The organism is Nonomuraea terrae, from assembly GCF_044465245.1.
In the GTDB taxonomy this organism is placed as follows: domain Bacteria; phylum Actinomycetota; class Actinomycetes; order Streptosporangiales; family Streptosporangiaceae; genus Nonomuraea; species Nonomuraea terrae.
Window position 1 is genome coordinate 824130 of record NZ_JBITLL010000004.1, and the last position, 112877, is coordinate 937006.

Sequence of the window (112877 nt, forward strand, 5' to 3'; positions counted from 1 at the left end):
GGGCGTGGTGGAGGTGCGCGGGCGCGGGCTGTGGGCCGGCGTCGACATCGACCCGGAGATCGCGACCGGGCGTGAGGTGTCGAAGGCGCTGCTCAAGCGCGGCGTGCTGGCCAAGGACACCCACGGCTCCACGATCCGCCTGGCTCCGCCCATCGTCGTCTCCGAGGACGACCTCCACTGGGCGATCGACCAGCTCGCCGACGCCGTTTACGAGCTCAAGAACCCTTAACTCTCTTACGGCTCCGCCGGGCGGGCCCCATCCGCCGTCCATGGCCGGGCCCCGTCCAGGGAGACGCTCCTCGGGCGCACCGACCGGGCGCCGTCACGGCGCCCGGTCACCGTCCGGGTGGTCATCCCGGCGCCCGGTCTTCGGAGCTGCGGGCGCCTCGCCCGGTCGCGTCAACCGGGCAGGTGCCACACCTGCATCCCCTCGGGCGCCGGTGACCAGCTGAACCCGCTCTCTTTGAGCTCCGACGCCAGCACCCCGGTCGACGGCCAGTGGTTCGTGCTGACCACCTCGTCCTCGCTGATCACCACCCCGCGCTGCCTGACCCGGTAGACGAACCGCGACGTGACGCTCTCCCCCGCGACGCCCAGCACCTGCGCCGCGATCTCGTACGTGTGCCGCCCGACGTCGTACGAGCCCACCGGCTCCAGTGTTCCTGGCACGGGCGTGGGACGGTCGCGCCAGTTGAACACCAGCCGCCCGCCCGGCCGCAGCTGCCGGGCCAGCACCCGCCACAGCTCGGCCCGTTCGGCGGCGGGAAAGCTCTGCAGCACCGAGATCATCACGGCGGCCTCGACCGGCCCGTCCACCTCCGCGTCGAGAGCGCCGCACGGCAGCACGGTCACGCGGCGGCGCGTCCCCGGATCCGCCGCCAGCCGCGAGAGCAGCACGGAGCGCATGCCGAGCGACGGCTCCAGCGCGTAGATCTCGCCGGGGGTCGAGCGGGCGATGACCTCGGTGATCAGGCCGGTGCCCGCCCCGATCTCGATGACGCCGTGCCGCACGCCGGCCAGCAGCGGCGGCAGCAGTTCGCGGAGGACGAGCACGTGCCCGTCCTCGTGCAGGAGGTCGTAGAACGGGACGGCGGCGGAGAGCGGATCAGCGTTCACGAAGGTTCAGCGTAGATCGGCGGAGTCGATCCGTTCGACGGTTTTCCCGTTGGCGGCGTACCAGGTGACGTGGCCCGGCAGGGTCAGCGTGCCGACGGCGTTCTGGAACCAGGGGCCCTTGGTGATCCGCCACCGGAACGGCGGCCGCGGGACGCCCGCCAGGCGCGCGAGCAGGCCGCCCACCAGCGTGGCGATCCCGAACTGGGTGACCACGTTGGCCCAGCGCAGCAGCGGGCCGAGCGGGTTGCGGATCGGCGAGCAGACGATCTGGTGGATGCGGCCGGCGCCGGCCTCGGCCAGGTAGGAGAAGTGCACGTCGCCCGAGAGGATCAGCACCGGCCGCCCCACCTCGACCAGCAGCCGGGAAAGGTCGTCGAACGACCTGCGGAAGGCCGCCCAGTGCTCCAGGTCGACGGCCTGCCGGAACGTCTCCGACCACCGCCGCACGACCGGCCCCCACCTGCCGTCGCACAGCGCCTCGTTCCAGCTCTGCACGCCGTGCACGCCCTCGGGCAGCAGGAAGGGGATCGACGAGCCGATGATGAGCCGTTCGGCCGGCCGCCTGACCTGCTCCTCCAGCCAGGCCCACTCCACCGGGTCGAGCATGCGGCGGTCGCCGGGGGTGAGCTGTCTGGCGCAGCGGGTGTCCACCATGATCAGGCGGTCCGGCCCGAGGTCGCGGGCGTAGCTCCAGCGGTTGCTGCTCGGCTCGGCGTCGGCCTTCTCGGCGAACGCGTCGAGCGCCGCGTCGGCGTCGCCCTCGCCGGACATGAGCATGCGCAGCAGCGGTTCCTCGGCCCGCTCGGCCGGCGAGAGGTTGCCGAGGTGCTGGTAGATCCAGTACGCCCCGAGCCCGGCCACCACCCGGCGCCGCCACCACGGCGTCGCGGCCATCTGCTCGCGCCAGGTCTGCGAGGTGTTCCAGTCGTCGCGCACGTCGTGGTCGTCGAAGATCATCGCGGTCGGCACGGTGGACAGCAGCCAGCGGATCTCGGGCTCGGTCCACGCCCGGCGGTAGAGCTCGGCGTACTCCTCGAAGTCGGCGATCTCGCCCTGCGGCTCGGTGTCCCGGCGGGAGCGGATGAAGTCCAGCATCTCGGGCGAGGGGCTGTCGGCGTAGACCTGGTCGCCGAGGAGCAGCAGCAGGTCGGGCCATTCCTCGTCGCCCGACTCGGCGAGGTGCAGGCCGTAGGCGCGCAGCGCGTCGTGGCCGTGCGTGCGTACGTGTGCGGCGTCGTGCGGGACGCTGGTGCGGCACGAGCCGAACGCCAGCCGGCGCCCCCCTTCCTGGCGCGGCAGCCTGATCCGGCTCGGCGGCCGACCCGCCTGCGGCCATACGCGCTCCCCGTCGAGCGTGACGGAATACGACGCGATATCCTGGGACAACTCAACGAGATCCACGATCGCGTAGTGGTGACCGTGCACGGTGAAGGTAGGCGACCGGTAAGTCCTGCCGTCCGCCTCGACGGCGACCGTGCAGGGATCGGCGGTTTCCACCCAGATCGAGGCGCTGGCCGAATCGACGTGACGCAGCAGCGGCCCCACCACGAGTGCGGGCATTCGACCCCCCGATTCGACGATCCGGCACACTCTCGCCTGCGACACTGCCAGAGTGGCACGGTCGGCGGCGCCTGATCACCGGCTTGGATTTTCCGGCAACAACTAGCAAGGTCAAACGCCCCGCTCTAGGATGATCGTAACAAGTGCGCCCAAATGGGAAAGGCAATGGCGCTTTTCCCGCCAAACGGGCGCAAATAACAGGAGGATTCTCTTCCATGAGCATCATGGTGCCGTCAACGACGCCGGCCCTGATCACTCCAGGTCGCCAAGCGCTCGATTCCGCTCTTCACCAGTTCGACCAGGCCGCCGGGCATCTCGGGCTCGACGACGGGCTCCGCACGATGCTGGCCACGCCCCGCCGCTCCCTGACCGTCTCGGTCCCGGTGCGCCGTGAGGACGGCCGGCTCGACGTCGTCCAGGGTTTCCGGGTTCAGCACAACGTCTCACGCGGCCCCGCCAAGGGCGGCCTGCGTTTCCATCCCACGACCGACCTCGACGAGGTCACCGCGCTCGCCATGTGGATGACGTGGAAGTGCGCCCTGGTCGGCATCCCGTACGGCGGTGCCAAGGGCGGCGTGGCCGTGGACCCGGCCGGGCTCACCACCCGCGAGCTGGAACGGCTCACCCGGCGCTACGTCAGCGAGATCATGCCGCTGATCGGCCCGGAGAAGGACATCCCCGCGCCCGACGTCGGCACCGACGAGCAGACGATGGCGTGGATCATGGACACCTACAGCGTGAGCGCGGGCTACTCGGTGCCCGGCGTCGTCACCGGCAAGCCGACCACGCTCGGCGGCTCGCTCGGCCGTACGGGCGCCACCTCGCGCGGCGTGCAGATCGCGGCGCTGGCCGCGCTCGGCCGCTCGCCCGAGGGCGTCACCGTGGCCGTGCAGGGCTTCGGCAAGGTGGGCGCGCTCGCCGCGCAGTACCTGTCCGACGCCGGCTGCAAGATCGTCGCGGTCTCCGACGTCACCGGCGCGGTCCACGCCCGCGGCGGCCTCGACGTGGCCCGGCTGCGCGCGTACGCCACCGAGACAGGGGGTGTGCGCGGCTTCCACCACGCCGACGCGCTCGACCGCGACGACCTGCTGGAACTGGACGTCGACGTGCTCGTCCCGGCCGCGATGGAGAGCGCGATCACCGAGGTCAACGCGCCCCGGGTCCGCGCCCGGCTGATCGTCGAAGGCGCCAACGGGCCCACCACGCCCGAGGCCGACGAGATCCTCGCCGCGGCCGGCACCACGGTCGTGCCCGACATCCTGGCCAACGCGGGCGGGGTGATCGTGTCGTACCTGGAGTGGGTGCAGAACATGCAGGCCTACTCGTGGGGCTCCGGCGAGGTCGAGGTCAAGCTGCGCGACCTCATGCTGGGCGCGTTCTCCGACGTGCGGTCGCTGGCCGCCGAGCGCGGCCTGACGCTGCGGCAGGCGGCCCACGTCATCGGCGTGGGCCGGGTGGCCGAGGCGCACCAGATGCGCGGCCTCTACCCGTGAACACGGGTTGAGCGACTTTAGTAGCACGGGGCTCGCCCAAGGTTCGACGCCGGGGCGGGCCCCGTGGTGCGAGGGTGGTCGCCATGAGAGGGATTCTCGGCGTCATCGCCTTCATCGCCATCGTCCAGGGGCTGGGCGGGTTCATCGGCCGCATGTGGTTCGACCGCGAGTGGGGGTTCCTGCACCGGGTGGTGGGAGAGCTGCCCCTGTGGGGCTATCTGGGGGTGGCGGTGGCCGGCGTCGCGGTGGCGGTCGCCGCCGACAGGGCCAAGAAGAGCGAGCACGGGTGAGCGCTCGGCTCGTCCGCCCGCCGGCCGCGGGAGTCAGACCTTGAGGTCGGTCTCGTCGAGCGCCCGCACGAGGCTCTCCAGATCCCGCATGAGCTGAGCGGTGCGCTCGCGCCCCAAGACGCCGGCGATCACCGCCTGCTGCTCGGCCACCGCGCCGTCGACCCGGGCGAGCAGCTCGGCCCCCCGCTCGGAGACGAACACCGCCACCCGTCGCCGGTCGCCCTTGGCCGGCCCCCGGTAGACCAGCGCCCGGTCGATGAGCCGGTCGACGGCCTTGGTCAGCGTCGGGTGCGGCATCAGCACCGCCTCGGCCAGCTCCCCCATCGACTCGCCCCGGCCGTCGGCCAAGGCCCTCATGATGCGCCACTGCTCCACGGTGAGGTCTTCGCCGGCCAGCGCCGCGGCCAGCCCCCGGTTGACGCTGCGCTCCGCACGACTGAGCTGGTAGGCGAGTGAGGACCCGAGGCCGGAGACGGTCATGAGGGGGGTCCTTTCGTCGGGGGGCTACCAAGGAGGATACTCGTCAGGTGGCGGCGACCGTCGATCCGCTCGAAGCGCGGCTCCTTCCTTCCGACTCGGTGAGAATCGCCCTGGTCGTTCCCGTCTCGGGCGTGCTCGGCCTGATGGGCCCGTGCGCGATCAACTGCGCCCTGCTGGCCGCCGAGGAGGTCAACGCCCGCGGCGGCGTCCTCGGCCGGCCCGTGGAGCTGGTGCTCATCGACGGCGGCCGGCCCGCTCCCGAGGTGGCGGCCGAGATCGATGCGCTGGTCCGCACCGGGACCGTCGCGGCGGTGGCGGGCGCCCACGCCAGCGACGTGCGCCTGGCGGTGGTGGCCGCGATCGCCGGGCGAGTGCCGTTCGTCTACGCGCCGCCGTACGAGGGCGGGGGGCACGCGCCGGGCGTCTACTTCCTCGGCGAGACCCCCGGGCGGCAGCTCGCGCCCGGCATCGAGTGGCTGGCCGGCGCGCGGCGGGCGCGCCGCTGGTATCTGCTGGGCAACGACTACATCTGGCCGCGCCTGGTGCACGCCAGCGCCCGCCGGCGGCTGCACGCGGCAGGCGCGGGCGTGGTGGGCGAGAGCTTCGTCCGGTACGGCGAGGCCGTGCGGTGGCTGGAGCGGGTGGCCGACGCCCGTCCCGACGCGATCCTGCTCACGCTGATCGGCAGCGACCTGGTGGCGTTCAACCGGGCGTACGCGGCGGCCGGGCTGCGGGCTGCGCGGCTGTGCGGGGCGCTGGAGGAGCACGGCCTGCTGGCCATCGGCGGCGACGCCACCGGTGAGCTGTACGCGTCGATGGGCTACTTCCACGCCCTGCCGACCGAGGCGGGGATCGGCTTCGCGCAGCGGTACGCCGCCCGGTTCGGCCCTGACGCCCCCATGCTCAACGCCCACGGCCACGGCTGCTACGAGGCCGTCGCCGTGCTCGCCGCCCTGTCCGCCCGAGCCGGTTCCCTGGCCGTTCCGGAGCTCGACGCGGTCGCCGACGGCACCGCGATCACCAGCGCCCGGGGCACGCTCACGCTGGCGAACCGCCAGGTGCGCCACCCGGTCCACCTCGGCAGGGCGGACGGATTGCAATTCTTTCTACAGAAAACTTTTCGATAGAAAAATTTTCCTCTAAGGTGCGTATCGCCCCACACGCACCCGAGGAGCCGCTCGATGAGCTCAATCGAAGAGTTCGGCTACCGCCAGGAACTCCAGCGGAGCCTGAGCTTCGCCGACCTGATGATCTACGGCCTGATCTTCATGGTGCCGATCGCCCCCTTCGGCATCTTCGGCAACGTCTTCGCCACCTCCCACGGCATGGTCGCCCTGGCCTACGTGGTCGGCCTGGTCGCGATGGCGTTCACCGCGCTGTCGTACGCCCAGATGGCGCGGGCCTTCCCGATGGCGGGCTCGGTCTACACCTACGCGGGCCGCGGGATCGCCGCGCCCGTCGGGTTCATGGCGGGGTGGTCGATCCTGCTCGACTACCTGCTCGTGCCGTCACTGCTGTATTTGATCGCCAGCGTGGCCATGAACACCTTCATCCCGGTGATCCCGGTCTGGGGGTGGGTGGTGGCGTTCGTGGTGCTCAATACCGTGGTCAACTACCTGGGCATCCAGATGACGGTCAAGATCACCCGCGTCATGCTGGTCGCCGAGCTGGTCGTGCTGGCGATCTTCCTGGTCGTCGGCGGCGTCGCGCTGGCCCACGGCAAGGCGCAGACGGGCGCGTTCACGCCGTTCTTCGACTCATCGTCGTTCACCTGGAGCGTGGTGTTCGCGGCGGCGTCGGTGGCCGTGCTGTCGTTCCTGGGGTTCGACGGCATCTCCACGCTCGCGGAGGAGAGCCGCGAGGACGCCCGCCGGCTCGGCCGCTCCATGGTCGCCGCGCTGGCCCTGGCCGCCGTGCTGTTCGTGGTGCAGACGTGGGTGGCGGCGCTGCTCACCCCGGACCGGGCGCGGCTGATCGCCCAGGGCGACGCCGACGGCCAGGCGTTCTACAACACCGCCGCGTACGCCGGAGGCGCGTGGTTGTCGGTGCTCACCGCCGTGGCCACCGCCATCGCCTGGGGCTTCGCCAACTCCCTGGTCGCCCAGGCGGCCACCTCGCGCCTGCTGTACGCCATGGCCCGCGACCGCCAGCTGCCCGCGTTCCTCGCCAAGGTGCACCCCAAGCACCGGGTGCCGGTCAACGCGACCTTCCTCGTGGCCGGGATCTCCCTGGTCATCGGCATCTTCATGAGCACCCGGGCGCAGGGCATCGGCGAGCTGAGCTCGCTGGTCAACTTCGGCGCCCTGACCGCCTTCCTGCTGCTGCACATCGCCGTGGTGGTCCACTACGTGGTGCGGCGGCGCAGCACGAACTACTGGGCGCACCTGGTCGCGCCCGCGATCGGCTTCGCCGTCCTGGTCGCCGTCGTGATCAACCAGAACGTCGCGGCCCACTGGGTCGGCGGCCTCTGGCTGGTCGTCGGCCTGATCGTCCTCGCGGCCTCGTACGCGTCCGGCCGCCGTCCCGTCCTACCGTCGGAGGTTCAGTGAGCGTCTTGTCGTACCGCCCCTCTCCCGAAGAGCTGAGCTACACCTTCGGTGGCCGCCAGGCGGTCGCCGAGGTACGGCCTGGCACGATCATGGAGCTGTACACCGAAGACTGCTTCGGCGGACGGGTCCGGACGGTGGACGACCTGCCGTCGCGGGTGTGCGAGTTCCCGTTCCTCAACCCGGTGACCGGGCCGTTCCACATGACGGGCGCCGAGCCGGGCGACACGCTGGCCCTGCACTTCGTCAAGATCACCCCGGCCCGTGACTGGGCGGTGTCGACCACGTTCCCGCACTTCGGCGCGCTGACCACCACCCACACCACCGCCATGCTGCACCCGCCGCTGGAGGAGCGGGTGTGGCGCTACGACATCGACCTCGACAGGAACGTGGCCGTCTACCACGCCCGCAAGAGCGACTTCAGCGTGGAGCTGCCGCTCGACCCGATGCACGGCACGGTCGGCGTGGCCCCCGCCGCGAACGAGGCCCGCATGACGATCACGCCCGACGCGCACGGCGGCAACATGGACACCCCGGAACTGCGCGCCGGTGTCACCGTCTACCTGGGCGTCAACGTCGAGGGCGCGATGTTCTCGATCGGCGACGGCCACGGCCTGCAGGGGCACGGCGAGGTCTGCGGCACCGCCGTGGAGTCGGCCATGAACACCGTGGTCGCGGTCGAGCTGATCAAGGGCGTGGCCACGCCGTGGCCGCGGATGGAGGACGACCTGCACGTGATGTCCACCGGCTCGGCCCGGCCGCTGGAGGACGCGTACCGGATCAGCCAGCACGACCTGGTCACCTGGACCTCGGAGCTGACCGGGCTGGACACCCTCGACGCCTACCAGCTCGTCAGCCAGGCCGGGCAGGCGCCGGTGGGCAACGTGTGCGACACCAACTACACGATGGTCGCGAAACTGCCCAAGGCATACCTGGGTGCCACGACCGTGTACGAGTCGGTGCACGCCCGGTTGCGTGCGGCGGGTTCGGCGTACACAAGTTGAGGTAAACATTGGACCGCGCAGGTCAGAGCACTGATCATGGTCGCCGTAGAGTGTGATCGTGCTCAGGTTGGTGCTGTCTTTGGTCCTGCTCGATCCAGCCGCCGTCGCCGAGGTGTCCCAGGGCAACGTCCCCGTCCCCCGCGTCATCACCCCCGACGGCGACCGCCTGGGCTACGCGCCGGTCCCGCGCCCCTACACGGGGGCGCGGCGGCTGACGGGGGTGCTGCTCGGCAGCGACCCGGCGACCCGCACCGACGTGCTCTGCGGGGGCACGGTGATCAACTCACGCAGCCGGAGCCTGGTGCTGACCGCGGCCCACTGTCTCTACCACAACGGCCGGATGCTGAAGCGGCTGGCGTTCCTGCCGGCCTACGACCGGGGAAGGCCGCCGCTCGGCGTCTGGCCGGTCGTGCGCGCGTGGGTGCCGGCCCGCTGGCGCAGCCGGCCGTACTCCGCCGACCTGCTGCCGTACGACGTCGGCCTGGTCGGCGTCGAACGCGGCAAGCGGCCGCTGGAGGCGGTCACCGGGCGGGGCCTGGAGGCCATGCGCACCACCAGGGGCACCAACCTGCGCGGCCTGGAGCTGCTGGGCTACCCGATGGGCCGCGGCTACCCGGGCACCGCGCTCTACCGGTGCCTGGGCGACACCGTCGAGGCCGTCTCCAAGGGCCCGGGGCTGATGGTCACCCGCAACTGCCACGCCGCCGCCGGCGGCAGCGGCGGCCCCGCGCTGTACGGCGGCGCGGTGGCGGGCATCGTGTCGTCCTCCAGCCCCATGAAGGACGACAAGGGCTACACCGTGCTGACCAGGCTGGGGGGCAGGCCGTTCGAGCGGATGTTCGCCAGGGCCGACCGGGAGATGCGGCTCAGGCGGCCTGGCTGACGATCTCCTCGCAGAGCGCGTGGCTGGCCAGCGCGTCGCCGGCGTCGACGCGGCGGCCGTCACGCACGGCGGTGAGGAACTCCAGGCAGACCTGCTCGATGCCGCGCTGCCGGGCGACCGGCACCCAGTCGGGCCGCCGGGCGAGCGTCTCGCCGCCCCGGTAGTCGACGACGTCGCCGAGGTTGACCACGCGCCGCTTGACGCCGTCGCCCATGACCTCGCAGCTCTCCTCGGAGGCGCCGCTCACCCGGTTCATCACGCCGAGCGCGGTGAAGCCGTCGCCCGACAGCTCCAGGACGATGTGCTCGATCAGGCCGTCCTTGACGCGGGTCCTGATCGTGGTGCCGGTGACCTCGCCGGGGACGAGGAACCTCAGGGTGTCGGCCACGTGGATGAAGTCGTCGAAGACCGCCCGGCGCGGCCGGTCGGGCAGGTTGTCGCGGTTCTTCTCCATGACCACGAGGTGGCGGGGCAGGGCCGCGAGGGCGGCGTAGCCGGGGGCGCGACGGCGGTTGAAGCCGACCATCAGCGACCGGCCCTCGGCCCGCGCGAGGCTGACGAGGTGCTCCGACTCGGCCAGGGTGTAGGCGATGGGCTTGTCGACGTACACGTGGACGCCCGCGGCCAGCAGCGGCTCGACGATCTCGGGGTGGGCCTCGGTGGCGGCGTGCACGAACGCCGCGTCGACCCCGGCCTTGAGCACGTCGTCCACGCTGGTGGACCGGGCGGCGATCCGGTGCGCGTCGCCCAGCCGCGCCAGGCGCTCGGTGTTACGGGTGCACAGGTGGAGGTCGAGGCCGGGCTGGGCCGCCAGCACCGGCAGGTAGGCCTTCTCCGCGATGTCGCCGAGGCCGATCATGGCTATCTTCACACGTCGAGCGTAGCTTTCAGCGCCTCGCCGACCGGGGTGGGCGCCATGCCGAACGTGCGCTGGAAGGCAGAGGAGTCCAGCACGTACGGCGCGGTGAACTGGTACCGGATGTGTCGCATCTCCCCCAGCATGGGCGAGAACAGCCCGGCCGCCCTGAGCGCCGGCCACGGGATCCGCATGTACCGGGGCGCGGACCGGCCCAGCAGGCCGGCCATCCGGTCCCCCATCTCGCGGAAGGTCAGCGGCTCGGCGGTCGGCACGTGCCACGCACGGCCCCAGGCCCGTTCGTCGGTGCCGGCGATGATCAGCGCGTCGGCCACGTCGGGCAGGTACGTCCAGCTGTGCGGGATGTCGCCCGGCCAGATGAGCGGGATGGTCTTGCCCGCCCTGAGCGGCACCTGGAAGCGGTCACCCAGATAGGACTGGTCGGTCGCGCCGGGGCCGTAGTAGTCGGAGCCGCGCACCTCCGTCGCCCTGATCCGGCCGGCCTCGTGCGCGGCCAGTGCCTCCTGCCAGATCCGGGCCCGCACCTGGGCCTTGGGGCTGGTCGAGGCGAGCGGCAGGTCCTCGGTCATGGGCACCGGGACGGGCCCGTACGGGTAGAGGTTGCCGAGGATCACCAGGGCGGCGCCGCTCGCCTCGGCGGCGGCCAGGAACGACGCCGCCATCGGCGGCCAGTCGGTGAGCCAGCGGTGATATCGCGGGTTGACGCAGTTGTACAGGGCGTCGGCCCCGCGCGCGATCTCGATCATCCGGGCCTGGTCGGCGACGTCGGCGGCCACCTTGACCGCCCCGTCGGGGCCGCTGCCGGAGCGGGTCACGACGGTGACCTCGTGTCCGCGGGCGAGGAGTTTGCGGGCCAGGTGGGTGCCGACCTGACCGGATCCGACGACGACGTGCTTGCCCATGTTCAGACCTCGTTCCAGAAGATGCGGAGGACCGCGTTGACGACGAAGAGCGCCGCGAAGACGGCGGCGGAGGTGACCAGGCCGGAGGCGTAGAGCGCGAGGGCGCCGCCGCCGAACCAGACGATCTCCAGTGCGGCGCGGGCCAGACCGGTGAGGGGGAAGGTGGCGTTCGCGCCGCCGCCGGCCCCGAACAGCGCCCAGGCGGCCACGAACAGCGCCGGGCCGCCGAGGCCGGCCAGCAGTTTGACCCCCCAATGGGGGCTCACGGTGAAGCCCCAGTAGGCCACGGAGGCCAGCACGCCCAGTTCCAGCAGGAACATCAGCAGGGCGTTGGCGTTCTTGGCGAGGGTGATCATGTGAGCACTCCATGGTGGTGACTGCCGTTCGCTTACGAGAGCAATGCTCTCTCATGAGAGCGGCATTCGTCAAGAGCGGTGCTCTCGTTTCTTTGCACCGCTCTGGTAGCCTGCTGAGCATGACAGCCAGCCGTACCGCCAGAGAACGCGTCAGGGCGGAGCTCATCAGGGAGATCACCGACATCGCACGCCGTCAGCTCGCCACGGACGGCGCCGGCGGCCTGTCGCTGCGGGCCGTCGCCAGGGAGATGGGCATGGTCTCCTCGGCCATCTACCGCTATTTCCCGAGCCGCGACGACCTGCTCACCACACTGATCATCGACGGCTACAACGCCATCGGCGAGGCCGTCGAGCGGGCCGAGGCCGCCTGCCCGCGCGACGACTTCGCGGGGCGGTGGCTGGCGGCCTGCCACGCGCTGCGCGACTGGGCCGTGGCGCACCCGCACGAGTACGCCCTGCTCTACGGCTCCCCCGTGCCCGGCTACCACGCGCCGCAGGACACGATCGCCGCCCGCGTCCGGGACGTGACCGTGCTGGGCGGGATCGTCTCGGACGCCTGGCGCGCGGGCGCGATGCGGGCTCCGGCGATCGAGCCGCCGGCCGAGCTCGAAGGGGAGGCAGCCGGCGTGCGCGAGCACATGCCCGGAGTCCCCGACGGCGTGGTCTGGCAGACCGTCGCGGCCTGGACGGCGTTGTACGGCTGGCTCAGCTTCGAGGTGTTCGGCCAGTTCAACGGCACGATCGAGGATCGCCGGGCGGCGTTCGACCACTCGATGCGGCTGACGGCCGCGACCATGGGACTTGCTCAGTAGGACTTACTAAGTTTTACTGAATACATGGCACGGAGAACCCCCGAGCTCGGGCGCTTCACGGACGTGGCGTTGCTCGTGCTCATCAGCCTCGCCGAGGGGCAGAAACACGGTTACCGGATGATCAGCGACATCGAGCAGTTCTCGGGCACGTCGCTTGAGCCCGGCACGCTCTACGGGGCGCTGATGCGGCTGGAGGAGCGCGGCTGGATCGAGCGCGTCGAGACGACCGAGCGGCGCAAGCCGTACCGGATCACCGACGCGGGGCGGGAGTCGCTGGGCGAGCAGCTCGCCACACTGCGCCGCGTCGAGCAGGCCGGCGCGCGGCGCGCGGGGCTCGCCTGGGGGGTGGCGTGATGCGCCTGCTCGCCGCCCTGCTGCTCCACCTCTATCCGCAGCCGTGGCGGCGCCGCTACGGTGACGAGGTCGCCGACCTGGTCGCCGCGCGGCCGGTCCGCCCGCGCACACTCTTCGACCTGGCCGGGGGCGCCGCCGACGCGTGGCTGCATCGCCGGCGCATCCCCGGGGCCACGCCTTTCCGGGTCCCGCCGGGGCTGGCGCTGCCCTTCGCCGCGTACACCCTGGTCCTGCTGTGGACCCCTGGCGTGAGTGACGCGACGAACCTGCGCGGCGTCTGGGCCCTGGCGGCCGACCACGGCTCGATCGCGCAGCGGCTCGCCGAGACCGCGACGTCGTTGTTCGTCGTGGCGGGCGTGCTCGGCCTGTTGTCCCTGGCGCCCCTGGCGACCACCGCGTTCCCGGCGCTGCTCGGCTCCGGCACGGTCACGCGCGAGGCGGCGCGCCGGGTTCTGCTGTCCGTCCTGGTCGCGACCGCTCTGGCGGGGGTGTTCTTCATCGTCTTCCACCGGCTTGCCCGATCCCCCGCCGGGCCGCTGGGCGATGCGATGGCCGGTGGTTTCGTCGTCCCGATCATGCTGGCGCTGGTGCTGCTCGCGCCCACGATCGCGGCCCGGGCTCCCGGGTTCGCGCCCGACGTACGAGCGTGCGGCATCCAGCTCGCCCTAGCGGCCATCTGCACCACCCTCGCCTGGCTCGCCGCGGGCGCATTGCTGGCGCTCGGCCTCGCCGAGGCGTCACAGGGGTTCCTCACGGCGGTGGCGGCCGGCGCAGTGATCAGCATCGGCATGGCGACGCTGACCGCGAGAAACGTGATGCGTAATTCGGGAAAATCCGCCGAGCTCGCTTTTGTCAGATAATTCGTCGAGCGAAATTCGCATGGCCCGATAACTTTCACGTCCATGGACCTTGGTCTTTTGATGTGGGGTTGATTAGCGTGTGAATCCGTGGGAGGGCGCCGTTCTCCCGCTCACACGCACAAGGGGATCACCGTGACGCGGGCCGTGGTGGAGCGGATCCGGCGGCTGTCGGAAGAGCACTGGTGGGCGCTGCACAGCTCGTGCCGCCTGATGGCGAACGGCGCCTGGGTGGGGCCGGCGGGCGCCCGGTTCGCCGCCCAGGTCCACGCCGACCAGCGGGAGCTGCGGGAGCTGCTCGAAGAGGCCGTGCACAGCGCGAACGCCGCGCTCCAGGACCCGGCATGACGGAGTTCTCCGGGGTCAGGCTGCCCGACTTCGACACGATGGCGAGCAGGCACACCGAGGCGGCGGCGCGGCTGGAGGCGCTGGCGCAGGCCCTGCACCACGAACTGCGCGGCGCCGGGCTGGACCCGTCTCCGGCGGTGCGACTGCGGCAGCTGGCCGGGCGGGCCACCGCGCAGGCCGAGGACCTGCGGCGGCGGCAGAGGCTGGTCCACGAGTTGCAGCGCCGGCAGGTCACGTTCGGCAGGAGCACCCCGGCCGGGAGCTACCTGGAGCTGCCCGACGGCCTGGAGGCGACCCAGGGGCTGCTGGACGGGACGCTGGCGGGGCGTGCCGCGCTGAAGGCCGCCGACGGGGACACCGCGGCGCTGGCCGAGCTCTTGAGCTACGCGTCGCGAACCGGCGATGCGGCGTTCGCCACGACGTTCCTGGGTGTGCTGGGCGCAGCCGGGGTGACCCGGCTGCCCGGCGCGCTCGCCGTGCGGCTGCGCGACGCCAAGGCCCGTGGAGACGCGGCCCTCCTGGGCCGGCTCTCCGGCCAGGGCAAGAAGGCTCTGCTCCTGCTGAGCACGGCTCTGGCCACGGCCACCGACCCCGGTTTCCTCGCGGACCTGGTGAAACACGGCCGGGCTCAGCACAGGGTGGGCGGCACGACGTACTCGGGGTATCAGGCGCAGGCGCTCATCTGGCGCGCCCACGACGGGAGGCCGCCGTACTCGAAGGAGTTCATGGAGGTCGTCGGGCGGGACGTGATCGTCCACGAGTACGAGCAGCGCCAGGACGCCTGGGCGGCGAGCGACGACGCGCTCGGGCACCTCTTCGGCGGCAGGCGACTGCCCGTCGCGGATCTGGCCGGCGCGCTCGGCCTCGGCACCCTGCTTCGACCCGGTACGCACCTGGGCGCCATGACCTCATCGGTGGTCGACGACCTGTTCCACGCGGCGAAGTACAGCCGCGAGACCTCCCAGGCGCTGCTCGCCCACACCCCTGCCGGGTGGCAGGAGTCCGTGCTCGACCACCTGCTGACCACCCGGTGGGACGCCGCCCGCCACTGGGGCGACCACACGCCGTTCAACGAGCTGCTGGTGACCGCGACGACCGGTCAGGACGCGACCTCCAGGAAGCTGGCCGCCGAGCTGGCCAAGCTCCTCGCCGACGAGGTCCGCGGCGCCTTCGCCACGTCCGGAACCGGCAACCTGGAGATCAGAGACCGCGACTCGTTCGACCGCTACACGCCGTTGAGCCTCCCTCTGGCCCGTGCGCTCGCCGCCAACATCGACCAGCTTTCCCGGCTCTACCTGAACCGCGCGACCTTCGAAAAGGTCACCCCCGAGGACATGTCCTACGCCCTGGCCCTGGCCACCTCGAACGACGCCGGATTCGAAGCCCTGATCAGAGCCCAGACCGAACACATGCGCGCCGCCCTCGACACCGTCCCCCCGGTCGGCCTCACCACTGCCAACGCCGAACACCTCGGTTTCACGCAGGCCGACGTCGAACGCTTCGACCTCGACGGGGATGGCCGGATCACCAAGGACGACGTCAAGGAGTTCCTGACAGACCGGATCGTGGAAGAGGCACGCCCCTTCAACCACATCGTGGAGACCCGCCGCCAGGTACTGATCGCCCAAGGGATGGACGACAAAGAGGCGGACAAGGAACTCACGACCATGGTGAGCGACGCGATCGGGCTGCTGCCGGTGCCGGGAGCCACGTGGGCGAGCCGACTCGCCACCGGCGCCTTCGGTGAACTGCTCGGCAACGGGTACGAGAAGCTCGCCGGGGCCGCGCACGACGATCTCGCCGACCATGTCGCCCGGAGAATGTCCGCGCGGGCCTTGGACGAGACGCATCAAACGGTGCGGGACAACCGGCAAGCGGTGGAGAGACTCGCAGAACAGATGCTCGCCACGGCCATGCTGAACAAGGGCCTGCTCGACAATATCGATCTGGAGCAGAAGTCATTTGCGACCGGAAATCCGCCTTCGATCAAGTCTTTTGCCGAGATGAGTCCGCAGGATTACAGCCGATTCCTTACGTGGGCTCGGGAATCAGGAGGAAGCAGCGATTTGCTCGATCGTTTCGGCAGCAGCTTCCGCACGACGAGTCAGGTAGACGACTATCTCGGGCTTCAGATTCCCTCGTCTGGAGGCAACAGATGAGGCGCGCCCATCCAGCCACGCTGGCTGCCCTGGTTTGGCTCGCCGCAGCATGCACCCCGAAGACCGACATCGCCTCCACGCCCGCCCCAGCCCAAGAGCCGATCACCGATTCTGCGCCCTACGTCTGCGGACTCATCCCTGAACAAGCATTTCGCCTGGTCAGCGGAGTGACCGAGCCTCTCACAGAGAAGACAGACGGCAGCCGAAGGGATGGCGACTGCTGGGCACCGGACACAACCCCGCGCCCGCTGGAAGTGCGGTGGATGCAGGAAGGCGAGGGGATGCCGCGCGAGCAGCTGGACTTTGTCCTCGATGACAGGCGACAGGTCTACAGAAGACATGGCGGCGTCACGCTTCCGGCCGACCTCGGGGACGGCCTGGCCGCATATCTGACGTCCTCGCCCTTTGCCGACCAGCCCTATCGAGTAGTCGCGAAGTTCCAGTGCGACGACAAAGAGCAACTGATCACCATTTATCTCGCCCGGGTCGCCGAAGGGCGGGATGGGATCAAGGATCTGGTGGAGCTTATGCGGGTTGCGCAGAAGCGCTACGGCGAGGTCTACCGGTGCGCCCCCGGCTCCTAGTGCTCCAGCCGTCCGCAGCGATCTTCAGTCCGGCCGGGGATGACGCTGCGGCGCCCGGAAGAACTCAACGCCGACAAAGTGCCCATCGGTGAAGCCGAGGCGAACGCCATCGCAGTGTGCGAACGGCGTTCCCCACGTGTCGTGCGGAGCGTCCGGCAAACACGCTACCAACGCCAGCTCGATCGCCCCTCCGTGCCCGATCAACAGCGCGGACCCGCCCTCCGCGACACCAGCCACCGTCTCCGCCCAGATCGTACGGTGGGTCTCGGCCACGGCCGCCGCGGCACGGCCCTTCCGGATGATGTCCGCGATCTGCCGGTACGGCTCGGTCCATTCCCACTGAGCATGCCGGGGGATCTCTCCGGAGACGTAGCCTGACGGCATCTCCATGGTGTCGTCGACGGCGAACCCCATCGCGACGGCGGTCTCGACCGCTCGTGGGGACGAACTGGTGACGACGCGCTCGTAGGGGCCGATTCCAGAACCGATGAAACGGGCCAGGGCGATGCCGTCAGCCGACAGATGGGATCCCCGGCCGCGTATCGCACCTTTCTTGGTCAAGCTGTGTCGGCGCACGTCCAGCCAACGCATGAAACGTCCTCCTTGACAAGGCGGTGTGGTGGGCGAGTACAACGAACACCTGCGGCCACCCCGATCACGACTGTTGTGCCGGCAAACGAAGATCATGAGGTGGTGGCAGGCGATAGCGTACGGCCGCACCAGCGAAGATCGCCGTCTGGAGCCGGATCACTAGTACTCCAGGCGTGAATCGTGGTGCGACGGCCGTGGCTGCGTGGTTGGCCAGTGGGTGGCGGCGATGACGTCGCGGGCGATGTCGGTTACGGAGCGGCCGTCGGTGGGGATGCGCACTGCCGATGAGGGCGCGTTGGCGTCCAGGTGGCGGGCCATGGCGGCGCTGCGGGTCAGGTGCGGGTCCAGTTGGCTGCCGATCTCGCGGGCGCCGAGGCGTTGCCGGGCGGTCGTGTCATCAGCGGTCAGGAGTACGGAGGTGATGCGGGGTGTGCCGCCCATGGCGCGGGCGATGAGGTCGGGCTCCAGGATGGAGACGGTGTTGGTGTAGATGAGCCTGCGGTATCCCAGCGCGGCGTAGTTGCGCCAGATGGCGGCGAGGTTGGCCTCGGTCAGCTTGGCTCGGTGCGGATCGCCGGGCGGGGCGGGGAACGCCTGGTCCAGGTTGTCGCCCTCGATGAGGCAGTGCGCGACGCGAGCAGCCTGTAGTTGCGCGGAGACCTCCCATCCGACGGTGGTCTTGCCGACTCCGGCACGTCCGCCGATCAGTAACGCTTCGAACAGGGCGACGTCGTGCACAGGCGGTCTCCACGTGATCAGAGGGCCGAAGGCGTCTCCGGCGGTGACCACGGGATCATAACTACGTCGCGGGCCGGCTCGGCAAGGGCGATGGTCTGCCGGGAAATCCCGTCGACAAAGCTGTTGGTGGCCGCCTAGGTTGCAGGCCATGGCTGATGGTGCTGGCGTGAGCCGGTGCGAGTGCGGTGCGGCGGCCGGGCCGCTGGGCGTGTGCGTGGACTATTTCCACGCGATCCTGGCGGAAGAGCAGAGCGATCCTCAGATGTACAGGTGGCATGCGCCTGTGGTCTGCGTTCATCTCCTGCAGCATCCTTCACAAGCGCATGAGAGCTATCGCGACGGTCAGTTCCGGCTCCTGCAGTTCTACCTGGACAAGGGCCTTGACGCGCTGCTGCGTCTGACGGCGCGTCAGGTGGCGCGGAACAATCACCGGGCACGATCGGGCTACGACATGGCGTCGTTGGAGGCCTACGCGCCGCTCCCTCAGGGCGAATCCCCCAGGAGCTTCCGCGCCACGTTGTGCGGGTTGCCGTTCAGGGACGGGAGCTTCACGGCGGATGGGCACCCGGCCTATGGACGCCGCATCCAGGCCATCGCCGAAGCGACCGTGGAGTCCTGGAGATCCATCGAGGGCTGATACGACTCGGCCGCGACACCCCTGGGTCGGGGGACGCGGTCGAGTGAGTGGTGTGCTGCCTTGTGGGCGCCTACCAAGGGGGCCGGGACCCGGCAGGTCGTGCCGGGGCCGGCCGGAAGAGCCGTGGGTCAGCGGGTGGCGCGGTTGACGGCGGAGATGACGGCCTTGAGGGCGGCGGTGGTGGCGTTGGCGTCGATGCCGACGCCCCACAGCACCTGCCCGGCGACGTCGCACTCCAGGTAGGAGGCGGCCTTGGCGTCGCTGCCTGCGCTCATCGCGTGCTCCACGTAGTCGAGCACGCGGACGTGGACGCCGATGGACGCGAGCGCGTCGGTGAACGCCGAGATCGGGCCGTTTCCGGCGCCCGAGATCTCGCGGATCTCCCCGTCGAAGCGGACGTCGGCGCTGATGCGGTCGTCCTCACCCGTGGACTCCGACCGGTGGGCCATGAGGCTGAGCCGGCCCCAGCGGTGGGCCGGGTTGGGCAGGTATTCGTCGCGGAAGATCTCGTACATCGCGGCGGGCGTGACCTCGCCGCCCTCGGTGTCGGTGCGGGCCTGCACGACCTTGGAGAACTCGATCTGCAGCTTGCGCGGCAGGTCGAGCTGGTGGTCGGACTTCATGATGTAGGCGACGCCGCCCTTGCCCGACTGGCTGTTGACCCGGATGACGGCCTCGTAGCTACGGCCGATGTCCTTCGGGTCGATCGGCAGGTAGGGCACCGCCCAGGTGAAGTCGTCGACCGGCACGCCGGCCCCGGCGGCGTCGTGTTCGAGGTGCTCGAAGCCCTTCTTGATGGCGTCCTGGTGGGAGCCGGAGAAGGCGGTGTAGACCAGCTCGCCGCCCCAGGGGTGGCGCGGGTGGACGGGCAGCTGGTTGCAGTATTCGGTGACGCGGCGGATCTCGTCGATGTCGCTGAAGTCGATCTCGGGGTCGACGCCCTGGGAGAACAGGTTCATCCCGAGGGTGACCAGGCAGACGTTGCCGGTGCGCTCGCCGTTGCCGAACAGGCAGCCCTCGATGCGGTCGGCGCCCGCCATGTAGCCCAGCTCGGCGGCGGCCACGGCGGTGCCGCGGTCGTTGTGCGGGTGGAGCGACAGGATGATCGAGTCGCGGTGCTTGAGGTGGCGGTGCATCCACTCGATCTGGTCGGCGTACACGTTGGGCGTGGCCATCTCGACCGTGGCCGGCAGGTTGACGATGACCTTGCGCTCGGGCGTGGGCTGCCACACCTCGTTGACGGCGTCGCACACCTCGACCGCGTATTCCAGCTCGGTGCCGGTGAACGACTCGGGAGAGTACTGGAAGTGCACGTCGACGTCGGTGGCGTCGGCGAGCTTCTTGACCAGCTTGGCGCCCTCCACCGCGATGGCGGTGATGCCGTCCTTGTCCTGGCCGAAGACGACGCGGCGCTGGAGGGTGGAGGTCGAGTTGTACAGGTGGACGATGGCCTGCCCGGCGCCCTCGATGGCCTCGAAGGTGCGCTCGATCAGCTCGGGCCTGGCCTGCGTCAGCACCTGGATGACCACGTCGCCGGGGATGCGGTCTTCCTCGATGATCTGGCGGACGAAGTCGAAGTCGGTCTGCGAGGCGGCCGGGAAGCCGACCTCGATCTCCTTGTAGCCCATGCGTACCAGCAGCTCGAACATCTTGAGCTTGCGGTGCGGATCCATCGGGTCGATCAGTGCCTGGTTGCCGTCGCGCAGGTCTACCGCGCACCAGCGGGGCGCCTTGGTGATGACCTTGTCGGGCCAGGTGCGGTCGGTCAGCCGGATCGGCTCGAAGGGCTGATAACGGTGGATCGGCATACGGCTCGGCTGCTGAGCGGTCATTGCGGATGCTCCTCGTCGGACTGCTGTGGAAGGCGGCCGACGCGCACGACTCGCTCCGCGGCGAGGGAGCCGGCCTTAAAGGCCCCCGCCGCGGCAGCTAAGAAGAAGACCGCGCAGCATGTCATGCACGTTACCAGACGTCTCGCGATGCGCTGCGCGTGATCTCAGATGGTGAGAAGCTCAGTCCGTGACCAGCACGCTCAGGCAGGTCACGCACCCTTCGAGCTTCTCGTACTCGGAGATGTCGACCGTGGTCACGGTCAGTCCGCGCTTCTCCAGCATGGCCGCCGTCCGGGGGGCCGAGGCGGCCAGCAGGACGCGGTCGCCGCCCAGCGGCACGACGTGGGCGCCGGCCTCCTCCTCCGGCACGAGCAGGCCGGGCAGGTCCACGTGGCGCGGGTCGCCGATGAGGGTGCCGTCGGGCAGCGCGGTGACGGCCGACTTCAGGTGCAGCACGCCGTTCAGGTCCACGGGCACGACCGTGCGCTCGGGCAGGAGGGCGGCGAGTTGGGTGATGCCCTGGGCGTTGGTGCGGGCGGACCTGCCGACGTACACGGTGGGGCCGCTCTGCAGCACGTCGCCGCCGTCGAGAGTGCCGGGCCGCGCGATCCTGACCGCCTTCATGCCGAGGTCCCGCACGACCTGGGCCACGGAGTCGACCTCGGGCCGCCGTTCCACCGCCCCCGGCCTGGTCAGTACGGCGAGCCGCCCCGACACCACGAGCGTGTCCTCCACGAACGGCGCGTCGGGCAGGTCGTCGGCGGGTGGCACGTGCACGGTCCGCCAGCCGGCCGCGGCGAGGGCGGCGACGTAAGCGTCGTGCTGGGCGGCGGCGCGTACGGGATCCACCGGTTCGCGCTGGATGTGGGTGACGATGCCCTCGGCGATACGGGGGCCAGGTTTCCTTACCAGCGCAATACCAGACATAGGGCGTGTTCTATCACGCCATAGGTAGAGTCTCGGACATGCGGGACGACGAGATACTCACGAGGATCAGCTCCCTGGTCAGCGAGGAGCACGAGCTGCGCACCAGGCTGTCGGCGGGAGAGGTGACCTCGGACGAGGAACGCGCGCGCATCAACCAGCTGGAGAACGCCCTCGACCAGTGCTGGGACCTGCTGCGGCAGCGGCGGGCCCGGCGCAGGGCGGGCGAGGACCCGGACAACGCCGCTCCCCGCCCCGCCGACGAGGTGGAGAACTACCGCCAGTAGAAAACCGTTCGCGCCGGCCGGACCGAGTGCGCTTGGCTTGGCGGCATGAGGATCGAGCGGATCGAGGCCGACGGCTCGGACGAGCTCGCCGCGGGGTTGCACGCGGCCTACAGCGAAGGCTCCGGCGACCCCGGCCCGCCGATCCCGCGGGCCCGTTTCGTGCTCGATGTCTGCGCGGACCGCCCCGCCCACCGGGTGGAGGCGTGGGCCGCGGTCGAGGACGGCGAGGTCGCCGGCGGTTACGGCCTGTCGTTCCCCATCCTCGACAACCGTCACATGGCCTGGCTCTTCCCGCTCGTCGTGCGCCCCGCCCGGCGCGGGCGCGGGCTCGGCACGGCGCTCTTCGAGCACGCCCTCGGCCGCATGCGGGCCGACGACAGGCGGCTGCTGCTGGCCGAGACGCCCGTCGTGGGGGCCGGTGCCGCCTTCGCCCGCGCCCGAGGCATGACGGTCGCCCTCGTCGAAGCACGCCGCACGCTCGACCTGCGCCGCTGCGACTGGGCGAAACTGGAGCGGATGGTCCCGCAGGCGCCCGGCTACAGCGTCGAACACTGGACCGGTCCGGCGGCCCCCGAGCTCCTGCCCGACGTGGCCACGCTCATGAACGGCATGAACGACGCCCCGCGCGACAGCGGCGTCGACGACTTCCACTTCACCGCCGACCAGATCCGCGCCCGCGAGGAGCGCATGGTCGCGGCCGACCAGACCGCCTACAACGTGATCGCCCGCCGCGACTCCGACGGCGCCCCGGCCGGCTACACCGGCATCCTGCTCGACGCCGACCACTCCCACGGCTGGGCCGTCCAGACCGACACGACGGTGCTGGCCGGGCACCGCGGCCACCGCCTGGGGCTGCTGCTCAAGCTCACCAACCTGTTCCGGCTGCGCGAGCGCGAGCCGCGCGTCGAGCGCATCATCACCTGGAACGCCACCTCCAACGCCCACATGCTCGCCATCAACGAGGCCATGGGCTTCGAGCTCTTCGACGAGTGGTACGAGTGGCGGCTGACGCTGTAGGGCCATGGAGGTCCACGCGACGGCACGTTAGCCTGACGATCCATGTCCATGGAGGCGCTGAGAGACGGGGATCCCCGGCGGGTGGGGCCGTACACGCTGCTCGGCCGGCTGGGCGAGGGCGGCATGGGCGTCGTCTACCTGGGGCAGGGCGCCGACGGGGCGCGGGTGGCCGTCAAGCTGCTGCACGCCCGGATGGACGCCGACCCGGACTTCCGGCGCCGCTTCGCCCGTGAGGTGGCCGCCGCGCGGCGGGTGGCCCGCTTCTGCACCGCTCCGGTGCTCGACGCCGACGTGCACGGCGAGGTGGTGTACCTGGTCACCGAGTACGTCGAGGGGCCCAGTCTCGGGCAGGCGGTGCGCGCGTCCGGGCCGCTGAGGGGCTCGGCACTCGACGGTCTGGCCGCCGCGACGGCCATGGCGTTGCGGGCGATCCACGGGACCGGGGTGGTGCACCGCGATCTCAAGCCGTCCAACGTGCTGCTGTCCCAGGTGGGGCCCAAGGTCATCGACTTCGGGATCGCGCAGCTCACGGACGCGGAGATGAGCAGCACGATCGTGGGGACGCCGGCGTACATGTCGCCCGAGCAGGCGCAGGGGGGCGAGGTCGGGCCCGCCTCGGACATCTTCTCGTGGGGGTGCACGGTGGCGTTCGCCGCCGGCGGGGCGCCGCCGTTCGGCACGGGGCCGGTGCCGGCGGTGCTGGCGCGCATCGTGAACGCTCCGCCGGAGCTGAGCGGGCTCTCCGGGCCGCTGCTTGAGCTGGTGGTGGCGGCCCTGGCCAAGAATCCGGCCGAACGGCCGACGGCCCAGCAGCTGATGGACCGGCTGAGCTTCGCGGACCCGTCCGTTCTCACGTCCGCCACGCCAGGCACGCCCGGCACCTCCGGCACCTCCGGCACCTCCGGCACCTCCGGCACGACCGGCACGACCGGCACGACCGGCAAGCCGTCAGGTGCATCAGGCACGCCTGGCACGCCCGGCATCGGGCTCGCCGCCTGCGTGGAAGCCGGAATGCCGCCCGCTGCCACGGCCGGGGCAGGCGGAAAGTTACCCGGCGCTGACACCGCGGAAGGCTCGCACGGCCTCGCGGGGCTGCTGAGGGGCCCGCGGCGCAAGGTGCTGGCCGGGGCCGTCGCCGTCCTCGTCGCAGCCGCGGGTGTGTCGGCCGCCCTGGCGTGGCGCGACGAGAGCGCCCCGACCAGTGCCGCGACCAGTGCCGCGACCAGTGCGCCGACCGATACCCCAGCCGATGCCCCGGCCGATGCGGCCAGTCCAACGGCGCCGGACGACGGCGAGGCGCCGCAGCGAGCCGTCGCCGGGCGCAACCCGCTGAGAGCCGAGGAGCCGGTCACGTTCTACGCCCCACCGGAGCCGGGCGCGAGCCGCCAGGCGGAGCTGTGGAACGACGAGCGCCCGGACGACGCCGAGCTGATGCGCCGGCTGGCCGCCGTCCCCCACGCGATCCGCCTCGACCAGACGGACGCCAGGCCGGAGGTGGCGCAGCGGCTCACGGAGGCCCGGCAGGCGGGCGGCGTCCCGGTGTTCCTGGTCAACCACCTGCCGGGCGGCGACTGCCGGCCGGCCACGCCCGCCGGCAGGGAGGCTTACCAGGAGTGGATCACGGGTGTGGCCCGCCAGATCGGCCAGGCCGGGGCCGTGGTCATCCTGGAGCCGTCCAGCCTGGTCAACCTGCCCGGCACGGAGAACTGCGACCCCGGCGGCTCGGCCCAGCACCGCTACGACGACCTGCGCCGGGCCGTGCGCACGCTCAAGTCCAACCCCGCCACGGCCGTCTACCTCGACGGCAGCCAGGCCGACTGGCCGGGCACCGAGATCATGGCCGAGCGGCTGATCGGCGCGGGGATCGAGGCGGCCGACGGGTTCTTCCTCAACACCGCCGCCTTCCAGACCACGGAGAAGAGCGTCGGGTACGGCAAGGAACTGGCGGCCTGCGTCGCCGTGCGGCGGGCGACCGGCCGGGCGGGCTGCCCGGCGGATGTCCCGGTGGACACGGCGGCCATGCCGCACTTCGTGGTCGACACCGCCAGGAACGGCCGCGGCTCCTGGGCGCCGGGCAAGCGGTACAAGGACCCGCAGGTGTGGTGCAACCCGCCCGGGCGGGGCGTGGGCCAGCGGCCCACGACGGAGACGGGTGAGGAGTTGGTGGACGCGTACCTGTGGATCGCGCGGCCGGGCACGTCCGGCGGCCGGTGCAGGCGGGGCACGGACGGCGAGCTCGACCCCGAACGCGGCGTGGTGTCGCCGCCGGCCGGCGAGTGGTGGCCGGAGCTGGCGCTGGAGCGGGCGGAGAACGCCGAGCCGCCGCTGCGCTGACGGCCGGGTCAAGCACCGAGCCGCCGCGCTGAGGCGGCAAGGTTAAGCGAACGTTAGATCTCCGGCGACCTCCCTTGCCCGAACAACCTTCTGGGGTAAGGCTCTGACCTGCATCTTCACTCCGTCGGGAGGTTCTTCGTGAGCAAAGCACGCGTGCCCTGGAAGGCCGTGGTCGGTGGTTCCGTCGGCAACCTGGTCGAGTGGTACGACTGGTTCGTCTACAGCAGTTTCGCCGTCTACTTCGCCGCGTCGTTCTTCCCTGAGGGCGACGACACGGCGAAGCTGCTCAACACGGCCGCCATCTTCGCCGTGGGCTTCTTCATGCGCCCGCTCGGCGGCTGGCTGCTCGGCCGTTACGCCGACAGGAAGGGCCGCAAGGCGGCGCTCACCCTCACCGTCACGCTGATGTCGGCCAGCGCCCTGCTGATCGCGATCGCCCCGACGTACGACGCGGTCGGCTACTTCGGCGCGCTCGTGCTCGTGGTGGCGCGCCTGCTGCAGGGCCTGTCGGTCGGCGGCGAGTACGCGGCCAGCGCGACGTACCTCACCGAGGCCACCCCGCGCGGCCGGCGCGGCTTCGCCTCCAGCTTCCAGTACGTCTCCATGACCGCCGGCCAGCTCGTCGGCCTCGGCCTGCAGATCGTGCTGCAGAACACGATGTCGGCCGAGGCGCTGAACTCCTACGGCTGGCGCATCCCGTTCGTGGTGGGCGCGGTGGCCGCCGCGGTCGTGTTCTACCTGCGCCGCAGTCTCCTGGAGACGGAGGCGTACGACGAGGAGGAGCGCGCGACCAGGGACGCCAAGCGCGGCACGATCAGGGAGCTGCTCACCCACAAGAAGGAAGCGCTGCTGGTCATCGCGCTGACGATGGGCGGCACGGTCGCGTACTACACATACACGACGTACCTCACCAAATACCTGTCGAACACCGCCGGGCTGGCCAAGGAGACGGCGACGCTGGTGAGCTTCTGCGCACTGTTCATCTTCATGTGCCTGCAGCCGGCGGCGGGGGCGCTGTCGGACCGGATCGGGCGGCGGCCGCTGCTGATCACGTTCGGAATCGGGTCGATGGTGGCCACGGTGCCGCTCATGACGGCACTCGGCGGGGTGAGCGGGTTCGCCGGCGGGCTGGTGCTGTCGCTGGCCGGGCTGGTCATCATCACCGGCTACACCTCGATCAACGCGGTGGTGAAGGCCGAGCTGTTCCCGACGAACGTGCGCGCGCTCGGCGTGGCGCTGCCGTACGCGATCGCGAACGCGCTCTTCGGCGGCACCGCCGAGTACGTCGCCCTGTGGTTCAAGGACGCCGGCATCGAGTCGGGCTTCTTCTGGTACGTCTCCGGCTGCGCCGCCGTCTCGCTCGTGGTGTACCTCACCATGCGCGAGACCAGGGACGCCGCCCTCTCCCGGGCCGAGCAGGCGTCGGGCGATGCCGTGGCGGCCCGCGTCTAACCTGGCGGCATGCGGGTTCTTCTGGTCGAGGACGACGATCGGCTCGCGTCCGCGCTCGTCACCGCCCTCGCCCGCCACGGCCACACGGTCACCCGGGCCGGGCAGGCGGTCGACGCACTCCGGCTGGCGGGGGGCGCCGACTTCGTCCTGCTCGACCTGGGGCTGCCCGACATGGACGGGCTCGACCTGCTGCGCCGCCTGCGCCGGGTCTCGGCGGTGCCGGTGATCGTCGTGACCGCGCGGACGGAGGAGCGCGATGTGCTGCGCGGCCTGCGCTCCGGGGCCGACGACTACCTGGTCAAGCCGTTCCGGACGGCCGAGTTGATGGCCCGCATGGAGGCGGTGGTGCGGCGCGGCACCCGTCCGCGGCCGACGCGCGACGACGTGGTGTGCGTCGGCGACGTCCGCATCGACCTGGGGGCGCGCCGCGTCACCGTGGCCGGGGAGCCGGTGACGCTGACCAGGCGCGAGTTCGACCTGTTGGCGATGCTGGCGCGCGAGCCCGGCGTGGTGCGCGGCCGGGAGGAGATCCTCGACGAGGTCTGGGGCGACCCGCTGCTGTCCGCCTCGCGCTCGCTGGACGTGCACGTGGCCAACCTGCGGGCCAAGACCGGCCGTCCGGGGCTGGTGGAGACGTTGCGCGGCACCGGCTACCGGCTGGGCTCGACGGCGTGAACACGCGGCTGGTGGTCACGTTCACCACGCTGATCGCGGTCCTGGTGGTGGCGCTGGCGGTGCCGCTGGGGCTGGCGTACGCCTCCCATCGCACCAACCGGCTGCTGCTCGACCGCCGCGCCGACGCCACCCGCTTCGCGGAGCTGGCCGACCAGGCGGCCCGCGACGACGACCACACCGGCCTGGTCGCCGAGCTGAACCGCTACGCCGAGCTGTACGTCGCCGCCGTGCGGGTCCGCGACCGCGACGGCGCGGTGCTGCTCACGGCGGGCCGTTTCCAGGCCGACGACCGTGCGGCGGTGCGGCTGGCGCTGTCCGGACGCACGACCGAGGAGCTGCCGCTGATCACGCCGTTCGGGCCGGACACGGTGCTGCTGGCCGAGCCGTCGGGACGGGACGCGCAGCTGTCGGGCGTGGTGCTGCTCCAGGCCCCGGCCGAGCGGGCTCGGATGGACGTGACGCTGGTGTGGGCCGCGCTGGCGGCGGGGTCGCTGACCGTTCTGGCGTACGCGGTGCTGGCGGCGCGCGGGCTGGCCCGCTGGATCCTGCGGCCGGTCACCGAGCTCGACCGCACCACCCAGGCCATCGCGGGGGGGCGGCTGGACGCGCGGGCGCATCACGGCGTCGGACCGTCCGAGCTGCGGCGGCTGGAGGAGCGCTTCAACGCGATGGCCGACGCGGTCTCGGGGGCGATGGAGCGGCAGCGGGCGTTCGTCGCCGACGCCTCCCACGAGCTGCGCACCCCGCTCACCGTGCTCGGGCTGCGGCTGGAGAACCTGGAGCCGCACCTGCGCGCCGAGGGGCGGGCCGAGTTCGAGGAGGCGCTGGCCGAGCTGGACCGGCTGACGCTGCTGGTGGCCGACCTGCTGGCACTCGCCCAGGTGGAGGCGGGCGCGGGCGTCGAGGTCAAGGAGAGCGAGCTCGCGCCGCGGCTGGCGGCCTGGCGGGAGGTGTACGCGGCCAAGGGCGTCCGCCTGGTGACCCACGTCCCCGAGGGGGCGACGGTGCCGGAGGCGGCGGCCAGGATCGCCGACATCGCGCTCGACAACGCCCAGAAGTTCGTGCCCGCGGGCGGCACGGTGACCGTCGGCCTGGAGGGCGGCGTGCTGCGCGTGGCCGACGACGGGCCGGGGCTGAGCGAGGAGGCTCGGGCGGAGGCGACGGGCCGGTTCTGGCGTTCAGGCGCCCACGCGAACGTGCCGGGCAGCGGCCTGGGCCTGGCCATCGCCTCCGAGCTGGCCCGGGCGTGCGGGGCCACGCTGCGGCTGCTGCCCGCGACGCCGCACGGCCTCGTCGTGGAGCTGCGGCTGCCTCAGCCGTAGACCGACCGGTAGTAGCGGGCCGCTCCCGCGTGGAGGGGCACGGCGCCGGTGCCGATGGCGTAGCGCGGGTCGAGCCGACCGCCGGGGGCCGAGGGGGCCCGCAGGCGGTCGCGGGCGCGGAAGAGCGTCTCGGTGACGGTGTAGGCGGCCTCCGCCGGCAGCGAGGTCCGGCACATCAGGTAGCTGGGGGTGCCGACGGTCGGCACGGCCCGGGTGGCGGCGTACGCGCCGGCCGGGACGGTGGCGTGCTCGTACACGAGGCCGTACTGGCGGCGCAGCACCAGCACCAGCTCCTCCAGCGGCAGCAGCCGGACGCCGCGGGCCGCCGCCAGGGCGGGCGTGGGCACGCCGCCCGACCAGAAGAACGCCTCGATCCGGCCGTCGCGCAGGGCCTCGATCGAGTCGTCCAGCTCCAGTCGGACGGTACGGGGCGCGCGGCCGAGCGCGGCGGCGGCCAGCACGCGGGCCGCGGTCACGGAGGTGCCCGACCCCTCCACCCCGACGGACACCACCCGCCCGGCCAGGTCGCCGATCCCGGAGATCGGCGCACCGGAGGCGACGACGAGGTGCACGTAGTTCATGTACATCCGGGCCAGCGCGGAGACCGGCCGGCGGCGCACGCGTACGGCGTCGTCGGCGCTGTCGGCCAGCGCGAACCCCACGTCGGCGCGCCCGTCGGCCATCATCGCGAGGTTCTGCACGCTGGCGGCGGTGGGCAGCACCCGCACGCGCAGCCCGTCGCGGCGCAGCTCCCCGGCGAGCCGGTCGCCGAGCTCGCCGTACGGCCCGCCGCTCAGCCCGGTCGCGAGGCGCAGCTCCGGCAGGTCACCCCCGGTCGAGCAGCCGCCCGCCGCCGCGGCCGCGAAGCCGAAGAGGGCGCGGCGGGATATCGGCATGAAGTCACGGTAGCGGGTGCCACAGAATGGACACGTGACCGCACGTCTGCGCATCGACCCCGAACTGAGGATGTTCCTGCCCGTGAGCCGCCGCCAGGAATGGCAGGAGGTGACCCCCGACGGCACCTCGACGCTGGGCCACCACGTCGAGTCGCTCGGCGTCCCGCTGACCGAGGTGGGGCCGCTCGTGGTCAACGGACGCGGGGTGCCGCCGTCCTGCCAGCTGGCCGACGGCGACGTGGCGGAGGTCCATCCCGTGCCACGTCCGCAGCAGCTGCCGGAGGAGCCGCGGTTCCTGCTCGACGTGCATCTCGGCACGCTGGCGCGGCGGCTGCGGCTGCTGGGCATCGACGCCGCCTACCACAACGACATGGACGACCCGTCGCTGGTGGTGCAGGCCAACGAGGAGCGGCGGGTGCTGCTGACGCAGGACCGCGGCCTGCTGCGCCGCCGCGCGCTGTGGCTGGGCGCGTACGTACACGGCTCCGACCCCGCCGACCAGCTGCGCGACCTGCTGGAGCGCTTCGCTCCGCCGCTGCGGCCGTGGACGCGCTGCACGGCCTGCAACGGCGAGCTGGAGCCGGTGCCGAAGGACGAGGTCGAGTCCCTGCTGGAGGCGGGCACGAGCCGCACCTACGACGCCTACGGCCGCTGCCGCGAGTGCGGGCAGGTCTACTGGCACGGCGCGCACAGCGGCCACCTGGAGGAGATCATCCGCACGGCCCGCGCCTGGAGCACCGCCTAGACGGCATGTCGTTCAACCTGTGGCGGTCTTCGGGAGCGCGAGCATCACGAGTGCCGCCACGACGTAGAGCACCGCGGAGACGACGAGGACGATGCCGAGCGCGTGACCGTAGTCGGCCGGTCCCGGTGTGCCGCTCGTCGATCCGGAGACGGCGGTGAAGAACACCGTGCCGAGAACGGCGATGCCGATGGCGCCGCCGATCTGGTTGACGGTGGAGAGCACGCCGCCCGCGGCGCCCGCATCGCGTCCGGGAATGCCGGCGAGGACGACGTTGACCAGGATGGGGGCGGCAAGACCGAGCCCGAGGCCGCCCAGGAGAAGAGCGAGGGCAAGGTGCCAGTATCCGGGATCATCGCCGTCTCCGATGATCGCCCACAGGACGAGCTGGGATGCCGCGATGGTGAGCGAGCCGGTGATCAGCAGCGCTCTCCCGGCCTTGGCGGCGAGGGCGACCCCGAGTCCTGAGGTGATGATCGAGCCGAGCGCGTAAGGAAGGATCACCAGGCCGGTCTCCCACGCGGTGCGGCCGGTGCCGTGGTGGAGGTAGATCGACAGGGTGAGGAAGAACGACCCGATGCCGCCGAAGAAGAGCGCGGACGCGCTCAGGCCGATCGCGAAGGCGCGGATTCGGAGCAGAGCCGGATCGAAGACGGGTTCCTTCCCGCGTCCGGTGAGGCGGCGCTCGTAGGCGAGGAAGACCGCCAGCACGATGGTTCCGGCGGCGAGGAAGGCGTAACTGGCCCAGGTCCATCCCCAGGTCTCGCTCTGGATGATCGGCAGGAGCAGGAGCAGGATGCCCGAGGCCGCGAGCAGCGCACCGAGGAGGTCCAGCCGTGCGGTGGAGGTGGAGCGGGACTCCGGCAGCACCTTCGCGCCGATGATGAGCGCCAGGATCGAGACAGGCACGTTGATCCAGAAGATGGTGCGCCATCCCAGATCGAACAGGTCGCCGTCGACGAGCAGCCCGCCCAGCAGCGGGCCGGCGACCGACGCGAGACCCTGGACCGCCCCGTAGACGCCGAACGCCTTGGCACGCTCGCCCGGGGCGAACGATGCCCGGATGATCCCGAACACCTGCGGGACCATGATCCCTGCGGTCAGTCCCTGCGCGGCGCGCATGCCGATGAGCATTGCCGGATCGGCGGCCAGCGCGCAGAGTGCGGAGGTGAGCATGAACCCGGCCAGCCCGATCATGAACAGGCGCTTGCGGCCGTACTGGTCGCCGAGCCGTCCGCCGGTGATCAGGCCCGCACCCAAGGCGAGGACGTAGGCGGCGATCGTCCACTGGATCTGAGCGTCACCGGCCCCGAGGTCTTGGGCTATCGCCGGCGCCGCGACGGTGACGATCGTCGCGTCGAGAAGATCCATGAAGGAGCCGAACAGCACCACCAGGAGCGCCGAGCTCGCGCCCGCGCCGGAGATGAGTGCCGAGGAAGCGGCGGGTGCCTGCGTGCCGGCGCGATGGCTCTGTGAAGCGGTCATGCCGGCCACGGTGACAGCTATAGTTGCCATCGAGTGACCGCTTTATGCGAAGGGAGGAGCGATGGCTGCCACCTCCGCGCGGATGCTCAAGCTGCTGTCGATCTTCGGGATCGGCGCGACCCTGACCGCCGAGGAGCTCGCCACCAGGCTCGGGGCATCGGTGCGCACCGTGCGACGCGACATCGACACGCTCAGAGAGCTCGGGTACGAGATCGAGGCCGTGCGCGGGGCGGGCGGAGGTTACCGGCTCGGCCGCGCCACCCGGTTGGCGCCGGTCGTCTTCGACGAGGACCAGGCTGTCGCGGCGGCTGTCGCGCTCCAGACCGTCCCCATGATCCTGTCCGGCATCCGCGAGAACGCAGCCCGCGCCCTCGCCACGCTGCAGCAGGCGATGCCCGCCCGCAGCCGGATCCACGCCGAAGCGTTCACCGTCTCCGCGGCGCGCAACTACTGGGAGTTCCCCGCGGCGCCCATCGACGCCGAGATCATCCGCGTCATCGGTGGCGCGATCAACCGACAGCACATCGTTCGCGCGGACTACACCGGCGAAGACGCACCGACCACGCTCACGCTGGAACCGCACGACCTCGTCGTGTGGGCGGCACGGTGGTACCTCGTCGCGTTCGAACCGGACGCCGACCGATGGCGCGCGATGCGAATCGACCGCCTCGAACCACGCATGCCCACGGGGAGAAGCTTCGAGCGCCGCGACGTCCCGCACAGCGATCCGGTCGAGTTCGTCATGAGCACGCACGACCGCGGCGACACCCCGGCGAAATGGCCATGCCGCGGGTCGGCGCTCGTCGCACTGCCTGCGCCCGTCGTCGCCCGGTTCGCCCCCGGCGGATCGACGGTCGAGCACGACACCGACTCCAGCTGCCGGCTCATGCTCGGTGCGTGGTCATGGGCAGGGCTGGCAGGATTGCTCCTGACCTTCGACGCTGACGTCACGGACATCGAACCACCGGAGCTCAGGCAGGCGCTGCGCTCCTTGCGCACCCGCATCGACGAAGGACTCGGGCACGCCACGGATTGAACGACAAGCTCAGACGGCGAGGAGTTTTCTCACGTCCTCCTGGTGCAGGTCCTCGGCCGCCCCGGTGCGCACGACGTGGCCGCCGTCGAGGATGACGAACGTGTCGGCCAGCCGCAGCGCGATGTCCAGGTACTGCTCCACGAGCAGCACGGGCAGCCCGGCGGCGTGCAGGCGCTCGATGGCGGCCTCGATCTCCAGGATGATCGACGGCTGGATGCCCTCGGTGGGCTCGTCGAGGATGAGCATCCTGGGCCGGGTCACCAGGGCGCGGGCCATCGCGAGCTGCTGCTGCTGGCCTCCCGACAGGTGCCCGGCGCTCCGCTTGAGCAGCGGCCCGAGCGCCGGGAAGAGGTCGAGGGCCTCGTCGATGGCCTCCCTGGGCTGCCTGGCGGCCTCCACGGTCACCAGCAGGTTGCCCAGCACCGACAGCTGCGGGAAGCACTGGTGGCCCTGGGGGACGTAGCCCATGCCGAGGCGTACGCGCTCGTGCGGCTTGAGCCGGGTGATGTCGGCGCCGTCGAACGTCACCGTGCCCGCGGTCGCGGGCAGCACCCCCATGACGGTGTTGAGCAGCGTGGTCTTGCCGACGCCGTTGCGCCCCATGACGCACACGAGCTGCCCGGGGCCCACCTCCAGCGACACCCCGAACAGGACGCGGGCTCGCCCGTACCCCGACTCGAGTCCTTTCACCGACAGCATCGTCCGGCCTCCTCTCCCGATGCGGCAGCATGCCGGTCGCGGGTCACCGGCGCCGCCCCTGGGAGCGAACGCCCACTGAACGTCTGATGGCGGTCACGACGGGGGTGGACAGGTTCAGGGCGGGAGATGCGCACAGGCGGTTCCTTCCTGGCTGACCGGTTCTGCCAGAAAGGTGACTCGGCGAGATTGCGGGGGAACCGCCGGGACGTTAATTGGCCATTGCGAAACGTTCACGGGCGGCTGGATGGCGTCGGGGGCCACTCCCCGGCCCAGCCGGTCGTCCAGGTCTCCGCGAGCCACTGCGGCGGGGGGCTGGACGCACCCGGACACCGGCGACCAGACGCGGTGGCCGGCTCGCTGGGCGGGCGCGGTCGGCGCGAGGATCACCACGTGGGCCGTCACCGCTGAACACCCGGACCGGATCCGGATCTCCGGCCAGGGTGGCGGCATGCCGCCCCGGCCGTCGCCGTTCACCGGGCCTCAGGCCCGCTCGCCGACCGCGTCGTCCGCCCTCCTGCCGAGGTACACCTCCTGCACCCTGGGGTCGGCGCTGACCTCGTCCACCGACCCCTCGACGAGGACGCGGCCCTCGTGCAGCACGGTCACCGTGGAGGCGTGCCGCCGCAGGAAGTCCATGTCGTGCTCGACCACGACCACCGTGTGGTCCGTGGCGATGGCCGTGAGCAGCTCGCCGGTCCGCTCCCGCTCGTCCTTGGACATGCCCGCCACCGGCTCGTCCAGGAGCAGCAGCCTGGGCCGCTGCGCCAGCAGCATCCCGATCTCCAGCCACTGGCGCTGGCCGTGGGAGAGCACGCCGGCCGGCCGCTCGGCGAGCGCTTCGAGCCCCGTCCTGGCCAGGGACTCCGCGACGGCCTCGGAGACGCCCTCGCGCCGCCGGGTCAGCGCCCACAGCGGTTCGCGGAAGCTGGCGGCCAGGTCGAGGTTCTCGACGACGGTGAGCTCCTCGAACACCACCGAGGTCTGGAACGTCCGCCCGACGCCGAGCCGGACGATCTGGTGCTCCTTCCTGCCCACCAGGTCCTGGCCGGCGAACCGGACGCTGCCCGCCGCCGGCCGGGTCAGCCCGGTGACCACGTCGATCAGCGTGGTCTTGCCCGCGCCGTTCGGCCCGATGAGGAAGCGCAGCTCCCCCTCGGGCACGGTCAGGTTCACGCCGTCGAGCGCGCGGAACCCGTCGAACACCACCTGCACGTCACGTAGCTCGAGCACTGCGCAGCCTCCCCGCCACGGTTTGCGCGACCCCGGCGATGCCCTTGGAGGCCAGGGTCATGACCAGGATGAACAGGGCGCCCTGCAGGTAGAGCCAGCCGTCGGCGAACTGCTCGCTGAACGCGGTCTTGGCGTACCCCAATGACGACGGCGCCGAGCACGGCACCGGCCAGCACGTGCCGCCCGCCCACGGCCACGGCGACGACCAGCTCCAGCGAGGGCACGACGCCGAGCAGCGCCGGCGAGATGATCCCGACGACCGGCACGAACAGCGCCCCGGCCAGGCCCGCCATGCCCGCCGAGGCGGCGAACGTGACGGTCTTGACCAGGGCGGGGTCGTAGCCGAGGAACCGCACCCGGTCCTCGCCGTCGCGCACGGCCACGAGCAGGCGGCCGTAGCGGCTGTTCACCAGCTGGCGGGTGGCGAGGTAGAGCACGCCGAGCACGCCCGCCACCACCAGGTAGAGGCCGCGCTGCGTGGAGTCCTCGGCGAGGTCCTGGCCGAACAGCTCGAAGAAGTTCGTCATGCCGTTGGTGCCGCCGGTCAGCCCCTGCTGGCCGACGAGCAGGATCACCATGGCGGCGGCCAGCGCCTGGGTGAGGATCGCGAAGTACGCCCCCCGTACGCGCTGGCGGAAGACCAGCGTGCCGAGCACCACCGCCAGGATGACGGGGCCGAGCACCGCCATGGACAGGGCGAAGACCGGGTTGGCGAACGGCACCCACAGGGCGGGCAGCTCCTCCACCCCGCTCCACACCATGAAGTCGGGCAGCCCGCCCTCGGCCTCGGTGAGCTTGAGGTACATCGCCATGGAGTAGCCGCCGAGCCCGAAGAAGACGCCCTGGCCGAGGGTGAGCATGCCGCCCTTGCCCCAGGCCAGCCCGATGCCGAGCGCGACGATCGCGTAGCACAGGTACTTGGCCAGCAGCCCCAGCCGGAACGGCTCCAGCAGCAGCGGCGCGGCGACCAGCGCGATCACCGCCACGGTCGCGAAGGGCAGGTGTCGTTTGATCATGTGAGCACCCTCGACCTGAGCACGAACAGCCCCTGCGGCCGTACCTGCAGGAACGCGATGACGGCGGCCAGCACGATCACCTTGGCCAGCGAGGCGTCCGACCAGAACTCGGCATAGGAGTTGAGCAGCCCGAGCCCGAGCGCGGCGAGCACCGCCCCGCGCAGCTGCCCCAGCCCGCCGGCCACGACGACGAGGAAGGCGTCCACGATGTAGTACGTGCCGAGCGCGGGCCCGACCGGCCCGATGAGGGTGAGCGCCACCCCGGCCACGCCGGCCAGGCCGGAGCCGATGAAGAACGTCAGCATGTCCACCCGGCCGGTGTCGATCCCGCTGGTGGCGGCGAGCTGCCGGTTCTGCACCACGGCCTGCGTCCTGCGGCCGAGCCCCGTACGCGTCAGGTAGAGCCAGACGGCCACCACGCCGGCCACCGCCAGGCCCATGATGAACAGCCGGTTGTAGGGCAGGATGCCCACCCCGCCCGACAGCCAGGCGGGGGCGGGCACCTGCACGTTCGGTGCGCCGAACAGGTCGCGGGCCAGCTGCTGCAGCACCAGGCTGACGCCCCAGGTGAGCAGCAGCGTGTCGAGCGGCCGGCCGTAGAAGTGCCGGATCGCCGAGCGTTCCAGGATCAGCCCCATGACCCCGGCGACCAGGAACGCCGCCGGCAGCGCCAGCACCATGTCCTGCAGCAGGAACGCGGTGTAGGCCCCGGCCATGATGAACTCGCCGTGCGCCATGTTGATCACGCCCATCTGCCCGAACGTGAACGTCAGCCCGAGCGCGATCAGCATCAGCACCGCACCGATCGACAGCCCGATGGGCAGCTGGTTGAGGAAGGCCGTCATCACTGGCCCGCCAGCCCGGCCGCCCACGGGTAGCCCTCGAGGTACGGGTCCGGCTTGATCGGCTCGCCGGAGTCCCACACCTGCTTGATGAGGCCGTCCGACTGGACGATGCCGATACGGGCGGTCTTGTGCATGTGCTGGTTGTCGCCGTCGATGGTGACCTTGCCCTCGGGGCGGTCGAGCGAGATGCCGGGCGCGGCCTTCTTGACCGCCTCGACCTCGGTGCTGCCGGCCTTCTTGACCGCCTCGGCCCACAGGTGGACGGCGTTGTAGCCGGCCTGCATGGGGTCGGAGGTGACCTTGTTCTGCCCGTACTTGGCCTTGAACGCCTTGACGAACGCCTCGTTGGCCGGGGTCTCGGTGGTCTGGTAGTAGTTCCAGGCGACGGGGTGGCCGGCGATGTTCTCCACGCCGATGCCGGTGACCTCCTCCTCGGCGATGCTCACCGACAGCACCGGCATGCTCTCCGCCGTGACGCCGGAGCTCTTGAGACTCTTGAAGAACGCGACGTTGCTGTCGCCGTTGAGCGTGTTGAAGACGGCGTCCGGCTTGGCCTGCATGACCTTGTTGACCACCGTCGAGTATTCGGTATGGCCGAGCGGGGTGTACTCCTCGCCGAGGATCTCCATCCCGTTCGCCGCCGCGTACGCCTTGATGATCTTGTTGGCGGTACGCGGGAAGACGTAGTCGCTGCCGACCAGGAAGATCCGCTTCTTGCCCTGCTCCTTCAGGTAGTCGAGGCCCGGGATGATCTGCTGGTTGGTGGTGGCCCCGGTGTAGAAGATGTACGGCGAGCTCTCCAGGCCCTCGTACTGCACCGGGTACCACAGCAGCGCCTTGTAGCGCTCGAAGACCGGCAGCATCGCCTTGCGGCTGGCCGAGGTCCAGCCGCCGAAGACGGCGGCGACCTTGTCCTGCCTGACGAGCTTGGTGGCCTTCTCGGCGAACGTGGGCCAGTCGGAGGCGCCGTCCTCGACGACGGGGACGATCTTCTTGCCCAGCACGCCGCCGGCGTTGTTGATCTCTTCGATCGCCAGCAGCTCGGCGTCGCGTACGGTGACCTCGCTGATCGCCATCGTGCCGCTGAGCGAATGGAGCAGACCGACCTTGATCTCGTTGGACGAGGCGGCGGTTTCTGCGTCGGATCCGCAGGCCGCCAAGGCCATGACGAGCAGTGCGGACAGAATCGGACGGGAGATGCGCACAGCCGGTTCCTTCCTGGCTGAGGAGTTCTGCCAGAAAGGTGACGCCGCGACATTACCCCGGAAGATCCCGAACGTTAATTGGCCATTGCCGAACTTTCACAAGGGCACTTATTCCGTCATGTCGGGATTCTTCGCCGTGTGAAACCGACACGACATCACCCGGCAACAGCGAGGAAACGGCCGGTTCCTATGGTCCGGCCATGCGGCTTACCTCACACGAGCAGGAGCGGCTGCTCATCCACGTCGCCGCCGGGGTGGCGCGCGAGCGCCGGGCCAGGGGCCTGCGCCTCAACCACCCCGAGGCTACCGCCATCATCGCGTCGTTCCTCATGGAGGGCGCCAGAGACGGACGCAGCGTCGCCGACCTGATGGAGGCGGGACGGTCGGTGCTCGACCGGGCCGACGTCATGGAGGGCGTCCCGGAGATGCTGGAGAGCGTGCAGATCGAGGCGACGTTCCCCGACGGCACGAAGCTCGTCACCGTCCACAGGCCCATCCCGTGATCCCGGGCGAGTACGCGCACCCCGAGGGGGCGATCGAGCTCAACCCGGGGCGGGAACGGGTGACCGTACGCGTGGTCAACACGGCCGACCGGCCGGTGCAGGTCGGCTCCCACTACCACTTCGCCGCCGCCAACCCCGGCCTGGAGTTCGACCGGGAGGACGCCTGGGGCATGCGGCTCGACGTGCCCGCCGGCACCGCGATCCGGTTCGAGCCGGGCGTCGAGCGCGACGTGTCCCTGGTGCCGATCGCGGGCAAGCGGGTCGTCCCCGGCCTGCGGCCGGAGTGGGCGGGGCCGCTCGATGACTGACATCTCCCGCGCCCGTTACGCGGCGCTCTACGGTCCCACCACCGGTGACCGCGTCCGCCTGGCCGACACCGACCTGTGGATCGAGGTCACCGACGACCTGTCGATGGGCCCGGCCGGGGCCGGCGACGAGGCCGTGTTCGGCGGCGGCAAGGTCATCCGCGAGTCCATGGGCCAGGCCCGCGCCACCCGCGGGGAGGGCGCGGCCGACCTGGTCATCACCGGCGCGGTGATCCTCGACCACTGGGGAGTGGTCAAGGCCGACGTCGGCATCCGCGACGGCCGCATCCACGCCATCGGCAAGGCCGGCAACCCCGACACGATGGACGGCGTCGACCTCGTCATCGGCCCGTCCACCGAGGTGCTCGCGGGCAACGGCAAGATCCTCACCGCCGGGGCCGTCGACTCCCATGTCCACCTGATCTGCCCGCAGCTCCTCGACGAGGCCATCGGGTCGGGCGTCACCACGATCGTCGGCGGCGGCACCGGCCCCGTCGAGGGCACCAAGGCCACGACCGTCACCGGCACCTGGTATCTCGGCCGCATGCTGGAGGCGCTCGACGCCTACCCGCTCAACTTCGCGCTGCTCGGCAAGGGCAACACCGTCAGCTCCGAGGGCCTGCTCGAACAGCTGCGCGCCGGCGCCTCCGGCTTCAAACTCCACGAGGACTGGGGCTCGACGCCGGCCGCCATCGACGCCTGCCTCACCGTGGCCGACGCCTCGGGCGTGCAGGTCACCCTGCACACCGACACCCTGAACGAAGCCGGCTTCGTCGAGTCGACGCTCAAGGCCATCGGCGACCGGACGATCCACGCGTACCACACCGAAGGGGCGGGCGGCGGGCACGCGCCCGACATCATCCGCGTGGCGGCGTACCCGAACGTGCTGCCGTCCTCCACCAACCCGACCAGGCCGCACACCGTCAACACGCTCGACGAGCACCTCGACATGCTCATGGTCTGCCACCACCTCAACCCCTCGATCCCCGAGGACCTCGCCTTCGCCGAGTCGCGCATCCGGCCGACCACGATGGCCGCCGAAGACGTGCTGCACGACCTGGGGGCGATCTCCATGATCGGCTCCGACTCGCAGGCCATGGGCCGCATCGGCGAGACCATCATCCGCACGTGGCAGACCGCGCACGTCATGAAGGCGCGGCGCGGCTCGCTGGGCGGGCCGGCCGACAACCTGCGCGCCCGGCGCTACATCGCGAAATACACGATCTGTCCGGCCATCGCACACGGCCTGGACGCCGAGGTCGGCTCCGTCGAACGCGGCAAGCTCGCCGACCTCGTCCTGTGGGACCCGGCGTTCTTCGGGGTCAAGCCCGATCTCGTGCTCAAAGGCGGCATGGTGGCCTGGGCGCAGATGGGCGACGCCAACGCCTCCATCCCGACGCCGCAGCCGGTGCTGCCCCGTCCCATGTTCGGCGCCTCGCCGGTGACGGCCGCGGCCACCTCGCTGCACTTCGTCGCGCCCCTCGGCCTGGAGTCGGGCCTGGCCGACCGGTTGGCCGTCCGCCGCCGGCTCGTCCCGGTGGCCGACGTACGGCGGCGCGGCAAGTCGTCCATGCCGCTCAACGACGCGCTGCCGCGGATCGAGGTGGCGCCCGACACGTTCGAGGTGCGCATCGACGGCGACCTCATCGAGCCCTCCCCCGCCGTCACGTTGCCCATGACCCAGCGCTACTTCCTGTTCTGAGGAGCTTCATGCACGGACTCCCTTCGGCGGGCTCGCCCGGATGAACCCGGCGCTGCTCCTGCTCACCGACTCCCGCCTGCCGGCCGGCGGCCACGCCCACTCGGGCGGCGCCGAACGCGCCATCGCCTCGGGGGCGGTCCGCGACGTGCCGTCGCTGGAGGCGTTCCTGCGCGGACGCCTGCACACCACCGGCACGGCCACCGCCGCCCTGAGCGCCGCCGCCTGCGCCGAGGCCGCCTCCGCCGAGCCACGGTGGCCGACGCTGGACGCCGAGGTGGACGCCAGGACCGCGTCGCCCGCGCAGCGCGAGGCCTCGACGACGCAGGGGCGGCTGCTGCTCCGGGTCGCCCGCCGCGTTTGGCCGTCGCCGATGCTGGACGGGCTGGCGCGCGCCGTACCGAGCCCCCATCATCCGCTCGCGCTCGGGGTCGCGGCGCACGCGGCCGGGGCCACGCCCGGGGAGGCCGCGCTGGCGGCGGCGTACCACGCCGTCAGCGGCGCCGCCACGGCGGCGGTCCGGCTCCTCGGCCTGGACCCCGTGGCCGTGCACGGACTGCTGGCGGACCTGGCCCCCGACCTCGCCGCCGTCGCCGCGCGGGCGGGCCTCGCCGCCGGGGCCGCCGGCTGGGAGGCGCTGCCCGCGGGCTCGGCACCCGCCCTCGACCTGATCGCCGAACAGCACGCGCAGGCGGCGGTCCGGCTCTTCGTCTCCTGAACGCTCCGCAAGGAAGGACCTTCACCATGGGCGCCAATCACGACGACCACCACCACGCCCCCGACGGACGCGGCCGGGCGCTGCGGCTCGGGGTGGGCGGGCCGGTCGGCAGCGGCAAGACGGCCCTGGTCGCCGCCCTGTGCCGGGCCCTCGGCCGCACGCTGTCCCTCGGCGTGGTGACGAACGACATCTACACCACCGAGGACGCCGACTTCCTGCGCCGGGCGGGCGTCCTGGACGAGGAGCGCATCCTCGCCGTCGAGACCGGCTGCTGCCCGCACACCGCCATCCGCGACGACATCGCCGCGAACCTGGACGCCGTGGAGACCCTGGAACACCGCTTCGGCCCCTTGGACCTGGTGATCGTGGAGAGCGGCGGCGACAACCTGACGGCCACGTTCAGCCGGGGCCTGGCCGACCGGCAGATCTTCGTGCTGGACGTCTCGGGCGGCGACAAGGTGCCCCGCAAGGGCGGCCCCGGCGTCACCACGTCGGACCTGCTGGTGGTCAACAAGACCGACCTGGCGCCGCTGGTGGGCGCCGACCTCGACGTGATGGCCCGCGACGCGAGGACCGTGCGCGGGGAGCGCCCGGTCCTGTTCACCTCCATCAGGCAGGAACCCACGGCCGCCGCCGTCGCCACCTGGGTCTCCGACCAGGTCCACGCCTGGTCCCACGACCACGCGGTCCCCGTCTCTTGACAGCCCCCACCGCGCCCGCCGGCACGCGGGCCCCCGAGCCCGCCCGCACGGCCGTCACCGGGCCCGCCGGGGAAAGGCGTCCGTCCCATCGGGGGATGCGGGCGAGCGCGGCCGTGGCGACCGCCCTGACCGGCGACGGACGTACGATCATCCGCCGTCTGGCCTCGGCGCCGCCGCTGACGCTGCGCCAGACCGGCCCCCGCACCGTCCACCTGATCTCCACCGCGGCGGGCCCGCTCGGCGGCGACCGGCTCGCCCTCGACGTGGACGTCGCCCCCCACACGACCCTGGAGCTGGGCTCGGTCGCCGGCACGCTCGTGCTGCCCGGCGACGGCGCGTCCGAGATGCTGGTCACCGCACGGGTGGGCGCGGGCGCCACCCTCCGGTTCGCGCCGGAGCCCACGGTGCTCGCCGCCGGCTGCGACCACCGCCTCCTGGTCCGCCTCACCCTGGAAGCGGACGCGGACGTGTTCTGGCGCGAGGAGATCGTCTTCGGCCGGCACGGCGAGTCCCCGGGCCGCTGTCACGCCCGTCTCGACGCCACCTGCGACGGCCTGCCGCTGCTCCGCCAGGAGTTCACGGTCGGCGACCCGGCCCTCGACGCCTCCCCCGCCGTCTACGGCACGGCACGCTGCGTCGGCACCACGTTCCTGACAGCCCGCACCGGCAAGCCGACCGTGTCCGACGGCGTAGCGGTCCTCCCCCTGGCCGGCCCCGGCACGTTGGTCTCCGCCCTGGCCGCCGACGCCGTCGAACTCCGCTCCCGCCTGGAGTGGGGCGAGCGGACGGCCCTGACACCCGTTCCGACCTCACCCAGCTGAGCATCACCCCCACCCTGTGCCGGCCCGCACGACCCCGGCCTCGTCCCAGAGACACCGAGTCCGCACGACCCCCACCGGACCTTCGCGCGGCCCCGGTCCAGGGGCACCCATCCCACGCGGACCTGCACCTTCTTGGTGACGACTCCGTCGCGTACGGTGGCCGGCCGGACGCGCCCGGCTTACAGTGAGCCTGTGGATGACCTCATGCCCACGTCCGCCTCACCGCGCGGCGGCCGCGGCTATCCGCTGGCCGTGGCGGTGGCGGGAGCGCTCCTGATGTGCTGCGCGGTCCTGCCGTGGGCCGGGTTGCAGGCGACCAGCAGCCTCATCGGCGGCAGCGTGACCGGCGACGTCCGCGGCGTCGACGACGTGTACGGCGTCTACACGCTGGTCGCCGGCCTGGCGGCGCTGGCCTGCGGCGTGGCCGGTCTGCGCGGTCACCCGCGACTGGCCGCCTTGGCCGCGGTGCCCGGCGGCGTGGCGGTGCTGCTGCTGGTGCTGTTCATGAACGAGGGCAGCGGCCTGCACGACCGCGTCTCGATCCACCTCGGCGACCTGCTGTCGATCGAGCCGGTGATCAGGTTCGGCTGGTTCGCCGCGCTGGCGAGCGCGGCGGCGGTCGTCGTCCTCGCGCTCCTGGCCCTCCTCCACCGCCGGCACCGATGAGGCAGCCGTCTGCGACACCGCCAGGAGGCCGTGGCGCCACGCGCGGGGCTCAGTCGTAGAAGCCGAGGCGGCGCAGCTGCTTGGGGTCGCGCTGCCAGTCCTTCGCCACGCTGATCCGCAGGTCGAGGTAGACGCGGGTGCCGAGCAGCGCCTCGATCTGCTTGCGGGCCCTGGTGCCGACGTCGCGCAGCCGCTCGCCCTTGTGCCCGATGACGATCGCCTTCTGCGAGGGCCGTTCGACGAACATGTGGGCGTAGATGTCGAGCAGGTCGTCACGCCCCTCGCGGGGCAGCATCTCGTCGACGACCACGGCGATCGAGTGGGGCAGCTCGTCGCGTACGCCCTCCAGCGCCGCCTCCCGGATCAGCTCTCCGACCAGCACCTGCTCCGGCTCGTCGGTCAGCTGGCCGCCCTCGTAGAGCGGCGGCGACTCCGGCATGTGCTCGATCAGCACGTCGGCCAGCACGTCGAGCTGCTCGCCCGACTGCGCCGAGACCGGCACGATCGCCGCGAACTCCGCCACCTGCGACACCGCGAGCAACTGCTCGGCGATCTGCTCCCTGCTCGCCAGGTCGCACTTGGTCACCACCGCGATGACCGGCGTCTTCTTCACGGCCGACAGCTTGTCGGCGATGAACCGGTCGCCCTTGCCGATCGGCTCGTTGGCCGGCACGCAGAAGCCGATCGCGTCGACCTCCGTGAGCGTGGACAGCACCAGGCTGTCGAGCCGCTCCCCGAGCAGCGTGCGCGGGCGGTGCAGGCCGGGGGTGTCGACGATGATGAGCTGGGCGTCAGGGCGGTGCACGATGCCCCTGATGACGCGCCTGGTCGTCTGCGGCTTGGACGACGTGATCGCCACTTTCGTACCGACCAGGGCGTTCATCAGCGTCGACTTGCCGACGTTCGGCCTCCCCACGAAGCAGGCGAATCCGGCGCGATGGCTGTCTGGCGAAGTCACATGTGCATTGTGTCCCATCAGCGGGCGTGTTCACGCCACCAGGCGAACGCCTGGGGGACCACCACCGGCATCCAGGCGGTCGTGTCGAGCTCGGCCACCTCGGGCTCCGCCGCCCACCGGAAATCGTTGATCTCCACGCCGTCGGGCTCGGGGTCGCCCGAGACCATCGCGCAGCCGTACGCGGCGATGACGTAGCCGACCTCGTGGCCGTTGGGGTAGACCGTGTGGAACTCGGGGCCGCCGTACACGCCGATCAGGCCGCGCACCTCGACGGCGATGCCGAGCTCCTCCTTCAGCTCCCGGACCACGGCCTCCTCCGGCCGCTCGCCGGGGTCGACGCCGCCGCCTGGCGCCGCCCAGAGCCCCACGTCGCCGTGCCGGGCAAGGAGCAGCCGGCCCGCGTCGTCGAACACGAAGCCGGACACCGACGGCAGCATGATCAGGTCGGTGCCGACCTTCTCGCGCAACCGCGCGAGGAACGGGGACATCGGCATGTCAGCCCCGCAGGGTCCCGTCGGGGCCGGCCACGAGCAGTGACTTGACGCCCAGCTCGGCGGCCACGGCCTCGTCGGCCGGGCTCGGCGCGCCCTCGCTCACCAGCGCGACGGCCTCCAGCGACCGCGCCCCGCTGGAGATCGCCATGGCCACCGCCACCTGCACCGCCGACAGGGTCAGCGCGTCCAGCGCCACGTTCGTGGCGGCGTACGTGCGGCCGGTCTCGTCGCGGACGGCGGCCCCCTCGGCGGAGCCGTTGCGCGCCCTGGCCGACCGGGCCAGCGTAATGATCTTGCTGTCTTCAGGATCGAGAGTCACGGGGAACAGGTTAGGCGCTCGCCATGGAGATGGCCGCATCCACCACCTGCCGGGTACGCGCGGCGTCCACGTCCTCCAGGCCCGTGTGCACCACGGACACCAGCGTGTCCCCCACCCGCGTCAGCACGACGTCCAGTGCGTACGGGTAGCCGTTGAGGCGTCCGCGCAGCCGCGCGCCCACGGCCTCGTCGCCGACGTTCCCGATCGGCAGCTCCAGCAGCCGCAGGTGCGTCCCCGTGGCGGTCCGTACGGTCCGGCACTCCCGCATCGCCCCGGCCAGCTCGTCGAGATGCCCCCCGGCCTGCGCGTCGGCGTACCGGGCCAGGCCCACCCCGGCCTGCTCGCCCAGGTCGTAGCCCCGGTAACTGACCGCGACCTGCGCGGTCAGCGCCTCGCCCGGCGCCCTGCCGCCGGCGGGCTCCAGCAGCGCCCGGCAGTCCTTGTCGCCTTTCGCGAACGGCAGCCGCCACGCCGGCTCCGGCCTGACCGTGAAGCCGTCGGGCAGTTGCGGCCCCTTGCTGACCAGCTCGTGCAGCTGCGCCATGGCGTGCGGGTCGTGGACTCTCTCGGCTCCCCCGCATCCCGCCAGAACGCCCGTCAGCAGCACTCCGGCGAAGATCCCCCGTTTTCGTCTCATGATCCCCCCTTTTGCCCGGCAACCTCCCCAACCGACGAATGCGACAACCCACCGAATATGCAAAAAGGGCGCCCCCGTCCGAATATTTCGGACGGGAGCACCCTTTACGCCGATCAGCGCCACAGCCGGCTGACCAGCCGGGACGCTGTCGTCCCCCCAGGGGCGTCCTCGGGCCGCGAACCCCACCCGGCCCTCGGACGCTTCCCCTCGGGCACCCACCGCACTGGATGCCGTGAGTTCAGAGTGCCGGACCCGGCTTGCAGAAGACTTGTAGAACGCTTGCGGCATCTGCCCCGATTTGCCGCTCGTCACTCGCGTTCGGCCGCGGCCGGGACGACGTCACCCGCCGGCGCCTCGGCACGGCGGACCACCACCGTGCTGATGCGGTTACGGCGCCCCGCCAGGCTCTCGGCGGTCAGCGACAACCCGGCCACCCGCGCGTGCGAGCCCGCGATCGGAACCCGCCCCAGCGCGTGCGCCAGCAGTCCGCCCACCGTCTCGACGTCGTCGACCTCGATCTCGGTGTCGAACAGCTCGCCCAGCTCGTCGACCGGCATCCGGGCGGTCACCCGCATGCCGCCGTCGGGCATGGGCTCCACGCGAGGCGCCTCCTGGTCGTACTCGTCGGTGATCTCCCCGACGATCTCCTCCAGGACGTCCTCGATCGTCACGAGACCCGCGGTGCCGCCGTACTCGTCGATGACGACGGCGATGTGGATCTGCCGGGCCTGCATCTCCCGCATCAGCTGGTCGATCGGCTTGCTCTCCGGCACGTACGCGGCAGGTCGCATGACGGACTCGACGGTGTCCTTGGCCCCGTCCTCGCCCGACTCGTGGATCTTGCGGGCGATGTCCTTCAGGTACGCCATGCCGACGACGTCGTCCTCGTTCTCCCCCACCACCGGGATGCGGGAGAAACCGCTGCGCAACGCCAGCGAGAGCGCCTGGTTGAGTGACTTGCCACGCTCGATGTAGACCATGTCGGTGCGCGGCACCATCACCTCGCGCACGAGCGTGTCACCCAGCTCGAACACCGAGTGGATCATCTCGCGCTCGTCCGGCTCGATCACCCGGCGTTCCTCGGCCAGGTCGACCAGGTCGCGCAGCTCCGCCTCCGAGGTGAACGGCCCGTCGCGGAACCCCTTGCCCGGCGTCAGCGCGTTGCCGAGCAGGATGAGCAGCTTGGGCAGGGGGCCGAAGATGCGGGTCAGGCCGTACACGACGGGGGCGCTCGCCAGCGCGACCGGCTCGGCGTGCTGACGGCCCAGCGTACGCGGCATCACTCCGACCACCACATAGCTGATGACGATCATCACGGCCGCGGCGCACACGTACGCCCAGCCCTGGTCGTGCATCAGGTCGATGAACAGCAGCGTCGCGATGACCGTCGCGACCAGCTCACAGCTCAGCCGCAACAGCAGGAGCAGGTTGAGGTAGCGCGGCGGGTCGGTCACGATGGCCCGCAGCCTCGCGGCCCCCCGCCTGGCCTCACGCGCGAACTCGTCGGCGCGCACCCGGGAGATGCGCGTCAGCGCCGTCTCCGCACTGGCGATCAGGCCACCGACGATCACCAGCGCGATGGCCGACAACAACCAGACGTTCACCGCGAGTTGCGCACCTCCTGCCACGACTCGAGGAGCCGGGCCTGCAGTCCGAACATCTCCTTGTGCTCCTCCGGCTCAGCGTGGTCGTAACCGAGCAGGTGGAGGATGCCATGGGTGCACAGCAGTTCGAGCTCTTCGGCGGCGCTGTGGCCGGCCTCCTCGGCCTGCCGGGCGGCCACCTGCGGGCAGAGCACCACGTCACCGAGCAGCGCGGGATCGGCCGGGGCGTCGGACTCACCACGCGCGCCGCCCCCGGGACGCAACTCGTCCATCGGGAACGCCAGCACGTCGGTCGGCCCCGGCTCGCCCATCCACTTCTCGTGCAGCTCGGCCATGGCCTCCTCGTCGACCACCACGATCGACAGCTCGGCCAGCGGGTTGATGCCCATCTCGGCCAGGACGTGGGCGGCCAGGGCGGTCAGGCTCTCCTCGTCGACCCCGACGCCCGACTCGTTGTTGATCTCAGTGCTCACGGTCGCTCACCCGTCGCCTTCCCCGTTGCTGCTGCAGGCGCTTGGGCTCCTGCATGGCGTCGTAACGCCCGTACGCGTCCACGATGTCGCTGACCAGCTTGTGGCGGACCACGTCGGCGCTGGACAGGTGGGCGAAGTGGATGTCGGGGATGCCCTCGAGGATCTCCTGGACGACCCGCAGACCGCTGACCGTGCCCGAGGGCAGGTCGACCTGCGTGACGTCACCCGTCACCACGATCTTCGAGTTGAACCCGAGCCGGGTGAGGAACATCTTCATCTGCTCGGCCGAGGAGTTCTGGGCCTCGTCGAGGATGATGAACGCGTCATTGAGGGTGCGACCCCGCATATACGCGAGGGGTGCGACCTCGATCGTGCCGGCGGCCATGAGTTTCGGGATCGAGTCGGGGTCGACCATGTCGTGCAGCGCGTCGTAGAGCGGCCGCAGGTAGGGGTCGATCTTCTCGTAGAGCGTGCCGGGCAGGAAGCCGAGCCGCTCGCCCGCCTCCACCGCGGGACGGGTCAGGATGATGCGGTTGACCCGCTTCTCCTGCAGCGCCCGCACGGCCTTGGCCATCGCGAGGTAGGTCTTGCCGGTGCCGGCCGGGCCGATGCCGAACACGACCGTGTGCTGGTCGATCGCGTCGACGTAGCGCTTCTGGTTGACCGTCTTGGGGCGGATGGTGCGGCCGCGCGAGGAGAGGATGTCGAGCGAGAGCACCTCGGCGGGCCGGTCGGAGGTCATGCGCAGCATCGCGATGCTCCGCTCGACCGCGTCGGGCGTGAGCTCTCCGCCGCTGCGCAGCACCTCGACCAGCTCTTCGAAGAGCCGCACCACGGTGCCGCTCTCGTCGGGGCTGCCGGTGACGGTGATCTCGTTGCCGCGTACGTGGATGTCGGCCCTGAAGGCGCCCTCGATCACGCGTAGCAACTCGTCTCGGGAGCCGAGGAGGCTGACCATCGGGTATTCGTCCGGAATCAGCACCTTGGCTTGGGTGCGCGAGGGAGGTGCCGTGCGTCGGGATTCGTGTAGTTCGGACATGGGCAGGCCAGCGGCCTGATGCCTCCCGGTCTCTTGCAGTGTGCTTCTCCGCCCATCGTATCCGGGACCAGGACGATTGCTCTCGTCAATATCGCCCGGCCCGGCAGCCGGCGGGTGGTTCAGCCGGGCGGCCAGGTCAGCGGGCGGCCTCCGAGCACGTGGGCGTGGACGTGGAAGACGGTCTGGCCCGCGCCGGGGCCGGTGTTGAAGACCACGCGGTAGCCGCCCTCGGCCACGCCCTCCTGGACGGCGACCGCGTGGGCGGTCTTGAGCACGTCGTCGGCCAGGCCGTCGTCGGCCCTGGCCAGCGCGGCGGCGTCGGGGTGGTGCTGCTTGGGAACGACCAGCACGTGGGTCGGGGCCTGCGGGTTGATGTCACGGAACGCCAGCGTCCTGCCGGTTTCATGAACGATCTCGGCGGGAATCTCCTTGGCGACAATTTTGCAGAAGAGGCAATCAGTCACCTGATCACCCTATCGAGACCGTGTCCGCGGGCCGGTTCCGTTGCGAATCGGTAATCGGCTGTGTCGTGCACGGGAAGATCCGCGCGGTTAGGGTGAGTGTGCGACACTTCAGCAAAAAATAGGACGATTCAGGGTCGGGCGAGCGCCACCTGGCGAGGACACGACTGGGTAATGCACCCTAACGAACCGGGGAAACCTCCAGAACCGGAAGAGCGTAAACCCTCTGGGAAGGCCGCGCGTCCCACTGATGTGACCACCGAAACCCTTCTGGCCGACAGGTCGATGGGGGCGGTGCCGGTCGGGTGGGATGCCGACATGGCCGTGACGGCGCTCTACAGTGCGCATTTCCGGTCGTTGGTGCGTCTCGCTGTGTTGCTGGTGCGCGATATAGCAACCGCCGAGGAAGTCGTGCAGGATGCGTTCGTCGCCATCCATGGTGCCTGGCGTAGGCTGCGTGACCCCGACAAGGCACTCGCCTACCTGCGTCAGTCCGTCGTCAACCGATCCAGGTCCGTGCTGCGTCACCGCGCGGTCGTCGAGAAGTACGCTCCGAAGGGCCTGCCCGACGCGCCGAGCGCCGAGAACGGCGCCATCGGTGAGTTGGAACGCTCCGCTGTAATCGAGGCGTTACGAGCCTTGCCGACCCGGCAGCGAGAAGCACTGGTTCTACGCTACTACGGTGATCTGTCCGAAGCTGAGATCGCCCATGCCATGGGCATCAGCAAGGGGGCGGTCAAGAGCCACACCGCGCGTGGCATGGCCGCCTTGAGATCGGTCCTGGAGAAAATGTCATGACCCAGCCCCCCGACGAGTACGGCGACCTGTTGCGCCGTGCGCTCCGAGCGGAGGCGGACGCGGTCGTGCCCTCGCCGGACGGACTGGACATCATCCGTGCCCGCATCCAGCGGCGCAGCGCGCGCAGCCTGTTCTGGTGGCGGGCCGGCGCGGCCGCAGGCAGTGCCGTCCTGGTGGCGGGGACGATCGTGATGGCCGTGCCGCAGCTGCGCTCGCAGATCGTCGACCAGCAGTTCGTGCAGCCGGCGCGCCAGGAGACGACCGACGAGGTGCCGTCCAACTCCTCCACCACAAGGTCGCAGCCACCACCTCCGGAGCAGACCGCCCCGTCGTTTCCGGCCGTGGTGCCCGAGACGTCCCGGTCGCCGGCGCCGAAGCCGACCAGGAGGGCGGAGTCCACCAGCAGGCCGTCGCCCTCGCCGACCCCGACGACTTCCGAGTGTCCGTCTCCGCAGGCCGCCGAGCAGACCGACTGTCCCACGATCTCACCCACGCCGACGCCCACCGCGCTCGACGCGAGCGTGCCGCCCTCGGAGTGTCCCGCCGAGCAGTGCCCTCCGGACGATGCTCTGACCGAAACCCCCACCGAAGCCGCGAGCCCTCTCGTGGACGAGCCCCAGACCACGCCCTGACGCCCTACGGGCTCGGTTCGCTCACCAGCGCCCCGTACGGCTGAGCAGCACCGCCGCCGCGGCCACGCCCGCCGTGGACGTCCGCAGAATCGTCGGCCCCAGCAGCACCGTAACGGCCTTCGCCGCCCGGAACGCGGCCAGCTCCTGCTCCGACACGCCGCCCTCGGGCCCCACGACCACGACGATGTCGCCGCCGGCGGGCAACGCCACCCCTGACAGCGGCTCGGCCGCCTCCTCGTGCAGCACCAACCCCAGCGCGGCCTCCGACAGCAGGCGTTCGACCTGCGCGGTCGAGTGGAGATCGGCGACCTGCGGCAGGTGGAACCTGCGGGCCTGCTTGCCCGCCTCGCGCGCCGTGGAACGCCAGCGGCCGAGCGCCTTGGCGATCTTGTCGCCCTTCCACTGGGTGATGCTCCGCGAGGCGGCCCAGGGCACGATCACGTCGACGCCGGCCTCGGTCATCATCTCGACGGCCAGCTCGCCCCGGTCGCCCTTGGGCAGGCCCTGGACGACGACCAGCCGGGGCCGGGGCGGCTCGACGGCGTAGCGGTGGAGCACCTCCAGGCGGAGGGCGTCCTTCAGCGTCTCAAGCACGACGCATTCGGCCACCGCTCCGGCGCCGTCGGTCAGGTCGACCCGCTCGCCGGGACGCAGACGGCGTACGGAGGCCGCGTGGCGGCCTTCCGGGCCGGCGAGCGTCAGCTCCGGCCCGTCGAGCTCCTGGGCCTCCTCCGCCAGGAAGACCGGGACGGTCACGTCACCTGCCGTTGAAGGCGTCGCGCAGCCGGGAGAAGAAGCCCTGCTGCCCCGGCGCGAACTTGCCCGGCGGCCGCTCCTCGCCGCGCAGCTTGGCCAGCTCGCGCAGGAGCTCCTCCTGGGCGGCGTCGAGACGGCTCGGAGTCTCGACGTTGACGTGGATGAGCAGGTCGCCGCGGCCGGACTCGTTGAGCCGCTGCACCCCGCGCCCGAACATGGTGATGACCTGGCCGGACTGCGTGCCGGGCCGGACGTCGATCTCCTCGGGGCCGTCGAGGGTCTCGACGGTGAGCACGGTGCCGAGCGCGGCGGCCGACATCGGGATCTGGACGGTGCAGTGGAGGTCGTCACCGCGCCGTTCGAAGATCTCGTGCGGTCGCTCCACGATCTCGAGGAAGAGGTCTCCGGGCGGGCCGCCGCCGGGGCCGATCTCGCCCTCCCCGGCGAGCTGGATGTGGGTGCCGTCCTCGACGCCCGCGGGGATGCGGACCTTGATCGTACGGCGGGTGCGGACGCGGCCGTCGCCGGAGCACTCCTGGCAGGGGTGGCGGATGATCGTGCCGAAGCCGCCGCACTGCGGGCACGGGCGCGAGGTCATGACCTGGCCCAGGAACGACCGGGTGACCTGGGAGATCTCGCCCCGCCCGCTGCACATGTCGCAGGTGTCGGGGTGGGTGCCGGGCGCGGCGCCGGCCCCATGACACACCTCGCAGAGCACGGCAGTGTCGACGACCAGCTCGCGGGTGGTGCCGAACGCCGTCTCGCGCAGGTCGAGCTCGACCCGGATGGTGGCGTTGCGGCCCCGCCGGGCGCGCGAGCGCGGGCCCCGGGCGCCCGCGGCCGTGCCGAAGAAGGCGTCCATGATGTCGCTGAACGGGAAGCCCGCGCCGAAGCCGCCGGCTCCGGCGCCCGCTCCCGCGCCGCCGAACGGGTCGCCACCCAGGTCGTACATCTGGCGCTTGTTCGGGTCGGACAGCACCTCGTAGGCCTGCGTGATCTCCTTGAACCGCTCCTGTGTCTGCGGATCCGGGTTCACGTCAGGGTGCAGCTCGCGGGCGAGACGGCGATACGCCTTCTTGATCTCGTCCTGACTTGCGTCACGGCGCACCCCGAGGGTGGCGTAGTAGTCGCTGTTTGCCACTTATCGACCTCTTATGATGCAGCCAGGATCTGGCTGACGTAGCGTGCCACCGCGCGTACGGCGCCCATTGTCACGGGATAGTCCATCCTGGTCGGTCCCAGCACGCCGAGCCGGGCCAGTTGGTTGTCGCCAGAACCGTATCCCGTCGCGACGACGGACGTGCCCCGCAGGTAGGGGTTTTCCGAGCCGATGCGGACGGTGAGTGCGGACGGGATGTCTGAGGTGGTCTCGCCGAGCAGCCGCATCAGCACCACCTGCTCCTCCAGGGCCTCCAGCACGTCGCGCAGGCCGATGGAGAAGTCGGCGCCGGCGAGGTTGGCCGCGCCGGCGAACACGATCTTCTCGTCGTGCCGCTCGACGAGCGTCTCGAGGAGCACCGACAGAATCGTGGCCGCGGCGGGGCGGTCTTCGACGGGGAGGCGTTCGGGCAGGTCGGAGACCAGCTCCGGAACGCTGCTCAGGCCGCAGCCGTCGAGGCAGGAGTTGAGCACGGCACGCAGGTGCGCGATGCGGGTGTCCTCCACCTCTTCGGGCAGCTCGATGACGCGTTGCTCGACTCGGCCGGTGTTGGTGATCAGCACGAGCATGACCCGGCGCTCGTTGAGGGGGACGAGCTCGACGTGCCGGACGGTCGAGCGGGTCAGCGTCGGGTACTGCACGACCGCCACCTGCCGGGTCAGCTGGGCGAGCAGCCGGACCGTGCGGGTGACCACGTCGTCGAGGTCGACCGCGCCGGCGAGGAACGTCTCGATGGCCCTGCGCTCGGCCGCCGACAGCGGCTTGATCTGCGAGAGCCGGTCGACGAAGAGCCGATAGCCCTTGTCGGTCGGCACGCGCCCGGCGCTGGTGTGCGGCTGGGTGATGTAGCCTTCCTCCTCCAGCGCGGCCATGTCGTTCCTGACCGTCGCCGGGGAGACCTTCAGGTTGTGACGCTCGGCGAGCGCCTTGGAGCCCACCGGTTCGTTGGTGGACACGTAGTCTTCGACAATGGCGCGGAGCACCGCCAGTTTCCGATCGTCGAGCACGTGCTCACCTCCTGCCTCTGTCTCTTTCGGGAAAACGCGGCGTCTAGCACTCTGTGTTCCCGAGTGCCAAGTGTACGGCTCCGGCCCACAAGGTGCGATAACACCGCGTCCCTAACTGCTGCTGGCTTCCATGACGCGACAGGCCTCACACTTGCGCACATGACCGACGAATCCCGGCCTCCGTCGTACGGCCGCCCGCCAGGGCACCACGGTCAGTTGCCTCCTCAGTACGGCGTACAGCCCGGCCAGGGGCAGCCGGGGACGTGGCCGCCGCCGTACGAGCAGCCCACGCCGTTCGGCCCGTCATCTCAGTACGGACAATACGGCCAACAACCCCAATTTCCGCCACGAATCAACTCCAAAGCGATAAAGCCTGGGCTGTGGTGGCTTGCGGTCGTCTGGGGCGTGTTCGTGGCGTGCGCGGCGGCCGGGGTGTTCGTCCTGCCGGGCGGCGGCGTGGCGGGCGCGGCGCCGACGCGGACGTTCGCCTCCGGGGAGAGCGTCACGGTGCCGGTCGACCCGGCCGACAAGCCCGCCGTGTACATCGCCAGCGACACGCCGATCACCTACGAATGCTCCATCACCGGCCAGGCCAGGCTCGCCAAGACCACCGGCACCGAGGCGGTCACCTCGGACGGCGTCGTGTGGCGGCAGTTCCTGGTGATCAACGCGCCGGCCAGGGGCGAGTACCGGCTCACCTGCGTCGACGACGAGCAGGCCGCCGTACGGTACGGCGTCGGCCGCGACCTGCTCTCCACCCCCGGCGGCGTCTCCGGCCTGCTGCCGCTGCTCGTACCCGCCGCCGGCCTGCTCGTCGCCGTCGCCGGCACCGTCTTCGTCCTGATACGCCGGAACATCACCCGTAAGCACCTTGCGGTGACGGGGTGATTTGCTACGGTCCCCCGTGTGTACGACGGCGATGTGCTGGCAGGAAATTGGCGGCGGCCGGGCAAGGGCAAGATCCCGAAGGTGCCCGCCGAGCGTGACCTCGTCGTGGAGGACGCCGACAGCGGCTTCTGCGGCGCGGTGGTGGCCTGCGACAAGGAGGCCGTCACGCTCGAAGACCGCTTCGGCCGGCGCCGGCTGTTCCCGCTCGCTCCCGCCGCCTTCCTGCTGGAGGGCAAACCCGTGACCCTGGTACGCCCCACGACGGCGACCCCCGCGGGCCCCCGGCGCAGCGCGTCCGGCTCGATCGCCGTGCAGGGGCTGCGGGCGAGGGTGGCCAGGGAGAGCCGGATCTACGTGGAGGGCGTGCACGACGCCGCCCTCGTGGAGAAGATCTGGGGTCACGACCTGCGGGTCGAGGGGGTGGTCGTCGAATACCTGGAAGGCGTGGACGACCTGCCGGCCATCGTGGCGGAGTTCGGCCCCGAACCGGGGCGGCGGCTCGGCGTGCTGGTCGACCACCTGGTGCCCGGCTCCAAGGAGAGCAGGATCGCCGCCGAGATCACCTCGCCGGACGTGCTGGTGGTGGGCCACCCCTACATCGACATCTGGCAGGCCGTCAAACCGTCCGTGCTGCGGATCCCCGCCTGGCCGGACGTGCCGCGCGGGGTGCCCTGGAAGGAGGGCGTGATCGCCGCCCTGGGCTGGCGGATGGAGCCCGCCGAGGCGTGGCGACGGATCCTCGGGGCGGTCTCGACGTACACGGACCTGGAGCCGGAGTTGCTCGGCCGGGTGGAAGAACTGATCGACTTCGTAACGGAGACCCCATGAGCCAGGACCCGCCGCAGCCGCCCGACGACGACGCCACGCGCCGCGTCACCCCCGCCGACCTTCCCCCCGGATACGGCCCACAGCCGGGCTCCCAGCCCCCGTACGGGCAACAACCGGGCTCCCAACCCGCATACGGACAACAGCCGGGTTCTCAGCCCCCGTACGGACAACAACCGGGCTCCCAACCCGCATACGGACAACAGCCGGGTTCTCAGCCCATGTACGGGCAACAGTCGGGTTCTCAGCCTGAATACGGGCAGCCGCCCGGCTACGGGCAGTCCGGCGGATACGGTCAGTCCTCCGGCTACGGCGCGGCCGGCGGTTACGGGCAACCCGGGGGATACGGGCAGGCCAATGGTTACGGGCAGGCCTCTGACTACGGCCAGGGCCACGGGCAGCAGGGGTACGGGCAGCCCGCGGGCTACGACGGTTACGGCCAGCAGGGTTACGGGCAGCAGGGGTACGGCGGGCCTCCGCCTGGATACGGTCCTCCGCCGGGTTACGGCCCCGGCTACGGCGCGCCTGGCGAGCCGTACATCCCGGGACGGTTCGGCCCCCGCCCCGGCACCGACGACACGAACATGGCGATGCTCTCCCACCTGCTGGGCCTGCTGGTGTCGTGGCTCGGCCCGCTGATCATCTACTTGATGAAGAAGGACGAGTCCCCCTACGTGAGGGACCAGGCCGCCGAGGCGCTCAACTTCCAGATCACGATGTTCATCGGATACATGGTGGCCGGTGCCCTGATGCTCGTCTTCATCGGGTTCCTGGTGCTGCCGGTCGTCTGGATCCTGTCGTTGATCTTCCAGATCCAGGCTGCCATCGCGGCCAACAGGGGCGAGAAGTACCGCTATCCGATCGCCCTGCGCATGATCACCTAGACCAGCAGGTCCCTGACGAGGGCGTCGGCCAGCAACCGCCCTCGCAGCGTGAGCACCATCAGGCCCGCCCTGAACGGCTCCGGCTCCAGCAGACCGCGCGCCAGGGCGCTCGCCACGACCGTGCGCGCCCCGGGCGCCACGTCGGCCAGCGGGTAGCCGGACGACAGCCGCAGCTCCAGCATGAGACGCTCGGCCGCGCGGTCGTCGGCTTCGAGCACCTCGCGGGCGTGGGCGGGCGAGTCACCGGCGGCCAGGCGTCGTGCGTAGGCGGCCGGGTGTTTGACGTTCCACCAGCGGGTGCCGCCGACGTGGCTGTGGGCGCCCGGGCCGGCGGCCCACCAGTCACCACCGGTCCAGTAGAGCAGGTTGTGCCGGCAGCGGGCGGCGTCGGACACGGCCCAGTTGGACACCTCGTACCAGCCGAATCCGGCCTCGGCGAGCAGCTCGTCGGCGAGGAGGTAGCGGTCGGCGGCCACGTCGTCGTCGGGCATCGGCAGCTCGCCGCGCTTGATCCTGACCGCCAGCCGCGTGCCCTCCTCGACGATCAGCGAGTACGCCGACACGTGGTCGGGCCCGGCCTCGATCGCCGCGGTCAGCGAGGCCCGCCAGTCGTCGTCGGACTCGCCGGGCGTGCCGTAGATCAGGTCGAGGTTGACGTGGTCGAACCCGGCCTGCCTGGCCTCGCGTACGGCCGCCGCGGGCCTGCCGGGCGTGTGGCGGCGGTCGAGGACCTCCAGGACGTGCTCGCGGGCGCTCTGCATGCCGAAGCTGATGCGGTTGAACCCGCCGTGGCGCAGCTTCTCCAGGTACGACGGATCCACCGACTCGGGGTTGGCCTCCGTGGTGACCTCGGCGCCCGGCTTGAGCCCGAACTCGGAGTCGATCGCGGCGAGGATGCCGGCGAGGTCTTCGGGGGGCAGCAGGGTAGGCGTGCCGCCACCGAAGAACACCGTCTCCACCGGCACGTCGGCCGTGCCGAGGACGCGGCGGGCCAGGCGGATCTCCTCGACGACCGTGTCGGCGTAGTCGCGCTGCGAGGCGCCGGGGCCGAGCTCGGCCGCGGTGTAGGTGTTGAAGTCGCAGTAGCCGCATCGCGTCACGCAGAACGGCACGTGCACGTAGAAGCCGAACGGACGCTCGCCGAGGCCGCTCAGGGCGCTGTCGGGCAGCTCGCCCGAGGCGGGCGCGGGATCGCCGTCAGGCAGGGTCGAAGGCACGCTTCCAGTGTGCCCGTCCCCGGAGGGTGCCCGGGTCGTTGACGGTGGCAGGCCGGGGATCTACGATCCGTCTGACTTATAGGAAAGTTTCCTATAAGTACGCCGTCCCATGGAGCCCCGCGTGCACAAGAAGATCCTGTTAGCCCTGTCCCTCTTACTCGGCCTCACGGCGTTCTCCGTGCCCGCCGAGGCCCGGACCGACTTCCAACGGGTCGCGTACTTCATCCAATGGGGCGTCTACGGCCGCGACTACCACGTCAGGGACGTCGACGTCACCGGCGCCGCGGCCAAGCTCACCCACCTCAACTACGCGTTCGGCTTCGTCAGCGCCGACGCCACGTGCTACTCCTCCGACCCGTGGGCCGACTGGCAGCGCCCGGTCCCGGCCGAACAGAGCGTGGACGGCGTCGCGGACGCGCCCGGCCAGGCGCTCAACGGCAACCTCAACCAGCTCCGCAAGCTCAAGGCCAAGCATCCCGGGCTCAAGACGATGATCTCGCTGGGCGGCTGGACCGGCTCGGCGCACTTCTCCGACGCGGTGCTCACCCCGGAGTCCCGGACGAAGCTGGCCGCTTCGTGCATCGACCTGTGGCTGCGCGGCAACCTGCCGGGTCTGGAGCCGGGGGCGGGCGCCGGCGTGTTCGACGGGATCGACCTGGACTGGGAGTGGCCGGGCTCCTCCGGAGCCGAGGGCAACGTCATCAGGCCCGAGGACAAGCGGAACTTCACCCTGTTCGTGGAGGAACTGCGTGACCAGCTTCGCCAGTTCTCCCAGAAGGCGGAGCTCACGGCCTTCCTCCCGGCCGCGGCGGCGAAGATCGACGCCGGCTACGAGGTGCGCCGGGTGTTCAAGCAACTCGACTTCGCCACCATCCAGGGGTACGACCTGCACGGCACCTGGGAGCCGCAGACCGGGCACCAGAGCAACCTGCTGACCGACCGGCGCGACCCGAACCCGGTGAAGTACAGCGTCGACCAGACCGTACGCGACTACCTGGCCCGTGGGGCGCCCGCGCGCAAGATCGTCGTCGGCGTGCCCGCGTACGGCCAGGGCTGGACCGGCGTCACCGGCTCCCGCGACGGCCTCTACCAGCCCGCCACCGGCCCCGCTCCGGGCAAGTGGGCCCCGGGCACCGAGGACTACAAGGACCTCGTCGCCAAACCCGGCAAGCGCCACCGCGACCTGCGCACGGGCGCCATGTGGCTCTACGACGGCAACGAGTTCTGGTCGTACGACGACCCGGCGATCATGCTGCAGAAGGCCGCGTACATCCGCCTGAAGGGCCTCGGCGGCTCGATGCTCTGGTCCATCGACCAAGACGACGCGAAAGCCTCCCTCACCTCAGCCCTCTACACGATCCTCCGCTGACGCCGCCGCCCACTCCCCCTCCCGCCCTGCACGCCGGGTCCGGCGCCGACCCCTCCACTCCGGGCCGCGAACGCCCGGTCCGGCGCCGACCCCTACCATTCCCCCCTGTACGCCTCGGCTCCCCGGCGCCGACCCCTCCCATTCCCACCCTGTACGCCCCGGCTCCCCCCAACACCGCCCCATGCCGGGACATCGACATCCACCCCCACCACACCCCGCCGGCGCCCCACCCATCCGGCGCTGACTCCCTCCTCATCGGCGCTGTACACAGTCCGGCGCCGACCCCTCCATTCCGGGCCCCGAACGTCCGGCCCCTCCCTTTCCCGCCCTGTACGCCCCGGCTCCCCGCCAACACCGCCCCGTGCCGGGACATCGACATCCACCCCCACCACACCTCGCCGGCGCCCTACCCATCCGGCGTTGGCGCCCGCGAGGCCGGCGTCTCGTCCCACTTCTGCCGGGGGCAGCGTCGGCCACGCGGCTTGGGGGGCGGTACGTGCCATCGCGCAACCCCGCCCGCACAGGCAGCGCACGCCTTACCTCCACTCACCCATCGCGGTGCCCTCCGTGCGCCGTCGCCGTTGGCCGACGCGTGGCGGCCAGGTTTCACCGTGCCTGGTCAGCTGTTCGGCTACCTCGGGCGGGCGCGTTCGGCAGGCTCATCCCGCCTGTCGGCGTGGACAGGGTGGTGAGGGCACCGCTGTTCGGTGTCCGATCGGGGCTTGGGCCGTTCAGGTGAGGGTGCGGGCGGCGAGGGCGTCCCACTTGGGGTCGTGGTCCGGGATGGTGAGGATGCGCTGCATGGCGTTCTTGTCGCCGTGGCGGGCTCGGAACGCGTCCGTCACGGTCGCGCCGAGCTCCGGGCGGAAGACGATTTCCACCTCGTCCCCCTGGCCGAGAAGTCCGGGCTCGACCACGCGTAGGTAGGCGCCCGTGCGGCCCGCCGCCGTGAAGCGTTTGAGCCAGCCGGGCTCGTCCATCCAGTTGCGGAACACCACGCATGGGATCCGGGGGCCGGTCACCTCCAGCAGGGCCGTGCCCACCCGCCAGCGTTCGCCGAGCAGGGCGCCGTTGAGGTCGACGCCGGACGTGGTGAGGTTCTCGCCGAACTGGCCCGCGCGCAACGGCCTGCCCAGCTCGGACGCCCACCAGTCGTAGTCCTCCCTGGCGTAGGAGTAGACGGCATGGTCAGGTGAGCCGTGGTGCTTCTTGTCGGCGCGCTCGTCCCCCGCCAGCCCGTGGCCCGTCACCTCGACCCGATGCGTGACCGGCCGCTTGTCGATCGCCGTACGCCCGAGCTTTCCCGCCCAATCAGCCTCGAACGATTGTCCGACGTTCACCGACAAAATGCGCATGCCTGGACGCTAACCGATGGCCGTCTCCCCGGGCGACCCGTTTCCGGCCTCCACCCCAGGGTGGAGATTCGTGCTCTCAACCCGCGGGCCGATCCGGTGCGGCCCTCGCGTCTCTAGCGTCGTTGCCGTGCAAACGACAGAGATCTCCCTCCTTGTCCTCCTCGCCGTCGCGTTCGTCATCTACCGCCAGTTCAGGACCCGCCGCGCGGGCAGGCTCGGCGTGCTCTACACCGCCGGTGCCATGATCGTCGCCGGCGTCGTCATGGGCGGGCTCCTCGACCCGGTGCACCCCGCGCTGAGCCTCGCCCTGTTCGCCGTCGAAGCCCTCGGCGCCGTGGCGCTCGGTGTGTGGCGCGCGGCAACCACACGCGTGTGGCTGGACGACTCGGGCGTCGCCTGGGCGAAGGGCACGGGCTGGACCCTGGTGGCGTGGGTGACCTCGATCGCGGTCCGCCTCGGCCTGTACGCCGCCGGGCAGTGGCTCGGCCTGGCCCCGTCCGCGGGCGGCATCCTGTTGTTCGTCGGCCTCACCATCGGCGTCCAGGCGTACCTCGTCGCCCGTCGCGGACGGGCTCTCATCTCCATGGACGGGCGACCGGATACCGTCGAGAGGTGATTCGCGCGCTTGCCAGGATCGTCCCGTTCGTGCTGCGGGGCGGGGCGGTCGCACTGCTGATCATCGCCCAGGTGCGGTCCGCCCCCGCACCTGGCCCGACCGGCCCGGGCCTGGCCGTCGCGGTCGTCACCGGAGCGCTCGCCGTCACTCTCCTCGCCATCGCGTTCCGGCTGCCGCTGCGCGGCGTCCGCAGACCATCCCAGGGCACCGCGAACCCCGCGCCCGACCTCGCGCCAGAGCCCCTCGAAGGCTCGCATCCGACCGAGCCCCCGCAGCCAACGGACGGCACGTCGCTCCTCACGCCAGGGCACGCGCCGGAGCGCTCGACAGAGCCCCTCAGGGGCTCGCGTCGCGAGCCCTCGCAGGACACGAAGGACCCGTCGCGGGCCGCGGCAGAGGTCTGGCGAGGCGCGGAGACGTCTCACCCCGCACCGGAGCTCTCTCGGGGTGGGGCGGACACGTCGCAGGCTGCGCCTGAGCCCTCGCCACGTACGGCGCGGGCGTCGCGTCTCGCGGCAGGGCTCTCGAAGAGCGCGGCCAAGGCGTCGGTGTTCGGTGTGCCGCTCACGCTGGTGGCGCTTGGGCTGGCGGTGATTCTCTCCGACATCCTCTTCGCCATCAGCCGGGACGGTGCGGCGGTCGGGGCCCTGCTGTTCTGCGTCACCCTCGTGGCGACCCGTTTCCCCCTGCGCCAGTCGATGCCGGTCGGGATCCTGGCCGTCGGGGGACTGCTCGTGGTCGGCGTCCTCGACGGCTTCCCCGCCCAGGACCTCACCGCCATGCTCAGCGTCTGCATGATCTTCCTGATCGCGTACGCGGCCAGGCAGCGCAAGGCCGCCAGGGCGGCCGAGGCACGTGAGGCGGTGCTCGCCGAGCGGGCCAGGATCGCCAGGGAGCTCCACGACATCCTCGCCCACTCCCTCTCGGCCCAGCTCGTCCACCTGGAGGGCGCCAAGCTGCTGCTCCGCGCGGAGCGTACGGCCGAGGCCCTCGACCGGGTGACCCGCGCCCGCGATCTGGCCAAGTCGGGGCTCGACGAGGCCAGGCGGGCGGTGTCGGCGCTGCGCGAGAGCCCTCCCCCGCTGCCAGAGGCGTTGCGCGCGCTGACCGGTGAGTTCGAGAGCGCCACGCAGCAGGAGTGTGCGCTGCGCGTCCGCGGGCTGGAGCGAAGGCTCGCGCCGGAGACCGAGCTCACCCTCATCCGCACCGCCCAGGAAGCGCTCACGAACGTACGCCGCCATGCCCCCGGCAGCCCGGCCACGGTCGAGCTGTCGTGCGATCGGTCGTGGTGCGATCTGCGCGTCACGAACCCGTTCTCGGACGGCGAGGGCTCCCCCGGCGGCGGCCACGGCCTGATGGGCATGCGCGAACGCGCCGAACTGCTCGGCGGCACCCTGATGGCCGGCGAACGGGACGGCTCCTTCCTCGTACACCTGCGAGTCCCGGCATGACGCGGGCGCCGCGCCCCCACGGGCGCAGGCTGGGGACGGCCGACGCAGGAGCGCGACGCGCGGCGGATGCTGCGCCGTCCGGCGCGGCCGATGGAGCGGCCCCCACGGGGCGGGGCGGATGGCGGAGGTCCGGCAGGTGCATGGCCTGGCCCGACACCAGCGGGCCGAACACCAGCATCGGCTGCCCGGACCCCAGGAGGTGACGCCGTGACCAGAGTCGTTGTGGTCGATGACCAGGCCGTGGTGCGGGAAGGGCTGGTGTTGTTGCTCGGGCTGTTGCCGGGCATCGAGGTGGTCGGCTCGGCGGGCGACGGCGAGGCGGCACTGCGGCTGGTCGAGGAAGAACGACCGGACGTGGTGCTCATGGACCTGCGCATGCCGCGCATGGACGGCGTCGAGGCCACCGGCCGCATCCGCGCCGCGTACCCGGAGACCCAGGTCGTGGTGCTGACCACGTATTCCGACGACGACTCCGTCTTCGCCGCGCTGCGGGCGGGCGCGCGCGGTTTCCTCACCAAGGACGCCGACGCCGACGACATCGCCCGGGCCGTCGCCACCGTCGTGCGCGGCGACGCGCAGCTCGACCCGTCCGTGCAGCGGCGCCTGCTGGAGAGCATGGCGCCCACACGGGTGAGGCCCGCCCCGGCGGGACGCGGCGCGGACCTGCCCGACGGGCTGACCCCGCGCGAGGGCGAGGTGCTGGCCCTCATCGCGGACGGCCTGTCGAACGCCGAGATCGCCGGCCGCCTCCATGTCACGGAGGCCACCGTCAAGACGCACATCAACAACCTCTTCGCCAAGGCCCACCTGAGGGACCGGGCCCAGGCCGTCACGTACGCCTACCGTCATGGCCTGGCGCGCCCGAGTTGAGCTGCGACTCCTCGTCGAACCCGGCGAGCTGTAACAACGTCTCCAGCGCCGCCTGCCGGGTCTCCTCGACCGAGGCGCCCCGCTCGCCGAAGCAGTCGGCCGCCACGTCGAGCAGCGCCGTCACCACGGCCGCGTCGGGGTAGGGAACGTCGACCATGACCGTGCCGTCGTCGCCGGCCTCGCCCTCGGCCAGGTGGAGCCGGAGCAGCCGTCTGGCCTCCTCCGCCACTGCCACCCCCAGCACCGCGGCGCGCTCGAAGCGCTCAGAAGCAATCACGTCACCCTCCAGTCGCACAGGCGTTCGAGAAGAGAAGGTAGACGACGGCACCGACAGAATCGCGCCGGAATCCCTTACGCCGCCGGGGATCCGCGTGCGCGCGAGGTCCCATGCGCCGCGCCGCGGAGGACGCGCGCCATGAACTCCCCCGCGGCAAGGGCCGCGCGGCTGACGCACCGAAGATGAGCCCGCGCGGCGGGCGATCCCGCTGGATACGCTCGAACGGTGTACGACGCGATCATCGACCTCGACGGCCTCACGGTCGATCTCGGAGGCAACCCCGTGCTCCGGGGCATGGAACTGCACGTGTCGCCCGGTGAGATCGTGGCGATCGTCGGCCCGAACGGCTCGGGCAAATCGACCCTGCTGCGCTGCGTCGCCGGCCTCCAGCCCGCCACGGACGGGCAGGTCCTGGTGTTCGGGGAGCCGCCGGCCGACGACGCCGGATTCTGGGGCCGGGTGGGGCTGCTGTTCGAGGAGCCGGCCTGGTATCCCGCGCTCACCACGCGCGAACACCTCGAACTCGTGGCCGCCGTGCACGCCGAAGCCCGGATGACGGTGGACGCCGCGCTGGAGGAGTTCGCGCTGGCGGAGCGGGCCGACGCGGTGCCGCTCAACCTGTCCACCGGCCAGCGCCAGCGCCTTTCGCTGGCCGCGACCCTGCTCAGGCCCAGCACGCTGCTGCTGCTCGACGAGCCGGAACGCGGCCTCGACGCCGCCTTCCGCGCCCGCCTGGGCGATCTGCTGGAGGAGTACGCGCATGAGGGCGGCACCGTCCTGATGGCCACCCACGACCCCGGCCTGGCCGAGCGCGCCCGCCGGGTCCCGCCGACGGGGGTGGCCGCATGACCCGCGTCCAGGAGGTACGGACGTATCTGCGCTCGCGCGGGCGCGGAACCACCGGCCTGGCCGACCGCTACGTCGCCGTGTTCGGGATCGCCATGATCGTCGCCGTGGCCGGTCAGCCGGTGTCCGGCGTGCTCGCCGGGCTGGCCGCGCCGGTCGATCCCGCGCGCGTGGGAGCGGGGGCGGCGCTGCTGGCCGTCGCGGTGGCCGGTTTCCTGGCGGCCGCCCGCATGGCGGGACCGCTCTTCGTGCCCCCGGCCGACGCCTCCTGGCTGCTGCTCACGCCGTTGCACCGGCGGAGCTTGCTGAGCCGCACCGCACGGATGCTCGGCCTGGTCGCGCTCGTGGCGGGACTGCTGCTGGGGGTGGCGCTGCTGGCGGTGCTGGGCGCGCCGGACCAGCTCGTGTGGCGGGTGCTCGGCGCTCTGGTCCTCGGCGTGTCGGCGACCGTCGGCGGGATGGCGCTGGCCGTGCTCGGGCAATCGTCGCAGACGTGGCAGTTCTGGCTGACGGCGACGGTGGCCGCGCTGCTCGTGGTGGCCGTGGTGGCCGTGAGCGGGCAACTGCGGACGGTGCTCGCCGTCACAGCCGGCGCTCCCCTGACCGCGGTCGCCGCCGCCGTCGCCGGGGCCGTCGCGGTCTCCGGGATGCTGGCCGGGCGGGCATGGATGTCGCTCGACCGGATCCCGTCGCGCGACCTCGTGACCGCCTCCACCCGGGCCGGCCACGTCGCGGACGCGACCGTGGGGCTGGACCCGAGCGTGTTCACGTGGATCGCCGAGGACACCCACTGGCGCTCCAGGACGCTCGTCTCCCGTCGCTGGCCGAAGCCGCCCGCGCCGCCGGCCCTCGCGTGGACGGAGTGGGTGCGGGTGGCCCGCAGGCCGGGACGGCTGGCGGTCATCGCGGCGACGGCCCCGCTGCCGGCGGTGCTGGCGCAGGCAGGCGCTTCCCCCACGGCTTTCGGCTTCGCGGTGCTGGGCGGGGCGCTGGCGGTGGCGGCCACGGCGGTGTCCGGAGCCCGCCGCGACGCCGACAACCCGGCGCTGGCCCGGTTGATGGGCGTGGGACTGCGCCCCGGACTCGCCGCCCGCGCGGCGCTGCCCGCCCTGCTGAGCGGCGCCTGGGCCGCCGCCGCCCTCGCCCTGAACGTCCCGGACGGCGGCGCGGGGATGTGGTGGGTGTTCGGGCCGCTGATGGCGCCGGCACTGGCCGCGGGGGCGTTGCGGATGGCCAGGCGGCGGCCGATCGACCACTCCCTGCCGGTGATCGAGACGGGTGCGGGCGCGGTTCCGACCGGGGTGCTGCTCTGGGCGGTCGCCGGAGCCGACCTGGCGGCGCTGGGCTGCCTGCCCGCTCTGACCGCGCTGACGTCGCCGTCCGCCGACCTGGGGCCGTACCTGCTGGCCCAGGGGGTGACGGGCGTGGCGGTGCTGCTGGGCTACCTGTGGCGGGCGCGTGCCGCGAAGGGCTAGGCGACGTAGACGTCGCTCGGCACGCCGCCGTACGGGATCGTACGGTCTCTGCGCATGCCCACGCGTTCGGCCACCCGGTGGGACGGCTCGTTGACGTCGCGGATCACCGCCACGACGGGTCCGAGGGCCTTGCCGACGCGCAGGGCGGCGCGGGCGAGCTCGACCGCGTACCCGTGGCCCCAGGCCGACGGGCGGAACCGGTAGTACAGGTTGAGCACCTCGTCGCCGTCCACCATCGCCTGGCGCAGCCCGCCGAAGCCGATCACCTCGTCCTGCTCCTTCAGGCGGGCCGCCCAGTAGCCGATGCCGCGCTGGGACCAGTCGGCCACCCACAGGTCGAGCATGGCCCGGCTCGACTCCCGGTCGGTCACCGGCCCGCCGGGGTGGTACACGCTGGTCCGCGGGTCGGAGTGGATTTCGTGGACGGCGTCCAAATCGTCCATCGTGACCCTGGATAGGACCATGCGCGCCGTATGCACCACTTCCATACTTTTCAGGTTAGTCGTGCAGCGGGCGAATCTACTTCTTGGACTTGTCGGCGTTGGAGTCGGTGGACAGCGCGGCGACGAAGGCCTCCTGCGGCACCTCGACCCGGCCGACCATTTTCATCCGCTTCTTGCCTTCCTTCTGCTTCTCCAGCAGCTTGCGCTTACGGGAGATGTCGCCGCCGTAGCACTTGGCCAGGACGTCCTTGCGGATGGCGCGGATGTTCTCGCGCGCGATCACCCGGGCCCCGATGGCCGCCTGGATCGGCACCTCGAACTGCTGCCGCGGGATCAGCTCACGCAGCTTCTTCGCCATGTCGACGCCGTACGCGTAGGCCTTGTCCTTGTGGACGATGGCGCTGAAGGCGTCGACCGGCTCGCCCTGCAGCAGGATGTCGACCTTGACCAGCTCCGACTCCAGCTCGCCGGCCGGCTCGTAGTCGAGCGAGGCGTAGCCGCGGGTGCGCGACTTGAGCTGGTCGAAGAAGTCGAAGATGATCTCGCCGAGCGGCAGCGTGTAGCGGATCTCGACGCGGTCTTCCGACAGGTAGTCCATGCCGAGGAGCTGGCCGCGCCGCCCCTGGCAGATCTCCATGATCGCCCCGATGAACTCGGACGGCGCCAGGATCGTGGACTTGGTGACGGGCTCGAAGACCTGCGCGATCTTGCCGCCCGTCGGGAACTCCGACGGGTTGGTGACCGTGAGCTCCTTGCCGTCCTCCATGACCACGCGGTAGATCACGTTGGGCGCCGTGGAGATCAGCGACAGGCCGAACTCCCGCTCCAGCCGCTCGCGCACGATCTCCATGTGCAACAGCCCCAGGAAGCCGACGCGGAAGCCGAAGCCGAGCGCGGCCGAGGTCTCCGGCTCGTAGACCAGCGCCGCGTCGTTGAGCTGCAGCTTGTCGAGCGCCTCGCGCAGCTCGGGGTATTCGTCGCCGTCGATCGGATACAGGCCCGAGAACACCATCGGCTTCGGGTGCTCGTAACCGGCCAGCATGTCGCCGGCCGGCTTGGCCGCCGCGGTGACGGTGTCGCCGACACGCGACTGGCGCACGTCTTTCACGCCGGTGATCAGGTAGCCGACCTCGCCCACGCCGAGCCCCAGGGCGGCGGGCTTCGGCTCGGGTGAGATGACGCCGATCTCCAGCGTCTCGTGGGTGGCGTTGGTCGACATCATGAGGATGCGCTCGCGCTTGCCCAGGTGACCGTCGATCACCCGGACGTACGTCACCACGCCGCGGTAGGTGTCGTAGACGGAGTCGAAGATCAGCGCCCGGGCGGCGGCGTCGGCGTCGCCCACCGGGGCGGGCACCGTCGCGACGACGTGGTCGAGCAGCTCGCGCACGCCCTCGCCGGTCTTGCCCGACACCTTCAGCACGTCGGACGGGTCGCAGCCGATCAAACCCGCGAGCTCCTCGGCGAACTTCTCCGGCTGGGCCGCGGGCAGGTCGATCTTGTTGAGGACGGGGATGATGTGCAGGTCGGCGTTCATGGCCAGGTAGAGGTTGGCCAGCGTCTGCGCCTCGATGCCCTGGGCGGCGTCGACCAGCAGGATGGCGCCCTCGCACGCCTGCAGCGACCGTGACACCTCGTAGGTGAAGTCGACGTGGCCGGGCGTGTCGATCATGTTGAGGACGTGGCCGTCCCACGGCAGCCGGACGGCCTGCGACTTGATCGTGATGCCGCGTTCGCGCTCGATGTCCATCCTGTCGAGGTACTGGGCCCGCATGGCGCGGTCGTCCACGACGCCGGTGATCTGGAGCATCCGGTCGGCAAGGGTCGACTTGCCATGGTCGATGTGCGCGATGATGCAGAAGTTGCGGATCAACGCGGGGTCGGTCTGGCCAGGCTGAGTGCGCACCGAAGTCCGTTTCGACAGGGTTGAGGTCAAGCAGTCTTTCATGGTGACATGCCCGGGTGAATGCCCGAACCGTCATCCGGCACGGCCTGCGCGCGCTGGCGCTCGCCTTGGCCGCCGTGGTCGCGCTGGGCGGCCTCCTCGCCGCGGCGCTCCGCCTCCAGTTTACCGGTGCCCCAGCCGCCTGGGCGATGAGCACGGGCCACGACGCCTTGTGGATGGGCCACATGTGGGTGGACGGCCGCCGCACGGAGCGCGACGTGCAAGAGCTCGCCGTACGGCTGCGCGGCACCGGCGTCAAGGACGTGTACGTCCATTCCGGCCCCTTCGAGTGGGATGGACGATTAGACCCCGCCAAATACCCCAACGCACGAAATTTCGTCCAATGGATGCATAAGCACCTTCCCAACGTCCGCGTCTCCGCCTGGCTGGGACAGGCGGTCAAGAACGGCCTCGACCTCGACGACCCCGCCTCGCGCGCGAACGTCCTGGCCGGCGTCGCCGCCGTCATGGCCCAGGGCTACGACGGCGTCCACTACAACTTCGAGCCGATCGGCGACGGCGACGAGGAGTTCCTCGACCTGCTCGAACGCACCCGCCGGCACACGACCCTGCTGTCCACCTCGGTCCCCCAGATCGAGCCGTACGCCGGCATGCGACTGGCGGCGCGAGCGGCCCTCAGCCACGACAAGTACTGGTCCAGGGGCTACTTCAGCCAGGTCGTCGCCCGCGTCGACCAGGTCGCCGTCATGACGTACGACTCCTTCCTGCCGACCCAGTCCCTGTACGGCGGCCACGTCGCCCGTCAGGCCGCGCTGGGCCTGGACCTCGTCCCCGAGGACAAGCAGCTGCTCGTCGGCGTGCCCGCCTACCACGACCATGGCGTGACCTGGTCGGACGCGGCCGAGAGCGTGGCGATGGCGGCCGAGGGGGCACGCCTGGCGCTGTCGGAGCACGGCCGCCGCGAGCGGTTCGGCCTCGCCCTGTACGTCGACTTCGCCGCCACCGAGGACGACTGGCGCGAGTACACGACACGGTGGGTGACCACGGGCTCCGGGGGACGTACACTGTCCTGAGTACCCATTCGCCCAGGCCGTTGATTTGAGCAGCCGTCTGGGTTATTGGTAATCTGTTCAACTGCGTGTGGCGCGCCCTCTCTCGAGCCCGCGCGCCCCATCCATCACCAGACTTTCACCGAGGCTTCTTCGTGGCGAACATCAAGTCCCAGATCAAGCGCAACAAGCAGAACGAGAAGGCTCGTCTGCGCAACAAGGCGGTCAAGTCGTCCCTGAAGACGGCCGTCCGCAAGTTCCGCGAGGCCGCCGAGCAGGGCGACGTCGCGCAGGCCGTCGAGCTGCAGCGGGTCGCGGCCCGTCAGCTCGACAAGGCCGTCAGCAAGGGCGTCATCCACAAGAACCAGGCCGCCAACCGCAAGTCCGCGATCGCTCGGCAGGCCGCGTCGCTGGCCGCCAAGTAGATCCGGGTCGGCGCCGGTCAGGGTGACCGGTCGGCGGGTTCCACAGACGCCGCACTCTTCATGAGTGCGGCGTTTTCTGTATCTCAGCGCCACTTTGTCACGGTTTTGATATCACATCGGCATCGCCGCAGCGTCTCGGCTGCGTCACCGTTGTCTCCGCCACCTTGCTCCCCCACTCACAAGTGCCCGAAAGTGCAGTGAACCGGGGGAAAGGGGACACATGCGGGCGCCGTTGGTCGTCAAAAGGGCGTTCAGCGAACCGTTGCTGCTCTTGGCCGCCTTCGGCTCCATCCTGCTGGCCACCACCACGCTGGTGGCGCTGACGATGTACGCCTCCTCCATCGCCGACGCCGGTGTGCGCAGGACGATGGAGACGGCATCGTACCGGCAGACCGCGACCACCGTCAGCGCGCCCGTGACGGCCGAGACGTTCCCGCGCTTCGACGCGGCCGTACGCGACGCGTTCGCCCGGGCCTACACCCCGCCGCCCGCGATCACCACGAGTTTCCGCTCCGACTCCTATGTCATGCCTGGCCAGGAGGACAGGAAGCGGCCTGAGCTGCTCAGGTTCGGCAGCTACGACGGGTTCGACCGGCACGCCAACCTGATCTCCGGCGCCTGGCCGCGTCCCGGCCGGCGCCCGGTCGAGGCTGCGATCTCGCTGCCGGCCGCCTCGGCGACGGGGTTCGAGGCGGGGCGGGAGTTCACCGTGCGCGGCCGGCTCGACCCGCGCCCGGTCCGGGTCCGCATCACCGGCGTGTTCCAGCTCGACGACCCCTCCGGTGATCGCTGGGCGGGCGAGCAACTGCTCAGCCGGGGTGTCGAGCGCGGCGAGTTCACCACGTACGGGCCGCTGATGGTGGCGCGGGAGACGTTCGTGGCCCGGTTCGCGACGAGCGTCAACGCCACCTGGACGGTCGAGCCCGACCTGCGCGAGGTCACCCCTGAGCAGCTGCGCCCGATCGCCGACGGCATCGCCGGGATCGGCGAACGGCTGAAGGCGGCCGGCTGCGGCCCGTGCGTGGCCGCGGGGGATCTGCCGCGGATGCTCGCCCAGCTCGACACCGCCTCGCTGGTGGCGCGTTCCACCATGCTGATCCCGGTGCTGCAGCTCCTGCTGCTGGCCGGGTACGCGCTGATGCTCACCGCGCGCCTGCTGGCCGACCACCGCCGCATGGAGGTGGCGCTGCTGCGATCGCGCGGCGCGGGCACCGGGCGGCTGGCGGCGCTGGCGGGCGGGGAGGCGCTGCTGGTGGCGCTGCCGTGCGCGGTCGCGGCGCCGTTCCTGGGGCCGCCGCTGCTGGCGCTGGTCAGCGCGCTGCCGTGGGTCAGGGCCTCGGGCGTGCGGCTGGAGCCGTCGGCCGACCTGGGCTCGTTCCTGGTCTCGTCCGGGGTGGCGGTGGCCGCCGCCGTGCTGCTGGCGTTGCCCGCGCTGGCGGGGGCGCGGCGTACGTACGTGGAGGAGCAGTCGGCGCGCGGGCGCGGCGGCGGGCGCGGGCTGGTCGAACGGGCGGGCGCCGACCTGGCGCTGCTGGTCGTGGCCGGGCTCGCCATCTGGCAGCTCCAGCACTACGGCGCGCCCGTGACCGCGACGACGGCCGGTGGGCTCGGCATCGACCCGCTCATCATCTCCGGGCCCGCGCTCGCCCTGCTCACCGGCGGCATGCTGGGCCTGCGGCTGGTGCCGCGCATCTCCAAGGCGGCCGCGCGGCTGACCGCACGGCGGCCGGCGCTCGCCCCCGCGCTCGGGGCCTGGCAGGTCAGCAGGCGGCCGCTGACGTACGCCGGACCGGCGCTGCTGCTGACGATGGCCATCGCGATCGGCCTCGTCTCCATGGCCACGGCGGCCACGTGGCGGGCCTCGCAGCTGGACCAGGCCCGCCACCAGGCGGGCGCCGACCTGCGGCTGTCCGGGCCGTCGGAGGGTCCTGAGCTGGGGGCGCTGGGGCGCGGTACGGCGTTCACCGCGCTGCCGGGCGTCACGGCGGCCTCCCCCGCCTTCCGCGGGCAGAGCGAGGTGAGCGGGGAGATCGCGACGCTGCTCGCGCTCGACGCGGGCAAGCTGGGCGAGCTGTTCCACCTGCGTCCCGACCTGTCGGCGCAGCCGGTCGCGGAGCTGTCACGGGGCCTGGCGGGCTCGCGGGCCGGCCGGCTGGAGCTGCCGGGAAGGCCCGCCACGCTGACCCTAAGGGCCGAGGTGGACGCCGAGCTGCCGCTAAGGCTGGTGCTCACCGACGGGCTCGGCGTCTGGCGCGACGTGTCGCTCGGCGTGCTCCGGCCAGGCGCGAACCGGATGGAGGTCGACCTGCGGGCGCTCGCCGGACGGACGGGGAAGATCACGTATCCGGTGGCGCTGCGCGGGCTGGTCGCGGGCACCGTCGAGGACACCGCCACCCTGCGGCTCACCGGGCTGAGCGCCGACGGGCACGAGGTCGCGCCGCCCGCACTGTCGATGACCGTGCGCGGCGACCGGCCCGCCACGGCCGCCTTCGCGCCGTCGTCCACGCCGGGGCCGCTGCCCGTGGTGCTCACCGCCGACCTGGCCGCCTCCCTCCGACTCGGCGTCGGTCAGGAGGGACGGGCCAGCATCGACCGCCGGATCATGCCGGTCAAGGTCGTGGGCGTGGTGGAGTCCATGCCGACGACCTCGGCGGGGCAGCCGGCCGTACTCGCCGACTGGGAGACGCTGCAGGCGTCGGAGCTGGCCGCGGGGCAGTTGCCCAGGCCCGCCACGGAGTGGTGGCTCGCCACCGGCGACGGCAGCGGCGACGGCAGCGCAGCGACGGACGCGCTCGAGAAGCACCCCGAGTGGGACGTCAGCGCCGTCGACCAGCGGGAGCTGGCCGCCCGCCTGATGGACGACCCCCTCGCGAGCGGGCTGCAGGGGGCGCTGATGCTGGGGTTCGCTGCGGCGCTGGTGTTCGCGGTGCTCGGATTCCTGGTGAACGCGGTGGTCGCGGCGCGGGAGCGGACGGCCGAGTTCGCGATCCTGCGGGCTCTCGGGGTGAGCGCGCGGCAGGTGTTCGGGATGCTGGCCGTGGAGCAGACGTTCGTCATCGGGCTGTCGCTGGTGGCCGGCACCGCGCTCGCGGCGGTCGTCGGGGTGCTGGTGGTGCCGCACGTCGTGCTGACCGGCCAGGCTGCGGCCGCCACCCCGGACGTGCGGCTGGACATCCCGTGGGCGGCCACCGGCGCCATGCTCGTGCTGGTGGCCGGGGTGCTGCTCGCGATCGTCGCCGGGCTGGCGCGGAGCCTGCGCGGTCAAGGGCACGGCCTTCGGGAGGAACAGTGAGAATCGGGCTGCTCGCCCGCGTGCACCTGGGCACGGTGGCCGTGCTCTCCGTGCTGACGCTCAGCGCCTGCGTGCTGGTCGCGGGCCTGCCCAAGGCGGTGCAGGCGTCGTACGACGAGGCGCTGCGGCGCGCGCTGAGCACGGCCCCCGCGGTGACGGCCGACCTGACGGTGACCACGATGTCGCGCGGCGCGGATGAGGACCTGCGCGAACGCGGCCAGTTCGACACCCGCGACCGCCTGTGGCGGGAGATCCTGCCCGCCGCGCTGCGTCCCCTGGTCCAGCCCGCCGGCACCGGCACCAGCCACATGAGCGCCAAGACCACGCTCACGCCGCTGACCGGCACGGGCGGCCGGACGTACCTCAACCTGGGCTGGCTGTCCGACGCGGAGCGGCGGGTGACCTGGGTCGAGGGCCGCGCCCCCGCAGCGCCGTCCACGATGCGGTACAAGGGCGAGCCCGTCCCCGTGTTCGAGGCCGGCCTCTCCCGCGAGGCGCTGCGCAAGACGAACATGCGCGTGGGCGAGACGAAGATGATCGGCGAGTACGACTACGCCGCCGTGAAGATCGTCGGCGCCTTCGAGGCGAAGGACCCCGGCGACCGCTACTGGTCGCACAACTCCGACGTCCCGCATGTCATCGAGATCCTGCCACCCGGCGCGGCGGAGACCGAGAAGCACGTCACCGCGCTGATCTCCGACGTCGAGCTGGGCATGCTCAGCGGCGAGGGGCGCAACCTGACGTACCGGTGGGTCCTGCCGGTGGAGCCGCCGGCGGCGACGGCGGCGGCCGCGCCCGAGCTGCGGGCGGCGGTCGGCGAGTTCGGCCGCGTGGTCGCGCTGCAGTCCACGGGCGCCTCGGGCCCGTACCGTCTGGAGAGCGGGTTCACGGAGCTGCTGAGCGACTTCCTCGCGGCGTTGTCGACCGCGCGGACCGTGATGTACCTCGTGCTCGGCGGGCTGCTCGCGGTCGCGCTCGGCGTGATCGTGCTGGCCGTGCGGCTGCTGACCGACCGGCTGGACCACACGCTCTCCCTGGCGCGGGCGCGCGGCGGGTCGCTGCGGCAGGTCGCAGGAACGGCTGCGGCGCTGACGGCGATCGCGACGGCTCCCGCGGCGGTGGCCGGGTACGCGCTGTCGTCCCTGGTGCCGGGGCCCGTGCTGCCGGTCGTGCACGCCGGGCCCCTCGTCGTGGTGGTCGTGGCCGTCGCCTTCTGCGCCGCGCGCACGGCTCTGACGCATCGCCGGCCGCTGCACGAGCGGCGTGAGGACGTGGTCGCGGCCCGGCCCGGCGCGCGGCGGATCACGCTGGAGGTGCTCGTCGTGGTGCTGGCGCTGGCGGGGGCGTACCTGCTGCGGGCGCGCGGGCTGACGACGTCCGGTGAGCAGGACCCGTTCCTGCTGGTGGTGCCGGTGGCGCTGACGGTCGCGGCGGCGCTCGTCACGTTGCGCTGCTACCCGTACCCGCTGCGGCTGCTCGTGCGGCTGGCCGCGCGGGTGCGGTCCGCGGTGCCGTTCCTCGGGCTGACCGGGGCGGCGCGGGCGCGGGCAGGGAGCGTGCTGCCGGTGCTGGTCCTGCTGCCGGCGCTGGCGGTGTCGGTGTTCGCCGCCGTGGTCGCCGACGGGATCGCGGGCACGCAGCGGCTGGCGTCCTGGCAGCAGGTGGGAGCGCCGATCCGGATGACGTCGGAGATGGAGATCCCCGCTGAGGCGGTCGAGCGGATCCGCCGGGTGCCCGGAGTCGAGCGGGTGGTGCTCGCGCAGACGGGCCAGGTCCAGGTCGGGTTCGGCGGCGAGCGGGCCGAGGCCGTCGCCGTGGACGTGGCCGGATGGCGTGAGATCCTCGACGGCACCCCGGTCGTCCTGCCCCCGCTGTCCGACGGCGCGCTCGTCTCGCCGGAGCTGCGGGGGCGGGGCACGTTCGAGATCGGCTGGCAGTCTCGCGTCAAGCTGGCCACGCGGGGTGTGGTCGAGACGGTGCCCGGTTTCTTCACCAAGGGCAAGTTCCTGGTCGTGCCGCTGGACATCCAGCTGCGGCCGGCCGTGAACACCCTGCTCATCAAGGGGAACGCCGCGCTCGCCGATCTGGCGGCGATCGTCCCGTCGGCGACCGTCGAGTCGCAGGAGCAGGCTCTGGCGGCCATCAGGGACGATCCGCTGACGAGCGCGGTGCGCTGGACGCTGACCGTGGTGACGGCCGCGCTGGCCGCGTACGCGCCGGCCGCCGTCGTGCTCTCGCTCGTCGTCGGCGCGGCCGAGCGGGCCAGGACGGTGTCGTTCCTGCGCACGCTGGGGCTGTCGGACCGGCAGGCGCGGCGGCTGGCCGTACTGGAGATCCTGCCCATGATCGCGGTGACCGCGCTGGTCGGGCTGGGCCTCGGCCTCGTGTTGCCGGCCGCGCTCGGGCCCGGCGTCGACCTGTCCGCCTACGCCGGCGACCTGCCCGTCGGCGACTACTCCCTCGACCTGTTCCTGCCGACCGCGCTGGCGGCCGGGCTCACGGCGGTGGCCGTGCTCGGCGCGTACGCGCACACCGTCGTCAGCCGCCGTCGCGGCCTCGGCGCCATCCTGCGAGTGGGGGACCTCACATGAACCCGACCCTGTCCGACCTGGAAGCCAAGGCCATCCGGAAGAAGGCCGCGTTCGGCGGCGACGCGCACATCGTGTGCGACAACCTCGTCCGCATCTACAAGACCGAGGGCGTCGAGGTCGTCGCGTTGCAGGGCCTGGACCTGTTGATCGACAAGGGTGAGCTGGTCGCCATCGTCGGCGCGTCCGGCTCGGGCAAGTCGACGCTGCTCAACGTGCTGTCCGGGCTCGACGTGCCGACCGCAGGGGTGGCCAGGGTGGCGGGCATGGACCTGCTGTCGATGAGCGCCCGCGACCGGTTGCGGTACCGGCGTTCGATCGTGGGCTTCATCTGGCAGCAGACGGCCAGGAACCTGCTGCCGTACCTCACCGCGCGGGAGAACGTGGAGCTGCCGATGAAGCTGGCCGGCGGTGGCCGGGCGCGGCGGCAGCGCGCGGACGAGCTGCTGGAGCTGCTCGGCGTCGCCTCCTGCGCGGACCGCAGGACGCCCGAGATGTCCGGCGGCCAGCAGCAGCGCGTGGCCATCGCCGTCGCCCTCGCCAACTCCCCGCAGGTCGTCCTGGCCGACGAACCGACCGGGGAGCTCGACAGCGAGACCTCGGAGCAGGTCTTCGACGCGCTGCGCACCGCGAACCGGGAGCTCGGCGTCACCGTGGTCATCGTCACCCACGACCCGCTGGTGGCCGAGCAGGTGGACCGGACGGTGGGCATCCGTGACGGGCGTACCAGCAGCGAGACGCTGCGGCGCGAGGACGCGGAAGGCCGCATCATCGCCGAGGAGTACGCCGTGCTCGACCGGGTGGGGCGGCTGCAGCTGCCGCGCGACTTCATGAACGCCCTCGACATGGAACGGCGCGTGCGCCTCGAACTCGAATCCGACCACATCGGCGTGTGGCCGGCCCGGGAGGAGTCCACTGATGACTGATACACCGCTGGTCGTGGTCGCAGGGCTGCGCAAGGTCTACCGGAGCGGGCCCAAGGAGATCGTCGCGCTGCGGGACGTGTCGTTCTCGATCTTCCCCGGCGAGCTGGTCGCGCTCCGCGGGCGGTCCGGCTCCGGCAAGACCACCCTGCTCAACCAGATCGGCGGCCTGGACCGGCCGGACGCCGGGCGGGTCGTCGTGGACGGGCACGAGGTGACCGCCATGTCCGAGGACGAGCTGCTCGCGCTGCGCCGTGACGTGGTGGGGTTCGTGTTCCAGTCGTTCGGGTTGATCCCCGTGCTCTCGGCGGCGGAGAACGTGGGCGTGCCGATGCGGCTGAAGCGCATGCCGGTGGCGGAGCGGGAGGCTCGCGTACGGATGCTGCTCGCGCTCGTGGGGCTGGAGAGCCACGTCAACCAGCGGCCCTACGAGCTGTCAGGAGGGCAGCGGCAACGGGTGGCGATCGCCCGGTCGCTGGCCAACCGGCCGCGGCTGCTGGTGGCCGACGAGCCCACGGGGCAGCTCGACTCGCAGACGGGGCGGCAGATCATGGAGCTGCTGCGGGCACTCGTCCGGAGTGAGGGCGTCACGGCGCTGGTGGCCACGCACGATCCGAGCCTGATCACCCTCGCGGACCGCGTCCTGGAGATCACCGACGGCGCCGTCCACGAAACCACCCGCGCCTGACCCGCTGCTCGCGCCCGCCCTGGTGAAGCGTCGCGCCCCGGCGCACGGGACGCCGGCGCGGGACGCCGGCGCGGGACGCCGGGCGCGGGACGCCGGCGCGGGACGCCGGGCGCGGGACGCCGGGCGCGGGACGCCGGGCGCCGGGCGCGGGTCCGGGGTGATCTTGCTTTGCGCCACCGCTGCGGCGAGCGGAGGTGTCAGCGGCCGGTGCGGCTGGACACGATGACCTGGATCGCGTGCTCCAGGGCGTAGGCGGGGTCTGCTCCCCCGCCTTTGACCTGCTCGTCCGCGGTCGCCACGGCCTGGATCGCGCGCGACAGCCCTTCCGGGCCCCAGCCGTTCAGCTGCCGCTTCACCCGATCCGCCTTCCAGGGCGGCATGCCGAGTTGGCCGGCCAGCTGCGGACCGCGCAGGTTACGCGGCGCGCCCGCGACCTTGGCCAGCGAACGCAGCCCGTTGGCCAGCGCGCTCACCAGCAAAACCGGGGAAACACCGGTGCCGAGCGCCCATCGCACCTGCTCCAGGGCCTCGGCCAGCCGCCCTTCGACGGCGGAGTCGGCGACGTTGAACCCGGTGACCTCGGCCCGCCCCTTGTGATAGCGGGCAACGGCTGCGGCACTGATCGTCTTGTCTTCGGTGTCGAACGCCAGCTGACTGCACGCCGCCGCCAGATCGCGCAGGTCGTTGCCCACGGCGTCGAGCAGGGCCTGCGCCGCGTCACCGGAGACCTTCCGCCCGGCCCGCCGGAACTCCGCCTTGACGAACTCCAGCCGCTCCCCCGCCTTGGTGACCTTGCTGATCGTGATCACCTTGGCCCCGGCCTTCTTCACACCGTCGACCAGCGCCTTCCCCTTGACGCCGCCGGGGTGCGCCAGAACGAGAACGGTGTCGTCGGACGGCTGCTTGGCGTAGGCCACGATCTCGGTGATGACGTCCTTCGGCAGGTCCTGCGCCGACCGGATCACCACCACGGAACGGTCGCCGAAGAGCGACGGCGAGGTCATCTGGGCCAGCTCACCTGTCGTGACCTTGCCACCCAGCAGATCATGCATCTCGGCGCTGGGATCGGCCGCGCGCGCGGCCGCGACGATCTCGCCCACGGCCCGCTCGGCCAGCAGCTCCTCATCGCCGACGACCAAGGTCACAGGTGCTGGATCGGTTCCCGCCATGCCACGCAGCATGCCACGCCCCACCGACAACCCGGTACTCGACCGCCTGAGGCGCCGGCTCGGCCCCGCGCCTCCATGGACGCCAATTTCACACCAAACCACGCCCTTACCGCGGACGGCCATGTCATACCCGCCCCACGACCGGACGGCTCCGCCGATCCCCGTTTCGGCAACCCGGCGCCCGGCCGGCGGCAGCCCCCTGGCCGGCCCATCCCCGGACCCGCGGGGCCGGGGTGGACAGGCCCGGCCCCTCACCCCGCACCGGGCGGCCACCCCGGAGGCCTGCCGGCGGGCCTGGGCCTGGTGGGAGGCATGGGTCGGCGGGCGGGCCGGAGCGTGGTCCTCAGCCGGGGATGGTGATCGCCTGCGTTCTCGCGCTGGTCCTGCTCGGCGGCGGTGGAGTCGGCGCGTACGCCCTGCTCTCCTCCGGCGGTGAGACCGTGGAGAGCGATGACCACGTGTTTCCCGGCGAGTTCATGGCCGACACCGTGGACTGGGCGCCGTCCATCAAGGCCGCGGGCGAGGTGCGGGCGCCGTTCGGCGGCTGGACCAACGCCATGGTGCACGAGGCGGACATCGCCGCGGTCCTGACAACCGCGCTCCTGGAGGACGGCCACGCCGGCCGCACCTACTGGCCGGCGGGCCCCGAGCCCGTACGACGGGCCGACGGGTGCGCCTCATCGGCGAGGCGTCCGGGCGGGAGATCCGCTTCGTCGCGCTGACTCCCGCCCAGGCCCGCGAGGAGTGGAAGGATGCCTGCCCGCCCGCGGTGATCGAGTGGTTCCTGCAGTTCGGCGACTACCTGAACGACGCTGAGGTGCCGATCTCAACCGACGTCGAGAAGGTGACCGGCCGCCCCGGCCGCACCTTTACCCAGTGGGCCGCCGACCACGCCGACGACTTCCGCTGAGGCCGGCCGGGAGCCCATGACGAGGCGTCACCCGAAGCGGAAATTTCCGGCGAACCACGCGAATCGCTCCCGACGATCACGACGATCACGACGATGGTCTCCGCGCCCGGCTTGGTCCGTGACTGCGCCTCGCACGCGACAGCAGAGGCCGTGCACCCAGACGCCTCGCCGGCTGATCCGGCTCTTCGTGGCCACGGGGCCGCGCCGAGTGCCCGGGGGAAAACCGAGCGCGACCCGTCAGCGACGCCGGCGGGCGTTGAGCCGGGCGGCCTGGCGCGTCAGGTGGTCACGCTCGGCGAGGTTGGGCGCCTTTCGAGCCGCCTCGGCGTACAGCCGTGCCGCCGTCGCGAGGTCGCCGTCGCGCTCGTGGAGATACGCCGCCACCGCGGCGTGGCGCGGCAGTGCGTCGTCCAGCGCCGCGAGCGCCGCCAGGCCGGCGCGCGGTCCGTCGGCCTCGCCGACGGCCACCGCGCGGTTCAGCCGGACGACCGGGCTGTCGGTCAGGCGCGCCAGCTCGTCGTACCACTCGACGATCTGCACCCAGTCGGTCTCCTCGGCGGTGGGCGCGTCAGCGTGGAGTGCCGCGATGGCGGCCTGGGCCTGGAACTCGCCCAGCCGGTCGCGGGCGAGGGCCGCCTGCAGGATCTCCACGCCCTCGGCGATCGACACGGTGTCCCACCGGCCGCGGTCCTGCTCGGCGAGCGGCACCAGGCTGCCGTCCGGCGCGGTCCGGGCGGCGCGCCGGGCGTGGTGGAGCAGCATGAGGGCGAGCAGTCCCGCCACCTCGGGATGGTCGATCGCGGCCGCGAGCTGCCGGGTGAGCCGGATGGCCTCGACGGCGAGGTCGACGTCACCGGAGTAGCCCTCGTTGAAGACCAGGTACAGGACGCGCAGCACGGTGGCGACGTCGCCGGGCTGGTCGAACCGCACGCCCGAGACGGTGCGCTTGGCCCGGCTGATGCGCTGCGCCATGGTCGCCTCGGGCACCAGGTAGGCCTGGGCGATCTGGCGGGTGGTCAGCCCCCCGACGGCGCGCAGCGTGAGCGCGACCGCGGACGACGGCGTCAGCGACGGGTGCGCGCACAGGAAATAGAGCTGGAGCGTGTCGTCCACCGTGGGCGCGGGCCCGGGCGCCGGCTCCTCCTCGATGAGGCCCTCACGCCGGCGACGGGCGGCGGCCGCGCGGGTCGCGTCGAGCCACTTACGCCAGGCCACGGTGACCAGCCAGCCCTTCGGGTCCCGCGGCGGGTCGTCCGGCCACACGCGGACCGCCTCGACCAGCGCGTCCTGCACGGCGTCCTCGGCCGCCGCGAAGTCGGCCCCGCGACGGACGAGGATCCCGAGCACGCTCGGCGTGAGGCTGCGGAGCAGGATCTCGTTCACCTGAGGTCACTCCGAGATGGTGGGCGGCGCGGCCAGGAGCGGGCGCACCTCGATCCACTCGTGGATCGGCTTCCCGCCCGCGCCCGGAGCCGCGGACAACTCGCCGGCCAGCTCGAGTGCCCGCTCGTGGCTGTCGACGTCGATCACCATCCAGCCGGCGATGAGGTCCTTGGTCTCCGCGAACGGGCCGTCGGTGACCGGCGGCCGTCCCTCGCCGTCGTACCGGACGAACGTCCCCTCGGGCGAGAGCGCCTGACCGTCGACGAACTCACCGGTCTCCTCCAGTTGGGCCGCGAAGTCCTGCATGTACTGCACGTGGGCCGAGATCTCCTCCGGCGTCCACTGGTCCATCGGCACGTCGTTGACCGCTGCCGGCGCGCCGCGGTAGTGCTTGAGCAGCAAGTACTTGGCCATCGTGGTTCTCCTCGATACTGGTGCGACCCATTGTGGTCGTTCATCGGGGGGACGGAACCAGCCACGGGTTCTCGACATCGCCGGCCGAAATTCTTTGGCTCTTGTAGCAGCCCACGAAGTCGCGGCATGAGTGCTGCTCGGGCCGCCCGCCATGGCGGGCGGCGACTCGATCGCCCCTGCGTGGCGTCAGGTGGGAGGGATGGCGGCGATGACGGCTCTTCGCAAGTGAGGGTGTGGCGCCCAGAACATGGAGCGGTCGCACGGTTGGATGTGAGTCGTCAGGAGGTGCGAGCGTCGTAGTTCTCGCGGTTTTCGAGGACCTCGGCCATGTGCGTCTGCGCCCAGCTCCTGAGCCCGCGCGTCATGTGGTGGAGCGAGAGACCGAGGTCGGTCAGCTCGTAGGAGACGGTGACAGGGACGGTTGGCGTCACGGTGCGGGTGAGTAGACCATCGCGCTCCAGCGACCGTAGCGTCTGGGTCAGCATCTTCTGGCTGACCCCAGCCAGGAGACGGGAGATCTCGGAGTAACGCATCGCCTTCGGAGCGTCCGCGTGTGCAGCACCGGGCCGGCGAGGGCTGTCGTCGCCGCCCAGCGCACACAGGATCAGGACGACCCACTTGTCCGAGATTCGGTCGAGCAGCCGCCGGCTGGGGCATGCCGCCAGGAACGCGTTGTACTCCGCCTGGGCCTGAGCCCTCTTCTGGGTCGCCTTCATCGTCGTCACTGATTCGCCCCTCTTACCTATGAGTGGGTTACGCACTTCGAAGTGCCTACTTCCTGAAAGGAAGTTTCTCTCCAATGCTGATGCAGGGAGACAGAAGGCGCCACCCCCAAGTGGACGACGAAAGGCAACAAGATGAGCACACCCTCCCTCTCTCTTCCCGGCGGCACCTGGACGCTGGGCGACCTGACCGTCACCAGGTTCGGTTACGGCGCCATGCAACTGGCCGGCCCGTGGGTCATGGGGCCGCCCGCCGATCGCCACGGCGCCCTGGCCGTGCTGCGTGAAGCGGTCGACCTCGGCATCACCCACATCGACACCAGCGACGCCTACGGGCCACGCGTCACCAACGAGTTGATCCGTGAGGCACTGCACCCCTATCCCGAGTCGCTGCACATCGTGACCAAGGTGGGCGCGACCCGTGACGAACAGGGTGGCTGGCCTCCGGCCCGGCGACCCGAAGAGCTGCGCAGCCAGGTCCACGACAACCTCAAGTCCCTCCAGCTCGACGTACTCGACCTGGTCAACCTCCGGCTCGGGAACGCCGAAGGTCCCCAGCCTGGCTCGCTCGCCGAGGCGTTCGAGACACTCGTCGAACTCCAGCAGCAGGGCCTGATCCGCCACCTCGGGGTCAGCAACGCCACCGCGGAGCAGGTCACCGAGGCGCAGGGCATCGCGCCGATCGTGTGCGTGCAGAACATGTACAACCTCGCCCACCGCCACGACGACGCGCTCATCGACCGGCTCGCCGCCGACGGCGTCGCGTACGTGCCCTTCTTCCCCCTCGGGGGCTTCACCCCGCTTCAGTCCTCGGCGCTCTCGGCGGTCGCCGCTCGACTGGAGGCGACACCGATGTCCGTCGCACTGGCCTGGCTGCTGCTGCGATCACCGAACATCCTGCTCATCCCGGGCACGTCATCGACGGCACACCTGCGCGAGAACATCGCCGGCGCGGGACTCTCCCTCTCTCATGAGGACTTGACCGAACTGGACGACATCAGCCGCTGAATGCCCCAGAGCCAACGGCCCACGAGCAATCGGGAACCGATCGGAGGAATCAGCAGGTGCGTGCCAGCGACGTGTCCGCGCCCACCCGGTACGCCGAGGGCCTGCCGCTCGACCCCGCAGGACTGTCTGATCAAACGGCACGGGTACGGCAGGGCGAACTGAGACCTGCTCAGAGAGAGGATCCTTCTTTCGACACTGACGGACCCACGTCCGGCGACAGAGCCAGGGTCAACGTGCAGGTGCGTTGACGGCGTCTTCGGGCCCCGCCGGCCCGATGCCGTCGGTGGCGGCATGAACCTGCAGGAGCCTCTCGACTCCGCGCAGGAAGGTCTCGCAGATCAGCGCCGGGTCGAACAGGCAGCCGGCGGCCATGGCGCCGTCGCGCATCATCACGAAGTGGCGGGCGGCGGGCTCGGCGCCTGTCTGCCGGATCTTGGTCAGCAGTTCCGTGACGGTTTCCAGGAACCATTGGCGGTGGGCGAGCACGGTCTTGCGCACCGGGGACTCGGGGTGGGGAAACTCGGCGGCGGCGTTGAGGAAGGCGCATCCCCGGAAGCCGGGGGACTGGATGCCCTGGGCGATGGACTTGCCGAGGGCTCGGACGGTGGCGGCGGGTGGGAGCCCGGCGGCGACGACCTCGTCCGCCTGGCTCCGCATGGCCCGGTCTACGTCGTTCAGGTAGGCGAGGACAAGGTCCTCCTTGCCCGGGAAGTGCCGGTAGAGGGTGGCCCGCGTCACCTGCGCTTCCGCGACGATGCGATCGATGCCGACGGCGTGGATGCCCTCCGCGTAGAAGAGCCGGGTGGCCGTGTCGAGCAGCCGGGATCGCGCTTCGGACGGCCGGCCTTCGGATTGGCTGCGCATGCCGCCATCCTAGTGGGTAGAACGTTCGGTCTTGACAGCTCCGCCGAAGGTGGCCATGCTGTGACGCGATAGAACGTTCTGTCTTTCGGGGAGTTGTGCCAGTGGCTCGTGCAGGCAAGTACGCACCGCCCCGCTGTCCATCGGTACAGCCGTGGTCACTCCGGTCGGCCTGTCGGCGGCGGTCTCGCCGTCCGGGGCACGGATCTCGGTCCCCCCAGCCTTCGTGAAGCCGACCCGGGCTGCCGCGCCCAAGCCGACCGTCGTCCTCGTGCACGGCGGCTGGACGGGATCACCTGGCTGCGCGACGCCGGCCACCCCGTCATCGCCGCGTCAACTGCGCCGCGTGGCCTACCCATCGGCGCGGTCAAGGACGTGCTGCGCGGCGTCAACGGCCAGATCATCCGCGCCGGAACGAGCGAGGCGGCCGCCGGGCACACCATCTCGTCCTGGCACCCGGTCAGCAGGCAGGACCCGGCCATCGCGCCCGGCGACGAACGCTACCTGACGAAGCGGGCCAAAGCCCGCACCGAAGAGGTGAACTCCCGCCCACTGTCCGGTCAGCCACCTGATCGAGAAGGGGGCCGACCGCAGGACGCGCTGAACCGCTCTCCTCGTCACTCATCCACTGAAAGGATCACCATGAGCACCATCGCTGCTTCACCCGGGATTTCCGGGACCGCGTCCGCATTGCGGCGGCTGTACTTCATCCGGTTCGCGTTCGCCATCGTCTGGGCCCTCGTGATGTTCACGACCGCCTCGCGACTGGGTCCGGTCGCGGTCACTCTGCTCGTGCTCTACCCGCTGTTCGACGTGGCCGCCGCCATCATCGACGCCCGCGCGTCGCGCACCACCGGATCACCTGCCCTGCTGTACGTGAACATCGCGGTCAGCCTGATCACCGCCGTCGGCGTGGCCATCGCCTGCGCGTCCGGTATCCCGGCGGTGCTGCGCGTGTGGGGCGCTTGGGCGGTCGTGGCCGGGCTGGTCCAGCTGATCCTGGGTGTCACCCGCCGCAAGATGGGCGGCCAGTGGCCGATGATCGTCAGCGGCGGCATCTCCGTGCTCGCCGGTGCGTCGTTCATCATCGGTGCCGCCGCGGACAACCCGACACTGATCAACGCGGCCGGCTACGCCATCCCGGGCGGCATCTTCTTCCTCATCTCGGCCTTCCGCCTCGGCCGCGCCGCGAAGGGAAACTGACATGACAGCAACACATACGACGTCGTCGTCCTCGAGCGCGCCATCCACGACCCCACCACAGCCACTCGCCTCTGGCAGCTGTCGGAACCGCTTACCGGCGTCACCCATGCCCTTTCCGCAGCCACAGCGACACGCCTGCCGTAGCGTTCATCGCTTATGAGTACGTCTACAGGACGTCTGTCAGGCGTCGCGGCTATGAGCTCAGAACGCCATTGCCGATGAGTATGAACACGGCGATATGTGCTGACCGATAATCTCCGGCCATGCTCGTGCTGACGCCGTGATACTCGTCATGGCGGCCAGCATCTGGAGGAGTCGCGCCCCGTCGTCGGCATCACACTTCTCGAGATGTAGCCACGACCGGCGAACCTCCGCGGGGACTCTGACGACACTGCCCTGACGCGCGGCGGGTTCCTCCATCTGGGCAGCCGCATCGTGTAGGCAGGCTGTTCAAGGAAGGTCGGGGACGCGTTCGCCGCCCTTCGCAAGGCGCCGGCTTGGCGATGAAGCCGGCCACGCGACGCCGTCGACCGCGAGCCACGGCGCGACGGCCAGGGCCGTGGGCGTGAGCCCGGCAAACGTCGTGACCTCGCGGTGAAGGTGGGACTGGTCGACGTAGCCGCTCTCGGTGGCAACGCGGGCGGCGGCGTGACCCGCCGCGAGAAGGTGGGCGGCGTGGTCGAAGCGCACCAGTCGGGCGGCGCGTTTGGGTGTGATGCCGAGCTGGGAGCGGAAGCGGGACCACAGGCGCTTGCGGCTCCAGCCGACCTCGTCCGCCAGTCCGTCGACCCGCACCCGCCCGCGGCTGGTGAGCGTCCGCCGCCAGGCGTAGGCGACCTGCGGATCGACCGGTGGATGGGCGCCCAGCCGTCGGCCGAGGATGTCCACCGCGATCGCGAACCGTTCGTCCCACGACGCGGCGGCGCGCAGCCTGTCCTCGACTCGCCCGGCGTCGCGGCCCCAGACATCCTCAAGGGCCACCACCGTCCCGCTGAGCTCGGCCGATGCGCCGAACAACGCAGCCGCCGCGACCGGCTCCAGCCGGATCTGGAGGCACTCGCCGACTCCCCAGCCAGTTGCCCGAAGATCGCCGGGGAGGAGCCCGACGACGACACTGCCACGTTCGTGCCGGCCATGGTTTTCGTAGACGACGCCTTCTCCCTCGCTCAGATCGACGAGCAGGGTGACGGACGGGTACGCGACCATGGCGATGTCCACAAAGGCCGGGGCGCGATGGCGGAACCCGGCCATGCTGACCCCCGGCAGCCGAACCGACGGGCGTGGGACTGCGACGTCCACCCACGCCCGGTCAGGTGGCGTCCCGGTCGACAACACGTGACCAGTCTAGGTTTCAGGGATCATCGGTGGGCTGTCAGCGGCCCGTTGCCGTGAAGCCCAGCAGCAGTTTGCTGGTCGTCTCGGGCGCTTCCAACATGGGTAGGTGCCCGACGCCGGGCAGCAGCTCGACGCGCGCGTTCGGCACCGCGTCGTACTGGTGCGCCGATGACGGCTCCCAACGGGAGTCGGCAGCGCCGAAGATCACCAGCACGCGGACCCCGAGGGCGGCGAGACGCTCCGGCACGCTTCGCTCGGCGATGTACGCGGTGTTCCGGCGCAGCACCGTCCTCATCACGCGGTAGGTGATGCTCCGTACGTCGGCGACCACGTCGTCCGGGAGGTCCACCGGGCGAGCGGCCGTCGCGTTGATCCCCCTGCGGATCATCGCATCCGAACGCCTCGACCACAGGAGCGGGCCCAAAGGCGGGGCCAACAGGACCCGAAGGATCAGCGGCTGCCGAAGGAGCGCATCCAGACTTGGGCCGCTGCTGATCAGTGCAAGCGAACCCACGAGGTCGGGACGTTGCTCGGCAAGCGCGGTGGCGACGTAGCCGCCGCTGGAGTGCCCGACCACGGCGACGTGACGAAGGCTGAGGTCGTCCAGCAGCGCCGCGACCTGGCCCGCCTGCGCAGGCACGTCGTACGACGGCGCGGGCGGGGACTGGCCGCAGCCCGGCAGGTCGACCCGGATGACGTGATGGTGGCCGGCCAGTGCCGGGACCACCGGACTCCAGAAGCCGCCCGAGGCCCCCGATCCGTGGATGAGCAACAACGGCGGCGCCTGCCGCTGGCCGTCATGGACCACGTGCATCCCATGCGAGTGCTCAATGCCGTACGTACTCATGCGGAGACTATGCACGGGCGGTCGGCCATCAGTCTTGGACAAATGTTCCCGCGGAGTTGACCACCGACGGCCCGCCACCATCGTCGCTGTCCCCGGAGGGCGGTGCTGTCTTGGCAGACGAGGACGACAGTGCGCTTCCAGCACGGGGCACGATCGATCAGCCCGGCACCGCGTGCCCGCGGGCAGGCGAGGGCCACGATGCCGAACACCTCGTCATACTCACGATCGTGTCGCCTGTCCCCACAGGGTTTCGGTCCCGACGTGCTTGATCCCGGTGAGTGATGCTCGTACCGAGCGACGGATGACAGACGTCCTCGTTCCCACGCCGGTTCGTCGGGTCCCGAAGTGCCGGACACTGCGGCGTAGCCGAGGTTCCTGCCTGGCGAGTGGGTGACCTGCTCGCTCATGCTGCACCTCCAGGCAGGAGATCTCGCAGAACCGTGAGCGGGATGAAGGCCGGTTGCGCACCGAGTTCCTCAGGCGTGGGACCGGCCCGGGGTGGGGATGTTGGCGAGGCGTTCGGCGAGCGCGGTGACAGCGTCCCTGTCTCCTTCGAGCGTCTGACGTTCCCCGTCCGTAAGGTCGGGCTGCTCCAGCATCTGATCGATGCCGTTCTTGACCTCCAGGAACTGGGGCCGGATGGCGCCGCGGCCGATCGTGCACACCGATATTGTGCTTTTGTGCAACGGTGGCCCAACACGCGAACGGCGGCCGGGCCGCATCCTCCCCTTTGACTGATCATGACCATCAGGTCATCGGGCTCGGTGGCATCGCGGCCGATGGTGCGCACCGGTGCTTCGACCTTGTGCAGCGGTGCCTCCGCAGGTGGGTGGCGGCCAGGCCGCGCCCCACCCCTGTCGCGCCACCGTGGCCGTCTCCGGCTGCGCGAAAACTGAAGTCACGGCCACGGGGGATCACCGCCATTCCGCCTGCACCCTCCACTACGGCGAGATCGCCCGACTGGTCGGTGCGGTAGACGGTGAGCCCGAGTCGGCGTAGGAGGCCGAGCGTGGCTGGGGCAGGGTGACCGTAGTCGTTGCCGACCCCCACGCTGATCAAGGCCGCCCGTGCGCCGAGGGAGCCCAGGAACTCTGGAGACTGCCGGTTCGATCCGTGGTGCGGCGTCTTGAGGATGTCCGCGCGTACCGGGAACCGGCGCAGGAGGTCGTCCTGCGCCTCGGTTTCCAGGTCGCCGCCCAGCAGGGCGGAGCCGGAACGCCAGCGTACGTGGAGGACCACGCTCGCGTTGTTGATCTCGCTGCCCTCTCCGTAGCCGTACGGTGTGCCCGAGTCGACAGCCGGGGCGACGACGGTGAGCTCCGACGGGCCGAAGCGCCAGCGTGTGCCCGGGGCGGCCGTCCATTCTGGTATGCGGCGACCCGCCAGCATGGTGGAGATGCGTGACCCGCCTTCCGAGCCGGCTCCGTGGGGGCTGACCACAACCGCCCCCACGCGCCGGTCTCGCAACACTCCCGAAATGCCGCCCACGTGGTCGGCGTGGGCGTGGGTGAGGACGAGCAGGGGAACATCGTCGATCCCGACCCTGCGCAGACACTTGTCCATGATCACCGGATCGGGCCCTGTGTCCACCACGACGGCCCGACCTGGACCCGCCGCGATGAGCAGGCCGTCGCCCTGACCCACGTCGCACATCACCATCAGCCATCCCTTGGGCGGCCAGGGACCGGCGATCGGCCGGATCACCAGCACCGCCACCAGCGCTGCCACGGCCACGGTCACCGCGGCGGTCCGCCAGGCGCGGCGGCGCAGGATGGGGATCGCGACGAGCACTGCGAGCACGAGCAGGGCAAGACCTGGAAGGCCGGCCGGCCATGGCACGGTGGCGAACGGCAGGTCCACCGCCCAGCGGGCGACCGTGATGATCCACCCGACCGCATAACCGGCCGGGACGACGAGCAGCCGAGCGCCGTCCGGCCACACGGGGGCCACCAAGGCGGCGCCGAAGCCGAGCAGCGTGGCGGGGGCCACCGCCGGGGCGACGAGCAGATTGGCGACCACGGCCACAGGCGTCAGCTGTCCCGCCATGAGCACCAGGACGGGTGTCACGGCCAGCTGCGCGGCCGCGGGTACGGCGACCGCCTCCGCGACCCAACGCGGCAACGGCGGAACCCGCAGCAAGGCGCGCTGCCGCGATGAGCGCTCCGCCCTTCGACCGTCCACCGGGCCGTCTACCCGGCCGTGTGCCCAGCCGTCTACCCGGCCGTCTACCCGGCCGTGTGCCCGATCGTCTGCCCGGCCGTCTGACCGGGCGTCGTCCAATAGATGACCGTTGTCTTCGCCCAGGACCTGGCCATCGTTACCAGTGGCGACCTGACCGTACGGGGGTGGCGGGCCCGTGTCGGCTGCGGTGAGCGGGTCGTGTGGGGTGATGTTCTCCTTCGAGCGGGACAGTTTGTCGCGCCAGCGGGGGGCGAGGATGAGAATGCCTGCGGTGGCCGTGACGGAGAGGGCGAAGCCGTACGAGCGGGCAAGTTCAGGGACGAAAAGGATCAAGAAGAGGACGGTCGCCGACAGAGCGGCCACCCCGTCCTTGGAGCGGCCCGTGCCCATGGCGACGGCGGCGGCCAGGCCCATGAGAAGGGCGCGGAGGACGCTCGGCGACGGACGGGCGACGACGGCGAACACCAGCATCGCCATAGCCGCGAACCCGGCTCTCACCGGCAGCGGGAGGCCGATCACACGGGAGAGAGCGAGAGTAGCGCCTGCGACGATTGCCAGGTTTGCCCCGCTTACGGCGTTCAGGTGGCTGAGGCCGGCTTCCCTCATGTCGGACGTCACCTGCGGGTCCATCCGGGAGACGTCGCCCACGACCAAACCGGGGAGGAGACCACGCTGGTCGGGAGGAAGGACGTCGGCGGCGGACCGGAGCCCTGCCCTGAGAGAGCCCGCCATCGTCTGCAGGCCGGAGGGAGGTGTCAGGACCTTCGGCGGGCCTCGGACCAACAGGATGGCCGCCACCGAAGTGCCGGAAGTGGGGCGGGCGAGGCGTCCGGCGACTTGGAGGTGCTGGCTGGGAAGGAAGCCGCTCCAGGCCCGCCCGATGGCGAAGACGGTTACGGGGACGTCGACCGCTTGGCGGCTGGTGCCGTACTGGACGACCTTCAGCGCGGCGCGGGCGACGTAGCTGTCCTGGGTGAAGTGTCCGCCTCGGTTCGGGCGCCGTTCGGGGTCGTCTGTCAGCGCGATCTCTGCGGTGATGAAGGCGCTGCTGTCTGCCAGCTCAGGCACCGGGCCGGTGCTCAGTGCGTGGACTCGCAGGGCGACCGATGCGGAGGCGGCCGCCGTGCAGATGAGGGTGGCGATGGCGATGTTGCGCCATCCGGTCGTGATGTCGTGCCAGCCGATACGGGTGACGCGGGGCCGTACGAGCCACGCCGTCGCAGCAGCACCGAGGGCTGAGGTGACGGCGACGATCATGCCGGTGCCGGCCGAGCAGCCGAGCAAGGCCATGGCGCTGCCCCAGGCCGCCACCGCCGGGAAGGCGAGCGGCCATGCACGTTCGCGGTCGTTCTTCACAAGAGGGGGCTGGGATGGCGCGACGGCCTGCATGCGCCGCGTTGCTCTGACGTCCGCGCCGAGACGCGCCGTCCCACGGCTCTGGTCCCCTCGGGACCAACCGTCATCCGGACGCACCCAAGCGGTGAGCGCGTCTGAGCGTGCGGGCCCTCCCGAGACTTCCATCGGCCGGATCCAGCGGGTCCCATGGCCCCAGGACGTCTTCCCGGCTGAAAGTCCTCTCCGCCCCGGTTCGTCGCCCCTATGGGCCGGACCGGGAGCCGGTCCTGAGCATGCCGGCCACCCACGGTTCACCTCCGGCTGAGTCCAGCCGGCCCCATCACTCCAGCGTGTATCCGCCTCCAGGCGGGCTACCCTCCCCAGGTCGTCATCCGAGTGCGCCAGACCGGTTGCTGATGCTGGGCGGGACTGTCCTGCTGGGCTCCTGGCTGTGCGAGGCGGTGCGGCATCGAGGAGGGCGGGCTCGTATGGCCAGGCGACTGGACGCGCCGGGTGATTCGTCGCCGAGAAGGGGTGTGCGGCGTCGCGGACCTCGAGATCAGGGCCTGCAAGGGCGTCGGGGTGTTGCTCTTGCTGCTGCGAAGGGCCTGGGCTGCCGAGAGAGCGGCTCGCACGGCGGTTGTGGTGCTCTTCGGAATGCATGGTGGGCATGTCAGATCCGGACCTTTGGCTTGATTTCTTCGAACGTTTTGGGACCTATGCCGCTGACTTCGCGAAGCTGGTCAACAGCGGTGAAGCCGCCGCGGCTGGTGCGGAACTCGACGATGCGGGCGGCCAGCACCTCCCCTACGCCGGGGAGTTGCTCCAGTTGCTCGGCGGTGGCGGAGTTGAGGTCGAGTACGGCGCTTGCCGGGTCCACGACGGGCGAGCCGGGGGCGGCCGGCTGCTGTTTGGCGCCCACGACGATCTGTTCGCCGTCGATCAGGCGTCGGGCCAGGTTGAGCCCTCCGATGGAGGCTCCACGAGACACTCCTCCGGCGGCTGCCACCGCGTCCGTGACCCGCGCGCCTGAGGGGAGAAGGTAGACGCCTGGTTTGCGGATCTTGCCGGCCACGTGCACGGTGACCTTGGCCGTGGGCGATGGAGTCGCGGGCACGATCGGGGTGGGTGGCGGAAGGGGCTGCGGTCTGGGCTGGGCTTGCCAGACCAGGAAGGCCGCCACTGCGGCAGCGAGGACGCCGATGGCGAGCAGCACACGCAGGCCCGGCCTGCCGGGGTCCAGCGCGGGGCCCTGGGAGGCGAGAGCGTTGCGGAATCTCTGGAGGGACGGGGGAACAGTGGTGGATCCCTTCATGGTCTGAGCCGCCGCCGGGCCCTCATTGGCCTGTGGTGCCGCTGCCGGGCTGTTCTTGGGCTGCGTCACCACCGCGGGGCTGGACGCGGTCACGGGGTCAGGAGGGACGGACGAAGCCGAGGAGCCGACGCCGCTCCCAGCATGGGGCGAGGTGTTGAAAGGGCCGAGGTCGTCGTTGTGGATGCCGACGGGACGCAGGTAGCCCGGATGGGCCAGGTCGAAGGGTGCGGGACCGAAAGAGCCGAGGCTGTCGCGGTGCCCCAGGGCTGAACTCATGCCACCCAGGTCGTTCCGAGCGACGTCAACGGAAGCCGGCCGGCGGAAGCGGTCGTGGTCGGGCGCCGTCGCACCCCCGGCGCCTGAGTCATCCAGGCCAAAGCCCTGAGAACCCGGGGAAACCACGTGGGCAGCCTGATCCGCTACAAAACCGGAGTCATCCCGGGCGAAGGTCGTAGGGTGCGGCAGAACGACGCTGTCGCCGTAACCGGGCACAGAACGCGATGCAGCGAAGCGGTCGCCGTGGGCGCTCCAGAATGTGGAGAGTTGGTCCACGCCTTCCGGGGTGTACGAGAGGGTTGTCGGACTTGGGGGCTGAAGGTGAGGCTGGAGCTCGTCGGGGGTTGTGGGGGTGCTTCCACGCGATGGGCGGGCGCTTCCGGGGGATGGGTGGTGGTTTCCCCGGGAGGTGGCTCGCTCGGCCGTCCCCCACGCCGGTCGGCCCACGCGACGGCGCGGGCGGCGGGTAGAGGCGGTGATGGAGCGTAGCCGGGACTCGGCTATCGCTCGCTCTGCCGCTGGATCGGGGGTTCGCACGCCGGCGACCGTATGGCGCAGGGCACCGCCGCTTTGGACCCGAACCGCATTCTGTGGACAAGGAACAAGGGCAGGCCGGAGTCTGTGGATGACGAATTGTCCACCAGCGGCCCCGCCAAGTGGCGCCAGCTGATCAGACCTCGGCCCGTGGGTGGGCGATCGGCGCCGGCACGTGGACATCCAAGCGGTCAAGTGCCGCCACCCATGCCGGACCGGTGAAGGTAGCGGCCAGCGCGAACGACCCTTGGCCCGTCTGGGGTAGACAAGAAAACTAGCTGGTCAGACGCTTGAAAGCCGTTAAGCCACGTCAGGCAAGCAGTCTGGCCGCGCGGCCGGCCCGCCCTCCCCCAGCGAAGCGCGGCCCTCACCCAGTCGTCCGTGTTCAACTCCCGCCAGCACAGCCTCGCGCGCGCCGACCACTTTCCCGCGAGGAAAATAGATGGTACTTTCCTCAAAGGAAAGCAGTAGTCGACTCTGGGGATGATCCATGAATCAGCAAGACGCCCGGACTTCGCTCGACGACATCCACCGTCTCCAGGACAGAACCCGGGAGCAGATCGTCCGCCAGAGCTTCGCGCTTCCGCGCGTGGTCATCTCCGCGCTCGGCCTCTTCATCGCCTTCGCGGCCATCGACCTCCCGCGCCCCTGGAACTTCGTCTTCCTGGTGGCCGGGATGGTCCTGTACGCGGGCGTGGGGATCGTCTACGAGCACCGGGCCTCGGTCTGCCGGAAGGTCACCAGCCAGGAGGCCCTTTTCCACGGCGGGCTGCTGGCCTGCATCATGGTGGCCTTCAGCATCGGCCGGATCGCCGCCTTCGCGCTGTTCGACCTGCCGCCTCACGGGCTGCTGTCACAGGCTGCCGCCGGCGCGATCGTGGTGGCCGTGGCGTACGTCGCGGCCACGCCCGTGAACCGCGCCATCATGAAGTCGATCGTCCGGCAGGGCGGCGGGGCCGCCTGATGGATCCGCTGTTCGACGAGTTCCTGCACGTCCCGGCGCGTCTGTCGGTCGTGGCGCTGCTGGCACCGGCCGAGTGGGTGGACTTCGGCTTTCTCAGAGACTCGGTCGGCACCAGCGACTCAGCGCTGTCCAAGCAGATCTCCGCGCTGGCCGCCGCCGGGTACGTCATCGTCCGCAAGGACCAGGACAGGCGGGCGCGGCGGACGTACGTGCAGCTCACTCCGCAGGGACGGCTGGCCTTCCAACGGCATGCGGCGGCTCTGGAGCAGATCGTCGCCCTCGCCCGCGATTCCGCCGGCCAGACCACCACCGACTAGAAGCACGCCAAGGATGTCGAGCGCTGGGTCCGCTCACGGGTGTTCCTGCTCCGGTCCACGACTCGAAGGCCGTCCTGGTCGACCCGCCACCGACTCGGCGAGCCGGGCCCTCACCGGCATCGGCTCCCAAGCGCGGGCTCGACCAGTCCACCCCGTGGCCCAGGCAGTACGACAAGTACAAGGCGACCCGGCCGGCACAAGTCTCCTCGGTGGTCAACGCCCGCCGGATACCCGCGCACCTCGACATAGGCCACCCGAGATCGACCACCACCCACGACACCGGCTCGTCGACGGTCCCGCGCCGAGGTCACCCTCGACATCAAGCTGTCCACCATGCCCCATCTGGCGCAGCACGTCGACGCGCACGGCAGGCAGGACCGGGCCCTGATCGACGTGCACGACATCGAGACGTTCTGAGCCGCTCAGCCCAAGAACCGGCCCCGTCGGCTGCGGATCGCGCGGCGATTCTTCCGCTTCGCAGAGCCACAAGATGATCCTGGTCGACCCCACCAGCGGGCTGTCGGGAAAGGCCGGGGCCGCTCGACGGGCCGCAGCGCATGGATGGCCACGAGCTGACGGGCCAGCAGAGGAACGCGCGTCTCCGATCCCTCATCGTCGAGGACCGTCCGGCCTGCCAGATGTGTCATGAGGAGCGATGGATACTCGCAGTGCGCGGCGGTCGGATCAACCGCCACCAGCCCAGGACCCGCGTGCCACCTCATCATCCCGACGGTGGCACGCGCGAAGGACTTTCGATCAGGCGGGCTTCGGCGTTGCAGGTCGTCCCCTCGATGCCGGGTAGTGGGGACGCGCAGGAACCGGCACCGGCTGCACGCACGGCGTGCCGTTGGGGCGGTGACAGTCGACACCTCTGTGAGCGGCCTCTGGCTCGGCCACGCCGGCATCCGCTCCACCGACGCCTGCCTTCACGCTGACATGAGCATCAAGAAGGCCCTCGCGCTCACCAGGAAGCTTCTCCAGGAAGCTTGTCCAGGCCGCTACCGTCCAAGCGACCAGGTCCTCGCCTTCCTCCAACGCCTGTGACCATGCCGAGCCGCGGGCGGCGACGGCCGGCCCCCGAGACTCGACACTCGGCATGGTCGCGATGTCAGCAGAGGTCGATGCGGCCGTAGCGGTTGATGGTCTTGGTCAACTGCTTGTCGACGGCGGCCTCGACGAGCTCGCCGGTCACCGGTTGCATGGGGTGGAACGGCGCCGCGCTGGGTGGCGGAGCGGGCGTTACTGGACGGGGGTGCCGCCGCGCCAGACACGGCGAGGCTTGAGGCCGAAGGACCAGGCGAAGGCGCCCTCGTGGTCGGCGTCCCACTGCACGATGTCGGCGAGCCGCCCCGGCGTCAGCACGCCGCGGTCGGGCGCGCCCAGGACGGTGGCGCCGCCGAGGGTGGCAGCGCGCAGCGCGTCGTTGACGCTCATCCCGAACGCCGACACCGCCATGGCGATCACCAGGGACATCGAGGTGATGCCGCAGAAGCCGGGGTTGTGGTCGCTGCCGAGCGCGATCTGCACGCCATGCTTGATCATCTGGCGGACCGGCGGCAGGTGGCCGCGCTGCAGGGCCGTGGCCGGGCAGACGACGGCGGGCACGCCGTAGCGGGACATGATGGCGATGTCCTCGTCGGACATGTGGTGCAGGCCGTCGGCGGAGGCGCAGCCGAGCTCGGCGGCCAGCTGGACGGCGCCGCGCCGGCTGTACTGGCCGGCGTGGATGCGCGGCAGCAGGCCGACGTTGCGGCCGGAGGCGAGGACCCAGCGGGATTCCTCGGTGGTGAAGTGGCCCTCGTCGCAGTAGACGTCGACGCTGTCGGCGCCCGCCGCGGCCGCGTCGGCGCACCAGGCGCCCACGGCCTCGACGTATTCGCGCTGCCTGCCGAAGTATTCGGGCGGCACCACGTGGGCGGCCAGGAACGTGACGTGCACCCGCGGCATCATCGGCTCCTTCTCCAGCTCGCGCAGGAGCCGCACGTCGGCGAGCTCGCCGTCGCGGGTGAGGTGGTAACCGGTCTTGGCCTCGACGGTGGTGGTGCCGCTGAGCAGCCAGCCGCGCAGCCGCTCGCGCACGCCGTTGCACAGCGTCCAGGGGTCGGTGCCGCGGGTCACGGTGACCGTGGAGCCCACGCCGCCGCCCGCCGCGGTGATCGAGGCGGACGTGGAGCCGCCGGTGCGGATCGCCAGCTCGGCGTAGCGGTTGCCGGCGTAGACGGGATGGGTGTGGGCGTCGATGAGACCGGGCGTGACCAGGGCCCCGCCGAGGTTTTCGACGTGGTCGACGTCGACGATGTCGTCGACGACTCCCGGAACGCTCTGCGGCAGGTCGGGAGCGCGCCCGACCCACGCGATGCGGTCGTTGTGGACGAGGATGGCGGCGTTGCTGAGGACCTCGTTGCCGGTCCAGAGGCGGCCGATGTTGGTCAGGAGCCGAACGGTCACCGCATCACCACCCAGCATGCTCCCCCGCACGGGCGCCGAGCCCAGCGCACGGCCTGTGCCGCGCCCACTGAGTCCGCTCCGGGTCCGGACGACATGGGGGGTCTCCTGCTCTCATCCGCATCAGGTTGTGCGGTGACCGTATCGCCGGAGTCATGATCCGGCGATTTCAGTTCAGTTACGTTATTTCACATCTTGGGCCGCTGTACAGGGTTATTCGGAAGAAAGACCACTGCTCTCAGCTGTCACGCGGCACTGCCTCTGCCCCAGGGGCCCCGCTGACGACTTCAGGACGCGCGGCCATCACCGAAAACCCAGAACCCGAACTTAAAAGCCAGACCAACGTTGGGTCTGGCCAATCTTAGCAATCCCCGGGTGCCGAAACCACTGCCGCTTTTGCGCAACTCTGCGCGCTTTGCGGCGAGATCTGGCGCACCATACGGGTGAGTGCCGCCGCAGCGGCACCCACCTCGAAGTACGGCCTAGGAAACGCGCTCCACCGGCTTGCCGACCCGCAGCAGCTCCTGCGACAGGCTGGGCAGCACGCGCGCGTGCAGGATCGTGCCCTCGCCCACGTGGTCGACCGAGAGCACCTCGCCCTCCTTGTGGGCCCGCGAGATCAGGTCGCCCCGCTCGTACGGCACCAGCAGGTGGACCTCGTGGTCGAGACGCGGCAGCCGCTCCTCGATGAGCTCCATCAGCTCGGGGATGCCCTTGCCCGTACGGGCCGAGACCACGATGCTGTCGCGCTCGCGCCGCGCGATGCGGTCGAGCACCTCGGGGTCGGCCGCGTCGGCCTTGTTGATCACCACGATCTCCTGCACGTCGGACGCGCCCTCGATGTCGGCGAACACCTCGCGGACCGCCGCGAGCTGCCCCTCGGGATCGGGGTGGGAGCCGTCGACCACATGCAGGATCAGGTCGGCGTCGGCGACCTCCTCCAGCGTCGAGCGGAACGCCTCGATGAGCTGGTGGGGCAGGTGACGGACGAACCCGACGGTGTCGGCGATCGTGAACAGCCGGCCTTCGGGCGTGCGCGCCCGGCGCACGGTCGGGTCGAGGGTGGCGAACAGCGCGTCCTCCACCAGCACGCCGGCGCCGGTGACGCGGTTGAGCAGCGAGGACTTGCCGGCGTTGGTGTAACCGGCGATGGCCACGGCAGGGACCTCGCGCCGCTGGCGCGCGTGGCGCTTGGTGTCACGCGCGGTGGACATGCCGCCGATCTGGCGGCGCAGCTTGGCCATGCGCTCGCGGATGCGGCGCCGGTCGAGCTCGATCTTGGTCTCACCGGGGCCGCGGCCGCCGATGCCGACGCCGCCCGCGGCGCGTCCGCCGACCTGCCGCGACAGGTTGCCGCCCCAGCCACGCAGACGCGGCAGCAGGTACTGCAGCTGCGCCAGCTCGACCTGGGCCTTGCCCTCGCGGCTCTTGGCGTGCTGGGCGAAGATGTCGAGGATCAGCGCCGTACGGTCGATGACCTTGACCTTGACGATCTCTTCAAGCTGGCGGAGCTGGCCGGGGGCCAGCTCGCCGTCGCAGATCACGGTGTCGGCGCCGCTGGAGTCGACGATGTCACGCAGCTCCAACGCCTTGCCGGAGCCGATGTACGTGGCCGGGTCGGGCTTCTGGCGCCGCTGGACGAGCCCGTCGAGCACCTGCGAGCCGGCCGTCTCCGCCAGGAGCTTCAGCTCGAGCAGGGAGTTGTCGGCATCCTCGGCCGTGCCGGAGGTCCAGACGCCGACGAGGACGACCCGCTCGAGCCGCAGCTGCCGGTATTCGACCTCGGAGACGTCTTCAAGCTCGGTGGACAGGCCTGCGACGCGGCGCAGCGCCTGGCGCTCCTCGAGGTCCATGTCGCCGGTCTCGATCTCGTCGAGCAGGGTGTATTCGCGCATTCGTGTCATCTCTATGAGGAAACGTCTGGACACCTCGATGTCTTCCCACGATGGTGGCAGACATCCCCGAGCGCAATCACCTGGTTATCCCGTTACGCAGGTGACACCGTGACGTCGCCCGATCCCGTCCGCAACGAGATCTTGCGCGGCGACGACGTGTCGGTCTTGACCGTGACGTCGGTCTCGCCGGAGCCCACCTCGCTCTTCAGGTCGTAGGCGCCGTCGGGAACGGTCAGCCGGATGTCCCCGCTCCCGGCCGTCAACTCGACGGCGTCGGGAGCGGAGGCGTACGTGAGCTCGATGTCGCCCGCCCCGGACTCGGCGGACAGGCTCTTGCCCGCCAGGCCGGCGGCGTCCACGTCCCCCGATCCCACGAGCAGCTTCAGCTCCCCGGTCAGGCCCCTGAGGATGAGGTTGCCGGAACCGGTGGTCAGGTCGGCCGTCAGGCCCTTGGGCACCTGGATCTCGTAGTCGACGCCACAGGTGCCCCAGCTGGACGGGCAGTCATAGGTGACCACCAGCGCCTCGCCCTCGACCTTGTGCTCGGTCTCGGGCTTGGCGTCGCCGCGCCAGCGCAGGTGCTCGACCACGCGTACGGTGTCGCCGTCGGTCTCGGTGATCTCCGCGTCGCCGGCGCCGCTCTTCAGCCGCAGTTCGCCGACCCTCTCCTTCACCTCGTACGACACCGTGTCCTGGTTGCTCGGGCCGGTGACGCTCTCGAGGCCGCATCCGGTCAGCAGGACGGCGGAGAGCAGAAGTCCGCCCGCAACGATCACCTTCTTCATGCGGTGAATCCTCTCCCGGCATGGCGCCCGCCACATCGGGGATGACCCCGACGACTCCCCGGGGGGACCCCGCCTTTGACCCGATATAGGCGGGAGAGTAACTTCACTTCCACATTCCAGAAGTCATTTTCCATATCATGGAAAAGAGGTCCCATGGAGATCACCGGCCCGATGCTCGATCGGTTCGACGAGATCCTCACGCCGGAGGCGCTCGATTTCGTGGCGACTCTTCAGCGGGAGTTCGGCCCCAGGCGGCTTGAGCTGCTGGAGGCCCGCCAGGCGCGCCAGACGGAGCTGTCGGCGGGCGCCATGCTCGACTTCCTGCCGGAGACCAAGCAGATCAGGGAGAGCGACTGGCAGGTCGCTCCCCCGGCGCCCGGGCTGGAGGACCGGCGCGTCGAGATCACCGGCCCGACCGACAAGAAGATGACCATCAACGCGCTCAACTCCGGCGCGAAGGTGTGGCTGGCCGACTTCGAGGACGCCCTGTCCCCGCTGTGGGAGAACTGCGTGGCCGGCCACCTCAACCTGCGCGACGCGCTCGACCGCACCATCGACTTCGAGTCCGGCGGCAAGGCGTACACGCTCAAGCCCGACGAGGAGCTGGCCACCGTCGTGGTGCGCCCGCGCGGGTGGCACCTGGACGAGAAGCACGCCCTCGTCGACGGGCGGCCGGTGTCGGGGTCGCTGTTCGACTTCGCGCTCTACTTCTTCCACTGCGCCCAGCGGCAGATCGACAAGGGCAAGGGCCCGTACTTCTACCTGCCCAAGATCGAGTCGCACCTGGAGGCGCGGCTCTGGAACGACGTGTTCACCCGGGCGCAGGAGCTCCTCGGCATCCCGCACGGCACCATCAGGGCGACCGTGCTCATCGAGACCTACCCGGCGGCGTTCGAGATGGAGGAGATCCTCTACGAGCTGCGCGACCACTCGGCGGGGCTCAACGCGGGCCGCTGGGACTACCTGTTCAGCGTGATCAAGAAGTTCCGCACGCGGGGCCGCGAGTTCCTGCTGCCGGAGCGGAACACGGTCACGATGACGGCGCCGTTCATGCGCGCCTACACCGAGCTGCTGGTGCGCACGTGTCACAAGCGGGGCGCGCACGCCATCGGCGGGATGGCGGCGTTCATCCCCTCGCGCAAGAACCCCGAGGTGAACGAGGTCGCGCTGGAGAAGGTGCGGGCCGACAAGACGCGCGAGTCGGGCGACGGGTTCGACGGGTCGTGGGTGGCTCACCCCGACCTCGTGCCGATCTGCCGCGAGGTGTTCGACGGCGTGCTCGGGTCGCGACCCCACCAGCTCGACCGGCTGCGCGAGGACGTCAGCGTGACCGCCGCCGAGCTGCTGGCGGTCTCCGAGACGCCGGGCGACATCACCGAGGCGGGCCTGCGGAGCAACGTCGACGTCGGCCTGCGCTACCTGGCCTCGTGGATGGGCGGGCAGGGCGCGGCGGCCATCCACAACCTGATGGAGGACGCCGCCACCGCCGAGATCTCGCGCTCGCAGGTCTGGCAGTGGATCCACAACGACGTCACCCTCGCCGACACCGGTGAGCAGGTGACGAAGGAGATCGTCGAGCGGATCATCGGCGAGGAGCTGGCCAAGATCGCGCAGGAGCCGGGATACGACGAGAAGGTGTTCGACCAGGCGACGCAGCTGTTCAAGGAAGTGGCGCTGGACGACGACTTCGCCGAATTCCTAACTCTCCCGGCCTATGCTCGAATGCCATGACAAAAGGTGAAAAATAGAAAAGAGGGGGGATCGGTGATGGAAGAGCTGACCGCGGCGCTGCACTCCTTGCTGCCCGAAGATTCGGTGATCACCGATCCCGTACGCCTGCGCACCTACGAGTGCGACGGCCTCACCTACCACCGGGCGACCCCGGGCGTGGTCGTGCTGCCCGAGACCGCCGAGCAGGTCGCCCGCGTGGTGCGCCTGTGCAACGACTTCGGCGTGCCGTTCGTGGCCAGGGGTTCGGGCACGGGCCTGTCGGGGGGCGCGCTCCCCCGCGAGGACGGCGTGCTCATCGTGACCGCGAAGATGCGCCGCATCCTGGACATCGACCTGGACAACCGCCGGGCGGTCGTCGAGCCGGGAGTGACCAACCTGGCCATCACCGAGGCCGTCCGCGACCAGGGCTACTACTACGCGCCCGACCCCTCCAGCCAGCAGGTCTGCTCGATCGGCGGCAACGTCGCGGAGAACTCCGGCGGCGCCCACTGCCTGAAGTACGGCTTCACCGTCAACCACGTCGAGGCCTGCGAGATCGTCACCCCCGACGGCGACCTGGTCACGCTCGACCGCATGGACCCGGGCTACGACCTGCTGGGGGCGTTCATCGGCTCGGAGGGCACGCTCGGCATCGCCACCAAGATCACCGTACGGCTGAGCCGCGCGCCGGAGGCCGTGACCACGGTGCTGGCCGCGTTCGAGAGCCTCGAGCAGGGCGGGGAGGCCGTCTCGGCGATCATCGGCGCGGGCATCGTGCCGGCTGCGATCGAGATGATGGACGCGCTCAGCATCGAGGCGGCCGAGGCCGCGGTGGCCTGCGGTTATCCGGCGGGCGCCGGGGCGGTGCTGGTCGTGGAGCTGGACGGCCCGGCCGCCGAGGTCGAGCGGCAGTTCGCCCGGCTGAAGGAGATGTGCTCGGCGGCGTTCGAGCTGCGGGTGGCGGCGGGGCCGGCCGAGCGGGCGGCGATCTGGAAGGGCCGCAAGTCGGCGTTCGCCGCCGTCGGGCGCATCAGCCCGGCGTACATCGTGCAGGACGGCGTGGTGCCGCGCACGTCGCTGCCCGCGGTGCTGGCGGCCATCGACCGGCTGTCGGCGGAGCACGGCATCCGGGTGGCCAACGTCTTCCACGCCGGCGACGGCAACCTGCATCCGCTGGTGTTGTTCGACGACGCGGAGCCGGGGGCGGGCGAGCGGGCCGAGGTGGTCTCGGGCGCGATCCTCGACCTGTGCATCGAGCACGGCGGCTCCATCACCGGCGAACACGGCGTGGGCGTCGACAAGTCGCGCTACATGCCGAAGATGTTCGGCATGGACGATCTCGACACCATGCAGCTCGTACGGTGCGCGTTCGACCCCCGCGGGCTGTCGAACCCGGGCAAGGTGTTCCCGACGCCGCGGTTGTGCGGCGAGGTGCCGGGCGTGCGCAAGGGCGTGCATCCGCTGGTCGAGTCGGGGAAGGCGGAGCAGTTCTGATGACCCTGACAGGGATCGGCGTGACGGTCAGGCAGGCGGGCCCCGACGACGCGGTGGGCGGCGTGCTCCCGCGCTGGGTCGCGTTGCCGGAGAGCGTCGAGGAGATCGCGGCCCTGCTGCGGGCCTGCGCGGAGCAGGACCTCGCGGTGGTGCCCGTGGGCGGCGGCACGAAGCTGCACTGGGGCGCGCCGCCGGAGCGCTGCGACGTGCTGCTCGACATGTGCTGCATGAACGCCGTGCTGGAGCACGCGGCGGGCGACCTCGTGGTGCGCGTCCAGGCCGGGGTGACGATGGACGCCCTGGCTGCGGAGCTGGCGGGCAAGGGGCAGGAGCTGGCGCTCGACGTGCCGTCCGGCGCGGGCTCGACGGTGGGCGGCACACTGGCCGCCGGGCTGCCAGGGCCGCGCGCGTTCCGCTTCGGCACCGCCCGCGACCTGCTCATCGGCATCACCGTGGTGCTCGCCGACGGCACGGTCGCCCGCTCCGGCGGCAAGGTGGTCAAGAACGTCGCCGGCTACGACCTGGGCAAGCTCTTCGCCGGCTCGTACGGCTCGCTCGGCGTCATCGCGGAGGCGGTGTTCCGGCTGCATCCGCTGCCGGCCGAGCGCCGCTGGGTGGTCGCCGAGCCGGCCCTGGACGAGGTGCCGAGGATCGCCCTGGCGCTCGCGGCGTCACAGGCCGAGCCGAGCGCGGTCGAGGTGGACCGGCCGGATCCGGACGGCCCGCTCGTCCTGGCCGCGCTGGTGGAGGGCACGGCGGCCGAGGCCAGGGCGCGCGCGTTGCGCGACGTCGTGGGCGGGGGCGAGGTGATCGGTCAGCCGCCGTCGTGGTGGGGGCGCGTCCCGTCCGGCGAGGTGCTGGCCGAGGTGCGGTTCCCGCCGACGGCCACGGGGGCCGTGCTCGACGCGGCGGCCGGCGCCGGGACGGCGCTGCGCGGCTCTCCCGTCGCGGGGCGGCTGCTGCTCGCGACGGACGGTCAGCTGGCCGTGTCCGCGCTGCGCAAGACGGTGGAGGACGCCGGAGGGCGGGTCGTCGTGCTCGCCACGCCGGACGACGGCCCGGACGGTGGGGTCGACAGATGGGGGCAGATCAGCGGGCTCGCGCTGATGCGGCGGGTCAAGGAGCGGTTCGATCCCGGGCGCAGGATGTCCCCCGGACGGTTCGTGGGAGGCATCTGACATGGATCCGAAGCTCATCAACGACTGCGTGCACTGCGGGTTCTGCCTGCCGACCTGTCCGACGTACGTGTTGTGGGGCGAGGAGATGGACTCGCCGCGCGGGCGGATCCACCTGATGAGCCAGCACGTCGAGGGCACGCCCATGACGCCCGAGATGGCCGGCCACTTCGACGCCTGCCTGGGCTGCATGGCGTGCGTGACCGCGTGCCCGTCCGGGGTGCAGTACGACCGGCTGATCGAGCAGACCCGCGTCGAGGTCGAACGTGAGCATGAGCGCCCGCCGCAGGAGCGGGCCGTGCGCGGGATCGTCTTCAACCTGTTCCCCTACCCGCGCCGGCTGCGCCTGCTGCGGCCGACGCTGGGGCTGACCGGGCGGATGGCGCCGTTCCTGGCCAGGGTGAACCCGAGTCTCGGCGCGATGGCCGGGCTCGCGCCGCGCGTGGAGCGGCGCCAGCGGCTGCCGCGCGTGGTGAGGGCCAGGGGCGAGCGCCGGGCCGTGGTCGGGATGCTCCTGGGCTGCGTGCAGCGGGAGTTCTTCCCGCAGGTGAACGCCGCCACGGCGCGGGTGCTGGCGATGGAGGGCTGCGACGTCGTCATCCCGCCGGGGCAGGGCTGCTGCGGGGCGCTCAGCGTGCACTCCGGGCTGGAGGCGCAGGCCAAGCGGCTGGCGCGCAGGACGGTCAGGACGTTCGAGAAGGCCGGGGTGGACACCGTGGTGGTCAACGCGGCCGGCTGCGGCTCGTCGATGAAGGAGTACGCGACGCTGCTCGGGTACGACCCCGGGTTCCGGGTGATGGACCTGTCGGAGTTCCTGGCCGAGCTGGGCCCGGTGGCCACGCGGCACCCGCTGCCGCGCACCGTCGCCTACCACGACGCCTGCCACCTCGCCCACGCGCAGGGCGTGCGCTCGCAGCCGCGCCAGTTGCTGAGCGGCATCCCGGAGCTGGAGCTGCGCGAGATCCCCGAGTCGGCCATCTGCTGCGGCTCGGCGGGCACGTACAACCTGCTGCAGCCGGAGGCCGCGCGGGACCTCGGCGACCGCAAGGCCAAGGCGGTCGGGTCGACGGGCGCGCAGCTGCTCGTCTCCGCGAACCCGGGGTGCACCATGCAGATCGCCGCGGCCATGCGGCGGGCCGGCGCGGACATCAGGGTGGCCCACACGGCGGAGGTGCTGGACGCCTCACTGCGCGGGGCCGCCCTGTGAGCGTCCAGTCGGTCGAGCGGGCGCTCGACGTGCTGGAGGCGCTGGCCGAGCACGGAGGCGAGGCGGGGCTGTCGGAGATCGCCGCCAGGACCGGCCTGCCGTACGGCACCATCCACCGGCTGCTGCAGACGCTGCTCGTGCGGGGTTACGTGCGCCAGGAGTCCGACCGGCGTTACGCGCTGGGCGGAGGGCTCGTCCGGCTGGGCGGGGTCGCCGGGGGCATGGTCGGTGTGTGGGCGCGGCCGTACCTGAGCAAGCTGGTCGAGCTGTCCGGTGAGACGGCAAACCTGGCGGTGCTCGAAGGGGACTTCGTCGTGTACGTGGCGCAGGTGCCGTCGCCGCGCCGGCTGCGGATGTTCGCCGAGGTGGGCAGGCGGGTGCTGCCGCACAGCACGGCCGTGGGCAAGGCGCTGCTCGCCGGGCGGCCCCCGGCGGAGGCGGTCGCGGTGTTCGAGCGCACCGGCATGCCGCGCCGCACGCCCAACACGATCGTCGACCGGTCCGCGATGCTGACCGAGCTGCAGGCCGTCAGAGGCCGCGGCTACGCCTTGGACCTGGGCGAGGAGGAGCTCGGCGTGCACTGCCTCGCCGTGCCGGTCCGGGACGGCGACCGGGTGGTGGCGGCGCTGTCGGTCTCGGGGCCGGCCGAGCGGATCGACGCGCTCGACCGCGACGACCTGGCCGAGAGCATGCGTAAGATCGCCGCCGACTTCGGCAACGAGCTCGGGCCGGTGACCGGCGGGGGCTGACCTCGGCCCGGGGTTGGAGCACCCGGTATCGTGTTGCGCCATGGGCAACAGCACGACGGTTCAATCGGTCGATCGTGCCCTCGCGATCCTGGAGCTCCTGGCTCGGGACGGGCCCACCCGGGTGACGGACCTCGCGGCGGAGCTCGACGTGCACAAGTCCACGGCGTTCCGGCTGCTGGCTTCGCTGGAGCAGGGCGGCCTGGTCGAGCAGACCGGTGACCGGGGGCGCTACCGGCTCGGGTTCGGCCTCGTCCGCCTGGCCGGGGCCGTCACGGCGCAGCTCGACCTGTCGCGCGAGAGCCTGCCGGTGTGCCTGCGCCTGGCGGAGGCGATCGGCGAGACGGTCAACATCGCGGTGCCGCGCAACGGCGACCCGGTCAACGTCAGCCAGGTGCGCGGCCCCGCCGCGATCAGCGGCCACAACTGGGTCGGCCAGCGCACTCCCTCCCACGCCACCTCCAGCGGCAAGGTGCTGCTGGCCTTCGGCGCGCTGCGGCCGCCCACGGAGCTGGAACGCTACACACCGCACACCGTCACCTCGGTCGGCGAGCTGGGGCTCGACGAGATCAGGCAGCGCGGCTGGGCCTGCGCCGCGGAGGAGCTCGAGGTCGGCCTCAACGCGGCGGCCGCGCCGATCCGCGGGGCGGACGGCTCGGTGGTGGCCGCGGTCAGCGCCTCGGGGCCCTCCTACCGGCTGACGCCCGAGCGGCTGCCGGAGGTGGGCGAGCTGCTGGTCAAGGGCGCGAGGGAGATCAGTCAGCGCATCGGCTATTACGGTTGAGTCATGTGTAGAAGCATCAAGACCCTCCGCCCGCCGTACACGGAGAGCGTGACCGAGGACGACGTGCGCGCGGCGGCCCTGCAGTACGTACGGAAGATCTCGGGGTTCCGCGCGCCCGCGGCGCACAACGCCGAGGCGTTCGACCGGGCGGTCGAGGCGATCACCCGGGCGTCGGAGGAGCTGCTCGGGGCGCTGGAAGTCCGCGGGAGTCGTTGACAGCTCCCGCGCGCGAGGGAAGCGTACCGGGATGTAACCCTCACCCGATCTTCCAGGGGGCTCCCATGATCAGCGGGTTGTACCAGGGTCAGGACGGCGACTCGCGGCTGGAGCTCCGCGTCGACGTCGACGGCGCCAGGCCCACCGGGCGGGTGAGCGGCGACCTGTTCACGGTGTCGGGGGCGACCACGTCCTACGCCGGTTCCTTCCTGGTGGACGCGCCCACCGTACGGTCCGAGGGCGGGCAGACGCGGATCGAGGGAGCCGGGCGGTTCACGTTCGACACCGAGGCGCGCGACGTGGGCGTCGTCATCGCCGGCGGGAGCGGGAGCGCCACGGTGGGCGGGCGCGCGTACGAGGTGGCCTTCGCCTCCCCGCACTTCCGCAGCGTGCTGCTGGAGCAGGACTCCGTGGTGGGGGCGGTGCCGTTCGTGTCGTACCACACCGGCTCGCTGCCGGGACCCGCGGGCTCGCCGCCGAGGGAGCTGACGGTGCCCGCCGCGTACGCGGAGGCGGGCATCGAGCTGCGCCTGGCCGAGCCCGGCGTGGTCCCGGTGGACGGGTCGGGCGCCGACCTGGTGTGGGACGACGCCGAGCTGCACCACGCGATGACCCGGCACTTCAGCGCGTACGGCGACGCCCCGGCCTGGCGGGTGTGGCTGCTGGTGGCGAGCAAGCACGCGCGCGGCCTGCGCGGCATCATGTTCGACTACCAGGACGCCCACCAGCGGCAGGGCGCCGCCGTCTTCCACGACGCCGTCCAGGGCACGACGCCGGAGGCGCGCAGGGCCCAGTTACGCACGTACGTGCACGAGGTCGGCCACGCGTTCAACCTGCTGCACTCGTGGGAGAAGCACCTGGCGACCCCGCCCAGGCCGCTCGGCCCCGAGGGCGGCTTCGGCGACCTGTCGTGGATGAACTACACCTACACCTACCAGCCGGGCGGCGAGCCGGCCTACTGGGCGGCCTTCCCCTTCCGGTTCACCGACGCCGAGCTGGTGCACCTGCGGCACGCCTTCTACCGCGACGTGGCCATGGGGGCGCACGCGTTCGGCGTCGGCGCGGCTGAGGCCGAGCCGTTCGAGCAGCCGGTCGAGGACCACTCGGGGCTGCGGCTGGAGCTGCGCGCCAAGGAGTCGTACGCGCTGGGCGAGCCGGTGGTGGTCGAGCTCAAGCTGTCGCACGCGGGCGAGCCGCGCGGCACGCACGGCCACCTGCACCCCGACAGCGGCTTCACGCGGGTGTCGATCACCCGTCCCGACGGCGGCACGGTGCTCTACCGGCCCATGCTGCGCCAGTGCGTGGACGCCACGCCGCAGGTCAGGCTGGACGACGGCAACCCGGCGATGTACCGCAGCGCGTACATCGGGCACGGGCGCGACGGCCACTACTTCCAGCAGCCCGGCGAGTACCACGTGCGCGCCCGGTACGTCGCCGCCGACGGCTCGCTCGTCGTCTCCCCCGCGCTGCTGGTGAGGGTGGGCCGGCCGGCGGAGCCCGACGACCACCGGGTGGCCGAGCTGATGCTGGGCGAGGAGCAGGGCCAGCTGTTCTCGCTGCTCGGCTCCGACTCGCCCGCGCTGAGCTCGGGCAACCGGGCGCTGGACGAGGTCATCGGCCGCTACGGCGCGCACCCGCTGGCCGTCTACGCCCGCCTGGTCAAGGGGCTGAACGCCGAGCGTGAGTTCAAGGACCTGGTGCCGGGCGAGGGGCTGCGCGTGCGGCCGCCCGACCCGAAGCAGGGCATCGAGCACCTGACCCACGTCGTGCGCGGGGCGGGCGTCGACAACATCACCCTCAACCTGGTGATGCGCCGCCTGGCCAGGGCCGAGGCGCGGCAGGGCGACCTCGGCCGGGCGAACGCGGTGCTGGACCGGATGGTGGCCACGTTCGCCGCCAAGGGGGTCAACCCCATCGTCATGGGGCAGATCCGCCGCCAGGCCGAGTTGACGAAGGCGGCGCTGGGCGCGGAGGCGTCGTGAGCGTCAGTGGACGCGGGCGACGGGCTGCCCCGCCACGCAGGTGATCGTCAGCTCGATGTCGTCGCCGTCGTCCGGCTCGAACTCGACCTGGGCCTCGGCGGCCGGCCCCGGCTCGACGCCGTCGACCGAGTGGTCCTGGGCCGGGCTCCACGACCGCAGCGTGACCAGGTCGCCGTCGCACGAGGCGATCACCGTGCCGCCGGGGCTGCGGATCAGCTTGCCCGGGGACGTCGAGGACGGCTCGGCGGTCGAGGCGGCGACGGCCCGAGAGGTGGCCGTGGACAGCGCCGCGCGGACCTCGTCCCGGCTGAGCACGTGGCTGGAGCTGCCGGTGAGGCCGGTGCCGAGCAGACCGAGCACCGCCAGCGCGGCGCCGGTGGCGGCGACGGCGGTGACGGCCCAGGCCAGCACGAGTCGTTTCATCGCGCCCAAGCTTCCCCCATCGACGGCTAAGGCGAGGTTAAGGCGACGCTAAGAGAGACCTGGTCACCGTCCGCGAACGTCTAGTTTCTGTATATGGCTGACATCCTGCTCATCGAGGACGACGTGGCGATCCGTACGGCGCTCAGCCGCGGGCTGCGGGAGCTCGGCCATGCCGTCTCCTCGTCTCCGACGGCGATGGACGGGCTGCGCCTGGCCGTACGCGACCGCCCCGACCTGGTGGTGCTCGACCTGGGGCTGCCGGACCTGGACGGGGCGGAGCTGCTGCGGATGTTGCGGGCGGTGAGCCGGGTGCCGGTCATCGTGGCGACCGCCCGCGACGGGGACGCCGAGATGGTGCCGGTGCTGGACGCGGGGGCCGACGACTACGTGGTCAAGCCGTTCAGCGCGGCCCAGCTCGACGCGCGCGTACGGGCCGTGCTGCGGCGGGCGGGCGAGGCGGCGCCGGAGCCGCTGGCGGTCGGGGCGCTGCGGGTGGACCCGCGGGCGCGTACGGCCACGCTCGACGGGGCGGCCCTGGATCTGACGCCGCGCGAGTTCGACGTGCTGCACTACCTGGCCGCGCGGCCCGGCGAGGTCGTCACCAAGCGGGAGCTGCTGACGGAGGTGTGGCAGCTGCCGTACGGCGGCGCCGACAAGACGGTGGACGTCCACCTGTCGTGGCTGCGCAGGAAGCTCGGCGAGACGGCCGCGCGGCCCCGTTACCTGCACACCGTGCGCGGTGTGGGCGTCAAGCTGGTCGAGCCGTCGTGAGGCGGTGGCTGGCGCTGCTGGTCGCGGCGACGACGTCGCTCGTGCTGATCGCGCTGCTGGTGCCGATGGCGCTGCTGATCCGCGCCGTGGCCGAGAACGGCGCGATGAGCCGGGCCACCGCCGCGGCCGAGTCCGTCGCGGTGGCGGTCGGCACTCCCGACCTGGCGCTGGCCGTGGAGCAGGTGGCCCGCCCGGTGACGGTGTTCCTGCCCGGCGGCGGCACGGTGGGCAGGCCCGCCGGCCGTTCCGACGCGGTGCGGCTGGCCGCGACCGGGCGCAGCGTCACGGCGGACGCCGACGGGGGCAGGGAGGTGCTCGTCTCGGCGCAGTCCCCGGGCGGCACGGCCGTGATCAGGGTGTTCGTGCCGGACGACGAGCTGATGAGGGGCGTGCGGGAAGCGTGGCTGGCACTGCTCGTGCTGGGGCTCGCTCTGGTCGTGCTGGGCATCGTCCTGGCGGACCGGCTGGCGCTGGCCGTCACCAGGCCGGTGGACGGGCTGGCGCGGGTCTCGCACCGGCTCGCCGGAGGTGACCTGACCGCCCGCGCGGAGCCCGGCGGCCCGCCCGAGGTGCGTTCGGTGGCGATGGCGCTCAACCACCTGGCCGGCCGCATCGACGAGCTGCTGGCGGCCGAGCGTGAGTCCGTGGCGGACCTGTCCCACCGCCTGCGCACGCCGCTGACCGGGCTGCGGCTGGACGCCGAGTCGCTGCGCGACCCCGAGGAGGCGGGGCGCATCCAGGCCAGGGTGGACGCGCTGGAGCGCGCCGTGAGCGCGGTGATCACCGAGGCCCGCCGCCGGTCCGCCGGGCGCGGCTCGTGCGACGCGGCGGCGGTGGTGCGCGAGCGCGTACGGTTCTGGTCGGTGCTGGCCGAGGACCAGGGGCGTGAGGTGGCGATCAGCCTGCCGGCCGGCCCGCTGCCGGTCGCGGTGGGCGCCGAGGAACTGGCCGCGTGCGTCGACGCGCTGCTCGGCAACGTCTTCGCGCACACGCCGGAAGGTGCCTCCATGTCCGTACGGCTGGAGCCGCGGCCCTCCGGGGCCCTGCTGACCGTGAGCGACGCGGGGCCCGGGTTCGAGCCGGCGCTGCTGGAGCGGGGCATCAGCGGCGGCGACTCGACGGGGCTCGGGCTGGACATCGCCCGGCGTACCGCGGAGTCCTCGGGCGGCGGGCTGACCGTCTCCACGCCTGCGGGCGGCGGGGCCCGCGTCGAGGTGCTGCTGGGCGCGGCGCCCTAGGAGACGGCGTTAACCGTCGCTTAGCGCGCGGTTACCCGGCTTCGCGGTTTCGTGGAGACATGCAGATCACGAAGAAGATCATCATCGCCGGCGCCGGGTTCGTCGCGCTGGCCTCGGGCGGCGGCGCCGCGTACGCCACCGCCACGGCCGCCTCCCCCTCGGTGGAGACCTTCACCGCCGCCCCCGCGCCGAAGGTCTCGGCGGAGCAGGCCATGCAGATCGCGCACGGGAAGGTGCAGGGCGCCTGGGTCAGCGAGCTCGACTTCGACCTCAAGGGCAGCCGGCCCGACGTGTGGGAGATCGAGCTGACCAAGGGGCAGGAACGGCACGAGATCGACGTGGACGCGGCCTCCGGCAAGATCGTCAAGCATGAGACGGACCGGGTGAGCCAGAACGGCGACGACGACCGGGACGACGACCACGATGACGACGACCGGGACGACGACCGGGACGACGACCGGGACGACGACGACTGATCCCCGGTGAAGGCGACGCCGGCCCGTGGGCCGGCGTCGTTCCGCGTCAGCGGCTCATGCGCATGACGATCGGGCGGTGGTCGGACAGCGTGGTCGAAAGGACGTCGCCGCCCGTGACCGTGATGCCGCGCGTGTAGACGTAGTCGATGCGGGCGTCGCCGAGGGTGGGCTCGTCGGCGTACCGGGCGCCGGTGTCGAGCCAGCCGGCGCTGACGAACCGGCGCGACAGCGCGTCGGTGGGCGGGGCGTTGAAGTCGCCGGTGAGGATCACGCCGGTGCGGGTGCCGAGGTACGTCCGCACCTTGTCGGCCTGGGCCTCACGGCGGGCCACCGAGGTCGCCGACAGGCCGGGCGACAGGTGGGTGGTGAAGACGGTGACCGACGAGCCGCCGCCGAGGTCGAGCTTGGCGCCGGCCATCGACCGGTTGACGGGGCAGGTCGCGAAGTCGGTGAGCCGGATCGTCACCCGTTCGACGATGCGGAAGCTGGACAGGACGGCGTTGCCGGCCTGGCCGGGCTGCGGGTCGTCGCAGGGGCCGGGGTTGTCGCCGGCGCCGAAGTGGGCGTTGGCGGTGATGTCCCAGCCGAGCGCGTCGGCCAGCTGCCTGACCTGGTCGGCGTCGGGCCTGCGGTGGATCTCCTGGACGGTCACGATGTTGGCGCCGGTGGCGCGGATCTGGCCGGCGACGGCGCTCATGTCGGCGCTCTCGCCGTGGACGTTCCAGTTGAGGACGACGAGGTCGGTCGCCCTGGCCTGCGCGAGGGTGGTCGTCAGCAGGGGTGCGAGCACGACGAGCGCCGTGATCGCCAGGATGCGTCTGGTCACGCCCGGATCGTACGGAGATCCGCACCGCCCGTACAGACGGGTGTCAGCAGTCGTCGAGGATTCCGTCCATGGCGGCCTTCTCCGCCGAGGTGACCCAGACGTCGTACTTGGCCTTCACGTCGATCTGGCGGACGATGTACGCGCACCGGTACGACCTGCGGGGCGGCAGCCAGGTGGCGGCGTCGGAGTCGCTCTTCTGGCCGTTGAGCGGACCGTCCACGGCCAGGAGGTTGAGCGGGTCGTTGGCGAACTCCTTGCGCTTGGCGTCCGACCACTGCCGCGCGCCCTTCTGCCAGGCGTCCGACAGCGGCACCAGGTGGTCGATCTGCACCTCGCTGCTGGTGTCCTGGCCGCGCTCGAACTCGATGGTCTTGCCGCTGTACGGGTCGTGCAGGACGCCGGTGAGCACGATGCAGTCGTGGGTGCCGGACCTGAAGGTCTCGTCCTCCAGGTCGCGCTTGAGGATGTCGTTGCGGGTGTCGCAGCCGTTGCGGTCGACGTCGGCCCAGGCGGGGCCGAACTCGTCGCGGTCGAAGCCGGTCTTCGGGGCGCGGCCCTTGACGTCGAGGTCGGCCAGTTTCTCGCGGGCGTCGGCGATCGCGGCCGAGTCGGGCTTGGCGGCGGGCTCCCCGCCGCCGGACTGCGCCTCGAGGCCGCCGCAGCCGGTCAGCATCGCCGCTGTGGCCAGACCGGCCATGTACGCCCGCACCCGCACGTTCGCTCCCCAGACTAAGGTCAACAACCCTTAAAGTCTAGGTAATGCCCTTATATGGCCCTATAACGCGTCCAGGGCGTCGAGCAGCCATTCCGCCAGGTAGCGCGTGAACGATGATCTGACGTAGAGGCGATAGGTCTCGGGATCCCGGCGTTCCAGGATGACCGAGGTCTTGCCCAGCAGCGTCTGGGCATGGCCGGGGAAGGCCGACGGGTGCAGGTCGATGGGGCAGCCGGTGATCAGGACGTCCTCGGCCGCCGGGCCGGCGAGCTCCAGGATCGTCCGCTGGCCGGAGACGTCCACCCAACCGGGCTGTGGGCTGATATTTCCGGACACGAGCCACCACGACGGCCCCAGTCTGAGCCCGACGCCCGGGTCCGCGCCGCGGACCTCCCACATCGGCTCGAACGCCACCTCCCGCAGCCGCACGGCCGGTCCGCTCGCCGCCGCGAACCGGGCTGCGCAGGCCGCGGCCGGGCTCTCCGCGCGCACCT

General features: G+C 71.4%; 114 protein-coding genes (2 of these 114 cut by a window edge). 64 read left to right on the forward strand and 50 right to left on the reverse strand.

Annotated features, from left to right (window positions below; genetic code table 11):
* Positions 1-229, forward strand: the final stretch of a protein-coding gene (gene rocD, locus ACIBP6_RS22060) for an ornithine--oxo-acid transaminase (RefSeq protein WP_397054826.1). It extends 986 nt beyond the left edge of the window; only the last 229 of its 1215 coding nucleotides appear in the window; its start codon lies beyond the left edge, outside the window; the stop codon is at positions 227-229.
* Between the two features lie 170 nt (positions 230-399).
* On the opposite strand, the gene ACIBP6_RS22065 is transcribed toward rocD, so the two are convergent.
* Both ACIBP6_RS22065 and ACIBP6_RS22070 read right to left on the reverse strand, forming a co-directional pair.
* The gene (locus ACIBP6_RS22065) at positions 400-1116 is read right to left on the reverse strand and encodes a class I SAM-dependent methyltransferase (RefSeq protein ID WP_397054828.1); all 717 of its coding nucleotides are present in this window, start codon (positions 1114-1116) and stop codon (positions 400-402) included.
* A 6-nt stretch (positions 1117-1122) separates the two neighbouring features.
* Positions 1123-2676, reverse strand: coding sequence for an alkaline phosphatase D family protein (locus tag ACIBP6_RS22070; protein ID WP_397054830.1), 1554 nt, complete (start codon positions 2674-2676; stop codon positions 1123-1125).
* Between the two features lie 215 nt (positions 2677-2891).
* Between ACIBP6_RS22070 and ACIBP6_RS22075 the strand changes: the two genes are divergently transcribed.
* Positions 2892-4169 carry a Glu/Leu/Phe/Val dehydrogenase gene (locus ACIBP6_RS22075; RefSeq protein ID WP_397054832.1) on the forward strand — a complete coding sequence of 426 codons (1278 nt, stop codon included), beginning with the start codon at positions 2892-2894 and terminating at the stop codon, positions 4167-4169.
* A gap of 83 nt (positions 4170-4252) precedes the next feature.
* Entirely contained in the window at positions 4253-4459 is a 207-nt protein-coding gene (locus ACIBP6_RS22080; RefSeq protein ID WP_132611174.1) for a hypothetical protein, read from the forward strand.
* A gap of 33 nt (positions 4460-4492) precedes the next feature.
* On the opposite strand, the gene ACIBP6_RS22085 is transcribed toward ACIBP6_RS22080, so the two are convergent.
* Positions 4493-4939, reverse strand: a complete 447-nt coding sequence (locus ACIBP6_RS22085; protein ID WP_397054834.1) for a MarR family winged helix-turn-helix transcriptional regulator — start codon at positions 4937-4939, stop codon at positions 4493-4495.
* 47 nt (positions 4940-4986) lie between these two features.
* Between ACIBP6_RS22085 and ACIBP6_RS22090 the strand changes: the two genes are divergently transcribed.
* From ACIBP6_RS22090 to ACIBP6_RS22105, 4 genes are read left to right on the forward strand one after another with little or no spacing between them, the layout of a single operon-like run.
* Positions 4987-6066 (forward strand): substrate-binding domain-containing protein, encoded by a 1080-nt coding sequence (locus ACIBP6_RS22090; RefSeq protein WP_397054836.1) that lies wholly within the window; start codon positions 4987-4989, stop codon positions 6064-6066.
* Positions 6067-6120: 54 nt separating this feature from the next.
* The gene (locus ACIBP6_RS22095; RefSeq protein ID WP_397054838.1) at positions 6121-7488 is read left to right on the forward strand and encodes an APC family permease; all 1368 of its coding nucleotides are present in this window, start codon (positions 6121-6123) and stop codon (positions 7486-7488) included.
* The gene (locus ACIBP6_RS22100) at positions 7485-8489 is read left to right on the forward strand and encodes an acetamidase/formamidase family protein (protein ID WP_397054840.1); all 1005 of its coding nucleotides are present in this window, start codon (positions 7485-7487) and stop codon (positions 8487-8489) included. The genes ACIBP6_RS22095 and ACIBP6_RS22100 overlap by 4 nt, the downstream gene beginning before the upstream one ends.
* Before the next feature lie 58 nt (positions 8490-8547).
* Positions 8548-9372, forward strand: a complete 825-nt coding sequence (locus tag ACIBP6_RS22105; protein WP_397054842.1) for a trypsin-like serine peptidase — start codon at positions 8548-8550, stop codon at positions 9370-9372.
* On the opposite strand, the gene ACIBP6_RS22110 is transcribed toward ACIBP6_RS22105, so the two are convergent.
* Genes ACIBP6_RS22110 through ACIBP6_RS22120 form a run of 3 tightly spaced genes read right to left on the reverse strand, consistent with a single transcriptional unit; the run spans position 9356 to position 11507 of the window.
* Positions 9356-10243 (reverse strand): Gfo/Idh/MocA family protein, encoded by an 888-nt coding sequence (locus tag ACIBP6_RS22110; protein ID WP_397054844.1) that lies wholly within the window; start codon positions 10241-10243, stop codon positions 9356-9358. The genes ACIBP6_RS22105 and ACIBP6_RS22110 overlap by 17 nt on opposite strands.
* Positions 10240-11151, reverse strand: a complete 912-nt coding sequence (locus tag ACIBP6_RS22115) for an NAD-dependent epimerase/dehydratase family protein (protein WP_397054846.1) — start codon at positions 11149-11151, stop codon at positions 10240-10242. Before ACIBP6_RS22115 ends, ACIBP6_RS22110 begins: the two co-directional genes overlap by 4 nt.
* A gap of 2 nt (positions 11152-11153) precedes the next feature.
* Positions 11154-11507 carry a YrdB family protein gene (locus ACIBP6_RS22120; protein ID WP_397054847.1) on the reverse strand — a complete coding sequence of 118 codons (354 nt, stop codon included), beginning with the start codon at positions 11505-11507 and terminating at the stop codon, positions 11154-11156.
* Positions 11508-11626: 119 nt separating this feature from the next.
* Here ACIBP6_RS22120 and ACIBP6_RS22125 point away from each other — a divergent pair, with 119 nt between their 5' ends.
* The 6 genes from ACIBP6_RS22125 to ACIBP6_RS22150 all read left to right on the forward strand — a co-directional run bounded on the left by ACIBP6_RS22125 (position 11627) and on the right by ACIBP6_RS22150 (position 16621).
* Positions 11627-12319 (forward strand): TetR/AcrR family transcriptional regulator, encoded by a 693-nt coding sequence (locus ACIBP6_RS22125; RefSeq protein ID WP_397054849.1) that lies wholly within the window; start codon positions 11627-11629, stop codon positions 12317-12319.
* Positions 12320-12343: 24 nt separating this feature from the next.
* Positions 12344-12673, forward strand: coding sequence for a PadR family transcriptional regulator (locus ACIBP6_RS22130; RefSeq protein ID WP_397054851.1), 330 nt, complete (start codon positions 12344-12346; stop codon positions 12671-12673).
* Positions 12673-13533 carry a hypothetical protein gene (locus ACIBP6_RS22135; RefSeq protein ID WP_397054853.1) on the forward strand — a complete coding sequence of 287 codons (861 nt, stop codon included), beginning with the start codon at positions 12673-12675 and terminating at the stop codon, positions 13531-13533. Before ACIBP6_RS22130 ends, ACIBP6_RS22135 begins: the two co-directional genes overlap by 1 nt.
* A gap of 132 nt (positions 13534-13665) precedes the next feature.
* A complete protein-coding gene (locus ACIBP6_RS22140; protein ID WP_397054854.1) occupies positions 13666-13878 on the forward strand; it encodes a hypothetical protein in 213 nt (70 codons plus the stop codon).
* Positions 13875-16037 carry a hypothetical protein gene (locus ACIBP6_RS22145; RefSeq protein ID WP_397054856.1) on the forward strand — a complete coding sequence of 721 codons (2163 nt, stop codon included), beginning with the start codon at positions 13875-13877 and terminating at the stop codon, positions 16035-16037. The genes ACIBP6_RS22140 and ACIBP6_RS22145 overlap by 4 nt, the downstream gene beginning before the upstream one ends.
* On the forward strand, positions 16034-16621 hold the full coding sequence (locus ACIBP6_RS22150) for a hypothetical protein (protein WP_397054858.1): 588 nt from the start codon (positions 16034-16036) through the stop codon (positions 16619-16621). Before ACIBP6_RS22145 ends, ACIBP6_RS22150 begins: the two co-directional genes overlap by 4 nt.
* Positions 16622-16645: 24 nt before the next feature.
* On the opposite strand, the gene ACIBP6_RS22155 is transcribed toward ACIBP6_RS22150, so the two are convergent.
* Entirely contained in the window at positions 16646-17212 is a 567-nt protein-coding gene (locus ACIBP6_RS22155; RefSeq protein WP_397054859.1) for a histidine phosphatase family protein, read from the reverse strand.
* Positions 17213-17371: 159 nt separating this feature from the next.
* Complete coding sequence (locus tag ACIBP6_RS22160) at positions 17372-17950, reverse strand: hypothetical protein (RefSeq protein ID WP_397054861.1); 579 nt, start codon at positions 17948-17950, stop codon at positions 17372-17374.
* 148 nt (positions 17951-18098) lie between these two features.
* Between ACIBP6_RS22160 and ACIBP6_RS22165 the strand changes: the two genes are divergently transcribed.
* Positions 18099-18587, forward strand: a complete 489-nt coding sequence (locus tag ACIBP6_RS22165) for a DUF5946 family protein (protein ID WP_397054863.1) — start codon at positions 18099-18101, stop codon at positions 18585-18587.
* 128 nt (positions 18588-18715) lie between these two features.
* On the opposite strand, the gene leuA is transcribed toward ACIBP6_RS22165, so the two are convergent.
* Positions 18716-20419: a 2-isopropylmalate synthase gene (gene leuA, locus ACIBP6_RS22170; protein WP_397054865.1), complete on the reverse strand. Its 1704-nt coding sequence runs from the start codon at positions 20417-20419 to the stop codon at positions 18716-18718.
* 180 nt (positions 20420-20599) lie between these two features.
* A complete protein-coding gene (gene ddaH, locus ACIBP6_RS22175; RefSeq protein WP_397054867.1) occupies positions 20600-21346 on the reverse strand; it encodes a dimethylargininase in 747 nt (248 codons plus the stop codon).
* A 38-nt stretch (positions 21347-21384) separates the two neighbouring features.
* Here ddaH and ACIBP6_RS22180 point away from each other — a divergent pair, with 38 nt between their 5' ends.
* The 6 genes from ACIBP6_RS22180 to ACIBP6_RS22205 all read left to right on the forward strand — a co-directional run bounded on the left by ACIBP6_RS22180 (position 21385) and on the right by ACIBP6_RS22205 (position 28430).
* On the forward strand, positions 21385-21630 hold the full coding sequence (locus ACIBP6_RS22180; RefSeq protein ID WP_397054868.1) for a DUF2630 family protein: 246 nt from the start codon (positions 21385-21387) through the stop codon (positions 21628-21630).
* Between the two features lie 45 nt (positions 21631-21675).
* Positions 21676-22647 carry a GNAT family N-acetyltransferase gene (locus ACIBP6_RS22185; protein WP_397054870.1) on the forward strand — a complete coding sequence of 324 codons (972 nt, stop codon included), beginning with the start codon at positions 21676-21678 and terminating at the stop codon, positions 22645-22647.
* A gap of 48 nt (positions 22648-22695) precedes the next feature.
* Complete coding sequence (locus ACIBP6_RS22190; protein WP_397054872.1) at positions 22696-24981, forward strand: glycoside hydrolase family 6 protein; 2286 nt, start codon at positions 22696-22698, stop codon at positions 24979-24981.
* Positions 24982-25119: 138 nt separating this feature from the next.
* Entirely contained in the window at positions 25120-26433 is a 1314-nt protein-coding gene (locus ACIBP6_RS22195) for an MFS transporter (RefSeq protein ID WP_397054874.1), read from the forward strand.
* Positions 26434-26442: 9 nt separating this feature from the next.
* Positions 26443-27108 (forward strand): response regulator transcription factor, encoded by a 666-nt coding sequence (locus ACIBP6_RS22200; protein WP_132611221.1) that lies wholly within the window; start codon positions 26443-26445, stop codon positions 27106-27108.
* Positions 27105-28430 (forward strand): sensor histidine kinase, encoded by a 1326-nt coding sequence (locus ACIBP6_RS22205; RefSeq protein WP_397054876.1) that lies wholly within the window; start codon positions 27105-27107, stop codon positions 28428-28430. Before ACIBP6_RS22200 ends, ACIBP6_RS22205 begins: the two co-directional genes overlap by 4 nt.
* Here ACIBP6_RS22205 and ACIBP6_RS22210 read toward each other — a convergent pair.
* Entirely contained in the window at positions 28421-29326 is a 906-nt protein-coding gene (locus ACIBP6_RS22210) for a TAXI family TRAP transporter solute-binding subunit (protein WP_397054878.1), read from the reverse strand. The two genes, ACIBP6_RS22205 and ACIBP6_RS22210, sit on opposite strands and share 10 nt — an antisense overlap.
* 34 nt (positions 29327-29360) lie before the next feature.
* On the opposite strand from ACIBP6_RS22210, the gene ACIBP6_RS22215 reads away from it, so the two are divergent.
* On the forward strand, positions 29361-30071 hold the full coding sequence (locus ACIBP6_RS22215) for a Mut7-C RNAse domain-containing protein (protein WP_397054880.1): 711 nt from the start codon (positions 29361-29363) through the stop codon (positions 30069-30071).
* A gap of 12 nt (positions 30072-30083) precedes the next feature.
* On the opposite strand, the gene ACIBP6_RS22220 is transcribed toward ACIBP6_RS22215, so the two are convergent.
* Positions 30084-31553, reverse strand: coding sequence for an MFS transporter (locus tag ACIBP6_RS22220; protein WP_397054881.1), 1470 nt, complete (start codon positions 31551-31553; stop codon positions 30084-30086).
* A gap of 61 nt (positions 31554-31614) precedes the next feature.
* Between ACIBP6_RS22220 and ACIBP6_RS22225 the strand changes: the two genes are divergently transcribed.
* Positions 31615-32589, forward strand: a complete 975-nt coding sequence (locus ACIBP6_RS22225; RefSeq protein ID WP_397054882.1) for a helix-turn-helix transcriptional regulator — start codon at positions 31615-31617, stop codon at positions 32587-32589.
* Between the two features lie 9 nt (positions 32590-32598).
* Here the strand turns inward: ACIBP6_RS22225 and urtE are convergent, their stop codons facing one another.
* The 5 genes from urtE to urtA all read right to left on the reverse strand — a co-directional run bounded on the left by urtE (position 32599) and on the right by urtA (position 37584).
* Positions 32599-33288: an urea ABC transporter ATP-binding subunit UrtE gene (gene urtE / locus ACIBP6_RS22230; protein WP_397054884.1), complete on the reverse strand. Its 690-nt coding sequence runs from the start codon at positions 33286-33288 to the stop codon at positions 32599-32601.
* A 480-nt stretch (positions 33289-33768) separates the two neighbouring features.
* Positions 33769-34518 carry an urea ABC transporter ATP-binding protein UrtD gene (gene urtD / locus ACIBP6_RS22235; protein ID WP_397054886.1) on the reverse strand — a complete coding sequence of 250 codons (750 nt, stop codon included), beginning with the start codon at positions 34516-34518 and terminating at the stop codon, positions 33769-33771.
* On the reverse strand, positions 34458-35534 hold the full coding sequence (urtC, locus tag ACIBP6_RS22240; RefSeq protein WP_397054888.1) for an urea ABC transporter permease subunit UrtC: 1077 nt from the start codon (positions 35532-35534) through the stop codon (positions 34458-34460). Before urtC ends, urtD begins: the two co-directional genes overlap by 61 nt.
* Positions 35531-36379 carry an urea ABC transporter permease subunit UrtB gene (gene urtB, locus ACIBP6_RS22245; protein ID WP_111184145.1) on the reverse strand — a complete coding sequence of 283 codons (849 nt, stop codon included), beginning with the start codon at positions 36377-36379 and terminating at the stop codon, positions 35531-35533. The genes urtC and urtB overlap by 4 nt, the downstream gene beginning before the upstream one ends.
* A complete protein-coding gene (gene urtA, locus ACIBP6_RS22250; RefSeq protein ID WP_397054890.1) occupies positions 36379-37584 on the reverse strand; it encodes an urea ABC transporter substrate-binding protein in 1206 nt (401 codons plus the stop codon). Before urtA ends, urtB begins: the two co-directional genes overlap by 1 nt.
* Positions 37585-37784: 200 nt before the next feature.
* Between urtA and ACIBP6_RS22255 the strand changes: the two genes are divergently transcribed.
* From ACIBP6_RS22255 to ACIBP6_RS22285, 7 genes are all read left to right on the forward strand, one after another.
* Positions 37785-38087 carry an urease subunit gamma gene (locus tag ACIBP6_RS22255; protein ID WP_132611228.1) on the forward strand — a complete coding sequence of 101 codons (303 nt, stop codon included), beginning with the start codon at positions 37785-37787 and terminating at the stop codon, positions 38085-38087.
* Complete coding sequence (locus ACIBP6_RS22260; RefSeq protein ID WP_397054892.1) at positions 38084-38395, forward strand: urease subunit beta; 312 nt, start codon at positions 38084-38086, stop codon at positions 38393-38395. Before ACIBP6_RS22255 ends, ACIBP6_RS22260 begins: the two co-directional genes overlap by 4 nt.
* Entirely contained in the window at positions 38388-40094 is a 1707-nt protein-coding gene (locus ACIBP6_RS22265; protein WP_397054894.1) for an urease subunit alpha, read from the forward strand. The genes ACIBP6_RS22260 and ACIBP6_RS22265 overlap by 8 nt, the downstream gene beginning before the upstream one ends.
* A gap of 40 nt (positions 40095-40134) precedes the next feature.
* Complete coding sequence (locus ACIBP6_RS22270) at positions 40135-40809, forward strand: urease accessory protein UreF (protein WP_397054896.1); 675 nt, start codon at positions 40135-40137, stop codon at positions 40807-40809.
* Positions 40810-40835: 26 nt separating this feature from the next.
* On the forward strand, positions 40836-41510 hold the full coding sequence (ureG, locus tag ACIBP6_RS22275) for an urease accessory protein UreG (RefSeq protein ID WP_132611235.1): 675 nt from the start codon (positions 40836-40838) through the stop codon (positions 41508-41510).
* A gap of 95 nt (positions 41511-41605) precedes the next feature.
* Positions 41606-42331, forward strand: a complete 726-nt coding sequence (locus tag ACIBP6_RS22280; RefSeq protein WP_397054898.1) for an urease accessory protein UreD — start codon at positions 41606-41608, stop codon at positions 42329-42331.
* A gap of 192 nt (positions 42332-42523) precedes the next feature.
* On the forward strand, positions 42524-42997 hold the full coding sequence (locus tag ACIBP6_RS22285) for a hypothetical protein (protein WP_397054899.1): 474 nt from the start codon (positions 42524-42526) through the stop codon (positions 42995-42997).
* A 49-nt stretch (positions 42998-43046) separates the two neighbouring features.
* Here ACIBP6_RS22285 and era read toward each other — a convergent pair whose 3' ends face one another.
* The 8 genes from era to ACIBP6_RS22325 form a co-directional block, all read right to left on the reverse strand.
* Entirely contained in the window at positions 43047-43955 is a 909-nt protein-coding gene (gene era / locus ACIBP6_RS22290; RefSeq protein ID WP_246074698.1) for a GTPase Era, read from the reverse strand.
* A 17-nt stretch (positions 43956-43972) separates the two neighbouring features.
* Positions 43973-44449 carry an NUDIX domain-containing protein gene (locus tag ACIBP6_RS22295; protein WP_132611243.1) on the reverse strand — a complete coding sequence of 159 codons (477 nt, stop codon included), beginning with the start codon at positions 44447-44449 and terminating at the stop codon, positions 43973-43975.
* Position 44450: 1 nt separating this feature from the next.
* Positions 44451-44807 carry a cytidine deaminase gene (locus ACIBP6_RS22300; RefSeq protein WP_397054901.1) on the reverse strand — a complete coding sequence of 119 codons (357 nt, stop codon included), beginning with the start codon at positions 44805-44807 and terminating at the stop codon, positions 44451-44453.
* The gene (locus ACIBP6_RS22305) at positions 44779-45405 is read right to left on the reverse strand and encodes a hypothetical protein (RefSeq protein WP_397054903.1); all 627 of its coding nucleotides are present in this window, start codon (positions 45403-45405) and stop codon (positions 44779-44781) included. Before ACIBP6_RS22305 ends, ACIBP6_RS22300 begins: the two co-directional genes overlap by 29 nt.
* A 308-nt stretch (positions 45406-45713) precedes the next feature.
* Positions 45714-47009 carry a hemolysin family protein gene (locus ACIBP6_RS22310; protein WP_397054905.1) on the reverse strand — a complete coding sequence of 432 codons (1296 nt, stop codon included), beginning with the start codon at positions 47007-47009 and terminating at the stop codon, positions 45714-45716.
* Complete coding sequence (gene ybeY / locus ACIBP6_RS22315; RefSeq protein WP_132611251.1) at positions 47006-47482, reverse strand: rRNA maturation RNase YbeY; 477 nt, start codon at positions 47480-47482, stop codon at positions 47006-47008. Before ybeY ends, ACIBP6_RS22310 begins: the two co-directional genes overlap by 4 nt.
* Entirely contained in the window at positions 47472-48521 is a 1050-nt protein-coding gene (locus ACIBP6_RS22320; RefSeq protein ID WP_132611253.1) for a PhoH family protein, read from the reverse strand. The genes ybeY and ACIBP6_RS22320 overlap by 11 nt, the downstream gene beginning before the upstream one ends.
* A 119-nt stretch (positions 48522-48640) precedes the next feature.
* Positions 48641-48985 carry a histidine triad nucleotide-binding protein gene (locus tag ACIBP6_RS22325; protein ID WP_397054908.1) on the reverse strand — a complete coding sequence of 115 codons (345 nt, stop codon included), beginning with the start codon at positions 48983-48985 and terminating at the stop codon, positions 48641-48643.
* Between the two features lie 282 nt (positions 48986-49267).
* Between ACIBP6_RS22325 and ACIBP6_RS22330 the strand changes: the two genes are divergently transcribed.
* The gene (locus tag ACIBP6_RS22330; RefSeq protein ID WP_080047132.1) at positions 49268-49780 is read left to right on the forward strand and encodes a SigE family RNA polymerase sigma factor; all 513 of its coding nucleotides are present in this window, start codon (positions 49268-49270) and stop codon (positions 49778-49780) included.
* Positions 49777-50412 carry a hypothetical protein gene (locus tag ACIBP6_RS22335; RefSeq protein ID WP_397054910.1) on the forward strand — a complete coding sequence of 212 codons (636 nt, stop codon included), beginning with the start codon at positions 49777-49779 and terminating at the stop codon, positions 50410-50412. The genes ACIBP6_RS22330 and ACIBP6_RS22335 overlap by 4 nt, the downstream gene beginning before the upstream one ends.
* A gap of 21 nt (positions 50413-50433) precedes the next feature.
* Here the strand turns inward: ACIBP6_RS22335 and ACIBP6_RS22340 are convergent, their stop codons facing one another.
* From ACIBP6_RS22340 to hrcA, 3 genes are read right to left on the reverse strand one after another with little or no spacing between them, the layout of a single operon-like run.
* The gene (locus tag ACIBP6_RS22340; protein ID WP_397054912.1) at positions 50434-51168 is read right to left on the reverse strand and encodes a 16S rRNA (uracil(1498)-N(3))-methyltransferase; all 735 of its coding nucleotides are present in this window, start codon (positions 51166-51168) and stop codon (positions 50434-50436) included.
* A 1-nt stretch (position 51169) separates the two neighbouring features.
* Positions 51170-52309, reverse strand: a complete 1140-nt coding sequence (gene dnaJ / locus ACIBP6_RS22345; protein ID WP_132611259.1) for a molecular chaperone DnaJ — start codon at positions 52307-52309, stop codon at positions 51170-51172.
* Positions 52310-52320: 11 nt separating this feature from the next.
* On the reverse strand, positions 52321-53334 hold the full coding sequence (hrcA, locus tag ACIBP6_RS22350) for a heat-inducible transcriptional repressor HrcA (protein WP_132611261.1): 1014 nt from the start codon (positions 53332-53334) through the stop codon (positions 52321-52323).
* A 405-nt stretch (positions 53335-53739) separates the two neighbouring features.
* Here hrcA and ACIBP6_RS22355 point away from each other — a divergent pair, with 405 nt between their 5' ends.
* The 3 genes from ACIBP6_RS22355 to ACIBP6_RS22365 all read left to right on the forward strand — a co-directional run bounded on the left by ACIBP6_RS22355 (position 53740) and on the right by ACIBP6_RS22365 (position 55931).
* Complete coding sequence (locus ACIBP6_RS22355; RefSeq protein ID WP_397054914.1) at positions 53740-54222, forward strand: hypothetical protein; 483 nt, start codon at positions 53740-53742, stop codon at positions 54220-54222.
* Between the two features lie 18 nt (positions 54223-54240).
* Positions 54241-55050 (forward strand): DUF3097 domain-containing protein, encoded by an 810-nt coding sequence (locus ACIBP6_RS22360; RefSeq protein WP_187368150.1) that lies wholly within the window; start codon positions 54241-54243, stop codon positions 55048-55050.
* A 218-nt stretch (positions 55051-55268) separates the two neighbouring features.
* The gene (locus ACIBP6_RS22365) at positions 55269-55931 is read left to right on the forward strand and encodes a DUF4870 domain-containing protein (RefSeq protein ID WP_397054916.1); all 663 of its coding nucleotides are present in this window, start codon (positions 55269-55271) and stop codon (positions 55929-55931) included.
* Here ACIBP6_RS22365 and hemW read toward each other — a convergent pair.
* Positions 55928-57148 (reverse strand): radical SAM family heme chaperone HemW, encoded by a 1221-nt coding sequence (gene hemW, locus ACIBP6_RS22370; protein ID WP_397054918.1) that lies wholly within the window; start codon positions 57146-57148, stop codon positions 55928-55930. The two genes, ACIBP6_RS22365 and hemW, sit on opposite strands and share 4 nt — an antisense overlap.
* Positions 57149-57269: 121 nt before the next feature.
* On the opposite strand from hemW, the gene ACIBP6_RS22375 reads away from it, so the two are divergent.
* Entirely contained in the window at positions 57270-58517 is a 1248-nt protein-coding gene (locus ACIBP6_RS22375; protein ID WP_397054920.1) for a glycoside hydrolase family 18 protein, read from the forward strand.
* 731 nt (positions 58518-59248) lie between these two features.
* Here ACIBP6_RS22375 and ACIBP6_RS22380 read toward each other — a convergent pair.
* Positions 59249-59872, reverse strand: coding sequence for an MOSC domain-containing protein (locus ACIBP6_RS22380; protein WP_397054922.1), 624 nt, complete (start codon positions 59870-59872; stop codon positions 59249-59251).
* A 127-nt stretch (positions 59873-59999) separates the two neighbouring features.
* Between ACIBP6_RS22380 and ACIBP6_RS22385 the strand changes: the two genes are divergently transcribed.
* From ACIBP6_RS22385 to ACIBP6_RS22395, 3 genes are all read left to right on the forward strand, one after another.
* On the forward strand, positions 60000-60488 hold the full coding sequence (locus ACIBP6_RS22385; protein ID WP_397054924.1) for a hypothetical protein: 489 nt from the start codon (positions 60000-60002) through the stop codon (positions 60486-60488).
* Positions 60485-61939, forward strand: a complete 1455-nt coding sequence (locus ACIBP6_RS22390; protein WP_397054926.1) for a sensor histidine kinase — start codon at positions 60485-60487, stop codon at positions 61937-61939. Before ACIBP6_RS22385 ends, ACIBP6_RS22390 begins: the two co-directional genes overlap by 4 nt.
* Before the next feature lie 207 nt (positions 61940-62146).
* Positions 62147-62809 (forward strand): response regulator, encoded by a 663-nt coding sequence (locus tag ACIBP6_RS22395; RefSeq protein WP_397054928.1) that lies wholly within the window; start codon positions 62147-62149, stop codon positions 62807-62809.
* Here ACIBP6_RS22395 and ACIBP6_RS22400 read toward each other — a convergent pair.
* A complete protein-coding gene (locus ACIBP6_RS22400) occupies positions 62769-63086 on the reverse strand; it encodes a hypothetical protein (protein WP_132615326.1) in 318 nt (105 codons plus the stop codon). The two genes, ACIBP6_RS22395 and ACIBP6_RS22400, sit on opposite strands and share 41 nt — an antisense overlap.
* Positions 63087-63311: 225 nt before the next feature.
* Between ACIBP6_RS22400 and ccmA the strand changes: the two genes are divergently transcribed.
* Together ccmA and ACIBP6_RS22410 are read left to right on the forward strand one after the other, a co-directional pair.
* Positions 63312-63935, forward strand: coding sequence for a heme ABC exporter ATP-binding protein CcmA (gene ccmA / locus ACIBP6_RS22405; protein ID WP_397054930.1), 624 nt, complete (start codon positions 63312-63314; stop codon positions 63933-63935).
* The gene (locus ACIBP6_RS22410; protein ID WP_397054932.1) at positions 63932-65407 is read left to right on the forward strand and encodes a DUF6297 family protein; all 1476 of its coding nucleotides are present in this window, start codon (positions 63932-63934) and stop codon (positions 65405-65407) included. The genes ccmA and ACIBP6_RS22410 overlap by 4 nt, the downstream gene beginning before the upstream one ends.
* Here ACIBP6_RS22410 and ACIBP6_RS22415 read toward each other — a convergent pair.
* Both ACIBP6_RS22415 and lepA read right to left on the reverse strand, forming a co-directional pair.
* Complete coding sequence (locus ACIBP6_RS22415) at positions 65404-65895, reverse strand: GNAT family N-acetyltransferase (RefSeq protein ID WP_397054934.1); 492 nt, start codon at positions 65893-65895, stop codon at positions 65404-65406. The two genes, ACIBP6_RS22410 and ACIBP6_RS22415, sit on opposite strands and share 4 nt — an antisense overlap.
* Positions 65896-65926: 31 nt before the next feature.
* Positions 65927-67756, reverse strand: coding sequence for a translation elongation factor 4 (gene lepA / locus ACIBP6_RS22420; protein WP_132615323.1), 1830 nt, complete (start codon positions 67754-67756; stop codon positions 65927-65929).
* A gap of 56 nt (positions 67757-67812) precedes the next feature.
* Between lepA and ACIBP6_RS22425 the strand changes: the two genes are divergently transcribed.
* From ACIBP6_RS22425 to ACIBP6_RS22450, 6 genes are all read left to right on the forward strand, one after another.
* Positions 67813-68829 (forward strand): hypothetical protein, encoded by a 1017-nt coding sequence (locus ACIBP6_RS22425; RefSeq protein WP_397054936.1) that lies wholly within the window; start codon positions 67813-67815, stop codon positions 68827-68829.
* A gap of 131 nt (positions 68830-68960) precedes the next feature.
* A complete protein-coding gene (rpsT, locus tag ACIBP6_RS22430; RefSeq protein ID WP_132615321.1) occupies positions 68961-69230 on the forward strand; it encodes a 30S ribosomal protein S20 in 270 nt (89 codons plus the stop codon).
* 220 nt (positions 69231-69450) lie between these two features.
* Entirely contained in the window at positions 69451-72522 is a 3072-nt protein-coding gene (locus ACIBP6_RS22435) for an ABC transporter permease (protein ID WP_397054938.1), read from the forward strand.
* Complete coding sequence (locus tag ACIBP6_RS22440; RefSeq protein WP_397054940.1) at positions 72519-75113, forward strand: FtsX-like permease family protein; 2595 nt, start codon at positions 72519-72521, stop codon at positions 75111-75113. The genes ACIBP6_RS22435 and ACIBP6_RS22440 overlap by 4 nt, the downstream gene beginning before the upstream one ends.
* Positions 75110-76036, forward strand: coding sequence for an ABC transporter ATP-binding protein (locus ACIBP6_RS22445; protein WP_397054942.1), 927 nt, complete (start codon positions 75110-75112; stop codon positions 76034-76036). The genes ACIBP6_RS22440 and ACIBP6_RS22445 overlap by 4 nt, the downstream gene beginning before the upstream one ends.
* Positions 76029-76721 carry an ABC transporter ATP-binding protein gene (locus tag ACIBP6_RS22450; RefSeq protein ID WP_397054944.1) on the forward strand — a complete coding sequence of 231 codons (693 nt, stop codon included), beginning with the start codon at positions 76029-76031 and terminating at the stop codon, positions 76719-76721. Before ACIBP6_RS22445 ends, ACIBP6_RS22450 begins: the two co-directional genes overlap by 8 nt.
* Positions 76722-76918: 197 nt before the next feature.
* Here the strand turns inward: ACIBP6_RS22450 and holA are convergent, their stop codons facing one another.
* Positions 76919-77890, reverse strand: a complete 972-nt coding sequence (holA, locus tag ACIBP6_RS22455) for a DNA polymerase III subunit delta (protein ID WP_397054946.1) — start codon at positions 77888-77890, stop codon at positions 76919-76921.
* A gap of 353 nt (positions 77891-78243) precedes the next feature.
* Between holA and ACIBP6_RS22460 the strand changes: the two genes are divergently transcribed.
* Both ACIBP6_RS22460 and ACIBP6_RS22465 read left to right on the forward strand, forming a co-directional pair.
* Positions 78244-78612 carry a hypothetical protein gene (locus tag ACIBP6_RS22460; RefSeq protein ID WP_397054948.1) on the forward strand — a complete coding sequence of 123 codons (369 nt, stop codon included), beginning with the start codon at positions 78244-78246 and terminating at the stop codon, positions 78610-78612.
* Entirely contained in the window at positions 78561-78800 is a 240-nt protein-coding gene (locus tag ACIBP6_RS22465; RefSeq protein WP_397054950.1) for a hypothetical protein, read from the forward strand. The genes ACIBP6_RS22460 and ACIBP6_RS22465 overlap by 52 nt, the downstream gene beginning before the upstream one ends.
* A gap of 237 nt (positions 78801-79037) precedes the next feature.
* Here the strand turns inward: ACIBP6_RS22465 and ACIBP6_RS22470 are convergent, their stop codons facing one another.
* From ACIBP6_RS22470 to ACIBP6_RS22480, 3 genes are all read right to left on the reverse strand, one after another.
* Positions 79038-80183, reverse strand: coding sequence for an RNA polymerase sigma factor (locus tag ACIBP6_RS22470; protein WP_397054952.1), 1146 nt, complete (start codon positions 80181-80183; stop codon positions 79038-79040).
* Positions 80184-80189: 6 nt separating this feature from the next.
* Positions 80190-80597 (reverse strand): YciI family protein, encoded by a 408-nt coding sequence (locus ACIBP6_RS22475; protein WP_397054954.1) that lies wholly within the window; start codon positions 80595-80597, stop codon positions 80190-80192.
* A 278-nt stretch (positions 80598-80875) separates the two neighbouring features.
* Complete coding sequence (locus tag ACIBP6_RS22480; RefSeq protein WP_449594941.1) at positions 80876-81313, reverse strand: winged helix-turn-helix transcriptional regulator; 438 nt, start codon at positions 81311-81313, stop codon at positions 80876-80878.
* 141 nt (positions 81314-81454) lie between these two features.
* On the opposite strand from ACIBP6_RS22480, the gene ACIBP6_RS22485 reads away from it, so the two are divergent.
* The gene (locus ACIBP6_RS22485) at positions 81455-82327 is read left to right on the forward strand and encodes an aldo/keto reductase family oxidoreductase (RefSeq protein ID WP_397054958.1); all 873 of its coding nucleotides are present in this window, start codon (positions 81455-81457) and stop codon (positions 82325-82327) included.
* Positions 82328-82555: 228 nt separating this feature from the next.
* Here ACIBP6_RS22485 and ACIBP6_RS22490 read toward each other — a convergent pair whose 3' ends face one another.
* Positions 82556-83191: a TetR/AcrR family transcriptional regulator gene (locus ACIBP6_RS22490; protein ID WP_397054960.1), complete on the reverse strand. Its 636-nt coding sequence runs from the start codon at positions 83189-83191 to the stop codon at positions 82556-82558.
* Positions 83192-83563: 372 nt separating this feature from the next.
* Here ACIBP6_RS22490 and ACIBP6_RS22495 point away from each other — a divergent pair, with 372 nt between their 5' ends.
* Positions 83564-84391 (forward strand): hypothetical protein, encoded by an 828-nt coding sequence (locus ACIBP6_RS22495; protein ID WP_397054962.1) that lies wholly within the window; start codon positions 83564-83566, stop codon positions 84389-84391.
* 450 nt (positions 84392-84841) lie between these two features.
* Here ACIBP6_RS22495 and ACIBP6_RS22500 read toward each other — a convergent pair whose 3' ends face one another.
* The 5 genes from ACIBP6_RS22500 to ACIBP6_RS22520 form a co-directional block, all read right to left on the reverse strand.
* Entirely contained in the window at positions 84842-85642 is an 801-nt protein-coding gene (locus ACIBP6_RS22500; protein ID WP_397054964.1) for a helix-turn-helix domain-containing protein, read from the reverse strand.
* 121 nt (positions 85643-85763) lie between these two features.
* Positions 85764-86573 (reverse strand): alpha/beta fold hydrolase, encoded by an 810-nt coding sequence (locus ACIBP6_RS22505; protein ID WP_397054966.1) that lies wholly within the window; start codon positions 86571-86573, stop codon positions 85764-85766.
* Between the two features lie 476 nt (positions 86574-87049).
* The gene (locus ACIBP6_RS22510) at positions 87050-87238 is read right to left on the reverse strand and encodes a hypothetical protein (RefSeq protein WP_397054968.1); all 189 of its coding nucleotides are present in this window, start codon (positions 87236-87238) and stop codon (positions 87050-87052) included.
* An 82-nt stretch (positions 87239-87320) separates the two neighbouring features.
* Complete coding sequence (locus ACIBP6_RS22515) at positions 87321-90110, reverse strand: ComEC/Rec2 family competence protein (protein WP_397054970.1); 2790 nt, start codon at positions 90108-90110, stop codon at positions 87321-87323.
* A 652-nt stretch (positions 90111-90762) separates the two neighbouring features.
* Positions 90763-91956: a helix-hairpin-helix domain-containing protein gene (locus ACIBP6_RS22520; protein WP_397054972.1), complete on the reverse strand. Its 1194-nt coding sequence runs from the start codon at positions 91954-91956 to the stop codon at positions 90763-90765.
* Between the two features lie 748 nt (positions 91957-92704).
* Here ACIBP6_RS22520 and ACIBP6_RS22525 point away from each other — a divergent pair.
* The 3 genes from ACIBP6_RS22525 to ACIBP6_RS22535 all read left to right on the forward strand — a co-directional run bounded on the left by ACIBP6_RS22525 (position 92705) and on the right by ACIBP6_RS22535 (position 94539).
* Positions 92705-93178 carry a hypothetical protein gene (locus ACIBP6_RS22525; protein ID WP_397054974.1) on the forward strand — a complete coding sequence of 158 codons (474 nt, stop codon included), beginning with the start codon at positions 92705-92707 and terminating at the stop codon, positions 93176-93178.
* On the forward strand, positions 93178-93495 hold the full coding sequence (locus ACIBP6_RS22530; protein WP_397054976.1) for a winged helix-turn-helix domain-containing protein: 318 nt from the start codon (positions 93178-93180) through the stop codon (positions 93493-93495). Before ACIBP6_RS22525 ends, ACIBP6_RS22530 begins: the two co-directional genes overlap by 1 nt.
* 855 nt (positions 93496-94350) lie before the next feature.
* On the forward strand, positions 94351-94539 hold the full coding sequence (locus tag ACIBP6_RS22535) for a hypothetical protein (protein WP_397054978.1): 189 nt from the start codon (positions 94351-94353) through the stop codon (positions 94537-94539).
* A 195-nt stretch (positions 94540-94734) separates the two neighbouring features.
* Here ACIBP6_RS22535 and hutI read toward each other — a convergent pair whose 3' ends face one another.
* The 3 genes from hutI to ACIBP6_RS22550 form a co-directional block, all read right to left on the reverse strand.
* Positions 94735-95943, reverse strand: coding sequence for an imidazolonepropionase (gene hutI, locus ACIBP6_RS22540; RefSeq protein WP_111183898.1), 1209 nt, complete (start codon positions 95941-95943; stop codon positions 94735-94737).
* Between the two features lie 479 nt (positions 95944-96422).
* A complete protein-coding gene (hflX, locus tag ACIBP6_RS22545) occupies positions 96423-97835 on the reverse strand; it encodes a GTPase HflX (protein ID WP_397054980.1) in 1413 nt (470 codons plus the stop codon).
* 92 nt (positions 97836-97927) lie between these two features.
* A complete protein-coding gene (locus ACIBP6_RS22550; RefSeq protein WP_397054982.1) occupies positions 97928-98620 on the reverse strand; it encodes a DUF4097 family beta strand repeat-containing protein in 693 nt (230 codons plus the stop codon).
* A 153-nt stretch (positions 98621-98773) separates the two neighbouring features.
* On the opposite strand from ACIBP6_RS22550, the gene aceB reads away from it, so the two are divergent.
* The 8 genes from aceB (at position 98774) to ACIBP6_RS22590 (ending at position 107934) form a co-directional block, all read left to right on the forward strand.
* The gene (gene aceB / locus ACIBP6_RS22555) at positions 98774-100351 is read left to right on the forward strand and encodes a malate synthase A (protein ID WP_397054984.1); all 1578 of its coding nucleotides are present in this window, start codon (positions 98774-98776) and stop codon (positions 100349-100351) included.
* A 36-nt stretch (positions 100352-100387) separates the two neighbouring features.
* Positions 100388-101824 carry an FAD-linked oxidase C-terminal domain-containing protein gene (locus ACIBP6_RS22560; RefSeq protein WP_397054986.1) on the forward strand — a complete coding sequence of 479 codons (1437 nt, stop codon included), beginning with the start codon at positions 100388-100390 and terminating at the stop codon, positions 101822-101824.
* Positions 101824-103002, forward strand: a complete 1179-nt coding sequence (locus ACIBP6_RS22565; RefSeq protein ID WP_397054988.1) for an FAD-binding oxidoreductase — start codon at positions 101824-101826, stop codon at positions 103000-103002. Before ACIBP6_RS22560 ends, ACIBP6_RS22565 begins: the two co-directional genes overlap by 1 nt.
* A 1-nt stretch (position 103003) precedes the next feature.
* On the forward strand, positions 103004-104206 hold the full coding sequence (locus ACIBP6_RS22570) for a (Fe-S)-binding protein (protein WP_397054990.1): 1203 nt from the start codon (positions 103004-103006) through the stop codon (positions 104204-104206).
* Entirely contained in the window at positions 104203-104955 is a 753-nt protein-coding gene (locus tag ACIBP6_RS22575; RefSeq protein ID WP_397054992.1) for an IclR family transcriptional regulator, read from the forward strand. Before ACIBP6_RS22570 ends, ACIBP6_RS22575 begins: the two co-directional genes overlap by 4 nt.
* A 40-nt stretch (positions 104956-104995) precedes the next feature.
* Positions 104996-105736 (forward strand): IclR family transcriptional regulator, encoded by a 741-nt coding sequence (locus ACIBP6_RS22580; RefSeq protein ID WP_397054994.1) that lies wholly within the window; start codon positions 104996-104998, stop codon positions 105734-105736.
* Positions 105737-105739: 3 nt separating this feature from the next.
* Positions 105740-105952 (forward strand): DUF2277 domain-containing protein, encoded by a 213-nt coding sequence (locus ACIBP6_RS22585; protein ID WP_111185200.1) that lies wholly within the window; start codon positions 105740-105742, stop codon positions 105950-105952.
* A gap of 65 nt (positions 105953-106017) precedes the next feature.
* A complete protein-coding gene (locus ACIBP6_RS22590) occupies positions 106018-107934 on the forward strand; it encodes a hypothetical protein (RefSeq protein WP_397054996.1) in 1917 nt (638 codons plus the stop codon).
* Positions 107935-107937: 3 nt separating this feature from the next.
* On the opposite strand, the gene ACIBP6_RS22595 is transcribed toward ACIBP6_RS22590, so the two are convergent.
* Positions 107938-108357: a hypothetical protein gene (locus ACIBP6_RS22595; protein WP_397054998.1), complete on the reverse strand. Its 420-nt coding sequence runs from the start codon at positions 108355-108357 to the stop codon at positions 107938-107940.
* Between the two features lie 93 nt (positions 108358-108450).
* Here ACIBP6_RS22595 and ACIBP6_RS22600 point away from each other — a divergent pair, with 93 nt between their 5' ends.
* The 3 genes from ACIBP6_RS22600 to ACIBP6_RS22610 are packed head-to-tail and all read left to right on the forward strand — an operon-like array spanning position 108451 to position 110842.
* The gene (locus tag ACIBP6_RS22600; RefSeq protein ID WP_132617512.1) at positions 108451-109128 is read left to right on the forward strand and encodes a response regulator transcription factor; all 678 of its coding nucleotides are present in this window, start codon (positions 108451-108453) and stop codon (positions 109126-109128) included.
* On the forward strand, positions 109125-110366 hold the full coding sequence (locus tag ACIBP6_RS22605) for a sensor histidine kinase (RefSeq protein ID WP_397055000.1): 1242 nt from the start codon (positions 109125-109127) through the stop codon (positions 110364-110366). Before ACIBP6_RS22600 ends, ACIBP6_RS22605 begins: the two co-directional genes overlap by 4 nt.
* A 59-nt stretch (positions 110367-110425) precedes the next feature.
* Complete coding sequence (locus ACIBP6_RS22610) at positions 110426-110842, forward strand: PepSY domain-containing protein (protein WP_397055002.1); 417 nt, start codon at positions 110426-110428, stop codon at positions 110840-110842.
* Positions 110843-110888: 46 nt separating this feature from the next.
* On the opposite strand, the gene ACIBP6_RS22615 is transcribed toward ACIBP6_RS22610, so the two are convergent.
* The 3 genes in view from ACIBP6_RS22615 to ACIBP6_RS22625 are tightly spaced (at most 43 nt apart) and all read right to left on the reverse strand, a layout consistent with a single transcriptional unit that may run on beyond the window.
* Positions 110889-111668, reverse strand: a complete 780-nt coding sequence (locus tag ACIBP6_RS22615) for an endonuclease/exonuclease/phosphatase family protein (RefSeq protein ID WP_397055004.1) — start codon at positions 111666-111668, stop codon at positions 110889-110891.
* Positions 111669-111711: 43 nt separating this feature from the next.
* Complete coding sequence (locus tag ACIBP6_RS22620) at positions 111712-112410, reverse strand: HNH endonuclease family protein (RefSeq protein ID WP_397055006.1); 699 nt, start codon at positions 112408-112410, stop codon at positions 111712-111714.
* Between the two features lie 33 nt (positions 112411-112443).
* A protein-coding gene (locus ACIBP6_RS22625) for a 2Fe-2S iron-sulfur cluster-binding protein (RefSeq protein WP_397055008.1) crosses the window boundary here: on the reverse strand, positions 112444-112877 show its 3' portion. Its footprint extends 2788 nt past the window's final position; only the last 434 of its 3222 coding nucleotides appear in the window; the start codon falls outside the window, past its right edge; its stop codon occupies positions 112444-112446.

Coding starts and splice junctions, on each gene's coding strand:
- ACIBP6_RS22270 (WP_397054896.1), top strand. CDS start 40,135: ATGAACCCGGCGCTGCTCCTGCTCACCGACTCCCGCCTGCCGGCCGGC.
- ACIBP6_RS22255 (WP_132611228.1), top strand. CDS start 37,785: ATGCGGCTTACCTCACACGAGCAGGAGCGGCTGCTCATCCACGTCGCC.
- ACIBP6_RS22295 (WP_132611243.1), bottom strand. CDS start 44,449: ATGCCGATGTCCCCGTTCCTCGCGCGGTTGCGCGAGAAGGTCGGCACC.
- ACIBP6_RS22475 (WP_397054954.1), bottom strand. CDS start 80,597: ATGGCCAAGTACTTGCTGCTCAAGCACTACCGCGGCGCGCCGGCAGCG.
- ACIBP6_RS22505 (WP_397054966.1), bottom strand. CDS start 86,573: ATGAGTACGTACGGCATTGAGCACTCGCATGGGATGCACGTGGTCCAT.
- ACIBP6_RS22570 (WP_397054990.1), top strand. CDS start 103,004: ATGGATCCGAAGCTCATCAACGACTGCGTGCACTGCGGGTTCTGCCTG.
- ACIBP6_RS22435 (WP_397054938.1), top strand. CDS start 69,451: ATGCGGGCGCCGTTGGTCGTCAAAAGGGCGTTCAGCGAACCGTTGCTG.
- ACIBP6_RS22190 (WP_397054872.1), top strand. CDS start 22,696: ATGGAGGCGCTGAGAGACGGGGATCCCCGGCGGGTGGGGCCGTACACG.
- ACIBP6_RS22115 (WP_397054846.1), bottom strand. CDS start 11,151: ATGGGCAAGCACGTCGTCGTCGGATCCGGTCAGGTCGGCACCCACCTG.
- urtB (WP_111184145.1), bottom strand. CDS start 36,379: ATGACGGCCTTCCTCAACCAGCTGCCCATCGGGCTGTCGATCGGTGCG.
- ACIBP6_RS22200 (WP_132611221.1), top strand. CDS start 26,443: ATGCGGGTTCTTCTGGTCGAGGACGACGATCGGCTCGCGTCCGCGCTC.
- ACIBP6_RS22280 (WP_397054898.1), top strand. CDS start 41,606: ATGCGGGCGAGCGCGGCCGTGGCGACCGCCCTGACCGGCGACGGACGT.
- ACIBP6_RS22265 (WP_397054894.1), top strand. CDS start 38,388: ATGACTGACATCTCCCGCGCCCGTTACGCGGCGCTCTACGGTCCCACC.
- ACIBP6_RS22525 (WP_397054974.1), top strand. CDS start 92,705: ATGAATCAGCAAGACGCCCGGACTTCGCTCGACGACATCCACCGTCTC.
- leuA (WP_397054865.1), bottom strand. CDS start 20,419: ATGACCGCTCAGCAGCCGAGCCGTATGCCGATCCACCGTTATCAGCCC.
- ACIBP6_RS22150 (WP_397054858.1), top strand. CDS start 16,034: ATGAGGCGCGCCCATCCAGCCACGCTGGCTGCCCTGGTTTGGCTCGCC.
- ACIBP6_RS22590 (WP_397054996.1), top strand. CDS start 106,018: ATGATCAGCGGGTTGTACCAGGGTCAGGACGGCGACTCGCGGCTGGAG.
- ACIBP6_RS22220 (WP_397054881.1), bottom strand. CDS start 31,553: ATGACCGCTTCACAGAGCCATCGCGCCGGCACGCAGGCACCCGCCGCT.
- ACIBP6_RS22600 (WP_132617512.1), top strand. CDS start 108,451: ATGGCTGACATCCTGCTCATCGAGGACGACGTGGCGATCCGTACGGCG.
- ACIBP6_RS22560 (WP_397054986.1), top strand. CDS start 100,388: ATGGAAGAGCTGACCGCGGCGCTGCACTCCTTGCTGCCCGAAGATTCG.
- ACIBP6_RS22210 (WP_397054878.1), bottom strand. CDS start 29,326: ATGCCGATATCCCGCCGCGCCCTCTTCGGCTTCGCGGCCGCGGCGGCG.
- ACIBP6_RS22610 (WP_397055002.1), top strand. CDS start 110,426: ATGCAGATCACGAAGAAGATCATCATCGCCGGCGCCGGGTTCGTCGCG.
- holA (WP_397054946.1), bottom strand. CDS start 77,890: ATGGCGGGAACCGATCCAGCACCTGTGACCTTGGTCGTCGGCGATGAG.
- ACIBP6_RS22320 (WP_132611253.1), bottom strand. CDS start 48,521: ATGTCCGAACTACACGAATCCCGACGCACGGCACCTCCCTCGCGCACC.
- ACIBP6_RS22155 (WP_397054859.1), bottom strand. CDS start 17,212: ATGCGTTGGCTGGACGTGCGCCGACACAGCTTGACCAAGAAAGGTGCG.
- ACIBP6_RS22180 (WP_397054868.1), top strand. CDS start 21,385: ATGCGGGACGACGAGATACTCACGAGGATCAGCTCCCTGGTCAGCGAG.
- ACIBP6_RS22565 (WP_397054988.1), top strand. CDS start 101,824: ATGACCCTGACAGGGATCGGCGTGACGGTCAGGCAGGCGGGCCCCGAC.
- ACIBP6_RS22185 (WP_397054870.1), top strand. CDS start 21,676: ATGAGGATCGAGCGGATCGAGGCCGACGGCTCGGACGAGCTCGCCGCG.
- ureG (WP_132611235.1), top strand. CDS start 40,836: ATGGGCGCCAATCACGACGACCACCACCACGCCCCCGACGGACGCGGC.
- ACIBP6_RS22070 (WP_397054830.1), bottom strand. CDS start 2,676: ATGCCCGCACTCGTGGTGGGGCCGCTGCTGCGTCACGTCGATTCGGCC.
- aceB (WP_397054984.1), top strand. CDS start 98,774: ATGGAGATCACCGGCCCGATGCTCGATCGGTTCGACGAGATCCTCACG.
- ACIBP6_RS22130 (WP_397054851.1), top strand. CDS start 12,344: ATGGCACGGAGAACCCCCGAGCTCGGGCGCTTCACGGACGTGGCGTTG.
- ACIBP6_RS22380 (WP_397054922.1), bottom strand. CDS start 59,872: ATGCGCATTTTGTCGGTGAACGTCGGACAATCGTTCGAGGCTGATTGG.
- ACIBP6_RS22125 (WP_397054849.1), top strand. CDS start 11,627: ATGACAGCCAGCCGTACCGCCAGAGAACGCGTCAGGGCGGAGCTCATC.
- ACIBP6_RS22080 (WP_132611174.1), top strand. CDS start 4,253: ATGAGAGGGATTCTCGGCGTCATCGCCTTCATCGCCATCGTCCAGGGG.
- ACIBP6_RS22365 (WP_397054916.1), top strand. CDS start 55,269: ATGTACGGGCAACAGTCGGGTTCTCAGCCTGAATACGGGCAGCCGCCC.
- urtE (WP_397054884.1), bottom strand. CDS start 33,288: ATGCTGTCGGTGAAAGGACTCGAGTCGGGGTACGGGCGAGCCCGCGTC.
- ACIBP6_RS22095 (WP_397054838.1), top strand. CDS start 6,121: ATGAGCTCAATCGAAGAGTTCGGCTACCGCCAGGAACTCCAGCGGAGC.
- ACIBP6_RS22165 (WP_397054863.1), top strand. CDS start 18,099: ATGGCTGATGGTGCTGGCGTGAGCCGGTGCGAGTGCGGTGCGGCGGCC.
- urtC (WP_397054888.1), bottom strand. CDS start 35,534: ATGATCAAACGACACCTGCCCTTCGCGACCGTGGCGGTGATCGCGCTG.
- ACIBP6_RS22500 (WP_397054964.1), bottom strand. CDS start 85,642: ATGGCCGGGTTCCGCCATCGCGCCCCGGCCTTTGTGGACATCGCCATG.
- ACIBP6_RS22075 (WP_397054832.1), top strand. CDS start 2,892: ATGAGCATCATGGTGCCGTCAACGACGCCGGCCCTGATCACTCCAGGT.
- ACIBP6_RS22415 (WP_397054934.1), bottom strand. CDS start 65,895: ATGGAAGTGGTGCATACGGCGCGCATGGTCCTATCCAGGGTCACGATG.
- ACIBP6_RS22445 (WP_397054942.1), top strand. CDS start 75,110: ATGAACCCGACCCTGTCCGACCTGGAAGCCAAGGCCATCCGGAAGAAG.
- ACIBP6_RS22490 (WP_397054960.1), bottom strand. CDS start 83,191: ATGCGCAGCCAATCCGAAGGCCGGCCGTCCGAAGCGCGATCCCGGCTG.
- ddaH (WP_397054867.1), bottom strand. CDS start 21,346: ATGTCTGGTATTGCGCTGGTAAGGAAACCTGGCCCCCGTATCGCCGAG.
- ACIBP6_RS22410 (WP_397054932.1), top strand. CDS start 63,932: ATGACCCGCGTCCAGGAGGTACGGACGTATCTGCGCTCGCGCGGGCGC.
- ACIBP6_RS22300 (WP_397054901.1), bottom strand. CDS start 44,807: ATGCGGCCATCTCCATGGCGAGCGCCTAACCTGTTCCCCGTGACTCTC.
- ACIBP6_RS22145 (WP_397054856.1), top strand. CDS start 13,875: ATGACGGAGTTCTCCGGGGTCAGGCTGCCCGACTTCGACACGATGGCG.
- ACIBP6_RS22580 (WP_397054994.1), top strand. CDS start 104,996: ATGGGCAACAGCACGACGGTTCAATCGGTCGATCGTGCCCTCGCGATC.
- ACIBP6_RS22335 (WP_397054910.1), top strand. CDS start 49,777: ATGACCCAGCCCCCCGACGAGTACGGCGACCTGTTGCGCCGTGCGCTC.
- ACIBP6_RS22460 (WP_397054948.1), top strand. CDS start 78,244: ATGGTGATCGCCTGCGTTCTCGCGCTGGTCCTGCTCGGCGGCGGTGGA.
- ACIBP6_RS22135 (WP_397054853.1), top strand. CDS start 12,673: ATGCGCCTGCTCGCCGCCCTGCTGCTCCACCTCTATCCGCAGCCGTGG.
- ACIBP6_RS22485 (WP_397054958.1), top strand. CDS start 81,455: ATGAGCACACCCTCCCTCTCTCTTCCCGGCGGCACCTGGACGCTGGGC.
- ACIBP6_RS22450 (WP_397054944.1), top strand. CDS start 76,029: ATGACTGATACACCGCTGGTCGTGGTCGCAGGGCTGCGCAAGGTCTAC.
- ACIBP6_RS22595 (WP_397054998.1), bottom strand. CDS start 108,357: ATGAAACGACTCGTGCTGGCCTGGGCCGTCACCGCCGTCGCCGCCACC.
- ACIBP6_RS22120 (WP_397054847.1), bottom strand. CDS start 11,507: ATGATCACCCTCGCCAAGAACGCCAACGCCCTGCTGATGTTCCTGCTG.
- ACIBP6_RS22330 (WP_080047132.1), top strand. CDS start 49,268: ATGGGGGCGGTGCCGGTCGGGTGGGATGCCGACATGGCCGTGACGGCG.
- hflX (WP_397054980.1), bottom strand. CDS start 97,835: ATGCGCGAATACACCCTGCTCGACGAGATCGAGACCGGCGACATGGAC.
- ACIBP6_RS22585 (WP_111185200.1), top strand. CDS start 105,740: ATGTGTAGAAGCATCAAGACCCTCCGCCCGCCGTACACGGAGAGCGTG.
- ACIBP6_RS22305 (WP_397054903.1), bottom strand. CDS start 45,405: ATGAGACGAAAACGGGGGATCTTCGCCGGAGTGCTGCTGACGGGCGTT.
- ACIBP6_RS22480 (WP_449594941.1), bottom strand. CDS start 81,313: ATGAAGGCGACCCAGAAGAGGGCTCAGGCCCAGGCGGAGTACAACGCG.
- ACIBP6_RS22550 (WP_397054982.1), bottom strand. CDS start 98,620: ATGAAGAAGGTGATCGTTGCGGGCGGACTTCTGCTCTCCGCCGTCCTG.
- ACIBP6_RS22530 (WP_397054976.1), top strand. CDS start 93,178: ATGGATCCGCTGTTCGACGAGTTCCTGCACGTCCCGGCGCGTCTGTCG.
- ACIBP6_RS22225 (WP_397054882.1), top strand. CDS start 31,615: ATGGCTGCCACCTCCGCGCGGATGCTCAAGCTGCTGTCGATCTTCGGG.
- ACIBP6_RS22085 (WP_397054834.1), bottom strand. CDS start 4,939: ATGACCGTCTCCGGCCTCGGGTCCTCACTCGCCTACCAGCTCAGTCGT.